This is a genomic window from Streptomyces sp. NA02950, assembly GCF_013364155.1.
Lineage (GTDB): Bacteria > Actinomycetota > Actinomycetes > Streptomycetales > Streptomycetaceae > Streptomyces.
The window spans coordinates 9276033-9391375 of record NZ_CP054916.1 but is presented as its reverse complement, the minus strand read 5'-3'; the positions used below and the strand labels follow the sequence as shown (position 1 = coordinate 9391375).

Genomic DNA, 115343 nt, shown 5'->3' with positions numbered 1-115343 from the left:
CGCGAACACGTACACCTCGGACTCCACCACTGCCATGCCTCCGTAGCTCCGGTCCACGTCCTCCGGTCACACCTCGCGAACGGCCAGGCTCCCCTGGCCCGTCAACGTGGCCAGATCGATTGACGCGGTGCAGGTGACCGGGACGAAGTCCAGCTCCAGAGCTCCGCTGAGGCGGATCTCCCCCGTTCCCGCGGTGAAGTCCGCGCCGGACAGCGCGCAATCCTCGGGCACCAGCTCCACCCCCAGTTCGGTACCGCCCTCGGTGTCGGTGAACCGGAGGAAGACGAACCCGCGCTCGACGGCCTCGCCGAGCGCGGCCGCCGTGCGGTCCGGGCGCAGCGACGCCTCGATCGGGTGCTGCCCGGTGGAGAGCCGGTCCACCAGGGTCGGAATGCCCGCGTACGGGTCGTCGGCGACCTCCTCGGCGAGCCCGTCCGGGTGCTCGGCCATGAACTGCCGCAGGCTCAGCGGTCGCATGTCGGTCCACACCTCGTCGATGTGGGCGAGACACTCGTCGCGGCTGCCGGTCCTGCCCGCCACAGTCCAGCCGTCGGGCAGGTCCTGGTCGGTGGGCCAGATCGAGTACTGCTCTTCTGCGTTGATGACGACGTGGTAGGTGCGGTCGTCGGTGACGTCGTCCACGGGTTGGGTCACGGAACAGCTCCTGCTCAGTTTGTGGGACGGGTGTTCGAGCTCGTCAGGGGCAAGGGGGTGGCCGGGGCAAGGGGGTGGAGGCGCGTGCTGGGTCACCGGTTCGCCCCGTCCCGCACCGCGTCCCAGGAGAGCGGGCCGCCCATGCCGACCGCCACCTGGCGCTCGCCCGTGTAGGGCTCCCGGCCGTGCGCGGCCAACAGGTTGTCCACCACCAGGACGTCGCCCCGCTCCCACGGCACCGCGACCCGCTCGGCGGCGTAGGCCGACCGCAGGTGGTCCAGTTCCTCGGCGGGGATCGGTGAGCCGTCCCCGTAGCAGGTCGTCGCGGGCAGGTCTGCCTCCGTCAGCTGACCACCGACCTGGGCGTTGACCTGCTCGGGCAGGCTGCTGGGGTGGAAGAAGACCGCGTGGTTGAACCACACCCTCTGACCGGTGCCCGGGTGCACGGCGAGCGCGGGCCGGACCTGCCTGGTGCGCAGCCGGTCGCGCCCGGTCCATTCGACGTCGACATCCTGCTCGCGGCAGTACGTCTCAACGTGGGCGCGCTGCTGGGTCTGGAATGCCTCCCGCCACGACATGCCCAGCCCGGTGCCGTAGTTGCGCACGTAGCGCACACCGTGTTCGGCGAACCCGGCCACCACCTCCGGCCTGATCCGGCTGAGCACCCGGCGGGTGTCCGCGAGGAACGTCGCACCACCCGCCCCCGGTGGCTGCAGGCAGCAGAACACCAGCCGCCGGGGGAACTCCCGCTGGTAGGAGTTCTCGCAGTGCAGCACGATGGTCTGGTCAGCAGGGTGGTCGGTGGCGGTGTAGATCCGGTTGCCCAGCTCGGTTCGCGGGGAGGACCGTTCGAGGTAGGGGCTCGGTGGCCCGACGAATGCCTGGAGCACCGCGGCGAAGCCGCGCAGGTCGACGCCGAAACCCCGGAACAGCACAGCGCCGTGCACGTCGAGCCAGGACCGCACGGTGTCGGCCGCCTCCGTTGCCCAACGGGCGAGGTCGAGCCCGGGCTCGGTGGCGACCGCGCGCAACGGGAGCGTGGCACCGTCCGGCGGCCCGATCGGTCGGACCCAGCTGCCGGTGTCCGCCGATACCCGCCGCCGCTGCCCGGGCTGGGGTCCGCTGCGCGCTGTCACTGTTGCGCCCCGGAGGCCGGGCCCAGCCGGTCACTGAGGTCAGGGATCCGCCGGGTTCCGTTCCGGTCCGTCTGCTGCTTCGGCATCCCACCGAGCAAGGCGTGCGCGAACCTGTCGTTGGGGTGCAGCCGCAGCGGTCCGGTCAGCTCGGCGGGGTCCAGCGTGCCCACCGGGCAGAGCCCGAGGCCGGCCTCCGCCGCGACGGACATCAGCAGCTGGGTCATCGCCCCGGCCTCGAACACCGAGAAGTCCCACGCCAGCTCGCCGTAGAGCGGGGTGATCGCGTCCATCCGGCTGATCAGGTAGATCGCGAACGCCGACTCCTCCAGCACGGCGCGGTTGATGTCGGCGTGGGCGCCGGCCGGGATTCCGCTGCCGGGAGTGACCGGCACCAGTTCCGCGCGGTCGGGATGCACGTAGTAGATGCCCGCGTCGAGGTCCCGCACCCGGCCCGGTGCTACGTCCAGATAGGCGCCCAGGGGGTAGGCCCCGCCCGCGGACGGGTACCAGTACTTGGTCTCGCCGCCCAGGTCGGTCGTCCGCAGTGCGCCGAGCAGCGCCGCGAGGTCGGCGAAAGCGACTGGCGCGGAAGAGAAGTGCCGTTCGCTGTGGCGCGTGCGCATCCTGGAGTCGGCATTCCCCCCGAGGCTGATGCCGGCCGCCCTGTACTCGTGCCGCACCCCTGTGTGCTTGTCCTTGAAGACCTGGCGTTCCACCAACCCGACCAGCAGATCCCCGGCTGCGGCCGAAGAACGCGTGGGCGCCTGCCCCGGCTGCCCGGGATCGGTGCTCCTGGCGAGGTGCGGGCCGATCAGCACCGCGATCGAGGGGAACCTCAGCAGGTCTTCCACCGCCACCTCGATGCCGAGCTCGTCCTCGGCCAGCGTGGCCAGCCGCACCAGCTCGACCGATGTGGCGCCGAGGTCGAGGAGGTTCATGTCCGGCTCGATGTCGCTGACCCCCAGCACGCGACAGGCGATCGCGGTGGCCGCGGCGAGCAGTTCCGCGTCAGTGCCCGTCGCGGGGGTGGTTTCCGCCGCCTCAGGCGCCGGCGCGGCCCGGCTGTGCACCGCGGCCAGTGCGCGTCGGTCCACGCATCCGTCGGGGGTGAGGGGGAAGCGGTCCATGACGTCGATCCGGCCGGGCAACAGGTACGGCGAGACCTTGCGGCGCAGCTGGCCGAGCAACTCGGCCTCGGTGGTGCTCGCTCCGGGTCGGAGTCGGACGAAGCCGAGCGACTCGGTGCCCTCGCCCACGGTGACCACCGCGGCCGAGAGAGCCTCCGGCAAGGCGGCCAGGGCCACCTCGGTGTCGTGCACGTGCAACCGCCGGCCGTGCACGAGCAGCTGCGCTGACGCGTCCCCGACGACCTCCACGACACCGTCCGGGAGCACCCGGCCGTACTGGGCGGTGCGGAGCAGCCGTTCGCCGGTCTCGGGATGGATCACCTCGGAGTCGTCCCGGCCGTCGAGGGGTTCGGCCACCAGCCCGCCGTAGTGGACTTGCCCGGTCACCCAGGCCGGGCAGACGCCCCCGTTCTCGGCCAGCACGTGGAGGCGCTGGTTGCGCATCGGCCGGCCGATCGGCACCGTCGGTGTCTCCGGCGGCTCACCGGTGAGTTCGTGGCAGGTGACCCATGGGCCGTGCGGTTCGGCGGCGGACAGGTTCACGACGGTGATCTCCGGGTCCGCCACGCCGCGCAGCCGCCGGACGAGGGCCGTCGGAAGCCGTTCGCCGCTGAGCAGAACGAGCCGCAGCTGTTCCGGCGCCCCCTCGCCCCGACGTTCGAGCTCGGTGACCAGCAGGTCCAGGACGGTCGGTGTGGAGTGCCACACGGTGACCCGCTGCCGCGTCACCAGGTTCGGCCAGGCAGTGGGATCCCGCAGGTCGATGTCCTCACCGAAGACCAGCGTGGCGCCGGTCAGCAGGCCGAGCGCGGTCTCCTGGACGCCCCGCCCGGTGGTGACCGGGGTCAGCGCGGTCATCCGGTCGGTCGGGCCGATGCCGAACCGATCTGCCAGGTCGGCCGCCAGGTTGAGCAGATCCCGATGCCGCAGGACGGTGCCCGCCTCACCGACCACGCACGCGTCATCGCGGCCGTCGGTCTGGTGCGGCGGAGCGAACGGCGTCCGCGTCTCCGGCACGTCGTCGACCGCGAGCGCACCGAGCCGTTCCGGCCAGCGCAGCCGGTCGAGCAGCCGGGTCTGGGTGACGAGGACGGACACGTCCGCCCGTTCGGTCATCCGCCACCGGACCGCATGGCCTGCGGCGGGGTCGATCGGCAGCGCGAGCGCGCCGGCCCGCAGGATGCCCAGCAGGCCGACAACCTGGTCGATGCCCGGTTCCACGCACAGCGCGACCCGCTCCCCCACGGCCACCTGCCGGTCCAGCAGGGCAGCGGACAGGCGGTCGGCCGCCGTGAGCAGTTCCGATCGCGTCAGCTCGCGGGCCGGGCCCAGTGCGGCGGCGCCTGTGCCCTGACCGACCGCCAGAGCGGCCACCGCGTCCGCCACGGTCCCCGGCGGGATGTCGCCGGTCAGCTCGTTCATGCCGCGCAGCACGTCCCGCTGCTCGGCGGGGAGCAGCGAGAAGCCTTGTTCGGCCATGCTCATTCCGGGTCACCTCCAGCTCGCACGGCCGACTCGGCGAGGTCGTCGAGCACCGTGTTGAACGCGTTGAACATGCTTTCCACCAGGCCGGGCGGGAACGCGTCAATGACGAAGTCCCAGGTGCAGACCAACTTCCCGGCCTGCTCACCGACCTGGTGGTCGAGCAGCACCTGCGGGGTCTGGCTGACCGCGTACACCGTCCTGGCCCGCCAAGCGGGGGGGCTCGCGGCCGGGAGTGCGCCGTCGGACAGCAGAGTGCTGGTGAACACCACCGGCATGATCGCCTCTTCCCGCCAGGCGGGGTGGCGGCGCAGCATGCGGAGCACTTCGACCCCGGTAACCAGGCGGTGTTCCAGGTCCTGCCAGAGCCGTTCCTGCAACCGCTTCGCCCGCGCCGCGAACGTGGAGCCGCTCGCGCCGTCGACGGCGAGCAGCGTGGTGGTGGTGAAATCTCCGACCAGCGCGTCGACGTCGGGGTGCAGGGGCAGCCGGTTGAACGTGGTGACGTTCAGCGTGAACCGCGCGCTGTCGCTCCAGAAGGCGAGTACTTCGCTGAACGCGGCACAGAGCACCGCGGAAGGCGTCAGCCCCGTCGATGCGGCCCAGCCCCGCACCGCCCGCCACCGGTCCGGGGCGAGCTCGGTGTGCAGTCGGTGGAAACGTGGGGTGCCGAGATCTTCCGGCCGGCGCAGCAGCGGCAGGCCGGGGGCCGCGGGCAGCTCGGCCAGCCTGTCCCCCCAGTAGTCCCGCGCCTGGCGGTACCCGGCGCTCTCCTTCAACTCCGCCACCGCCACGACGTAGTCGCGGAAGGTGCAGCCGGGCTCGGGCAGCGCGATGGCGGGATCGTGGTACAGCGCCATCAACTCCCCGGTGAGGATCCGGGTGCTGTGAGCGTCGGCGATGAGCAGGTCGATGCTCAGGTGCAGTCGGGTGACGAGGTCGTCCAGGCGGTGCGCGCGCAGGTCGAACAGTGGCCACCGGCTCGCGTCCCGGACCTGGTGCGACATCTCCGAGCGCATCTCGGCAAGCCATTCCGCCGCGCTCTCCGGCGGCTGGGAGCTCAGGTCGGCGGTCTCGATCCGGTAGCCAGGGACGACGGGCAGCACCTGCTGGCTGCCGTCCCGTCGCACGACGGTTCGGAGTGCGTCGTGCCGGTCGACGAGCAGCCGCAAGGCCTGCTCCAGACGGCCGAGGTCCAGGTCCTCGACGTCCAGCTCCAGATAGCCGTGCGTAGCCACGCCGCCGAGCCCGAGACCGGTTCGGCGGCCCAACCAGTAGGCGTGCTGGATGTCGGTCAGGGGGAAGGGCTCGTACCGGTCTCCTGGACGCGGCACCAGCGCGGCCGGGGGGTCGGATCCGGGGTCCGAGTCCGTCTGTGCTCGGGTCACCGCCTCGGTCAGCGCGGCGAGCGTGGGATTGTCGAACAGCTGGGTCAGCTGGATGCGCACACCCAGGAACTCCTGGAGCTTCGTGATCAGCCGGATCGCCTCCAGAGAGGTGCCGCCGAGGGCGAAGAAGTCGTCCTCCGGCCGCACCGCCGGCACGGACAACAGCTCTGCCCAGATCGCACCGAGGCCCTCGCGCAACCGGGCGACGCGCGCGGAGTCGGCAGGCACTGCTGTCCGGGCGGGCCGGTTCCGGCGCGACGCCTGCTCCTGCAGGGCGGATCGGTCGACCTTCCCGTTGGTGGTCAAGGGGATCCGATCCAGTTCGCGGAACAGGGCAGGCACCATGTACCCCGGCAGGAGGTCCCCGAGCTGGGACCGCAGGGTGGCGGGTTCGGGAACCGTTCCCGGCTCCGGCACGAAGAAGGCGACGAGCCGCCGTTCCGCGCCGGGTGCGCCCACCGCGACAACGGCGGCAGCCTGCACGCCGGGGAGCCGCTGCACCGCCGCCTCGACCTCGCCCAGTTCGATGCGGTAGCCGCTGACTTTCACCTGGCCGTCCTCGCGGCCGAGGAACTCCAGGTTGCCGTCCGGCAGATGCCGGGCCAGATCGCCGGTCCGGTAGAGCCGCCTGCCGGTCTCGGGGTCGAGCGGGAACCGGAACGCGGTCTGATCCTGGTCGCGCCAGTATCCCAGGGCCACGCCGTGGCCGCCGAGGTAAAGCTCGCCGGCCACCCAGTCCGGGCGCGGCTGCAGGTGCTCGTCGAGCACGCGCGCGGACTGGCCGGGCATGGCGACGCCGTAGGGGATGCTGGGCCAGTCCCGTTCCACCACGCCGACCGGGTACCAGACCGACCAGATGGATCCCTCCGTCGCGCCGCCGAGGCTCAGCACCGTCGCGCTCTCGGCGAGCGCGCGGATCCTGTCGGGCAGGGCTATGGGGATCCAGTCACCGCTGAGCATCACCAGCCGGAGCGAGGCGAGGGCGTCCGGTGCCAGCGGCTCGACGTAGTCGGCGAGCACGCCCGCGAGCGCGGGCACCGAGTTCCAGACGGTGATCCGCTCCTGCCGGACCAGGTCGGCCCAGTGCGCCGGGTCGCGCCGCTTCCCGTGTTCCGGCAGCACCACCGTGCCCCCGACCGCCAGCGGTCCGAACAGGTCGTAGACGGCGAGGTCGAAGCTGAGCGAGGACACGGCCAGCACCCGGTCGTGCGGACCGATCCCGAACCGCTGGTTGACCGCGTCGATGGTGTTGGCCGCGCTGCGATGGTCGATCATGACGCCCTTGGGCGTTCCGGTGGAGCCGGAGGTGAACACGACGTAGGCCAGGTCGGTGGGATCGACGGGCACCGCCGGCGGTGCAGTGCCCGGATCGAGGTCCGCCGGGCTGTCCAGGTCCACCACGCGCACCCCCGCCGGTCGCGGCAGCTGCTCCGCCGGTTCGCCCCCGGTGAGCACGGTCCGCAGCTCGCCGCGTTCCATCAGGTGCCGCAGTCGCGACTGCGGCAGGTCGACGTCCAGCGGCAGGAACGCCATCCCGGCATCCAGCACACCGAGCGCGGCGACCACTTGCTGCCAGCCCTTGCGGACAGCGATCCCGACCAGGGTGTCCCGCGGGCCGCCCCCGCCGAGCAGCGTGTGCGCGACCTGGTGCGACCGCAGGGCCAGTTCGCGGTAGGTCATCCGAGTCCGACCGTCGATCACCGCCACCTGGTCCGGCTTCCGCTCGGCCATCGCAAACACGGCGTCGTGCAGGCAGCGGGCCCGAGCGGCCTCGGACTCGACGGTGACGGCCGCCCGCACGGCCGCCTGCGGCTCCGGGAGCGTGGTTCCCAGGGGGTTCGTCCACCCGGACTCGTCCACGACCAGCTCGCCGAGCAGCCGCTGATACGCCTCGAACATGCCGTCGACCACGCCGGGGCTGAACAGCTCGTCCACTGCGTCCCAGTTGAAGACCAGCGCCCCGTCCTGCTCGCTGACCTGGTGGTCCAGGTGCACCTGAGGTGTCTGGGTGACCCCGAAGCCGACCCGGCCGAAGGGGGAACTCGCGGCTTCGCCGCCGACCGCGTCGGCCACCGGCAGGTTCGAGGTGAACACCACCGGCGTCAGCAGGCGCGGGGGTAAGCCACGCAACCGGGTCCACTGCCGCATCACCTCGACCCCACTGGCCTGGGCGTGGTCCAAGTCCTCCCACAGCCGCTGCTGCAGCGCGCGGGCGTGGTCGGCGAAGGTCGTCCCGGTGGTCGTCCCGGCGCGGCGGTCGACCTCGAGCACGGACAGCGAGGTGAAGTCACCGACCAGGCTGCCGACGTCGGGGTGCAGCGGTTCGCGCTGGAACACCGTGAGCATCAGGCTGTAGTGCGCTTGCCTGCTCCACCGGGTCACGATCTCGACGAAGGCGTTCAGCAGGAGGGCGGACGCGGTCAGACCGTGTTCGGCGGCCATAGCTTTCAGCATCGACCAGTCGTCCGGTTCCAGCCGCCCGGAACGACGCACGAACCGAGGCCGGTCGATGTCCTCCGGCGTGGTTTCCATCGGCAGCTCCGGGCCGGCCGGCAGGTCCGCGAGCCGGTTCTGCCAGTACGCCTGGGCCTGCTCGTAGGACGGCTCCAGGCGGCGACGCTGTTCGGCCAGTACGTAGTCCCGGAAGGTGAGGTTCAGCGGCGGATACCCGTCGCCACGTCCCGTGTAGCGATCCGCGAGTTCGGTCATCACCAGGCCGAAGCTGTAGGCGTCGCAGATCAGGGCGTCGATGCTGACGTGCACCACCGCGTCCCGGTCGGACAGCTGGGAGACCCGAATGTCGAACAACGGCCACCGGTCCGCGGGCAGCACCTGGTGGGACAGCTCCTCGCGCCAGCGAAGCAGTCGCTCGTGCCGCTTGGAGCTGCTGTCCTGCCGCAGGTCCTGGTAGGCGACCCGGTATCGCGGCACCGACCCCAGCACTCGCTGCGTGCCGTCGTCGGACATCACGGCCCGCAGCATCGGGTGCCGTCCGACCACCTCGTTCAGCGCGTTCTCGAACCGCTCGACGTCGAGACCGGCCGCGCTCAGCTCCAGGTAGGCGTGGGTGGCGACCTTGCCGAGATCGAACTCGGCGTCGCGGCCGACCAGGTAGGCCCGCTGGATCTCGGTGAGTGGGAAGGGCGCGTGCAACGCCGCCGGATCGGGCACCACCTGCGCCGCCGAACCGGGCGCGGTGCGCGCCGCAGTCAAAGGCGCCGCGCCGCGCTCCAGACGTGCGGCCAGGGCGGCGGCCGTGGGAGCCGCGAGGAGGTCGCCCAGCCCGACCTCGACGCCCAGTCGCGCACGTAACACGGCAGCCACGTGGGCGGCGAGCAGCGAATGCCCGCCCAGCAGGAAGAAGTCGTCGGCGACGTCCGGTCGGGTGGCGACGGGTAGGACCTCCTCGAAGACGTCGAGCACGACGGCCTGCGTCGGTGTACCCACGCTTGCCGGGGCCGGCCTTCCCGGCACCCGGCCGGGACGGGGCAGGTGCAGGCGGTCAACTTTGCCGCTCGCGTTCAACGGCAGCTCGGGCAGCGGGACCGTCGCGGCCGGCACGGCGTACGCCGGAAGCCGCTGTCGCAGAAAGACGGTCAGGTCACCAGGCAGCTCGGTGCCGGTGCCGTCCGCCGGCACCACGTACGCGACGAGTGACCGGTCGCCGACCGCGTCCATCTGGGCGGTGACGGCGGCCTCCCGGACCCTGGGGTGCTGTCGCAGGGCACGCTCCACCTCACCGGGCTCGACCCGGTGCCCCCGGATCTGCACCTGGGCATCCAGCCGGCCGAGATGGTCCAGGGTGCCGTCCGCCCGGCGGCGGACCTCGTCGCCGGTGCGGAACCGGCGCCGGCCGCGCTCCCCGGGCGCCGGCAGGAAGCGGGCGGCGGTCTCCGCCGGGCGATGATGGTAGCCGAGGGCGAGACCGGCGCCCCCGATGTGCAGCTCGCCGACGCCCAGCACGGGAGCCGGCACACCCGACGGGGTCAGCACCTCGGTGCGCACCCCGTCGAGGGCGGTGCCGATCGGGACCGTGGTCCGGTTCGCACCGGCTACCACCTCGAACGCGGTCGCGTCGGCGGCCACCTCGGCGCTGCCGTAGAGATTGAGCAGCCGCCGCCCCGGCAGCCGCCGGTGGAACCGCTCGGCCAGTCCGGCACTGAGGGCTTCTCCGCTGCTGACCCAGGTGTGCAGGTGCGGTAGGTCATACTCCAGGTTCGGGCGGTCGTCGAGCAGGATGCGCAGCAACGACGGGACGGCCACCAGCCGGGTCACCCGCCCTGACGCGAGCACCTCGACCAGTCGGGCCGGGTCCGCGGTGTCCTGGGGGCCGACCACCACCAGAGGCACGCCGGACAACAGGGGGCCGAAGGTCTCCCACACCGCGTCGACGAAGCCGGGCGACGCCCGGGCCGCCCAGACCTCGGCGTCGCCGGCCGGGTAAGCGCGCTGCATCCACCGAACCCGGTTGATCACGCCGCGGTGCGTGCCGAGCACGCCTTTCGGCACGCCGGTCGACCCGGAGGTGTAGACCAGGTAGGCAACCGCGTCACGATGCACGGGCCGCCAGCGCCTGTGGGCGGGCCGTCCCGTGAGTTCCGCACCCAGCGCGTCCACCAGGATCTGTGGACCGTCCACGGCGGCACAGCGGTGTTCGAACTCGGTACTGGTGAGCACGCACATCGGTCGGGCGTCGCCGAGGATGCTGCTGATCCGCTCCGCGGGCTGGTCCGGGGCGACCGCCACGTAGGCGGCCCCGATCTTGAGCACCGCGAGCAGTGCGAGCACCGCGTGCGCCGAACGAGGCAGGCAGCAGGCCACGCGGTCACCCGGCACCACCCCGTGCGCGGCGAGCATATCCGCGAGCTGGTTCGCGCGCCGGTCCAGTGCGCGGTAGGTGACCGTGTGCAGGCCGTCGTACAACGCGATCGCATCCGGGGCCTGGTCCACCTGCTGTTCGAACAGGGTGGCAACACTCTCCGCCCCCAGGGACGCCGGCGCATGCCCGGTGCGCCCCTGCGGTTCGGCCAGCAGTTCGGCACCTGTCCGGCCCGCGTCCCGCACAGCGCCCGCGAGCACGGTACGCAGGTGTTCGGCGAGCTGCCCGATCGTAGGCTCGGCGAACAGGTCGACGTCGTACTGGCAGGAGATCCTGATCCCGGATGCCCCCTTGCTGACCTCCACCAACAGGTCGAACTGCGCGGCACCCAGCTCGATGTCGAGCTGCTCGGAGTCCAGCTCCGGCAGGTCGAGCGACGGCTGCGCCTGTTGGGCCACGCAGAGCACGCGGACCGGGCTCCCGCCCGCGCCGGTCTCGCGGTGCAGCTCCAGGAGCCGTTCGTAGGGCAGTTCCTGATGGGCCAGGCTGTTCCGCACGGCCTCGCGTACGCCCGCCCAGGTCTCCCGGAAGCTCTGGTCGTCCACGACCGTCAGACGCAGCAGCACGACATTGACGAAGTAGCCGATCAGGCGTTCGAACTCCGGCCGGGTGCGCCCCGACACCAGCGTCCCGACCGTGAGGTCGGTCTGCCCGGTCGTCGCGCGCAGCACCACCGCCAGCGCGGCGAGGACGAGCATGAACAGCGATCCGCCGCTCTCCCGGCACAGCTGCTCGAGGCCAGCGGCGAGGTCGGGTCCGAGCATCAGGCTGTGGTTGGCTCCTGCACCCCGCTCGGTGGCCGGCCGTGGGTAATCCAGCGGCAGCTCGGTGCGCGGCAGGTCGGCGAGCCGGTGCCGCCAGAAGGCGGTCAGCTCCAGCGACTCCGGGCCGTCGGTCCGACCCCGCTGCCAGGCGGCGAAGTCGCGGTAGCCGAAGTCGGGGGCGGGCAGTCGCACCGGCCGCCCGGCGACCAGGTCCCGATAGCTCTCCGACAGGTCCTGCGCCAGCACGCCGTTGGACCAGCCGTCGGTGATCACGTGGTGCATGACCAGGAGCACCACGTGGTCGGCGGGACCGAGCTGGAACACCACGGGCCGCAGCAGCGGGCCGTGCCGGAGGTCGAAAGGACGTCTCGTCTCGGCCGCCACGAGCCGTTCGAGGAGCTCGGGCTCCCCGGCCCGACCGAGGTCCACGATCCGGAAGGGCACCGCCACCCGCGCGGCGACCGAGCACGCCAGCGTGCCGTCGTCGGTGTGGATCAGGCTGGTGCGCAACGACTCCTGGCGGCATGCCACGGCATCGACCGCGGCGCGCAGCGCGACCAGGTTGAGCGGACCACGCAGCCGCACCGCGGTGGCGTAGTTGTACGCGGTCGGTGTCAGCTGGCTGAGCACCCACATCCGCTCCTGGCCGAATGACGGCCGCGCCGGGCTCACACCTGCGGCCGCGGGACCGGGCGAGCCGTTCGCGGCCAGTCCCGCGCGGAACGCCTCGTCGAACAGCGCTCGGCGATCTGGCGGCAGCGCGGCGATCCGCCGCTGCAACTCGGCTGCCTCGGCGTCCGAGTCGCCGGCAAGCACCTCTGCCCGGCCCGGCTCAGTCACGGCTGCCTCCCACGGTCTGTCCAGCGCCGGCGGTCATGCCGAACTCGGTGGTCAGCAGGCTGGTCCCCGCCACCAGATGCAGCAGGCGGTCGTTGCCCGCCTGTCGGTCGGCGGGCCGGTCGCGCATCTCTTCGAGCAACCTCCGCACCGCAATCGGGTCGTAGCAGGGGTTGTCGCGCATCGCCGAGTCGGAGGTGAGGTCGCGCAGGAGTTCGAGCAGTCCGCTGTCGGCGACCGCGGGCGGGGCGAAGAAGCCGCGTTTTCCACCTGAGTAGACCTCGTCGGACAGCTCTCCGCGTACGGCCTCGCGGAGCACGTGCTTGGCGCGGCCCCCAGGTGCGTACCAGGACAGGGCGGCGGTCCGGGCGGCGGCGAACAGGTGATGGTCGAGGAACGGCAGTCGCACCTCGACCGCGTGTGTGGCGTCGAGCCGCTCGGCCGCCAGGATGTAGTTGGCCAGCCAGCCCTTCGCGAACAGGTACGAGGACTGGTGCAGCGGCGACCGGCCGTCGAGCTGGGAGCGGGACTGGTCCAGGAGCGGAGCGCAGGCGTCCGTCTCGGCCAGCAGGTCGGCGAACTCGCGGCGGAGCAGGGCCCGGGACGGACCCACGACCGTCAGGTGCCGCTCGGTGAGCCAGTTCGGGAGGAATCCGAGACGGTCCAGGGTACTGCGCAGGTGCCGCGGTGCACCGAATTCGGACAGCTTGCGATAGCCCGCTCTGGCCCGGTTCAGGGCGGCCGGGTCCCGGCTGAGCGCGAGGTCCCGCTGGGACTGTGGGTATCCCGCGAACAGCTCGTCGCCCCCTTCGCCCGCCAAGGCGACCTTGAACCCGCCGGCGCGAATGGCGGCGCTGTGCAGGAACCTCGCCACCCCGTGCGAGTTCTCCTGCACCATCTCCCCCGCCCGCAGCGTGGCCGCCAGGTGCTCGGCGACATCCGCGGGCGCGACACCGACCCGGTGGTGGGGCAGACCGAGCCGGGCGGCGGTGCGCACCGCGACCGGGCTCTCGTCCAGGGCGACGTCCGGGAACTGGACGGTGAAACTGCTGACCGGGGCGTGCCGCGCAGCGAGCGCGGTCACCGCCGACGAGTCGACGCCCCCGCTGAGATGGCAGGCCAGGGGCACGTCGGCGACCGTGCGCAGCCGCACTGCTTCGTCCAGGGCCGAGCGCACGTCCGCCAGGTGCTCGTCGAGCGCGTCCGGCGCCCGATGCTCGGCCTCGGCCAGTTCCTCCGCGGTCGGGTAGTCCAGGTCCCAGTACCGGCGAACCGTGACGCCGCGCTCGCCTGCCACGAGGTAGCACCCTGGCGGCAGCTGGCGCACCCCGGCGAACAGCGTCCGGTCCGGTGGCAGCGCCAGCTGCAGGTGTGCGGCGTAGGCAGCCAGGTCCCACCTCGCCGGCACGCCGCAGGCCAGCAGCGCCTTGATCTCCGACGACAGGTACAGCCGGCCATCCCGTTCGGCGTAGTAGAGCGGCTTGATGCCGAACCGGTCCCGCGCGGCGAACACCTCGCCCCGGCGCTCGTCCCACAACGCGAAGGCGAATTCGCCGCGCAGCTCGCTCAACGCCTGGTGCCCGTCCCTGCGGTAGAGCCGCAGAGCGAGTTCACTGTCCCCGCCGGTGCGGCAGGCGTGCCCGGTGCGCGCCAGATCGTGGCGGATCCGCTGGTAGTCGTAGAACTCCCCGTTGACGACAACCGCGGTCTCGCCGAGTTCATCCCGGAGCGGTTGAGCGCTGCCGGCAGGGTCGACCACGGCGAGCCGGGTGTGCCCGAGTACTGCCCGGCCGGACGCAGCGGTCCAGATCCCGGTCCCGTCCGGACCCCTGGGCCGCAGGATCTCCACGGCCGCGGCCACGTCCGACGACGAGAACCCGCCGCCGAAGACAGCGATGATTCCGCACATGCCGGTCACCGCCTCGCCTGGACCGCGCGCTGCGGAACCGGTCGACCCGACGTGAGCTCCTCGGTGCGTGGCACCCGGAAGCCCAGCACGAAGTTCGGGCTGCCACCCCGGTTCCAGCGCTCCCGCTCCAGCCCGTCGTCGAAGGCCAGGCAACCGCCCTCCGGCCAGGAGCTGGTGCGATCGGCGACCCTGATACCGCTCTCCGCCGTGACCACGACGCCGAACTCGACCCTCAGGAAGGCGTTGCTCGGACCGCAGGTCGGCGCCGAGCGCGTCGCCGAGCGCAGGGACCACAGCTCGACCACCGCGCCGGGGAAGAGCAGGGCTTCGGGGATGTCGTCCAGGGCCGCCCTGGTGACGGGCAGTGCCGCCGCGGCGGCGGTCCACGTACCGTCGCTGTAGAGGGGCAGCGGCTCGGCTCCCCCGTCCTCCCGGTCCGGGCTCCGCGCCCCGAACTCCGCACGCAGCTCGGCCGCGATCGCATGGTGCCGGGCAGCCAGGTGGGCGGTGAACCACAGGTCCTGCGCGTCATGCTCCGTCACCACCGGCAGTTCCGGGTCGTACTCGACCGGGCGGTGCAGCGACGAGGCCCACAGGCCCTGACGTACCGCCAGGTCGGCGCACTGCGCCGCGGCCTCATGCTGTGCGACGGCATGCAGCTCGTCGATGAGTGCGCGGTAACGCTCACGGACCCGCTCGCTCAAGGCCTCGGTCAGCCCCACCCGGCGCCCGTTCGCCGGGCCGTCCTGATGTCCTCGCGCCACGCGGGCCGCGAGCTTGGCGGTCTCGGCGACCCGCTCGGCTTCGGTGCGCAGGAACAGCGCGTGGTCGGCGAAGGACTTGTTCCTGGTCATGCGGTGCCGCTGGTAGGTCTCGTCGAACGGGGCCTTGTAGTCCTGGTAGTGCCGGTGCTCGACGAACACCCCGGACACCGCGTACAGCCTGCCCAGCCGCTCCGCGAGGTCGAAGACCCACTGCTCGACCTCCCACTGCTGGAAGATCGTCGGCACGAAGTAGCCGAGGGTCTCGTACCAGGACCTGCTCACGATCGGGAAGTCCCGACCGCCGTCGGCGTACTGCGCGGCGTCGAAGTACAGGCAGAGCACGGCGTCCTCGTGCATCACGGTCAGCTCGGCCACCCGCCGGTCGAGGGCGACGTCCCAGCCGTGGTCCACGTAGAGCTGGTCGTCGTTGGCCATCAGCAGGAAATTGCCCTCGGCCTGCTCGGCGAGGTGATTCCACGCCGCGGCCACACCGATCGGCGGCCCGACATGCAGGGCGCACCGGGCCAGCCCGGCGAAGCGCAGCCGTGCATGGGCGAACAGCTCCCGGTACTCGGGCAGGGCCGGGTCGTCCTCGTCGACGTAAGCCAGCACCTCGATCCGGCCGGGTGCGGCAGCCGTCCGGTGCACGCTGCGCAGGAACTCGGCCAGGTTGGCCACGCGATTCCTGGTCGGGCACAGCAAGGACAGCGACTGCGTGCGGGATGGGACGGCCGCGGTGCGCCGGGCGAAGGTGAGCTTGGTCCACAGCCGCCGCGGTTCCAGCCGTAGTGCGTAGGCCAGCTCCTGTCGTACCCGGATGCTGCCGTTCAGCACGCTGAGGACCCGGCTGCGGCCTGCTCCGCTGTCGCGCAGCGCGGCAGTGACCACGTCCTGCAGCTTCGCGTCGCGGTAGCGCTGGGAGTGGCCGAGCAGCAACCTGCCCAGGTCGCGTGCGCCGGCGATCGCCTTGTTGTGCTCGGGGCTCACCGTGTGACCACCTCTCCGGAACGGTGCGCGGCAACCTGCTCCTCGATCCAGCGGTAGGTGCGGCGGAGCCCGTCGTCGAGTGAGGTGTCCGGCTGCCAACCGAGCAACCTGCGGCACAGTGCGTTGTCCGACACCCGGCCCAACGGCCCGACCGGCTTGTCCGGCAGGTAGCGCGTGGTGATCTCCTTTCCCGCGATGTGCGCGATCCTGGCGACCAGCTCACTGATGCTGACCCGCTCCTCGGACCCGATGTTCACCGGCTGGTCGACCGGCGACTCCGCCAGGCGGAGCAGGCCGGTGACACAGTCGTCGACGTAGCAGTAAGATCTGGTCTGGGTGCCGTCGCCCCATACCTCGATCTCGCCACGGTCCCCCGGCACTGCGGCGACCTTGCCGCAGAGCATCGACAGGGATTTGGCGCGCAGCCCGCTGTAGCTGCCCTGCGGCCCGTAGATCGCGTGCAGCCGGGCCACCTTGATGTCCATGTCGTATGTCTCGCGATAGGTCTCGCAGAGGATCTCGGTGGTGAGCTTCTCCCAGCCGTACTGCATGTCGGGCTCGGCGGGGAGCACCGGCGTCTCGCGCAGCGGAGCGCTGTCCGGCTCCCGCTGGAGGGAGCCGGGGTAGACGCAGGCCGACGAGGTGTAGACGACCGTGCGCACGCCCTCCTCGCGGCACGCGTCCATGGTGTTGACCGAGATCAGCAGGTTGTCGTGCAGGATCTCGGCCGGTGCGGCGTGCGTCCACCCGATCCCGCCCATGTTGGCCGCCAGGGCGAAGACGACGTCCGCCCCGGCAACCGCCTCGGCGCAGCGATCCCGCTCGCGGAGGTCGGCCACCAGGAACTGGTCGGCTTCGCTGCGCCCGTACTCGGGGTGGTGGATGTCCGTACCGCGCACCTGCGCGTGCGGGTACTGTGCCCGCACCGCCCGGACCAGGTGGCCTCCCACGAACCCGCCCGCACCAGTCACCACGACCAGCGTCATGCGCCGTCCCCCCTGTCTGTCGTCTCAGTTCGACCGGATGGCCCCATCGCCTGCCGCCGCGCGGCCACCAGCTGCTGGCCGGCCGCGTTCCGACGAGCCTGGAACGTCCGTTCTCGGTGCTGCCGGAGCCGTCCGGCCAGCAGGGTCCGCAGCTCGGACGGTGGCTGCTCGGGGTCGGCGATCAGCGCGCCGAGACATTCGGTGACTGCCTCGAGCAGGCCCGTCACCTCAGCGGCGTCGAGCCGAGCCGGGTCGTGCCGGGCCCGCAGCCGTAGCTCCGTCCCTGGCACCACTTCCAGCACCAGCGGGTAGCCCTCGTCGATGACGGTGCGCACATCCCCGATGGCCAGTGCGCCCCAGGTCTCCTCGGTCACCGTGGTGGGGAAGTTCTCGACCACCACGATCGTGTCGAACATGGTGTCGCGACGGTGCAGACCGACGGATCGGGTGATGTCGGCGAGCGGGACGTGCCCGTGCTCACGCATGCCGGCCAGGCGGTCCTGCAGCTCGCGCAGCCACGACAGGGCCGTCCCGCCTTCGGCACAGCGCATCCGGAGCGGCACGGTGTTGATGAGCAGACCGATCATCTCCGTCGATCCGGGGAGCGTCGGGGGACGACCGGACACCGTGGCCCCGAAGACGACGTCGTCGCGTCCGGACAACTCCGACAGCACCAACCCCCACGCCCCGTAGAGTGCGGTGCTCACGGTGAGACCGTTGCCGCGGCACAGTCCGTCCAGATCAGTGGTCCGCGCCGCGGGCACGGTCACCACGACCTCACCTCTGCGTGGCGCGATGACCTGGCCTCGCACGCACCCGGGCCGGGCGATCCTGGTCGGTCCCGGCAGCCCGATGAACTGTTGGTTCCAGAACGCGTCGGCGGCGGCGCGATCCTGCCCGTGCAGCCAGGTCAGGTAGTCGGGCATGCCGGGGCGCCGCGGCAGGTGGGGTTCGACGCCGGCGAGCAGTGCCTCGTAGGTCGCCAGGACGTCCGCGAGCACCAACTGCTGGGACCAGCCGTCCAGGACGAGGTGGTGGTGCGTCCACACACACCGGTACCGCGCGTCGGACTCGCGCACCAGGGTCAGCCGGAACAACGGAGCCCGGCCGAGGTCGAAGCCGCGTTCGCGGTCCCGGTCCAGGAGGTCCACCAGGGCCGCCTGCCGGTCCGGACCGTTGCGGTCCCTCCAGTCGAGGTGGTGGATGTCCGGCGTGGCTCCGTCGGTGACCACCTGGTGCGGCCGCGCACGGTCGGTCCAGTCGAACGACACCCTCAGCCCGGGCGTCGCGGCCGTCACGGCGATCCACGCCGCGCGGAACGCCTCCGGGTCCAGCTCCCCGGTCAGTGAGCAGCAGACCTGGACCACGTAGGCGCCCGGGCTGCTGCCACCGACCGAGTGGTAGAGCATCCCCTCCTGCATCGGGCTGAGCGAGTGGTCCGCGGGCCGGCGGTCGGCGGACTGGGGGTCGGCGACCACCGGCGACGGCGCGGTGCTGGGGCCGGCCCGCTCCGCGACGGCACGCACGGTGGCCAGGCCGAACAGGTCCTGGGCGGAGATCCGCAGCCCGGCCAGCTCCAGCTTCGCCACGATCACGATGGCGTGCACGGAGTCCCCGCCGAGGGCGAAGTAGTCGTCGTCGAGCCCGACCTCGTCGAGGTCGAGGACTTCCCGCCAGATCTCGGCGACGGTCTGCTCCGCGGCGGTGCGCGGCACCGGCGGGTCGGCGACGGTGGGACCGCCGGCCAGCCACAGGCCCAGCAGCTCCCGTTTGGTCTCGGACAATTGCGCGATGCGCGGGTCAGGCTCGGCCATGGCGACCTCCTGGCTCATCCGGCTGGTCCGCCTGCCTGCGTGCCATCCGAAGCAGCCGGGCCGCCTCCTCGTCGGTCAGCAGTTCGATCCGGTCCACCAGCCGGTCCCGGGGCTCCGGGCGCGCGACCAGTGCCGCGTGGTCGACCTTGCCGTTGCCGGTGAGCGGCAACGCGGCCAGCCGCCGGAGCTCGGCCGGGACCAGGCGGGCCGGCAGCCGTCGTCGGAGCCAGTCCTGCAGCTCCGAGTCCTCCGACGTACCGCACCAGTAGGCGACGAGCCGGGGCGTGCCGGCGGGGGTCTCCCCGAGCACGACCGCGGCGCCGGCCACGGCCGGGTGTGCGGTCAGCGCGTGCTCGATCTCGCCGAGGTCCACCCGGTAGCCGCGCAGTTTCACCTGCCGGTCGACGCGTCCGCGGAAGACGAGCTCGCCCCCCGGCAGCGGGCGAACCAGGTCACCGGTGCGATAGCGGCGGGCGCCCGGCCGGTCCGGGTCGGGCACGAACACCCCTGCGGTGACCGCCGGACGGCCGAGGTAGCCCCTGGTGACCCCGGGCCCGCCGACCGCGAGCTCGCCCGACAGGCCGACCGGCGCGTCCAGGACCGCCGCCGAACTGCCCGCGATCGGGCCGCCGATCGGCACCGGCCCCCCTCCCACGGCACCCACCTCGTGCACGCAGCAGCCCACGACGGTCTCGGTGGGGCCGTATTCGTTGAACAGCGCGGCATCCGGCACGACGGACCGCAACGCGGCCACCTGCTTGCCGTCCAACTGCTCACCCCCAGCCACCACGGTGAGCCCGCTGAGCGTGCGGCGTTGCGCGGCGAGCTGCGCCGCCACCGCGGACAGGTGCGACGGGGTGATCTTCACCAGCGTGTGGCGCCCGGTGGCCAGTGCCGTGCCCAGTCTCGTGACGTCCGCGCCGGCCAGCAGGTGCGCCGTGCCCCCGGCGGTCAGCGGCGCGAGCAGGCTCGTGACGGTGAGGTCGAAGGCCGGTGACGAGTGCACCGGCGCGTTCGTCCGCTCGGTGATGCCGTATGCGGGTACGCACCAGCGCAGGTAGTGGGCCAGACCCTGGTGGTGCACGCCGACCAGCTTCGGCCGCCCGGCGGAGCCCGACGTGGCCAGGACGCAGGCCAGGTGCGCGCCGCGCAGCCGCGGGCGCCGCAACCCGTTCCCGGACCTGGTGCCCATCCGCAGCACAGCTCCCGGGTCGACGCCCTCGGGCACCGGCACCCGCTGGGGCAGCACCAGCAGGGCCGCATCCGCTTCGGTGAGCAGGGCGGCAACCCGCTCCGGCGGGGTTTCCGGGTCGATCGGCAGATGAGCCGCACCCGCACGGAGCACCGCCAGCAGCGCCACGACGTAGTCCACGCTGCGCTCCGCCCATAGGCCGACCACGGCGTCCGGCCCGACGGGGAACGCCTGCAGCACCTCGGCGAACTGTGCCGACGCCGTCCACAGACCCCGGTAGCTGACGTGCTTCCCACCCTCCACCAACGCGGTCCGGTCCGCCCCACGGCGCACAGCGGCCTCGACCAGCTCGTGCACGGTGAGATCCGGGCCGATCTCCGGAGGGAGGTCCGGGGCGGGATCAGGAGCCGACGCGTGGTCGACAGGTGTGGTGGCTGCCTCTCCCCAGTCCGACGAGGCCTCGTGGGGGTGGCTCGCCGCGGCGCTGAGCGCGGTGGAGAACAGCCGGCCGATCTCCGCCACCTGCTCGGCCGGGACCTCGGCCGGGTCCGCTTCCAGCAGCAGTCGCAGGCTGCCGGACGCGGCGTCGACGTTGAAGTGCGCGGTCAACGGCACGTAGGTCTGGTCGGGGGCCTGCAGATCGGAGATCTCCAGGTCGTCCACCGCGGACACGTCACGGTAGAGGTGGAAGTGGGTGTAGACGAAGAGCGTGTCGAACAGCGACCCGGCGCCGAACTCGCGGTTCAGGGCGACCAGCGGATAGCGGCGGTGCGGCGACGTCCGGCGCTCGGCGGCGTACGCGGAGCGGGCCAGCTCTGCCCAGCTCGCGCCCGCGGACACCTGGACGCGCAACGGGAGGATGTTGTTGAACACGCCGACCACCCGGTCCCCGTCCGGGCGTTCCGGCCGGCCGTTGGTCTCCAAGCCGGTGATGGTGTCGGGTGCGCCGGTCAGCGCCCGCACCACGCGCAGGTGCACGCCGAGGAGGACGTGCTTGAGCCCCACGCCCAGCTCGGCGCCGAGCGCGTGGAGACCGTCCCGCACACCGTCGTCGACCTCCAGGACGGTGCGCTGCTGGAGGGTCGGCCGCGACGCCGCTGGCTCGGGTGACCGCCGCGGCAACGTGGACGGTTCGGCGTTGTGCAGCTCCGCTGCCCAGAACGCGTGGCACTCCGGTGAGCGCGTCGCCGCCCGCTCCAGAGCGACGAAGTCGGCATAACCGGTCTGCAGCGGAGCCGGCCGCCACGTCTCGCCGTGCACGGCTGCCCGGTATGCGTGCAACGCCTCGGTGAGCACCAGCGCGGTGCACCAGCCGTCGAGCGCGAAGCTGCTGACGGTGAGCCGGAAGCCGGAACCGAAGTCGTGCGCGGTGAACCGCGCGAGCGGGCCGTGGTCGAGGTCGAAGTGCCGCTTGCGCGCGGCTGCCATCCAAGCGGTGAACCGATCCTCGCGCGCCGGGTCGCCGCCCAGGTCCACCACCTCGAGCGGCAGCCGCGGCACGTCACCCCACACGAGCTGCACCGGCTCCGCGTGGCTGGTGAGGTCGAAGGAGGAACGCAAGTACGGGTGCCGGGCCAGTACGAGGCGAACGGCCCGCGCCAGCGCGGAGGGCACCAGCGCGGCAGCGACCGCGACGCTGGTCAGGTACACCTCGTACGCGGGGTCGTTCTCCCGGTGTGCCAGCAACGCCCGCTGCGCCATCGAGACCGGATACGCGTCGACCAACCCCTCCCGCCCCGTCGGCTGCGGGCGCAGGGTGGACGGGGCCAGGGCGAACGGGGCCAGGGCCTGCACCGCCGCCTCGGCGGTGTCGGGTCGGGTGTCGAGGTGCGCGGCCAGGGCAGCGATGGTCGGGTGGGCCATCAGCTCGGCCACCGTGAAGCCCGCCCCGGCCTCTCGCGCCGCCGCCGCGATCGAGATCGCGCTGATCGAGTCTCCGCCGAGGGTGAAGAAGTCGGTGTTCACGTCGATCCCGGAGTCGATCCCGGGCCCGGCAAGACCTGCGGACCACAGGTCGGCGAGCCTGCGCTCGGTCGGCGTCCGTGCCGGGCTCGTCCGCTGCTCCGGATCCGCCCCCGGGGCGGGCAGAGCGCAGTCGTCCAGCTTGCCGCTGCGGGTGACCGGCAGGGCCTCGACCGGCACGATCCGGGCAGGCACCACCCGGGTGGGCACCAGACGCCGCAGCCGCTCGCGCAGCTCGGCCGGCGCAGGCGCGTCCGGTCCGCAGACGTAGCCGATCAGCCTGCCGTCACGCACCACCGCCGCCGCGTCGGTCACTCCCGGCTGGGCGCGCAGCACCTCGGCCACCTCGCCGAGCTCGACCCGCTGCCCGCCGAGCTTCACCTGGTGGTCGGTGCGGCCGAGGAAGAGCAGCGCACCGTCCGTCCGGTGCCGGGCCTGATCGCCGGTGCGGTAGACGCGGCTGCCCGTGCCACCGGGATCCGGCAGGAACGCCGCTGCCGTCTTCGCCGGGTCCGCGACGTAGCAGGTGGCGAGACCCGCACCACCGAGGAACAACTCCCCCGCGATCGGCCTCGACACGGGGCGGAGCCGGCTGTCGAGCACCTGGGCCGACATGTTGCTGATCGGCAGCCCGATCGGCACCGGTCCGTCCTCGGACGGCGCGCAACGCCAAGCGGTGACGTCGATGGAAGCCTCGGTGGGACCGTAGAGGTTGTGCAGTTCGGCGCCGGAAGTCCCGGCACCGAAGAGCTCGAAAAACCGCGCCCTCGTGGTGGCGGGCAGCGCTTCACCGCTGCACAGCACCCGGCGCAGTGGGGAGGCCCCCAACCCGGACGCGGTGGGTGCGGAGCCCGCGCTCGCGATCTCGGCCAGGAACGGCGAGAGCATGCTCGGCACGAAGTGGATGGTACTGATCGCGGCGCGGGTGATGACCTCCGCGATTCCGCGCGGGTCGCGGTGCACATCGGGCGGCGCGAGCACCAGGGTCCCCCCGGCGATGAGCGGCCAGCACAGCTCCCACCACGAGACGTCGAAGCCGACCGGGGTCTTGTGCAACACGTGCTCGCCGGGCGCGAGTCGGTAGTGTTCCTGCATCCAGCACAGTCGGTTGACGATGCCGCGGTGCGGCACCAGCACACCTTTCGGGGCACCGGTGGACCCGGACGTGTACAGCAGGTATGCGGGCTGTTCCGGGTGAACCCACGCCGAGTACCGGTCGCCCGATCGCCGGGCCGACACCGTGGTGTCCAGGCATTGAACAGGCAGCGCGGCGGCATCGCCCGGCACGTCGTCCCCGGTGAGCAGGAACCGGGCCCTGCTGTCCGCGAGCATCGTGGCGTGGTGTCGTGCCGGGTCGTCCGGGTCGAGCGGTAGCACGGCGCATCCGGCGTGCAGCACCGCGAGGTAGGCGATCGGCAACGCGGTCCCACGCCGGTGCAACACCGCCACCGGCTCACCCGGCGCCGCGCCGAGGTCGCGCAGCTGCGCCGCGACCCTGGTCGCGGCCCGGTACAGCGCGGCGTGGCTCAGCGTGCCGTCCGCCGCGAGCACGGCGGTCACGTCGGGGTGGGTGCGTACGGCCGCCGCCATCAGGCGGTGCAGACCGCCGACGTCCGGCCGGTCCTGCGAGCGCCCGGCCTCGGGAACCGTGCCTGCGTCCCGCAACGGGATCGCGTCCACCGGGTGTGCCGGCGTCGTCACCACCGCGCGCAGCAGCTCGGTGAAGTGCCCGGACATCCGAGCCACCGTGGCCCGGTCGAACAGACTGGTGCGGTACTCCCAGCACCCGGTCAGCTCCTCACCCAGCTGCGCCATGCTCAGGCTCAGGTCGAGCTGCGACCAGCGACGGGGAACGCCGAGCGGCGCGGCGGTCGCCGCACCGAACCCGACCCGACCCGCGGAACCCTGTGCCAGCGCGAACGTCCCGTCCTGCCGCTCGCCGTACTCCTGTTGCAGCACGAACTGGCTCTGCACCAGGGTGGCGCGGCCGACATCCCGTTCCGGCGCAAGCTCGGTGACCAGGCGCCGGAACGGGTACCGACCGTGGTCGACGGCCTCGCGCAGCAGTATCCCCGTGTCGGCGAGCACGGCGTCGAAGGAGGCCTCCCGCGGGCACCGGGAGCGGAGCGGGACCGCCCGGACGAAGTAGCCGACGGCATCGGCCAGGTCGGCGGAGTCCCGCCCGGCCAGCAGCGTGCCCAGCACCAGGTCGGTCTGGCCGGTGTAGCGGTGCAGCAGCGCCCGGTAGGCGGCGAGCAGGACGGTGAACAGCGTGCAGGACCGTTGCCGGGCAAACGCCCGGAGCTCACGCACCAGCTCGGCGGGCAGCCGGAACTCCTCGGTCGCGCCGTGGAAGTCGCGGTGCTGGGGCCGGGGGCGGTCGGTGGGGAGTTCGAGGCCTGATGGCGCGTCCGCCAGCGTCCGGTGCCAGAAATCCCGGTCCTGGCCGCAGGACGGGGACCGCTGGTAGCTCTTCGCGGCGGCCAGCGCGATGGCGTGCGGGTTCCGGCCGCTGACCGGTTCCGGCGGGAGGTCGGTGGTGCGCGCTTCGTACGAGGCTCGCAGGTCGTCGAGCACCACCAGGAACGACCACAGGTCCATCACGAGGTGGTGCGCGACCAGCACGAGCACGTGGGTGCGTTCGTCCCGGCGCACCAGCGTCGCCGCGAACGGCGGCGCCGCGGCCAGGTCGAACGGCCGCTCGACGAGTCCGAGCAGGCGAGCGGCCAGCTCGTCGTCCGTGTCCGCCGTCGCGTCGACCACCCGCAGGCCCGGTCCGGTCCGGTTCACCCGGCACCACGGGCGGCCCTGCTCCGTAGGGAAGTTGGTCCGCAGCGCCGGGTGCCGCGCGACGAGCGCGTCCAGCGCCCGGTGCAGGACCGCGATGTCGAGTGGCCCGTCGATCCGGAGCACCCGGGAGAGGTTGTAGGCCGCGCCACCAGGATCGAGCTCGCGCTCGAACCACAGGGCTTCCTGCCCTTCGGTGAGCGGGAGCCGACCATGTTCCGGCGAGGCCTCGTGGCGCTCGTCGACGACGGCCCCGGTGTTCCCGGTGTTCTCACTGCTTTCGGCAAGGATCCGCGCGGCGATGTCGTCCGGGCTCGCCTGGCCGGTCAGAGGGGTGGCACCGAGGTCCACCCCGTAGCGCCGCTGCACCAGGTGCCGCAGCTCGGTTGCGCTCAACGAGTCGAGCCCGAGCCGCACCAGGGGTTCGTCCGGACGCGGCAGCTCTGCGGTGGCCCCGGCCAGAGCCGCGGCCGTCCGTCCGATCGCGGCCGCCAGCGCCGCCGCGCGCGCCACGGGCTCGACGGCCGCGATGTCCCCTCGGTCGGGTAGCTCCGGCACGGCGGATCGGCTGGTGCTGACCACACGGAGTACCGGGAGTTCACCGTTCAGGTACAGCTGGCGGCAGCGTTGCCGGCGCACCTTCCCGCTCGTCGTCTTCGGGATGCCGCCGCCCGCCACGAACACGATGTGCCGGGTCTCGACGCCGTGTCGGTCCGCGATCGCCTGTCGCATCCGCGCGGCGATCGCGCCGAAGTCGGGGCCGACATCGGACCCGTCCTTCGGCGCGGCGAGCTCGTAGCACAGCACCACACTCTCGACGCTGTCGATGTCCACCGAGATGGCTGCCCCGCAGGAGGGTCGCAGCGCCGGTTCCGCGCGTTCCGCGGTGTGCTCCAGGTCCTGCGGGAGGTGGTTCTCACCGCGGATGACGATGACGTCCTTGCGTCGACCGGTGATGTAGAGCCTGCCGTCGAGGAGTACGCCGAGATCACCGCTCCGCAGACAGGGCTCGCCGGGTGTGTCCGCGAGGTGTGCGCCGAAGGTCGTCGCGGTCTCCCCCGGCCGGTTCCAGTACCCGGCCGCGACGCCTGGGCCCCGCAGCCAGATCTCACCGGTTCGGCCGTCGGGAACCGTCGTGCTGGTCGACGGGTCGACGACCAGCACTTCGGTCCCGGAAACCGGGTACCCGCAGCTGACCAGCGTGCTGCCCGGCTCATCCGCGGCGACAGGTGTCAGGGACCCGAGACGGAGTGCGGCCGGGTCGGCGCGCACGGCGGTCGGTTGTTCGGCTACCGGCGTCGACGTCACGATCAAGGTGGCCTCGGCCAGGCCGTAGCAGGGGAAGTGGGCGCTCGTGGCGAATCCCGCCGAGCGGAAGCCCGCGGCGAAGCGCCGGAGTGTCTCGTACCGGACCGGTTCCGCGCCGTTGTAGGCCACAGCCCAGCCGGACAGGTCCAGCTCGCCACGGTCCCGCTCGCCGACCCGCGCCAGACACAGCTCGTAGGCGAAGTTGGGACCGCCGCTGACGCGCGCGCGGTAGCGTTCGACGGCCCGCAACCAGGCGAGCGGGGAGCGGAGGAACGCCTCCGGCGGCATCAGCACCGACCGTGAGCCCAGGTACAGCGGCTGGAGCACGTTCGCGATCAGCCCCATGTCGTGGAACAGGGGCAGCCAGCCGACGAAGGTGGCGTCCCGGTCGTTGCCGCAGGCGATACGGATGGCGTGCTCGTTGGCCATGATGTTGGCGTGGGTGACCAGGACTCCACTCGGTGACCGGGTGGAGCCCGAGGTGTACTGGAGGAAGGCGACCGCGTCCGGCGCGGCACCGGGATCCGTCCACGTCTCGGCCGCGCTGTCCGGCACGGCCCGGACGTCGAGCCGGGACAGCCCGGCCAACGGCTCGGCGCTGTTGACCGGGTCGCACAGCGCCAGCGCGGGCGTGGCGTCCGTGCGGATGGCGGCGAGCCGTTCCGCGCCCGCCCGGCCCCGTCCCGAGTCGCAGGGCACCGCGACGGCGCCCGCGTACAGGCAGCCGAGGAAGGACTCGACGTACTCGATGCTCGACGGGTAGGCGATCAGCACGCGTTCGCCGCGGCACCCCCGGGCGGCCAGCTCCGCGGCGATCGCCCTGGCCCGTCGGTCGATGGTGCCGAAGTCGTGGCTCGCCGACTCGGTCACGCCGTCGGCGAGGAAGAGGTAGGCGGGGCGGGCGGGGGTGGCATCGGCGTGCCGCCGGGCGATGTCGACGATGGTGTCGTGCCGGTGGTCGGCGTGGCCGCTCGGACGGCCCGCCCCGATCTGCGTGCTCATCCGGACTCCTCCCCCGGGACGGTCGCGTTCTCGGCCAACTCGAGCGCCTCCCGGACCAGGTCGCGGTGGCGCACGGCGCGGAGCCGCTCCACGGTCACGGCGAGCGCCGCGAGGTCCGGCGCCTGGTAGACGGTCCGCACGGACAGGTCGATGCCGAACACCGTGACCAGCCGGAAGTGGAACCGGGTCACCAGCAACGAGTCGCCGCCGAGGTCGAAGAAGTTGTCGTGTGCGCCGATGGCGGTGGCGCTGGGCCAGCCGAGCACCTCGGCGACCAGGTCGGCGACGGTCCGCTCGGTCGGCGACTCGACCGGCCGGCCATGTGGTCGGTCCGGCGGCGGAACCGGCAAGGCCCGCTCGTCGAGCTTCCCGTTCCTGGTCAGCGGAAGCCGCTCCACCACGAGCGTCCGGGCGGGGACCAGGTGACGTGGCAGCATGGCGGACAAGAACGCCCGCACCGCCGCGGTGGACAGATCCGTCGCGGCGGCCTCGGGTTCGGCCACCAGGTAGGCGACCAACTGCAGCCGATCGCCGGTGCCCTGCGGCACCACCAGGCAGTCCAGCACCCCGGGGTGGGTCAGAACGGCGGCTTCGACCTCGCCGGGCTCCACGCGGTAACCGCGCAGGGAGAGCTGCTCGTCGCCACGGCCCAGGTAGTCCAGGTCGCCGGGCAGCACCCTTGCGAGGTCCCCGGAGTGGTACCTGCGGGCGCTCGGGTGCTGGGGTGCGGGCCGGTACCGGTCGGCGGTCAGCCCCGGGCGGCCGAGGTAGCCCCGTGTCAGGCCTGCCCCGCTCACCGCGATCTCGCCCTGTCCTCCGGCGAGCTGCGGGTTCCCGTCCTTGTCCAGCACGTCGACCCGCTGGCCGGGGACCGCCTGGCCCAGTGGGCTCGCGACGGGGCCGTCCACGTCAGCCGGGCGCAGGTGGCGGGCGGTGACGTGCACCGTGGTCTCGGTGATGCCGAACATGTTCACCAGCGCCGGCGTGCGCACGCCGCACCGGTCGAACCATGGTGCGAGCTTCGCGACCTCGCAGGACTCTCCGCCGAGAACAATCGCCGCCAGCGGTGTCCGGACCAGCCGGGACCGAAGCGCGGTGGGCAGTAGGGCGCGGAAGGCGCTCGGTGTCTGGCTCAGCACGCTGACCTGCTCGGTCGACACGGTCTGCCACAGCTCGTCCGGAGCGCGGACCACCCCCGGCGGCACGATCACCAGCCGTGCGCCGCTGGTCAGCGCGCCCCAGATCTCCCAGGCGGAGAAGTCGAAGGCCGGGGAGTGGAGCATGGCCCAGGTGTGTTGTCCCCCGCCGAGCTCCGGCAACGCGGCTCGGCACCCGGACAGGACCGACACGATATTGCGGTGGCTGACCAGCACGCCTTTGGGGCCTCCGGTCGACCCCGACGTGAACACCACGTAGGCCAGGTTGTCCGGGTGCACCTGCTGCCGGGCAGAACGGGCCGCCCCACGGTGTCCCAGCGGGTCGTGTCCCAGCGGGTCGAGGAACACGACCTCGGTGCGGAGTTCCGGGCTGTGGAGCACTGTCCGCTCGGTCACCACCAGCGAGAGGCCGGCCTCGGTGGCGAGCTCGGCCCGCCGCCGTGGCGGGTCGGCCGGGTCCATCGGCACGTACGCCGCGCCGGCCTTGAGGATCGCCAGCATCCCCACGACCAGGTCGATCGACGGTGCGACGCACAACCCCACCAGCGATTCCCGGCCGACGCCCCGGCCGACCAGAACCGCCGCCAGCCGGTCCGCGCGGGTGTCGAGCTGTCGGTAGCTGATCTGGGCACGATCATCGCTGATCGCCACCGCGTCCGGACGCTCGGCTGCGATCCGCTCGAACTCGAGGTGCAGACAGCCGGTTCCGACCGCAACCGCGGCGGGGGCGTCGGACAGGGCGGCAGGGGTCCACCGGTTCCACGACAACGGCAGGTCCGGTGCAGTGCCCGCCGCCTCCAGCGCGGCCACCGTCCTGGCCAGGACCTGCGCGGCGGTTGCGGGATGGACCCTGCCCTGCTCGAACTCCAGCTCCAGCTCCAGGTCGCCGTCGCCCGGCGACACCGTCAGGGTGAGCGGAAACTTCGCCGTGACCGGCGGAGAAGGCAGCACGGCCGCGGTCAGCCCCGGCAGCGCGATGCGGGACGCGGGGGTGTTCTGGTAGGCGACGGCGGCCTGCACGAGGGGGGTGTCGGCGAGCGAGCGGTCCGGACGCAGTGCGTCGACGATCCGCTCGAACGGGACCTCCTGGTCCTCCAGCCCCTGCCGGACGACCGCGGCTACCCGGTCCAGCAGGCCGGCGAAGCCGGAGGCACCGGACAGGTTGACGCGCAGCGGCAGCAGGTTGACGAAACAACCGGCCAGGTGGTCCAGCTCACGCCTGGTGCGCCCCGCGACCGGAGCGCCGACCACCAGCTCGCGCTGCCCGGACAGGCTGCCCAGCGCCAGCGCGAACGCGGTGAGCAGGACCGGGAACAGTGTCGTCCGCCGACGGGTGGCGAGCGCCCGGAGCTGTTCGGTCAGCGCTGCATCGACCCGGGCCGGCGCCGAGGCGGCAGGCCGACCCGATTCCGTGCCGGGCGCGCGGCCGAGCAGGTCCAGCCGGGCGGGTGCGCCGTCGAGCGCGGTGGTCCACCGGGCGAGCCGCGCACCGAAGTCGGGCGCCCTGGCCCGCTGCCGCTGCCAGGCGGCGTAGTCGCCGTACTGGACCGGGAGCGGGGCCAGGTCCGCGCGGGTCCCGGCGGCGTGCGCGCGGTACAGCTCGACGAGGTCGGACAGCAGCACCCCCAAGGACCACCCGTCAGTGGCGATGTGGTGCCGCACCAGGACCAGGTCGTGGTCCTCGGGACCGCGCCGGACCAGCACCGCCCTGATCACCGGCCCCGTCTCGAGGTCGAACGGGCGAGCGGTCAGCGCTGCCGCGATCCGACGACTCGCTGCCGTCGCCTCGGGGACGGGCCGGCCCGAGAGATCCACCAGCGGCAGCTCAGGCGCTGCGGCCGGGCACACCTCGGCGGTCGGCGCACCGTCCACAACGGGGTACTGGGTGCGCAGGACAGCGTGCCTGCGCACCAGTTGGCGCAACGCCGTGCGCAGGGCGGGAACTATGAGGACGCCGCTCAACCGCAGGTGCAGCGGGGAGTGGTAAGCGCTGGAGCCGGGATGGAGGCGGTGCATCAGCCACAGCCGCTCCTGACCGAAGGACAGCGGCGGTGTGCCGTCGAACACCGGGATGGCCTCTGCGGCGCGCAGCTCTCGCAGGATCTCGGACTTGTGCGCCACGATCTCCGCGCGCAGTTCGGCGGTGAGCACGGTGCGGGGCGCGGTGCACCGGAGATCGTCGCCGTCAGCCGTCACGGTGATGCCCCGACGGCGCAGGCCCGCCAGGAACTCCACGGTGCTCGCAGATGTGTTCACAGGAGCACCTCCTCCTCGTCCCCTCGTTCCTCGCCTCCGCGTCCGCTCGCGCCGTGCTCGATCGCCGCGGCCTGACCCGAGATCGTTGGCGCGTCGAACAGCTGGGCCATCGACAGCTCGACCCCGTACCGCTCCCGGACGGCCGACAGCAGCCGGAGCGCGACCAGCGAGTCGCCGCCGAGCTCGAAGAAGTCGTCGTCCGCGCCGATCGGGTCGTCGCCGAGCAGCGCCGCCCAGCAGGCGGCCACACCCCGTTCGACCGGCGTGCCGGGCTCCCGGTACACGGTGGACAGCGCGGTCCTGTCCCGCCGCGAACGGGCGATCCGCAGTCCTGCGACCGCAGCGCGGTGATCGTCGGTGCTGAACGCCTCGTGCCGGGCCAGCAGCGCCCCGAGATCCAGGGTGCAGACCAGCACCCGGGGCGACCGGTTGCCCGCGAGGATCCGGGCGAACAGCTCGGTCCCCTCGGACCGGCTGATCGCACCGAGGAGGTCGGCGCCGGGCGCTACGTGCTCGGGCGCGGCGGCCACGTCGTACCGCTGGACCAGCTTCTCCTGGACCGTGGCCCACATCCCAGCCTCGTCGGTCCAGTCGGTCCAGCCGATCGACACGGTCTGGCCGGGCCGCCGGGCCGCGCGGTGAGCGGCGAACGCGTCCAGGAAGTCGTTGCCGGCGACGTAGCCCACCTCGCCGAACTTCAGCTTGTGCAGGACGCTGCCGATAGACGAGCACAGCACGAAGAAGTCCAGCCGTCGGTCGCCAAGGATCGTGTCCAGCACGACCGGGCCGAGCACCTTCGACGCCATCGCCTCGTCGGTGGCGTGGCGGTCCCTCCGCTGGATGAGGCCCGCGGTGTCCGGAGCACCCGCGGCGTGCACCACCCCGGTGATCGGGCCGAACCTGCTCTCCGTCTCGGCGACCACCTCCCGCATCCGGGCCTCGTCGGCCACGTCGGCTCGCCGGAGCAACAGTTCGGCGCCGTTCGCGGTGAGCGCGGCCAGCCGTTCGGCCAGCCGCTCGGTGTCCCCGCCCGCCGGGTGCGCCGCCCGGTCCTCGGGTTCAGGGAACGGTGTGCGCCGGGTCAGTACCAGCGCACGCGCGGTGGGGGCGAGGTATTCGGCGACGCTCAGCCCGATGCCACCGAGCCCGCCGCAGATCAGGTAGACGCCACCGGGTTCCGGTGTGCGTGCGGGACCGAACGGCAGCGGGTGGTAGTCGCGCTCGAACCGCTGCCGTCCCCGGTAGGCGACCTCGGTGGGCGACGCGGGGTCCAGCAGTTCGGCCACGACCCGGTCCGCCAGGCCGGCGTCCGCGGCATCGACGTCGATCGCCGTGGCGGACACGCGGGGCAGTTCTCTGGGGATCACCTTGACCGCGGAGGCCACCGTCGCGTGTTCCGGGTGCGCCAGGTCGCCCAGCACGGCTTGCGCTCCCCTGGTGACCGACACCAGGCGCACCGGCTGAGTGCCCGTTTCGGCGCCGATGGCCTGGGCCAGGTGCAGCAGGCTGTGCAGCCCGGTGAGCTGGCCCTCTTTGACCGTCCCCAGGTCGAGGGGGCGGTCCACGCCTGCGGCTTCGTACGGCCACAGATGCACGATCAGCTGCGGTGCCCGGTCCTGCGCGGCCAGATCGGCGAGCAGTTCACGGTACCGCCGTTGATCGGTGCTCCAGGCCGGGTCCGCCCGGGCGAACACCGCGCGGACGCCCAGCGTGTCCAGCCGCGAAGCCACCTCCTGGCCGAGCGGTCCGTCCGACAGCAGCAGGCAGGTCGTACCGTCCCGACGGCGTGCGGCGGGGGCAGGTGCGGCGTGCCGCCAGCCGGGCAGGTGGGTCCAGTCGCCGGGGTCTTCGCGGCGCACCGGCTGCTGCCCGGCGCCGACGGTGTTGACGACGGGGGCCACAGCAGGGGCGGTAGCCAGAATGAGGGCGGCGTCGGGCCGCCCGGTGGCCGCGGTGCGCACCGTGGTGTCGGTGAAGCCCTGGCTCGCGAATGCCTCTCGCCAGCCGTCGACGTCCAGCAGCGGGCCGTGGTCGCTGGACCGGTCGGCATGGATCCACCACCCGGTCGTCAGCCCCCAGATCATCGGCAGCCAGCGGTCGTGCCGCACCGTCTCGATCAGGCCGAGCACTCCGCCCGGCGCCAGCAGAGACCTGAGGTTGCGCAGGCTGCGAGCCACGTCGGGGGTGGCGTGGACGACGTCGAGTCCGCACACCAGGTCGTACCCGGCGGAGTACCCCTGCGCGGCCGGGTCCCGGTCAATGTCGAGCACCCCGGTGGTCAGCGGCACACCGCGAGAGGCGGCCCCGTCTGCCAGCAGGTCCACGACCAACGGGGCGAGGTCGGTGGCGTGGTACTGCACGCGCTGCGGACCGAGACGCGTCGCCAGTTGCTGGGTGAGCGTGCCTTCGCCCGCACCGACCTCCAGCACCCGCAGCGGCCTGCCCACTTCGGCGGCGAGCCGTTCGAGCACGTCGCCGAGCATCCGGCCCAGCGCACCGGTCGACCGGTACTCGACGGTCCGCTCCCCCAGCTCGCGGCGCAGCAGGGCCCCGTCCGCACCGGGGTGGAGCACCCCGACGGCCGCGCGGGGATCCCGCAGCGCCTCCGGGTACGCCGCGGCGCAGTGCACCAACAGGTCGGCGAGGCCCTCGAACCCGGGATGACGATCGACCAGCCGGGCGTGCAGACGATCGGAATCGTGCGTGTCGGCGAGCGGGCGGAAGGTGAGCGTGTCGCCCTCCCGGTCCACCACCCCGTCCTCGCTCAGCACGGCGACCAAGAAGTCGCCGAATCGGGAGAGCTCCGGCGCCAGCCCGAGCGCGGCGCGCAGCTCGGCCACCTGGAGCCGCTCGCCCGCACGAGCGGCGATGCCCACCGCCCGCAGGTAGTCCAGCAGCAGCGCCCGGCACAGCGCCTCCAGGTCCGAGCGCAGCCCAGGGTGGTCGTCGATGTCGTCGGGCACGGGACCTGCCACCGCAGGCTCCGGCAGCAGTGCGGCCAGCCGTCCCGGCGCGGTCTCGCCAGGGGCCTCGATCCAGTAGCGCTCGTGCTGGAAGGGATATCCCGGCACGTGCGTGCGGAGCGGACGCTGCGGACGGTGGAACTCGGTCCAGTCCACCGGACAACCACGAGCCCACACGGCCCCCACCGCCCGCACCATGTGCTCGGTCTCCTGCTCGGGACGCGGGTTCTGCTCGGCGGGAGGCAGACAGCTACCGGTGAACACAGTGGGCGGACCGAGTCTGCGCGCGGCCAGTCTGCCCAGCCCGGTTCCCGGACCGAGTTCGACGAGTGCGGCGGGCGCCACCTCGGCGAGCCGCTGCACCGCGGCGTCGAAGAGCACCGGACGGCGCATCTGGGCGAGCCAGTACTCGGGACCGGCCACATCGGCCGGATCGGCCCAGTCGCCGGTGACGGTGGACAGGAACGGCAGGTGCGGGGCGTGGAACTCCGCCTCGGACAGCGCGGGCCGGAACAGATCCAGGACCTGGCCGATCACATCGGAGTGGCCGGCTTGCCGCATCGCCAGCATCGTGGTCCGCAGTCCGTCGGCGGTCAGCCGGGCGGCAAGCGCCTCCACCGCGTGGACGGTGCCGGAGACCACGCATCGGTCGGGGGCGTTGATCGCGGCCAGCGCAAGGCCGTCGTCGAGGACCGGCCGCAGCTCGTCGGCGCCGAGCGGTACGGCCAGCATCCGGCCCTCCGGGAGCGCGGACTGCACCTCGGAGCGAGCTACGACCAGGCGGAGCGCGGTGGGTAGTGAGAACACCCCGGCCACGGCGGCGGCGACGTACTCGCCGACGCTGTGCCCGACCATGCCGACCGGCTCGACGCCCCACTCGATCAGCGTCTGAGCCAGCGAGTAGCTCACCGAAAACCCGGCGATCTGGTCCGCGGGCGTCCCGCTCGAAACGTCGAGCAGCGCGCGCAGATCCACCGCGTGCTCGGCCAGCAGCCGCGCGCACTCGTCGAGGTGACGTCGGAACGCCGGTTCGCCGGCGGACAGCCCGGCGGCCATGCCCGGGTAGCCGTTGCCCTGCCCGGAGAACAGGAACGCGGCTCGTGCGTCGCCGATGACCGGCGTCGGTACTACCGGTGTGCGCAGTGCCGATGCGGCGGCCGCGCCGGAGGCGGCCACCACGACGCGTCGATGACGGTGTGCCCGCCTGCCCGCGAGGGTCGCGGAGACGTCGGCGAGGTCGAGACCGGGCTCGTGCAGCAACCACTCGGCCAGCTCGGTCCCCGCCTGGTCAAGTGCCGCCGCCGACCGGGCCGACAGCAGCAGCGGTTGGACCGGGCGCCGTTCGCTGTCCACGGCTTGTGCGGCAGGCGGCTGTTCGAGCACCACGTGTGCGTTCGTGCCGCCGATGCCGAACGAGCTCACCCCGGCGCGCCGGGGTGAGCTCCCCACCGGCCACGGGGCCGTTGCCGCGCTGACGTAGAACGGGGACCTCGCGAAGTCGATGGCGGGATTGGGTTCCTCGTAGTGCAGGGTGGCCGGGAGCACGCCGTCGCGCACCGCTCCGATGGCTTTGATCAGGCCGGCGACGCCCGCCGCCGCGTCGAGGTGCCCGACGTTGGTTTTCACCGAGCCGAGCGCGCAGAAGCCGGTGCGGTCCGTGGTGGCGCGGAACGCGGCGGTCAACGCCTCCACCTCGATCGGGTCCCCGATCGCTGTGCCCGTGCCGTGGGCCTCGACGTACCCGACACTCTCGGCCGAGATCCCGGCGGCGGCGTGGGCCTCGACGATCGCGTCGCGCTGTCCGCGCACGCCCGGCGCGGTGTAGCCCGCCTTGTGCCCGCCGTCGTTGTTCACCGCGGACCCGAGCAGCACCGCGTGCACCCGGTCACCGTCCCGCTGCGCGTCCGCCAGTCGCTTGAGCAGGACCAGACCGACGCCGCTGGCGCCGACCGTGCCCGAGGACGACCGGTCGAACGCCGCGCACCGACCGTCCGCCGAGTAGTAGCTGCCCTCGGCGTGTATGTACCCCTGGGCCTGCGGCACCTGGAGGGAGACCCCGCCCGCCGCCGCCATGTCGCACTCGAAGGACTGCAGGCTGCGCGCGGCCAGGTGCACGGCGACCAGGGAGGAGGAGCACGCCGAACCGACGGAGACGCTGGGGCCGGTCAGGCCCAGCTTGTAGGAGATCGTGGTGGCCGCGAAGTCCTTGTCGTTGTGGATGAGCAGCGGGAACCCTCCGAGATCCCGTAACAGGCCGTCGTTCGGCAGCAGGTTGCGCACCAGGTACGAGCTGAGCGCACTGGAGACGAACACTCCGACCGGGTCGTCCAGTGTTGCCGGGTCGTACCCCGCGGTGTCGAACAGGGTCCACGCCGCCTCGAGGCACATTCGGTGCTGGGGGTCCATCACCTCGGCCTCCTTCGGCGAGTAGCCGAAGAACTCCGCGTCGAACCCGGCGATGTCCCCGAGCACCCCCTCCGCGCCGACGAAGCGCGGGCGGGGCTCCGCCGCAGGGTCGGGGAACCGGGCGATGCTCTCGATCCCCGAGCTGACGTTGGCCCAGAACTGCTCGACGGTGTCCGCGCCGGGGAACCGGCCGCTCATCGAAATCACGGCGACCGGCTCCGGCGCCGCGGAATCTAGGGGTGAACTGGTCATGTCTGGCGCTCCCGTCCGAGTCCTGCCATGTACCTGCGGCGTCTGCCCCGGGCCAACGCCGGGTCGACCGCGGGCGGCCGGCACCCGCTGTCGACCGAGCGGATGAGGTGATCGACGTGGTCGGCGAGGCTGGCTATGTCGGGGAACTGGAACAGGTCGACCAACCGAAGTCCGGCGTGGACGGAGCCGACCAGCGCATGGTGCAGTCGCAGTAGGCCGAGGGAGTTCCCACCGAGGTCGAAGAACCCGTCGTGGACACCGATCCGCTCGACGCCGAGCACCCGCTGCCACTCCTGTGCGATGGCCCGCTCCAGCGCGTTCCCGGGAGCGCCCCCGCGGCGGCGTTCCTGGACCGCGGTGGCGGCGCGGCCGGCGAGTACGGCCCGGTCGACCTTGCCGTTGTCGTTGTGCGGCAGATCGGCCAGGACGACCAGCGCCGAGGGGATCATCACCGGCGGCAGCGCCGAGCGCAGCGCCGCCAGCACGTCGTCCGGGGACAACCGCTCTCCCGGCGTCGCGCTGGCGAACGCCACCAGCCGCCGGTTCGCGGGTTCCTCGCCATCCGGCAGGACGACCACGTCGCGGATCGGCGCCACCGTGCGGAGCACCTGTTCGATCTCGCCGAGCTCGATGCGCACCCCGCGCAGCTTGATCTGCGCGTCGCGGCGGCCGACGAAGACCAGTTGGCCGTCGGCGCGCTGCCGCACGAGGTCACCGGTGCGGTAGACACGGGTGCCCGGGTCGCCGAACGGGTCGGGGACGAACGCCTCGGCCGTTTTGGCGGGGAGGCCGCAGTAGCCGCGGGCGAGTGCGGGCCCGCCGATGAGCAGTTCCCCATTGACCAGGTCGGGAACCGGTTGGCCATGGTCATCCGCCACCCACGCGCGCACCGTGCCGATCGAGGTGCCGATGGTCGGCGGAGCACTGCCCGCGTCGACCACTCCCGCTGTCGCGTACGTGGTCGCTTCGGAAGGACCGTAGAGGTTGCGTACCACGGTGTGCATCGGGCGCCGCTGGAGCCGGTCGGCCAGCTCCCGCGGCAGCGGCTCGCCGGCCAGGTTCACCGCGTCGACCGCTCCGGGCACCCCGTCGACATCGAGCAGGGCCGCCACCGCCGAGGGCACGGAGTTCAGCAGGGTCGCTCCCGTGGCCGCAGGTGTCTCGGGGATGTGGAGCGCGTCCTCGGCCAGCACGACGGTCCCGCCGTGGGCCAGCGGCGCGAACAGCTCGAAGAAGGCGAGGTCGAAGCCGACAGAGGTGGTGGCGAGGACGCTGCGCAGCCCTTCCGCGCCGAACTCGGTCCCGGCCCAGCGCAGGAAGGCCGCAGCGCTGCGGTGCTCGATCGCGACACCTTTCGGCCGTCCGGTGGACCCCGAGGTGTACAGCACGTACGCCAGCGCCCGCGGCGGGACCGTCACCCGCGGCGCCGGGCCGGGCCGGGACACCGGGACCACGGGCGGCAGGAGCACTCCCTCGGCCCCGCGCCGGTCCAGCAGCTCCTCGTCACCGATGAGCAGCCGGGAGCCGGTTTCGGCGAGCATCAGCCGGACCCGCTGCGCGGGCTGCTCCACGCCGACCGGCAGGAACGCCGCACCCGCTTTCAGCACGCCGAGCAGGGCAGCGAGGATCGCCGGTGTCCTGGGGAGCCAGACACCGACCACCTCGTCCGGGCCGCAGCCCCGAGCGCGCAGGTCCGCGGCGATGCCGTCCGACCAGGCGTCCAGCTGCCGGTAGCTCACCTGGCATCGGCCGTGCACCACTGCCACCACGTCGGGGTGCTTGGCGGCTCTCGCCGCCACGAGACTGTGGACCAACTCGCCCGCACCGGGGTCGATCGCCGCGGGAGCGCGCAGGGCCCTCAGCTGCTGCGGAGTGGTCAACACCAGCCGGTGCACGGACCGCTCCGGATCGGCCAGCGCGGCGCTGAGCAGCGCCCGGAACTGGCGGCACCGACTGGCGAGTTCCGGTTCCGAACAGCACGCGCCGTCCGCCTCGAAAATCAAATCAATCCCCTCCGCGGTGTCCGCCGCGGTGACGGTCAGGTCGTACTTCGCCGCTGCGGCAGGCACGTCTACCAGCCGTGCCGCGACCTCCGGCAGGGACGGCGGCTCCGGAGGCTGCTGGTAGGCGAACAGCACCTGGAACAGCGGGGTGGTGTCGAGGTCTCGGTGTACGCCCAGCTCGTCGACGATCCGCTCGAACGCCACCCACCGGTGATCCAGCGCGTCGAGCACCGTGTTCCTGGCGCGGCGAAGGACGTCGTGGAAATCCGGTTCGCCGTGCAGCCGCAGGCGCAGGGGCAGCATGTTGATGAGCAGGCCGACCGCTCCCCGCGACAGCTCGCCCTCTCGCAAGGCAACCGGAGAACCCAGGACGACGTCCCGCTGTCCGCTGTAGCGGCCGACCCAACAGCCGAGCGCAGCCAGCAGCGCCATGAACCTGGTGCTGCCCGTGCGCCTACACAGCCGGTTCAACGCACCGATCTCCGCCCGTCCCAGCCGCTCGACGTGCCGGACCGGCCGGGTATGCCCGGCCGAGGTCCCGCCGAAGGGCGTGCTGCGTGGCGGCGCCCCGGCGAGCTCGGCCCGCCAGAACGCCACGGAACCGCTGTCCTGCTCCACCAGTTCCTGCTGCTGGGCGACGACTTGCCCATAGTCGGCCCCCGGCGCGGGCTGGGCGGCCGGCGTGCCGGTGACAGCGGCCTGGCACAGGGCTTGGAGCTCGTCGCGCACCACCTGGGCCGAACCTCCGTCGAACACCAGGTGATGCACCGAGAGCACGAGCAGGTGCCGGTGCGGCGCAAGCCGCAGGAGCAGCCAGGCCACGGGTGGACCTGCGGCCAGCGCGAAAGGGCGGGCCCCGATCTCCGTGAGCAGCCTGCGCACCTCCCGCTCGCCCCCGGCAGCGGCAACGTCGACCAGCCGCAGGCAAGGGGCGGCCGACGCCACCCGTTGGCTGGGGCCCTCGCCGTCATCGGCGAAGACCGCGCGCAGCATCTCGTGCCTGCGGCCGATCCGGCCGACCGCGTAGCGCAGCGCGAGCGGGTTGAGCGGTCCCACCAGCTCGATGGCGGTGCAGATCGTGTACGCCGGATTGCCCGGCGCCAGCTGCTGGAGGAACCACAACCGCTGCTGGGCTGTCGTGAGCGGTACTGGCGGCTCAAGGCTGGTCGCCGTTGCCGGGCTCATCCGCGGCTACTTCCAGCGGCTGCTGTGGGATACCGGGCGCCGTCCACCTCGAGCGCGAACTCGGCGATGGTCGGCGCGTCGAGCAGCTTGCGCACCGACAACGAGGTCCCGAACAGCTTGTTGGTCGCCGCGATCACCTGCATCGCACGCAGCGACTCGCCGCCGACGTCGAAGAAGTGGTGGTGCACCCCGACCCGGTCGAGCTTGAGCACCGTGGACCAGATGTCGGTCAGCAGTTGTTCGGTCTCCGTCCTCGGCGAAGTGAGCGGCAGCTCGGTCGCCGGTTCCGGCTCGGGCAGCAGGGCACGGTCGACCTTCCCCGTGCTGGTCAGCGGGACGGTGTCGAGGACCACGCAGGCGCTGGGCACCATGTACCGCGGCAGCCGGTCCCGCACGTACTGCTGTAGCTCCGCCTGCTCGGGCCGCTCGTCCGCGTCCGGCAGCACATAGGCCACGAGCTGTTTCTCGCCGTCCCCACCGCGGGCGACCACGATCGACCGTTGCAGCGCCGGGTGGGTGTCCAGGACGGCTTCGACCTCCGCCGGTTCCACCCGGAAACCGCGGATCTTGACCTGGTGGTCGATCCGGCCGAGGAACTCGAGGTCGCCGGTGGGCAGGAAGCGGCCGACGTCGCCGGTCGCGTACCGCCGGGCACCGGGTACCCGGCTGTGCGGATCCGGTTGGAACACCACCGCCGTGTCGGCCGGGCGGCCCAGGTAGCCGCGGGCCACAGTGGCCCCACCGATGTGCAGCTCGCCCGACACCGCCACCGGCGTCGGCCGACCGTGCTGGTCCAGCACCCGGACCTGGGTGTTCGCCACTGGGCGCCCGATCGGCAGATGCGGCTCCCCGGCGTCGGGCGTGCCGGTCCACACCGTGCTCCACACCGTTGCCTCGGTGGGGCCGTACTCGTTGGACAGCAGACAGCCCGCCGCCTTCTCCTGGCACTCCCGGTGCAGGGCGGCCGGTGCCGCCTCCCCCGCGGTGATCACCCGGGCCAGCGATCCGAGCTCCCCCGGCGCGGCCTGATCCAGCAGCGGGCCGAGCAGGGACGGGATTCCGAGGGTGTGAGTAGGCCGCGACCGGGCGATCGCACCGACCGTGCTCACCGGGTCGAGCTGGGTGCCCTCCGCCGGCAGGACCAGGGTCCCCCCGGTGGTCAACGTCCAGAAAATCCCGGCGACGGAACTGTCGAAAGCGAACGAAGACAGCAGCAGGAAGCGTTCGGGCGGCTCAGGATAGGCCACGCTCCTGGCCTGGATCGAGGCCAGCACGTTGCGGTGCTCGACCACGACGCCCTTCGGCTCGCCGGTCGAGCCCGACGTGTAGATAACGTAGGCCGCGTCGGCGGCGCAGACACCCGCGTCCGGGAGGCGCTTCGCTTCTGCTCCGGTGGGGTTGCGATCCGGCGTGAACAGATCGATCCCCGCCGGTACCCGGGAATCGAGGCGCCGCTCGGCGAGCACCACCGCGGCCCCGCTGCTCGCCAGGAGCGCCGCGGTACGCTCGTCCGGCTGGGTCGGGTCGAGCGGCAAATAAGCGGCACCGGCCTTGAGCACCCCCAGCAGGAAGGCGATCTGTTCGGGTGAGCGTTCGGCGAAGACTCCGACCACGTGATTGCGGCCCACTCCCCGCCGGCGCAGCCCGTGCGCGATGCGGTCGGCCCACCGATCGAGCGCCCTATAGCTGACCGTCGCGCCGTCCGCCTCCACCGCGATCCGGTCCGGCGTCACCATGGCCTGTACGGCCACCGCCTCGTGCACACACCGTTCCGGCAGCGGGGTGACCTCGCCGCGGACGAACCCGTCGAGCAGCTCGCGGTCCCGGTTGGGCAACTGGTCGAGAGCGTCGAAGCGGGCGGTGGGGTCGGCCGCGATCGCTTCCATCACCAGCACATAGCAGTCCCGGATGCTCTCCATCACCTCGGCGGAGAACTGCAGGCTGTCGTACTCGATCCGCACCTCCAGCTCGCCCGTCTCCCGGTGCAGTCGGAAGATCCCACAGAACGGGAAGGTCGACTCGCCGTAGAGTTCGTTCTCCACGTGCGCGACCCCGCGCTCGGTCCACCGGTCCAGCACCCCGAACACGTGGTAGTTGGTGAAGAAGAACAGCGACTCGGCCAGTGGTTCGTTGCCCTGGTGCCGCTTCAACTCGGCCATGGGCAGCCGCCGGTAGGGCATCGACACCTGCTCGGACCGCAGCGTGTCCTCGATCAACTTCCGCCAGCTGCCGCCCGCCATCCGGACCCGCAGCGCCAGGCTGTTGACGAACAGCCCGATCGCGGTACTACCGTCGACCGCTTCGGGCCTGCCGTTGGTCACCGTGTACGTCAGCGTGTCGATGTTGCCGCCGTAGGCCGACATCACCGCGAGGTGCGCCGCCAGCAGGACACTCTTCAGCGGCACCGCGAGGCCGGTGGCCACCCGCTTGAGGCCGTCGGAGAGTTCGCACCCGACCGGCACCACGATCCGGACGATCTCGCGTTCGCCCTTGTCGGCTGTCGGCCCGCTCCCGACCCTGGGCAGCCGCATGAGCGTCGCGTCGGCCAGGTAGTCGTTCCAGAAGTCGTAGTTCTCCCTCTTGTCCAACGCCTCCAGCTCGAGAGCGACGGCGTCGCGCATCCCGGACGTCGGCGGCTTGATCGCGATGGGCTCGTCGTAGACGAGCGAGAAGTAGTGGCTGAACAGCTCGGTGATCATCAACGCCTCACTCCAGCCGTCGACGATCTCGTGGTGGAACCCGTAGGTGAACTGGAAGTCGCCGTCGCCGCGCAGGTGCACCATGAACCGGATCAGCGGATAGTCGTGCAGCTCGAAGCCGCGTAACCGCTCCCGGTCGACCCACGCGGTGACCCGGTCCTCCTGCGCCGGTTCCGGCATGCCGCACAGGTCCTCGAAGTACAGCGGGGTCTGGAAGTCGCTGTGCACCAGCTGCAGGGGCCGGGAGTAGGTGGTCATGTCGAATGAGGTGCGCAGCATCGGGTGGCGTTCGACCAGCTGACGCACCACGGTGCGCATCACGTCCAGGTCGAACGGCGCGCGCAGACGGACCGAGGCGATGGCGTGGTACACGGCGGACTTCGCGGCGAAGTCCCGGTGGAAGATCATCCCTTCCTGCAACAGGCTGAGCGGGAAGGCATCCGCGACCTCGGCGGGCAGTCGCTCCCGGTCCTCCTCGGAGATGAGCACGAACGGCGCGGTGACCGGTGGGCCGGCATCCGGCTGTTTGAGATCCAGCGCGGCGGCGCAGTCGGCGATGACCGGGTTCTCGTGCAAGGTGGCGACCGTGACGTCCAGGCCGCTGGCCTGCGCCCGGCTGGAAACCATCACGCTGCGGATGGAGTCACCGCCGAGCAGGAAGTAGTTGTCGGCCGCCCCGACCCGGTCCACGCCGAGCACGGTGGCCACCGCTCCGGCCAGGATCTCTTCGGTCTCCGTCTGAGGGGCCACGTACTCGGCTGCCTGCCTGCTCCCCTTCGCAGGCTTGGGCAGCGCGGCCCGGTCGAGCTTGCCGTTGGCCGTCACGGGCAGCGCGTCGAGGAGCACGACCGCCGCCGGGACCATCGGCTCGGGCAACCGGTCGCGGCAGTGCCGGACCAGCGCGGCCGAGGACAGCACGGGGTCCCCGTCCATGCCGCCCTTCTGCTTGCCGGGCACCACGTAGCCCACCAGCTGCAACTCGCCCACGAGCGGGGACGACCCGCCGGGGTCCTCGTCCCGGCGGGCGACGACCACCGCCTGACCGACTCCCGGGTAAGCGCGGAGAACCTCCTCGATCTCCTTCGGCTCCACGCGCACGCCGCGGACCTTGACCTGCTCATCGAACCGGCCGAGGTACTCCAGGGCCCCGTCCGCACGGCGGCGACCCACGTCGCCGGTCTGGTAGAGCCGCGAGCCCGGTGTGCCGAAACGGTCCGGCACAAACCGCTGCTCGGTAAGTTCCGGCTGCCCGAGGTAGCCGTCGGCCACCCCGGCACCGCCGAGGAAGATCTCGCCGACCGCCCCGTCCGGCACCAGGTGCTTCCGCGGGTCCAACAGGTACACCCGCGTGTTGGCTATCGGTGTGCCGACAGGCACCGTGCCGTGCCGCGGCGCTGCCACGTCCGCCCAGTGGGCGATGCTGCCCACCACGGTTTCAGTGGGCCCGTACTCGTTGACCACTGTCGATCCCGCGTCGAGGAACGGAGCAGCGCTCTGCGCGCGCAGAGCCTCCCCTCCCACTACGACGGTGCGCACGCTGTCGGTGATCTCCTCCGCGGTGACCAGCTGGCCGACGATGTCCAGATGCGTCGGCGTCAGCTTGACCATGCTGAGGTCGCGACGTGTGCGCAGCATTCCCGCCAGCCCGGTGACCCCCGCGCTCTCCGGCAGCAGGACGACCGACTGCCCGACGATCAGAGGGCCGAGCAGACCGGTCAGCGTCAGGTCGAAGCTGATCGAGGTGTGCACCAGCACGCCGTTGCCCTGGTCGAGCCGGTAGGCGGTGGCGGCCCAGGAGAGGTAGTTCGCCAGGCCCCGGTGCGGTACGACCACGCCATTGGGCCGGCCGGTGGTGCCCGAGGTGTACAGCACGTACGCGGTGTCGTCGCCGGTCACAGCAATCCCGGGCGGAGCGGTCGGCTGCCCGGCGAGTTCGGCCGGGTTCCCATCCAGCGCGAGCGCGGGGACGTCTTGCCGGTCGAGGCCGTCGAGCACCGGACCGGTTGCCAGCACCGCCTTCGGCGCTGTCTGTTCGATCGCCAGTGTGAGCCTGGCCGGCGGGTAGCCGACGTCGACCGGGACGAACGCGGCCCCGGACTTGAGGACACCGAGCAGGGCCACGAGCAGTTCCGGCGACCGCCCGAGTGACACGACCACCCTGTCGCCACGCCCGACCCCGCGCTGCCGCAGGCAGTGGGCGAGTTGGTTGGCCCTGACATCGAGCTCGATGTAGGTGAGCTCCGCTCTGTCGAACTCGACGGCGACCCGGTCGGGGTGTAGCTCAGCCTGGTGTGCGATGAGTTCGTGTACGGCCTGGTCCGGCACCTCGGCCTCCGGACCTGCCGCCGCGCCGAGCACGGCCTCCCGTTGCTCCGACGACAGCAGTTCGAACGCGCCGATCGACGTCGTGCCGTCCACCAGGGCCGTGTTGAGCACCGTCACGAACGCATCGGCCACCGCCAACGCCGTGGCCTGGTCGACCAGAGCGGCGTCGTACCGCACGGTGATCTCGAGCGCTTCGTCCGAGCGCACACAGGTGAGCGACAATGCGCCCGAGTCAGCCTGTTCCAGTCCGGTGACGGTCCACCGCGGACCGGACTCGTACACCGGCGCGCCGAGGGCGTGGAAGCTGAACCGTGGCAGCACCTGTCCGGCTGCGTTGTCCGCCACCAGTTCCGGGTCCAAGTAGTCGACGCGCTGCTCGGCCCAGCGGAACCACTCGGCCGTGTCCCGAGCGACCGTCGTAAACGTTTGTGACGCCGTGAGTTCGCCGCGCAGCGGCACGTCACGTTCGAAGGCGCCGACCGCGCGCTCGAGCCAGGGGAAGCCACGGCCCGGCCGCGTCATCAGGACCAGGCCGTCGTGTTCCCCGCTCACACGCCACACCGCGGTCCGGAACGCGGCGGCCAGCACGGCCTCGGCGTCGATCTCGTGCTCGGCGGCGAATTCATCGAGGGCATGGACGCAGGGCACGGGAGCCAGCCGGAACGACCGGTGCGCAACCGTGTCCTCACCGGTGGTGGTCCGCGGCAGCGCACCGTCGCCGTCCAGGAGGTCGGCCCAGGCTGCGCGATCGGCGACACCCTCGGGCGCGGTGAGCAGTTCGTTGTGCCAGGAGGAGAAGTCCGCGTACTGGAGGACGTCCCCGGAATGCTTCTCGTCCCTCCGGTAGGCCGCGACGAGGTCCGCCGCGACCAGCTGCAGCGAACCGAGATCGGCGTTCAGAGGGTGGGCGGTCAGCAGGAGCACCGCCTGGTGGACGCCGGTCCCGGCCAGTACCGCGCGAAAGCCTTCGCCGGGCCCGCTGTCGACCGACCGCCGCTCCGCCGCGGCCAGTTCGATCAGTTCCCGGCTGGGCTCTCCGCTCGTCGGCGCACGCAGCTCGACGGCACGCAGCTCGACGACCGAGGGATCGCTGATGACCTGTGCGGGCGCTCGCCTACCCGCGTGGGAGACGAAGCTGGTGCGCAATGATTCGTGTGTGCCCACCACCATGCCCAGTGCGGCGTCCATCCGACCGCGCTCCAGCTCGCCGTCCAGCCGCACACACACTTGTACGGCGTTGACGGCATTACCGGTGGCGCACTGCGACCACAGCGCGCGCTGCCGGGGCGAAACGGCGAACCCGGGACTTTCCTGCTCCATCACCAGCAACCTCCGCTAGAGCGTGTATGGCAGGACGGTTCAGCCCCGCCGGACGCTCCTCAGTTCGACGCAGCGTGCAAACGTGTGGGATACCAGTCGTCGTCCATGAAAATGGCTCACAATATGCTTCCGCATTACACCCAGCAGTCGACGACTGCGCACAGGTTCCTAGAGATTCCGGCGGACTCCAGCAGGCGTGACCTAGACACTGATGACCGTATCACCGACACCGACTCCGCAAAAGGAAATCTCAACCATCACGGAGAACAATATGATTCATAATCAAGAGGTATACGTCAGAAGGTCGGGGCCGCCCAGCAACCCGCCCGGTGCGCAGCGTGGGGCGCGGGGAAGACGTAACTGCGGACGCTGTGGTGGAGGGTAAACGAAAGTATGGTTTGCGCCACGAATTCGTAGGCATCGCGCGCGACGCTGGTGCAGGGTAAGCCGGACCGGTCGAATAGTCATTGGGCGCTTCCACCAGGCCAGTGGATGCGCCGATCCGGTCAGGACTGGTCCGTATTCCTCTGTGAGCGGCAGCGCCCAGGCCGGCATCGGTGTAACCTCGGCTCACCGGGTCTGCCGAGAGGAATCCACGGACGCGCCGCCCTTTTCGGTGACGACCGGGCCTATTGATACGGGCAATTTGTTAGTCGATGTGTCTTCCGGGGCTAATCCGAGCGCAGGCGGTTACGTATGGGATACGAGTGCCATGCAGACGGGTCTCCGATGACGGGCGGCGAGCGGCTCTGCTCGAGGACGCCTCGGCTGGTCATGCGCGGTCCCGTGGAGGTCGTGATCCCGTACGTCGTGACGATTGGGTGCACGGAAGCGGGCAAGGGCGCCGCGGTCCTGCGGACGATGTGCACCAGCAGCGCAAGGTTCGTCGGCTTCGGCGACTCCGACCTGTCCCCGCCGGTGTCCGGTGCGCACGCCACGCAATGCGGCTTCATGTTCTTCAACCGCCGCGTGGTCGCTGGCGCGTTGGCCCGCTGCCAGACCGTGGGGTTCGCTGTCGAGTCCGGTCGCGGATGAGCGCCTTGACCCAGCGGGCCCTGCCACAGCTGGCGGGTATGCGCATCCTTGTCCTGAACTGGCGCGATGTGCGCCATCCGGAGTCCGGCGGCGCAGAAAACTACCTCCACGAGACAACCCGACGGTTCGTCGCTGCCGGCGCGCACGTCACGCTCCTCACCGCGCGGCCACCCGGGCAGCCGGCACGGGAACAGATCGACGGCGTCGACGTCCACCGCGCCGGCGGCACGCTCACGGTTTACTTGTGCGCAGCCTGGCGGATGCTGCGCACCGGGCACCGCTACGACGTCGTCGTCGACTGCCAGAACGGCATCCCCTTCTTCGCGCCCCTGTTCCTCCAGGCTTCGGTCGTGCAGGTGGTCCACCACGTGCACCAGGACCAATTCGCCACGCGGTTTCCGCCCGTCGTCGCCGCCGTGGGACGACGAGTTGAGGCCGACTGCGCACGGTGGGTCTACCGCGGCAGTCGCAGCGTCGCGGTGTCCGCCTCCACGAGGCAGGAGATGCGCATGCGGCTGCGAGTCGACGGAGTGATCGACATCGTGCCCAACGGCGGCGTACCGCTCCTGCAGACGAACCGCACACGGGCCGAGGTGCCCACCGTCGTGCTCGTCTCGCGACTCGTGCCGCACAAGCGCGTCGACGTGCTGCTGCACGCCGTCGCCCGGGTTCGCGCCGCACTGCCGCAGCTGCGTGTCGAGATTGTCGGTGGCGGCCCCGAGCTGAGCGCGCTGCGGGAGCTGTCCGTGCGACTGGACCTCACCGGCGTCGTCACCCTGCACGGCCGGGTGCCCGACAACATCCGCGACGCATTGCTGGGCCGCGCCTGGGTCACCACCAGCACGTCCGACGGCGAGGGCTGGGGTTGCTCGGTGCTGGAGGCCGCTGCGGCCGGTGTGCCGTGCGTGGCGCTGGATGTGCCGGGCATCCGCGACGCCGTGCTCGATGGCCGCACCGGTCGGTTGGTCGCCGAGCCGGGCCCGGCGGCCTTCGCGGCGGCGCTGGTCGCCGCGCTGACGAAACTGGCCGACCCGGATCGGGCTGCCGCCGTGGCGCAGGAGTGCCAGCGCTGGGCACGCCGCTTCACGTGGGACCGGTCGGCTGAGCTGCTGGCTGCGTCCGTGCTGGCGGCCCGGTGCGATTCGTCCCGGGAGCGTCGCACGGCGCGGTCGGACATGACCACTCTGGCCTGGTTCACCCACGACGACCCACCGGCCGTACTCGCACGGCTGCGCCTGACTGACGAGGTGGCCGTCGTCGGCACCCGGATGGCGGTGATCTTGCGGGGCTGCGACGACCTCGCCGCGCTGGCGCTGCTGGAGGAGCTCGGCGCGTTCGCGGTGCAGGTACGCACGGCGGGGCGGCACGAAGTGCTCGCCGGTCCGGACATCGCGGCGAGGCCGGCGCCGGACACCAAGACCTCCGTTCCCGGGGCGTGCGTTTGACTTCCTCCCCCGCCTAAAGGCGGGGGATCCCAGCGGTCGCCCGCTGGGGTTCCTGCTTCACCGACGACCGCCCCGTCCGGGAGGACTCCCGTTGAGGTCTTACACCGTCTCCACCGGCAGACGCCGCCAGCCCGGCGGCCAGGATGTTGCGTGCCGCGTTCACGTCACGGTCATGCACGGTGCCGCAGTCGCAGGTCCACTCACGGACGTTCAGCGGCAGCTTCCCGCGGACCGTGCCGCAGGCCCCGCACAGCTTCGAGCTGGGGAACCAACGGTCGATCACCACGAGTTCGCGCCCGTACCAGGCGCACTTGTACTCCAGCATGGAGCGCAGTTCCGTCCAGGCCGCGTCGGAGATGGCGCGCGCGAGCTTGCCGTTCTTCAGCAGGTTGCGGACGGTGAGGTCCTCGATCACGACCGTTTGGTTCTCACGGACGAGCCGAGTGGTGAGTTGGTGCAGGAAGTCCCGGCGGCGGTCGGCGATCCGAGCATGGACCCTGGCGGCCTTCCGGCGGGCCTTCTCCCGGTTGTTCGAGCCCTTGGCCTTGCGGGACAGCTCCCGCTGAGCCTTGGCGAGCCGGGTCCGGTCGCGGCGCTCGTGCCCGGGGTTGGTGATCTTCTCCCCGGTGGACAGGGTCACCAGCGACGTGATCCCGGCGTCGATACCGACCGCCGCGTCCGTGGCCGGGGCGGGGGCGATGGTGTCCTCGCACAGCAGGGACACGAACCAGCGCCCCGCCGCGTCCCGGGAGACGGTCACCGTGGTCGGCTCCGCCCCCTCCGGGAGCGGGCGCGACCAGCGAATATCCAGTGGAGCGGTCATCTTCGCCAACGTCAGGCGCCCCTCACGCCAGGTGAAGGCGGAGCGGGTGTACTCCGCGCTCGCGCGAGACTTCTTCCGGCTCTTGTACCGGGGATACTCGGCCCGCTTGGCGAAGAAGTTCCCGAACGCCGCCTGAAGGTGGCGCAACGCCTGCTGGAGCGGAACGGAGGACACCTCGGCAAGGAAGGCGAGTTCCTGGGTCTTCTTCCACTTGGTCAGCGCGGCGGAGGACTGGACGTAGGAGACGCGGCGCTGCTCGCCGTACCAGGCGCGGGTGCGCTCCTCCAGCGCCCGGTTGTAGACGAGACGGACGCAGCCGAACGTACGCGACAGCTCCGCCGCCTGCTCGTCCGTGGGATAGAAGCGATACTTGAACGCCCGCTTCACCTGCTGCGTCATGCCTCACATTCTATCAATTCCTGTGTGAGTACAGGGCGTCGACCACTGGCGGGCACACGCCGAATCGCCCTGACGGCGATTCACCTCTCCCTGCCCTGCTCCGCAGGAGGCCGTTTCCTCCCCAGCCTGAACGCCGGGGTATCCACGGAGGAATCCCGATGAACGCGCCGGCCGGCCGGGTCCGTCGCAGCGCGTTCCCGGACCCAGCCAGTCGGCACCTGACCTATCCGCCGATCACTCGCGCGGCGCTCTCCGGCGATATCCCCCGGTCAACGACGAGATGACGTCGTATCAGGTCTTCGGCATCCGCGCTCTGCACACCAAGGTATTCGAGATCCGCGAGCAGGCCAGCCAACATCATCGAGTAGGTGTGCGGTAGCCGGTCGACCAATCGCGAAAGGAGCATGTACTCGGCGGCGGCGTACATGGCGCGAAGATCAACTCCGTGAAAGTGCCGCTGGTAGTAGCTCACACCGCCGACGTGCACCACCTCATCGGTCATGTCCTGCTGCCACGGTCGGTCGGCGCCCTCTTCGACCTGCAGCGACGCCTCCGTCCGATGTGCGAGCGGGCGTACGGCATGCGTCCGGTAGCCGGCCGCCGCGGCGTCGACCTGATAGGCCACGAGGGTGTCGAAAAACGGACCGTCACCAGGAGGCAGCGGTCGGCCGCGTTCGTCCGCGGGCAGCACACGAAGCAACCGGCTCTGCTGCGGGCCGGTGAGGATGCGGCAGTTCGTCCGAGGGTGGAGGAACACGTTCATACCGCGGTAGTCGTAGTTCGCCGGGCTGATCGGCTGCTGTGCGCGGCGCATCGCCCGGATCACCCCGACGTCGAGGAAAGCGAAGTGCGTGCAGGCGATCGGCACTGAGAGCGCCGCCTCGTAGGTCCAGACACCATTGACGGCCACCCCGTCGTCGAGTCGGCTGATGTCCGCGAACAACTGCGGCTCCAGGACGAAACAGTCGATGTCGATCCAGCCGAAGTTGTGTTCGTTGACCTCGAACAAAAACTCCCACATGGTGTTGTCGTCGATACCGAGCCGGACGACATGCAACGGGCGATCGACGTTCCGCCGAAGCCATGTCTCGTCTTCCTCCGGCAGGTCCGAGCCGAGCAGGACCAGGTTCACGTCGGTCGGCACGTGCCTGATCGCACTTACCACCCAATGCAGGAGCCCGCCGGTGAAGAACATGTAGAAGACATCGCGTTGGTCGGCCAGTCCGCGGTAGAACTGGGCGAACTCGTTCAGATGCGGTCGTTCCTCGCGAGCCTGGCGAGCGTCTCGCAGGGCGACCCGGGCTCTGGCCGGAAGGGCCCGCCGAGCGAGCTGCTGCAAGGAATGCCCCAACCCGGTTTCCGACTCGCAGAACGCCAGCACGTTGCCCCACGGGTCGCGAGCCTCCACCGTCCGCGCCGAGACGGCGGATATACCCGTGCCGAACTGGATGGTCGCCCCCCTGCGGCGCAGGTCGGCCATGATCTGGTCGATCCGCGCGACGAAGAAGACTGCGTCCCAGCCACCCTGATGAACCCGATGATCCGATTCCTGCAGCAACAGCCCCGCCCCGGCCCGGCGGACCACCGCCACCGGGTGCGGGTCCGTCAGCAGCTGCACGTTCTCAAAGCCGAGGACGGTGCGGTAGTGCTCGACGGCGGCGGCCAGGTTCGGAACGCGCAGACACGGCATGCTGTCGGTACCAAGGAGAGCCCGTCCGATGTTCATGACGCCACCGCCCGGACCTCGTAAATGATCTGTTGCACCGTGGCGTCGTCCAATGCCTGATGCAGCGGCAGGAGGAGAGTTGTCGCAGCCGCCCTGGCCGCTCCCGCAGGCGAGTGATGTGGGCCGTAGGCGCTGACCCGGTGAAGGGGGAAGTACCGGAAAGTGGTGTAGATGCCGCGCTGCCGAAGGTGCCGGGCGAGTTCGTTGCGGCGCCGAGGCTCCAACTGGACCCAGAACAGATACTCGGACGACAGGTGCCCTTCCGGCAGCTCCGGAGGCAAGCGGAGCATGCCGAGGTCGGCGAGGCCTAGCCGGTAGGCGGCTGCGATCGCCCTGCGCCGTCGGACGAAGGTCGGTAACCGACGCAGCTGCACTGATCCGATGGCCGACGCCAGATCGTTCGTCACAGATCTGCGGGAGAACGACGACACCTCGAACTCCCACCATCGATCGGCGACGCCGGCCGACGCCGCAGCCAACCCGCTGGATTGGAGAAGGCCGAGGTTGGCCATCGTCGCAGCGCGCGCCGCCAGATCGGGGTCACGGGCGTAGAGCATGCCACCGTCGCCGGTAACGAGGATCTTCATCGCGTCGAAGCTCCACACCCCGATATCACCGAAGGTACCGCAGGCGACGCCGTCGACGGACGATGCCACCGCACACGCCGCGTCCTCGACGAGCGGTATCCCGCGCTCCCGACACCATATGGCGATATCGCCGATCCATCCCGGCCTGCCGCCGTAGTGCAACACGACGACAGCCCTTGTCCGGTCGGTCAAGGCTTCGGCCACGTGCTCCGGGCGAGGATTGAGCGTCCGCTCGTCGACATCACAGAACACAAGGTCCGCACCACGGCTCGCCACAGCGTTCGCCGCGCCCACAAAGCTCACGGACGGCATCACCACCTCATCGCCGGGATTGATGTCCAACAGCTCCATGGCCATGAAGAGGCCCTCTGTGCAGGAGTTAACAGCGGTGACGTGTTGCCTGCCGACCCCGATGTGAGAGGCGAACTCAACCTCGAAGGCAGAGGTTCGACGGCCACGGCCCAGCCAGCCGCTCTCGAACACCTCGCGAACAGCCGCTAACTCCTCCTCGCCGAGGCTCGGCTGGAAGACATTAATCATGACGTCGCTTTCCGTGTCGGGAGGAATCGGAATAAACACCGGCCGGCCGTCAGCCGTTCGAAGGCATAGACCTTTGAGGAAACCTGCGCGTCATTATCGGGCCGGGCGAAGAAGGGCCGCGACGGAGGCAGTTCGCACAAGGATTCAACCGGGATGCCGACGGGCGACCCCGAACTTCTCATGATGTGTGAAATTACCTCACAGTCCAGGCGAACACCAGGGTGGCGAACTTCACGGCGCCCCCGTCCGCCGAAGCTGACACTCCCCATCTTTGTGGTCGTTTTAAGCCACAGCCAGCTGTGCGGAGCAGCGCTTCACATGAAACCTGTCTAGCATCAGTTGACCGCAGGCAGCAAGGACTCGATCAGCGACCGCTGCTCGTACTGACGCCCGGCGGGTACCTCTGTTTACGTCGTGTTCACCCGTCACCGACAACGACGGGACCGCCGCTGTCGCGTGGCCCGCCAGTCCTTCTCAAACACGTCCTGAGGGCGTACCGTCGCACGGGCGACAACCGGGCTCCTTGGTGCGAGCACTTGCAACTCGATGTGATGGGTCGAGCCGAGCGCAGGCGGTGACGTATCGTATGGGACGCGGGTCCATGCAGGCGGGGTCTCGGGTGGCGGGCGTGCGGCGGTTCGAGTCCAGAATTCCTCGGTCGGCGATGCGCGGCCCGGTTGAGGTCGAGGTGGTGATCCCAGCGTTCAACGAGTCTGTACGGCTGCCTGACACGCTCGATCGCATGGTCGGATTCCTCGACACCCGCCCGTGGTCCGCGCGGATCGTGGTGGTCGACAACGGCAGCTACGACGACACGTCGGCAGTGGCGGGTTCCGTGCGTGGCCGCACCGAGGTCGTGACGATCGGCTGCGCACAAGCCGGCAAGGGTGCCTCCGTACTGCGCGGGATGCGCACCAGCAGCGCGCGCTACGTCGGCTTCACCGATGCCGACCTCTCGACGCCGGTAGCCACCTTGATCGAGGTGTTGGCCGAGCTCCACCACGGTGCCGCGGCGGCGATCGCGTCACGGCACGCCCCCGGCGGCGCTTTCGCCACGCCCCGATCGCTGGTGCGTCGGGTTGGAAGCCAGGTGTTCCGCACCGTCGCGCGGCCGCTTGTGCCCGGCGTCCACGACACCCAGTGCGGCTTCAAGTTCTTCGACCGTCGTGCGATCACCGCGGCGCTGGCCCGCTGCAGAAACGCCGGGTTCGCGTTCGACGTGGAGTTGCTGCAGCACATCCACGCCGACGGGCTGCGGATCGCTGAGGTTCCTGTGACCTGGCGGGACGCGCCCGGCTCGACCTTGCGCCCGGTGCGCGACGGGATTGCCGCCGTCGCCGCGGTCTGTCGCATGCACGGCACGTCGCGCTCTGACCCCACGACCAGAACCCGCTGTTGATCTGCCAGGGCTGCAGGCTATGAACATTCGTGTCGTCGGTGCTGTCACGATCATGCTGTGCTGCCGCGAGTTCTTGCTGTTGCCACGTCGACCGTGACGCCGCGCGGCGGCCATCAGCTCGCGCACATTATTCATGCTGCCGGTCAGGTGCGTTCTATGCATCGGGCGCCGACTCGTGTATAGAGGCACAACGCGTGCACATGATGCGCGTCCGGGAAGGCGGAGTTAATGCTTTACGTAACAACGTCCCTTGACAACCGGGCCGTGATCTTGCAGCCTAAGCGGGAGAATAGGGCTATCCCTGGTGGTGTGGGTTCCGCAGGCCGTCCGCTGGCAATGGAACCGTCCGTGAGCACCAACTCGGCGGAGGTAATATCTGTGTGTTCCTCCAGCAGGACCCGACGATCATGTTGATGGTTCAGTTACCGCGTCGGGCACCATATTCTTTGCAAGCCTTTGCTATCGTCGTTGCGTTGCTGATGCCGGCGGTTTTTTCAGCTAGGGTGGGTGGCGAAATCATACCCCCCGCTTACCAGCAGTCTGCGGTCGCCGGGCCCGGCTACCGTGCCGAAATTCGACGGACAAACTACGGGATTCCGCACATCCTGGCGGCAAATCTCGGGAGCGCAGCGTTCGGGCAGGGCTGGGCCTACGCCGAGGATCGGCTCTGTGATCTCGCGGACCAGGTGGTCAAGGTGCGGGGTGAGCGCTCGCGGTGGCTCGGTGCCGGCCCCGGGGACCAGAACTTAGCATCTGACGTCGGCTACCGGGCACTGGGTTTGGTGGACAAGGCCAGGCAGGCGTTGCCTAGGATCTCTCCCGATGCGCGATCGATGATTGAGGGTTATGCCGCTGGATACAACCAATACCTGGCCGCGGTCGGGCCGGGCGGTGTCCGTGGTTGGTGTGCGGGTCAGCCTTGGATCGGACGCATTTCAGCGGTCGATCTTCTGGCCTACCAACAGGACATCGCCATGGTGTCGAGTGGGCGGGTCGCGCTCCCGGCAATCGCCGTCGCACGGCCGCCGAGCGATCAGGCGGTGTCGGCACCGCATGTTCCAGCGGCCGCGGTGGCCGACGCGGTCCGACCTTTGTTGACCAGTAAGAGGAACACCGCGGCGCTGGGCAGCAACGGTTGGGCCATCGGTGGTCAACGCTCCGACTCCGGCCGGGGAGAGCTGCTGGCTAATCCACATTTCCCGTGGGAGGGGGAACTCCAGTTGTGGGAGAGCCAACTCACGGTCCCCGGCGTGCTCGACGTCTACGGCGCGGGGGTGGGCGGCCTGCCCGGGGTGCAGATCGGTTTCAACGAACGAGTGGCGTGGACCCACACGGTTGCTCCGGGGGCCAGGTACACGTTCGACAAGCTCCAGTTGGTGCCGGGACAACCGACAAGCTTCCGCCACGGCGACCGCATCCTGCACATGCAGGCAAAGGTGGTGACCGTGCCGGTCAAGAAGGCTGACGGCCGGCTGAAGATGGTGAGCAGGACGCTGTGGTCCGGCGAGCACGGACCGATCGTCAATCTGTCATCGATTGATCCAAGCTATGGCTGGACCAGCACCAGCGCAATCGAGTTCCGCGACGCCAATGCGGGGAATACTCGGCTGGTCGACTTCTGGCTGGCCATGGCCAGGTCCGGCAGCGTCGCCGAGGTCGCCGCGCAGAATGCCAAGTTCGGCACGCCGTGGCTGAACACGGTGGCGGCGGACAGTTCCGGGGCGTCCTGGTTCGACGATGCCGCGAGCACCCCCGACCTTACCCCCAAGGCGACTCAAGCATGGCTTGCAAGCCCGATCGGGCTCCTGGACGGAAGCGATCCGGAACAGGAATGGCGGGAAGAACCGGGAGCCCCTGCGGCGGGGCTGCTGCCGCCCTCGCGGTGGCCACAACTCACCCGCCGGGACTACGTCTTCAATGCCAACAACTCCCCGTGGATAGTGAATCCGCAGAGTCCGATCGAGGGATTTCCAGCGCAGTTGGGGGAAGAACGGGCGGCGTTGCCAGCACGGGCCAGGCTCAATGCCATGCTGCTCGCAGATCCCGGGCCGGCCCACCGGTTCACCCTCGATGAGCTGGTGTCCGCGGTCCTGTCCAACGAGACCCTGAGCTCACGGTCGTTGCTGGGCCCGGTGCGCCAACTGTGCGACGTGTACGCCGGATCCACCGAAGCCGGCTGGCGCGATGTGAGCAAGGCATGCGCGGTGCTGGACGGCTGGGACGGACGCTTCCAGGTGCACAGCCGGGGCGCGGTGCTGTGGCGCGAGATGCTGTCGAAGGTGCTGGCCGCGCACCCCGACGCCCTGGATACCGTAGGTCCGTTGTTCTCATCCGCGTTCGACCAGCGCGATCCGGTGCACACTCCCGGCTCTCCGCGTCCCGATCCGGCCGTGCTGGGACCAGCACTGGAAAGGGCCCAGCAGACGCTGGAAGCGGCAGGATTCCCGCTGGACGTCCCGCTCGGCGCGGTGCAGCACAGCACCAAGGGCGGGCATGAGCTGCCCGCGCCAGGTGCGCCTGACGTGCTCGGGGCCATGAACGTCATCGAGTACACGTCGACTCCCGGGACAACGCTGGAGCCAGTTGTGCCCGGAGGCGACACATTGACCAAGGACGGGTATCAGGTGAACACCGGTACGAGCATGCTGCTTGCCGTTCGGTTCACCGGAAAAGGGCCACAGGCGAAGGGTCTGCTCACCTTTTCCGAGTCAATTGATCCGGCGTCGCCACATTTTGCCGACCAGCAGGCGCTGTTTGCGCAAGGAAAAGTCCGAGACTGTCTGTACACTCAGGCGGAAATTCGAGCCGACCCGCACCTGCGGACCACTGTTGTCCGTGGATCCTAGATCGTTTGACATCTGTTCGACATATCGCCGAGTGGCCGTGAGGAAGTGCTCAGGTGCTCCCCGGAGTTCGAGTCCCTGCTGGGGTGGTCGGTCCGTGAGGTGATCGAAGGCGCTGCCGGGGCGATGGACCTTCGGCGCATCGACGTGATGCAGCCTGCCTACGCAGTCGTCTGCTGGCTCAGCGGATGGCGGGCCGGGGCGTGCTCTCCTCGGTCGCGCTGCCCGTGGACCAGCGGTGCCGGCGAGCACCCTTGGTTCCTCGGCCTGGTGTCGGCGTCGGCGCTGGTCTCACCGTCGCCGATGCGGTCCTGCTGCCCCGCGAAGGGGACTGATGCATCATCAGAGAGACTGTGCGACGTCGCTCAGCGCGTCGCGGAGCCAGATGTGTTCCGGGTCGGCGGCGTGTCTGTGGTGCCAGTACATGGTTTCACACAAGGAAATTTCGCTCTCGAGAGGGATTGCGCGTAAGCCGATTTCCCGTCCGAACAGCTCATAAAGTCGTGATTGGACGAGCGCTATCATCGGTGTGCCCGCGACCAGGTACATCCGCTCACTGAAGCTTCCTGCGGTTACGGCCAGAGCAGGGTCTATTTCGATGCCCGGCATTTTCACGCCTCGCAGGGAATTGACTTGGAGCAGCTCGGTGATGTAATTGAATGCGATGCTCTCGCCGAGAGTTGCGTTGTCTGCGTCCGCGACCGCCACGAACCTGTCGGTGAACAGGTGGCGGCTGTGGTAATTCAGCTTACCTTGCGGCAACATCGATCTCGGTGCTATGAGGAGATCGCATTCGTCACCTTCTAGTGGCGAAAGCGTGTCGTCGCTGAGTGGGACGATCTTCAGCGACACGTTCGGATTAGAGTTCCAGAGCGATTGCAGGAGTGGCTTGATGAGGACGATCGAGACATAGTCACTGGTCACGATGGTGAACGTGCGGCTGACCAGGCGGGACTTCAACGTGCTGCGGCTGCCCAATACCGAACGCATAGAGTCAACGGCACGGTCGACCGGCTCCACCAGTGCGGCGCCGAACGGCGTCAGCTGCATGCTGCGTCCGTTCCGCGTCAGCAATGGATCGCCGAAGTGGCGTCGCAGCTTGGCCAAAGACCCGCTCATGGCCGGCTGGGTGACCCCGGTCCGCTCCGCTGCGCGCGTGACGTTCGCCTCGGCGAGGAGGGCCTGCAACGGAATGAGTAAGTTGAAGTCGATCTTGAGCAACGGATCGTGGGCGACGCTTGTCGCTTCTGGCGAGCGGGTGATGTCAGGGCCACGGGTGTTGGCGGGATCATATGACATTTTCTTGACCAGTTCCTGCTCTTCCTGCCACGCTGTTTAGTTCAGATGCTGCATTCATGGTCTTGCCTTACCGGATCTGCCAGGGGTACCAAACCTGAAGGTAGCGGGTTCTCGGTTCGGGTGCGGGGCCTGCGTGTGTCCAGGTTTCGGTAGCATTCGATTCACGTCGGAACACCCTTTGTCAGAATCATCAGTTCTCGGCGTATCTCAGCGGGTCAGGCAGCTACGGTGCTGCGAGCCTGCACGTCCTGAACAGCAACCTGGTCGGGTCGATCTGCGTTGTACGAGCGGCACTTCTCCACCTTGCGCGCTCAGGGAGGTGGCAGGCGGAGATCCCGGTATCGGACAACATCTCCTGAACCCGGTCCGTCAGGCGGATCAACCGGTCGTGGTTCCGGCCATCCGCCACGTCCGGTCGATGTCCAGTTCGGCGATCGGCAGGAGCGCACCCGCCACGCGGGCAGAACCATCGCCGGCTGTAGGCACGACAGCCATGAAAGCCCAGATGGGCGTCCTCTGCCCCCGAAGCGTACGCCCACCGTGCGGTGTTCCGGGCCCACGACACTCCTCATCGGTGGCGTCGGCGTGTGCCGCCCACACCGGCACCGCGGATGCGCCTTCGCGAGCAGGCCTTCAATCGTTTCCGGCGCAAGACGAACCGACTTCATCAGCCAGACCTTTCGCCAGGCACTTGTCCAGGCCACGGAGCTGCCGCGGCCGGCTTCCCGATCAGCTGGACCTCGACCTCGGAGCGACATCCGATCTCTGTATGGAGCGATCGATACGGATCAACTTACACATGTTTCTGACCCGAAGGTGTGCCCGAAAGTCGGTAACGAGGAGGGTGCGTGGCCGGATAGGGCCGTTTGTCGCGGGCTTCCGAGCGGGCTTGTCGGAGCGGGGCCATTCGATCCTGGCGGTTGGCAACGCTGTCGGTGGCGGCCATCAGCATGTCCGCCTCCAGGAGCCTCGCGCTCGCGGCCCCGGCCGCGGTACCGGCAATGGCGGAGCGGTGCCGAGCGAGGAGCGTGACGGCGCGGTCCACCTCGCCCGTACGCGCCAGTCCACCGACGAGCGCGCTGAGGGAGGCGAACCGCAGACCCGGGCGGGAGACGCGATCCAGGACCGCCGTCAGATGCCGGATACCGGCCGCCGTGTCCACCCTGCTTTCGGCGATGCCCAGTTCCGCCACCAGGTCCGGGTCACAGGCGTCCGCCGCGCCGTCCGGCACGCACCGACGCAGCAGTTCCACCGCACGTGCCACCGCGCCGTCGAGCATCGCCCTGCTCGGCGCCTCCAGCAGTACGGCCCGTGCCCACGGCTGATCCGCCGTCACCCGGGACCGCAGCAGATGCTCGGCGATGTCCGAGGCGGGGTGCCCCACCGTCGTGCAGCAACCGGGCCGCCCGGCCGTGCGGCGCGGCACGTCGCTCGGCCGGCGTGTCGGCCAGGACCGCGTTCCGTACGGCGGGATGCGTAAGGACCAGCCGTCCGTACGGGAGGACGCGTGTGCCAGTCCGAGGGAGTCCAGGGCGGACAGGACACGGGCAAAAGTGGTGGCGTCGGCCCTGGTTAGCTGGGCGCAGGTCTCGAGGTCCGCCGCGTCGCCGAGTACCGCGACGGCCTGGGCGGCCCGCACGGTCGGCGGTGGCTGACGGTGCAGCAGCCGTACGACGCACGCGCGGAAGGCGGGTAGGTCATGATCGCCCGCAGCGCGGTGACCAGAAGGGGGCTTCCGCCGGTGGCCGCCAGGCAGTCCGCCTGGAACCGCGCCTCGGCGTCGGCGCCGGTAAGCCGCCGGGCTACTCGGCCGATGCCCAAGGAGGTGATCGGCCGTGGCCGCACGACGCCGCACAGCGGCTGGGTCATCGCCGCCTCGTCCAGCGGGGTCCACGCGTTGCCCTCGCGCCGGCCCAGCGCCAGCAGGACCGGCAGCTCGGTCAGCCTGCGCGCGGTGTACGCGAGGCAACGCAGCGACACCGGGTCGGCCTCGTGGGCGTCGTCGATCGCGATCAGGAGCGGGCCTCGCGCCGCGGTGGTGCGCACAGCCTCGTGCCATCCGGTCAGGGCTCCGTGGGGGGCCCCGGCCGGGTCGCGGGAGGCCTTCGCCGGGCGTCGGCTGCCGCGGCGGCGTGGCCGGGTCCGGGAGTGTGTCGGCGGCCATGGCCCCCAAAGGGCCCTCACGGTGCCCAGCGGCAGGGTGCGCCGGTCCGGGGCGGCCTGCGTGTGCAGAACCCGCAGCCCGAGCCAGCGCGCGTCCGCGGTGAGGGCGTGGAGCAACGCCGTCCTGCCGATGCCGTCCGGCCCCCGTACGACGACAAGGCCGGGATGGCTCGCCGCGGTCCGCCTGGCGAGGTCGCCGAGCACGGCGAGTTCGCGCTCCCGCTCCACCCATCGCGCGGGCTGTTCGCCGTCCCGCGTCCCGTACGCGCTGTGCCCGACCGGGGCGACGATCACTGCGGCGTCCCTCTCCCTCTCCCCCTCGGCCGCGACGATCATGCCCCTTCTGCCACTGAGGGATTTCCCAGAACGTGGCGTTTTCCCCTCTCGTTCGCCACGCCCGGCAGTCGCGTGAAGAGTTGAAGGCCACCTGGCCTCACGAAGGTCCGCTCTCACGAGGGAGGCGGCAGCGCGCCGACTCCGGAAGCGCGTTCGCCGTGGCCAGGCGGGAGATACCGGAGACGACGGCAGCCGAACCGGCCTCGAGGACGCCGTCCTTGGTGACGTCGGCGGAACTGCTGACGGAGGCCGTCCGCGTACTGGAGAAGGGCGCCAACGGTCACGATCCGCGCCGGGCGCTGTACGCACTGGGGCCCCCTCCGGAAACGGGCCGGATACGGGCAACGAACACCCTCAAACGGGCACGCGATACAGGAGTCGAAAACTCGGCATTGCCGGGTGCCGCGGACCGGCGCAGGCCGTGCCCCGGAAATTCGGTCAGCAGGCGGGCACCTCAGAGGAGTCAAACGGTCAGGTAGTCAGCACGTGTGCACTACACACTGGTTGGGAAATGCCGGGGGTGCAGCGGCTGCAGTTCTTCCTGTCCGAGTCGCCCTGGTAGGTCGAGCAGGTCAACGGCGGAGGTCGTCACCCTGGGCCTGCGCGGCTTCCTCCTGGATGTCCAGTGCCTGGAGGAGAGGCTGGCACAACCGAACCCTGGAACCACAATATTTCGGGGCGTGCAAAGGATTGCTTGACCGGCCAAGAGAAAATTCTTATCGTCAACTGGCATACGAGCGTAGAAAGACGGTGCGCCGTGGCAACCACTCGTCCAGCAGGCATCGCAGGCGATCGAAATCGGACAACCCTTCCTCCTGCCTCTCACGGTCTCGCAGAGATGCGCGTCCTCGCCGTGGAAGCGGGGTTCTCCCACCGACTCGGCCTCCTCCGGCGAGTTGACAGCCGTCACAGCGCAGGACAGAGGTTGATGGCTGGTCGACATCGTTGTCCAGGTGCGCCCGGACAACGAGGCCACCACGGACCGGGCCGACGGGACCCGGCTGTCTCACAGAACCTGCTAACGGGGAAAGATCGACGCACTCGTCCTTTGCCGGTGACCGCGGCGTGTGCTACCGGAGTTCATCAAGCCATTCTGAGGACCGGGATGACATTCTCGGTGACTCTCCTGGTTCAGGGGCGCACCTCACCACCGCGCTCCCGGCGAAACGGAGAAAGAATTTGGCATGCCCCATCGCCTCGATCGCTTGCCGATCAGGCGCGCCAGCCACGTGACGTGCCGTTGGTTTGGCTGAAACCGCGCCACGCCAAATCCCCGCGACGCTCCCACTCATGTCCGCCATCGAGGCGTCCGACGTCAGGCGGCAACGCATCCTTGTATCCCGAGACGGCCCTTACCCATGCTTGTCCTCACCCACAAAGGTAGGTGCTATGTCCGCTCCCCCGACGGCTAGCTGCGACATGTGCGGTCGGCCGGTGCGTCCGCACGGGCAGTCAAGTACCTCGCCGCCGCGGGCCCGCTACTGCTCCAACGCCTGTCGGCAACGCTCCTACCGCATGCGGCAGAAGTCCGGCGGCATGGACACCGCGCTGGTCGAGACACCGCTGACACAGATGAGCAGCTTCATCGGACGCACGGACGAACTCATCGACCTGGCCCGTATATTACGCGAGTCGCGGCTGCTGACGCTGACCGGCCCAGCGGGCGTCGGCAAGACGCGGCTGGCCCTGGAACTGGCCGGTCAGGAGGCCCGCGGCCGACGCCACGAGGTGGCGGTGGTGAAGCTGGGTCAACTCACCGAACCGGAGGAGATACAGCAGCGCATCCTCACCACGGTCGACGCGATGCCCGACAGCGCGGATGGAGCGGAGAAGGACCGGCTACTCCTCCTCGACGACTGCGAACACGTCCTCGACACTTGCGGCACACTGCTGACCGATCTGCTGCCGCGCCACCCCCGACTGCGGATCCTGGTCACAAGCCGCGAACCCCTGCGGCTCCCAGGCGAATCGGTCTTCCCGGTGATCGAACTGGCGCTGCCGGACCTGGACTCCGGCACCGTGCTCGCCGCCTGCCTCCGCTCCGACGCGGTCACCCTGTTCATGGACCGGGCTCGCGCCGTCGCCCCCGACTTCCATCTCACCGAGGCCAACGCGGCGGACGTGGGCGAGATCTGTGTACGGCTGGACGGGGTGCCGCTGCCCATCGAGATGGCGGCCCGGCTGATGCGCGTGTTCCCGCCTGACGAGGTCCGGGACCGGATGGACGACAGGCTCGCGCTGCTGAGGAACGGATGGCGGCTCGCCGACGGCCGGCACCGGAGCCTGCGCGCCTCCCTGGAATGGGGCTACGACCTGCTGAGCGCGGCGGAACGCGCGTTGCTGCGCCGGCTGTCGGTGCTCCCGGGCGGTTTCGGGCCGGATGCGGCCGCCGCGCTCGCGGCAGACATCCCCGAGGTGGTGTCGGCGATGCCCGAGATCCTCATCGGTCTGGAGGCGAAATCCGTCATCACACCAGTCCCCGGCGCAGACGGTCCGGCCCGCTTCCGGCTCCTGGAGTCCATGCGACACTTCGGGCACGAGATGTTAGTCGCCCAGGGCGAGGACACAACGGCATACGAGCGGCTGACCGCCTGGCTGACCACGGCGTCCCTGCCACTGCGCGAGGAGGCCGTCGCACCGGCCGGGACACTCTGTATGCTGGAAAAGGAACACGCCAACCTCACACACGCCCTGCGCAGACTCGGCTCGGGTGACGACGAGCGCCAATTGCTGCTGGCCGTGGCGCTGGCAGCGGTGGAGGTCGCCGACGGGCGGCACACCGGTGCCTCAGAACACGTGGCGCACGCCCTGGACCGCACCGCGCCGACCTCCGTCTACCGTGGCGTCGCCCTGGAGGCGGCGGCCGCGCTGGCGCGCCGGGACGGCGAAGACGCGGCCGCGGCCCGACGGGCCGACGAGGCGGTGGCGCTGGAGCGCGAACGCGGCGGAGGCACGGCCCGGCTGGGCCGCCTGCTCCTGCTGCGCGGCACGATCCGGCAGATGGCGGACGAGCGGGAGGCGTCCCGAGCCGACCTGGCGGGGGCCCTGAACATCGGCCTACGGCTGGGCCACAACATGCTGACCGCGCTCTGTCTGAGCGAAATCGCCCGGCAGCAGATGGAGAATGGCGAACTCGGCAGCGCTGAGCAGACGATCCGCCGTATCCTGCCCGTGCTGCGCCGCCACGCGGCACCCTTCCGACTGCGCTCGGTGCTGGTCACGGCCGGTGCCCTGGCTCTGGAGAAGGACGACCTGACATTGGCGGAGGCACACTTCACCGAGGTGCTTTGTGTACGCCCGGCCCATCGGAGCGACACTGCCGCGGCGATCGAGGGGCTGGCTCTGGTCGCCACCCGGGCCCGCCTATTCGACCGGGGGCTGCGGCTGCTGGGCGCGGCGGAGCGAATCCGCGACAACGCCGGGCGAGGCACCGAGTGGTGGCGTCGGCGCGTGCACGAGGCGCGGGAGACCGCGCTCCGGGCCATGCCGCCCGCCCGCGCCGAAGCCTGGCTCCATTCGGGCCATGGTCTGCCGGAACATCAGGCGATCTCGCTCGCGCTCGGCGACGACGGGCCCGGAACACACCACAAGCGCTCCGCCCACCCGTTGAGCAGACGGGAACGGGACGTGGCCGAGCTGGTCGTGGAAGGGCTCACCAACCGTCAGATCGCGGCGCGGATGCATGTGTCGGTACGGACCGTCGAAACCCATATCCGGCACATCCGCACCACCCTGGGGTTACGGTCCCGGGCGCACATCGCGGCGTGGGTGGCGCGGCGGCAGCCGATGCCCCTGGCCCGCCTCACCACCCCACCCGCGAAGCAGCTGCCTCAGGTACGCAGCGTGGTCCACGGTGCCCGCGTGGTGGGGGGCCCAACCCCCGCCAGCTCAACGACACCTGATGCCGGGGCCAACGCCAGGGCCGGGCCGCCCTTACCCGGCCATGGTCTCCACCGGCAGCAGCGCCACCACGGCCGCCGACGCCGGCTCCAGTGATCTCGGTGCGGACGGTCCCTCGGGGGTACGCAGACGCCGCAGTTCCCGGTCTCCGGCGCGAGGTGGGCGGCGGTCGGTGCGATGCTCGGGCTCGGCATCCTCAGCAGCACCCTGGGAGAGCTCCTCCTTGCCGATGGTGAGCGCCTCCTCACCCAGCCAGAAGATGAGGCCAGCTTTCCGACCTGGCTGGTTCTGGGCACGCTGGGGAGCCTCGTCATCACCGCTGCCGCATTCGCCGTGGCACACACCATCGACCGCCGACGATCCAGGACCAAGATCGAGACTCGGTTGACTTCCGAGGGTGGGAAGGGGAAAGGCCATGGGTGACCAATCGGCTCGTCCTGACGGCTACGTTCCAAGCCGGTGGTCACGTTCAGCTGCGCTGGGGTCTCCGCTTGGGAATTTTCTGCTGGCCAGCATCGGCGGCCGGGACCAGGCGGGTGAGTTCGGCGAGCAGCGCGGCGTGGGCGGGCAGCGGGGGCGCCAGAAGGTCGGCGGCGGCCTCTCGGACGGTCGATGCTGCGGTCGCCGAACTCCGCGTGGAGGCTTCCGTCCGTCAGGAGTTGTCCCCTGACCGACCACGGGTTTCGTTCGCGGTGTCCTCGACGGGAGGGGCTTGGCCTTGTGACGTCCTGGCTTTCCGATGCAGGTGACGAGGGCTGCGGTGATGGCGGCGCCGGGGAAGGCGTAGCGGCGTTCGGCCATGGCATCGGGCGGAGCTTGCAAAGCTGAACTCGGTCTCCCCGCGGGCCTGAGTCCCATGGATAACGACGAGTGTCAGGTCGTCCCCGTTGCGCTCGGTGCCTTCGTCCACGCTGTTCAGGCGTGCGAGCGGGTCGGTCCACCCCATGACCGCCTTGACCAGCAGTTCGTACGGCTTGCGGTCCAGCGGAAGCTCCGCAGTGATCCGGCCATCGCGATCGTAGACAACGTGGCGGTTGCTCATGACGCCGCCGAGGGGACCGTCGGCCTGTCCACCGTGGACAACGCGTCGTGCAGGTCGCGGGCATCGACGGCGACCGGCACCTGGCCCAGGGACGGCTGGCCGTCCTGGTCGGTCCACACGGCTGCGGTGTTGTGCTTCGGCGGGCTCAGCCACGCCGCAGCGAGCGAGCCGTCGCCGCCCGGCGTGGGCACGAGGAGCCAGGAGCCGAGCGAGAGAACCCGTACCCCCTGGACGTCGGCCCACAGTGGCGCTGACCCGTCCTCCACCAGCACGATCAGCTCCTGGCGCATGTGGTCGGCAAGGACCGAAAGCCCGTCCTCGACCGGTAGGTCCAGGCCGTCGAGAGCGGCCAGGCCACGCTGCAGGGGGCTGATTACGACCGCGTCCCGGCCGCCGCCGCAGGCGACCAGCCGGGTCGCACCGCTGCCGGCGTTTTGCAAGCGGCCGAACGTCTGGGCATCGGGAGCGTGCAGAGCGCCCCACGTGGAGGTGACGGAGTTCGATGACTTGGCCATAAGCGGACCGTAAATGCGGTAGACCCAATACAGACCACACGATGTGTGTGGGTTGTCGTCTCCGCTTCGGAGCACCCCATGGACTCCATCCAGTTCGGGCGCCGGGTGAACTACTGGCGCACCCGCCGGCGCATCTCGCGCGCCGACTTCGCCGCTTTGATGGGGAAGAGCCTGCGCTGGGTTGAGGAGCTGGAAGGCGGGCGCCGCCAAGCCGACCCGAACTGGTCCGTGATGGTGTTGGCCGCCCGGCACCTGGGCATCACAGTCGACCGGCTCATGTCCGAGGTAATCGACACCGAGTGCGCCGGGGAGAGCGACATCGAGGCCGTACGCCGTGTGCTGCAGCGCCACGACGTCATCACCGGTTCGTTCGACCGCTCCTCCACCGAACCGCATCCGGTGCAGGCCCTGCGCCGGTCCCTGGCGTACGCGCGCACCGGATTCCAGGCCGGCCACTTCGCCCAGCTGGGCAGCGAGCTTCCCAAGCTCCTGGTCGACGCGGCGCGGGCCGCGCACCACCACCGTGGTGACGACCGGCTCGGTGCGTACGAGGTCCTGTCCTTATGCCTGGAGCTGACCGAGGCCGCAGCCATCAAGTGGGGTGACAGCCAGCTGGCGGTAGTTGCCGGGCACCGCGCGGTCACCGCGGCCGAACAGTCGGAAAACCCGGTCACCATGGCGTCCGCCGCGAGACACCTGGGCGACGCGATGACCAATCACGGCGAGGCGGCAGCCGCTGCGACCGTCGTTCTCGCCGCCGCCCGGCGCCTCGAGGAGGACCTGTTGCACTGCGGTCCGGACGGGTACAGCGTGCTGGGGATGCTGTACTTGAAGGCCGCGATGGCCGCCGCCGCAGCAGCCGAGGCCGACGACCGCGCTCCGGCCCGGTTCGCCCGCCGAGTGCCGGACTACCTCGACGAGGCTGACGAGCACGCCGCGCGGCTCGGCGGCGACGAGAACCGGCTGTGGACCAGCTTCGGCCCGACGAACGTCTCGTTGTACCGCGTTGCCTCGCACGTCTACCTCTCGGAAGGAGCGGACGCCGTGGCGGTCGCGGCGGGCATCCCCGCCGACGCCTTCAACGAACTGCCCCGGGAACGCCGGGCGCACCTGCTGACCGACCGCGCTATCGGTGAAAAGCAGGCCGGGTTGCGGGAGAAGGCTGTGGACACGCTCTTGGAAGCGGACGAGCTGGCCCCTGAGGAGGTGCGCTGCCGGCCACGCACCCGGTGGCTCGTGGAGGACCTGCGCGTCCTGGGCGTGCGCAGTGCCGAGGGCCGCTTGCGCATGCTGGCTGATCGCTGTGGACTGCCCCGGTGACCAAGACCCTGTATCTGATCGCCTGTGCTGCTCCTCCTGCCCGGCGCCTCCACATCCCCATCCGTGCCGCCCAGGCGACCGGTTGGGACGTGTGCGCGATCCTGACGCCGTCCGCCTACCGGTGGGCGAGCGAGGACGCCGAGGGCGAGATCGAGGCCCTGCAGAAACTGACTGGGCACCCCGTCCGCTGGCAATACAAGCTCCCTTCGCAGGACGACGTGCTGCCGCCCCCGGACGCGCTCCTCGTCGCCCCGCTGACCAGCAACACGCTTGCGAAGTGGGCAACTGCCGTGAGCGACACGTTGGCCCTCGGCCTCATCACCGAGGGCATCGGCCTCGGCTTGCCGATCGTCGCCTTGCCTCACTTCAACGACGCGCAAGCCGCGCACCCGGCCGTCGCCAGGCACGTCCAGGTCCTGCGCGATGCGGGCGTGACCGTGCTGCTCGGCGAGGGAGGATTCGTGCCGCACAAGCCGCGCCACGGCGACCTCGACGCCTACCCGTGGCAGGCCGCCATCGACGCCCTGCCCGCCTGATCCGTGCCCGGCGCTCGCCGACTGGCTCGAGGAGTACCGCGCCACGACCAACGTCAGCTGAGGAGGAAGGACGTGCTTGTGCACGGTGGGCAGCTTGTGCGGCACCATGCCTTGACCAGCGGAAAAGCCAGTAACGCTAAACTGGTGATCTTGGGCGCCCAGCGCTCCCAGCAGTCATCGGCGCACGCGACATCAGGGCGCGCCGCTGCCTCGGATGGTCCCGACGACGTCAAGCGCGTGGCGGGCGGAAGGTCCGGAGATGATCCCGACGACAAGCACAACACTGCCGCCGATGACGGGTCCCTCAATAGACGACGGGAGGTTGAGCAGGGTGATACCGACGGTTGCGGCAGTGCCCAACACCACAGCGGCAATCCAGCGCAACAGGCCACGGTCCCGTTCTAGGTTGATGTCCTTGATGACCTCAGCGTCGAGGAGCTCACCGATCCGGCCGTGTGCGTAGCGTTCGGCTATGCCTACCAGTAGTTCAGCGAGCTCGCGTAGTCCTTCTTCGGGGGCGATATCCAGGCGCCGTTCGGTCATCCGCAGCACCGCGACAACCTGCCGTTCATGGGCCTTCAAAGCCTGGCGGCGATTGGATCCCCTCACCGTGCCCCGAGCGCGGTGGGAGCGCTCAACACCACGTGAGACTTCCTCCAGCCGCTTGGACACCAGCCGCAACTGCCTCGCGGAGCGCTCCCCGCCCGCACGGCGCGCGGCGGCGCAGGCCGAGATCGCGGCGGCTATCTGCACGACCAGGGTGTAGCGCAGCCCCAACCGGATAGTGCGCCACCCCACCAGGCTCCACAGCACAAGGACGCCGAAGCACAGTCCCATCACCGCCAGGCCCCCCACGAAAACAATGAGGTGGTTAGGCTCATTGGGCGTTCCCTGGGGGTCCTCCTCCGCCACCGCGACACTTAAGGCGCCCATGAGGAGGAACATGAAGATGCTTGTCCGGACCGCAAACACCGCAGCCCGCCGAATCCTGCGGAGCTCACGGCGTCGGCGGAGCGCCACACGCAGACGCCCAGAGAGCGTGCGCGAAACCCGCAGAGAAGTGAGGTCTAACGGCAGCTGCTCAACCACTCTGTCCTGACGGCTCACAAGTGGCAGCTCTCCACCCATGACCCAGCCGAAGAATCTATAAACTAACGCCTCCACGTCCCTCATCATGGGATCGGTAGTCTTCCCCCCCACAATGGGCAGACCCCGAGCGGTCCACTCTTTCTATCGTGCGGCTGCGGAGTCGCGGACGAGCCCCGTGGTGCATACGGAGTGATCGGCTACTCGTGTACTGGGGGGGTGCGTGGGGCAGGTTCCTCTTATGCGACCTCCCCAGCGCAGAGTTTCCCGACGTGCTAAAGGTGTGCCGACCGGCTGGTCCGCATGTGATGACACCTCTGAGCGGACGGAGCGGCTGGAGGAGGAAAACGCGCAGCTCAGGTATGCGATCAAGAGCCGCCCGGTGATCGATTTGGCCCGAGGGGCGCTGATGGCCGGCTTCGGCTGCACTGCCAGGGAGGCGTGGGAGATCCTGGTGGAGGTGTCCCAGAACAGCAACGTCAAGCTGCGGGCGGTGGCCGAGCAGGTGATGGCGGCGGTGAGCGGGCAAGAGTCGCTGCCGCCCGCTCTGGAGAGCCATCTGCAGACGGCCGTGAGGAGACGGCGGCTGTCGGGTGAGCATGAGCCCGGGGCCGACGGGTAGGGCGCGGTCAAGGGAAGGGCCCTGACGCCTGGGGAGGTCGATCGGCTCTTCCCTCGTTATGTTTTCTGCGGCCCTGCAACGGGGCCGCTGGCCTCCGGGCCCGGCATGACTGTGTCCCCCTGTCGAACGCATGACCTGGGGGGTGGTGTCACCGGGTTCGGGGGTGTTCGTCGGAGCCGCTGATCAGAGGTCCGGCCACCGCCTGGGCCGGCGCAATGCCGGGCGGTTCGCGGGCGGGAGGTCTGCATAACGTGGATGCGCGAGCACGACACCCGAGCCGAGGCCGGCACCGTCAACACCCTCGAAAGGGCACGATGTTCGAGATCGAAGACGTGGGCGTGTTCCTCGGCCTGGACGTCGGCAAGAGCGCCCACCACGGCCACGGACTGACCCCGGCCGGGAAGAAGGTCTTCGACAAACCGCTGCCCAACAGCGAGCCGAAGCTGCGGGCCGTCTACGACAAGCTGGCCGCGAAGTTCGGCACCGTCCTGGTGATCGTGGACCAGCCCGCCTCGATCGGCGCCCTCCCGCTGACCGTCGCCCGTGACGCCGGCTGCCGCGTCGCCTACCTGCCCGGCCTGACCATGCGACGGATCGCCGACCTCTACCCCGGCGAGGCGAGGCCAACTACTTCAAGCACGCGGTCTGCAAAGCCACCTTGAGTTCCCTGGCCAGCTTCACGTGGCACCGGCTGATCAGCTGGTGGATGGCTGCACCGCTGGAAGTGGAAGGACGTCCGCCGACGCCTCACCGACCACAACGGGCGGTGGCAAAGGCGCACGGCAGACGAGATCGAACTGTTCGACCTCCAGGCGGTGACGGTCACCCGCTACCGCTATAGAGGCAACAGGATCCCCAACCCCTGGACCCGTCTCAACCACGCCTGAACGGCAGAGTCCGTGGACAGCCCGGTACTCGGAGACGGGTACGCCGGGTTCGGCGAGCGGCACGGAGAAACGGAGCGGTGGCAACACCGGCACCGCGCTCAGTGCCGACTCAACAGGCACCCCCCGCTCCGTTCGAGTTGACGGCGGCCCGTACCGCACCGGAAATCACGGCACGGGCCGCCGCGCGGCTCAGTCGATGTGGAACGGCTGGCCGTAGACCTTCCAGTCCAGTGGCGGGTCCGGGTTCAGGTTGCCCTGCTCAAGAAAGACGAGCACACCCTCAGCCGGGGAACTCACCATGGTTCCGTTGGCCGAAGCCTGGGATTCTGGGGCGGCTGGGTGGTCTGCGGCCGGGCGGCAGGCGTACGCGAAGGAACGGATTCGGCTCGTCGGGCATCCTTGGGGAGTGCGCCGCGAGACGGCGAGGGGAGCTGTGGTGGACGAACACCCGCGGGGTTCGAGTGAGATGGAGACAACCGGGATGTCTCCGCAGCTGCGGCTGGACGTACTGCTGGACGACCTGCAGCAGCAGGTGGCGCAGGTGCGGGCGGCTCGGGACCGGGTTCACACGCTGCTCGACGCAGTGCTGGCCGTCGGTTCCGACCTCGACCTCGATGTGGTGCTGCACCGCATCGTGGAGGCGGCGGTCACCGTGGTCGACGCCCAGTACGGGGCGCTCGGCGTCCTCGGCGAGGAAGACACGATCAAGCAGTTCGTCACCGTTGGCATGGATGAGGAGGCCATCGCCCGGATAGGGCCCTATCCGCGCGGCGAGGGCATCCTCGGGCTGCTCATCCGGCACCCGGAGCCGCTGCGCCTGGCGAACCTGGCCGAGCATCAGGCGTCGGCCGGCTTCCCGGACGGGCATCCGCCGATGACCAGCTTCCTCGGCGCTCCCGTCCGGGTGCGCGATCAGATCTTCGGCAATCTGTACCTGACGAACAAGCAGAGCGGGACGGAGTTCGACACGGACGACGAGGCGGTGCTGCGCACCCTCGCCGCGGCGGCCGGCGTGGCGATCGACAACGCCCGGCTCTACGACGACGCCCACCGCCGTCAGCGGTGGCTGGCGGCCAGCAACGAACTGACCCGCAGCCTGCTGTCCGGCGCGGAGCCCGCCGCGGTGCTGGACTCCTTCACCGCCACCGTGCGCGAGATGGCCGGCGCGGACCTGGTCACCCTGGCCGTGCCGGTCGGCGACAAGGGCGAGCTCGTCGTCGAGGCCGCCTCAGGAGCGCAGGCCGAAGAGGTCCGTGGGCTGCTGCTGCCCGCCACGGCACTGGCTGCCAAAGTCCATACGTCCGGCGAGACGATCATCAGCGAGGCCCTGAGCGCCGACCCGCGCGCCGAGGGCGGCAGTGCCTCGGTCGTGGAGCTCGGGCCGGCCTTCTTCGCCCCCCTTGGCATCCGCGAGCACGTCCGCGGAGTTCTCCAGGTCGCGAACGTACCCGGCGGCACCCTCTTCACCGACGCCGTCATCGACATGGTCACCGGATTCGGCAACCAGGCCGCGCTGGCCCTGGACGTGGCCGAGCACCGGCGGGACTCCGAGCGCATGGTCGTCCTCAACGACCGCGACAGGATTGCCCGGGACCTGCACGACCTGGTCATCCAGCGGCTGTTCGCCGGCGCGCTGACCCTCCAGTCCACGCTGGGCCGGGTCTCCGACCAGCCGCAGGTGAGCGAACGGATCCAGCGGGTCGTGGACGACCTGGACGACACCATCAAGATCATCCGCTCCACCGTCTACGCCCTTCGCGAGCACGATCACTCCCGTCGCGGCAGCGGGCTGCGCGCCCAGCTGGTGACGGCCGCTGAACGGGCCACCGCATCACTCGGCTGCACCCCCGCGCTGCGCATGACCGGGCTGCTGGACACGGCTATCTCCGCGAAACAGGCCGAGCAGTTGCTGGCCGTGCTCGGCGAGGCGCTGTCCAACGCCGCCCGGCACGCGCACGCCACCACCGTCGACGTCACCGTCGAGGCCACCGACGCCTCCCTGAAGCTGTGCGTGGCCGACAACGGCCGCGGAATCGACCCGGCGATCTCCCGACGCAGCGGTTTGGCCAACCTGCGCAAGCGTGCGGAGGAGTTGGGCGGCAGCTTCGGCATCTCCGCCAACCAGCCGAGCGGCACCGTCGTCGAGTGGGTCGTTCCGCTCTCCTCAACGGGCTGACGCTTCCCTCCTGTCGAGGGCTTCGTCCAGCGTCTCGTGGACAGGGAACACCGCAACCAGGTGGTCGGTGTGCAGGATGCGCAGGGTCAAAGGGTGTGTGCGCACGAGCACCGATGTCCGACACAGCACATGATCGATTCAACGGAGGGCAGGCAGCGGCTTCGGCGGCCGCGGTCGCCGGGCCTTCCACCTGCTCGTCGGTGAGGAGCACACCGGGTACCCCATCACGGATGCGATCCTCCGCCTGCCGCAGGGCGCGGCGCGCCAGATGCCGCTGCGCGGCGTTGGCGGGCTCGTACGACCGCTGCCTTCATGGTCTCTTCTCTCCTCTGGAGGGTGCGTCAGTCGTGGGCGACGACGGCGACGGGGGCGGTGGAGTGGTGCAGGACGGCGTGGGTGACGGTGCCGATGTGGGCACCCAGGGCGGAGCGGCGGACGCGGCGGCCGACGACGACCAGGGAGGCCTCGCGGGAGGCGTCGATCAGGAGGAGCGAGGGGCTGCCGTAGTCCGACTGCTGGACGACCTCGACGTCTGGGTACTTCCGCCGCCAGGGGCGCAGCACCTCGCTCAGGACTACGGCGTCGCTCTTCGCCATCTCCCGCCCGACCGCGGGCTCCAGAGCCATGCCATAGGCGTAGGAGGGCGGCGGGTTCCAGGCGTGCACGACCCGCAGCGGCACCGAGCGGCGCGCAGCGGCCTCGAAGGCGAACCCGACCAGCGTCTCGTTGGGGCTGACGATGTCGAGCCCGAGGACGACGGGACGGAACGCCGTGGCCGCTGAGGGGATGCCTGCCGGGTCCATCTCGTGCTCGTCCACGGCCTGCTCGCCGGCGCGGACCAGGACGACGGGCCGCTCGGTGTGCGCCACGACCGCGAGACCGACCGAGCCGACCAGGAAGCCGCCGATCCCGCCCAGACCGCGGGAGCCGAGGACCAGCATTTCGGCGTCCTTGGCCGCGTTGACCAGGGCTTCGGCGGGCCGTCCGGTGAGCTGCTCGGTGGTCACCTCAGCGCCGGGGTGGCGCAGCCGCAGGCCCTCTGCGGACTCGCGGGGGACCCTGTCGGTCCAGTGCTGGTGCGTCTCGGCACCAAGGAGCGGGGCCTGGGCCATGGGCTCCGGGACCGGCTCCCAGACCTGGACGAGCTTCACCGGCAGTCCGCGCAGCGTCGCCTCGCGGGCCGCCCATTCCGCGGCGGCGCGGCTTTCCGGCGAGCCGTCGAGACCCACGGTGATGGTGCGGGGCATGTTCTCCACCTCCTGAACCGGGACCCCGAGGGGACCCGGTTCCAGTGTCGTTTTCAGGGGTTCTTCAGTGCAGGGGCCGCTGGTCCTTCAGTGGGGGCGATGGGCCCCGCGCACGGGTCGGCGGGACCGGCCCGGGGGCGGGGTCCGACCCGCCACGTGCGGGTCAGTGCAGCCAGTTGTGGTCGCGGACGATCGGCAGCCGCGCCCACGGCCGGCCCAGCCCCCAGGTGGCGCCCGTGCCCGCTGCCGCCACGGCGATCAGCGCGCCAGCGTAGATGACGTGGTAGTCGGTGAACGGGTTTGTCGACATGCTCGGCGCACCGTCCGACAGGTGCTTGGCCGGCGGCCACTCGGCCATCCATATCAGCGCCATCATCGCCGTGCCCGCCACCGCGGCCGGCCACATGGCCACACCGGCCATGACGGCCAGTCCGATGCCGAGCAGGCCCAGCATGAACAGCCAGTCCGCCCACGTGTCGCCGGCCCAGGAGTGGAACGTCGACTCCATCGGCCCGGCGGCGACGGAACCGAGGAAGCCCCTCGTCGGTGACCCGCCGTCGATCCAGCCCTTGCCGGACCCGGTCGCGTAACCCAGGCCGAAGGTCTTGTCCAGGAACGCCCACAGGAAGACGAATCCGGTCAGGACGCGCAGGGAAGCGAGGGAGTAAGCCTGCGCGGGGTGGGTGCCGAGACGTGCCGACACCGCGGACTCGGAGCCGGAGCCGGTCCGGTGCCGACCGAAGGCGGCCGACAGATAGGATCTGGGGCTCCGGTGAGGGTGCTCGTGCACGGCCATGATGGTGATCCCTTCGCGGATGTATGAATCGTCGTCTCCATGACGTGTCTCACTCTCGTCCGGTGCCTGACGTCGCGCCGGATGCCGAAGGTCCCCAGCAGTTGGGCTGAACGTCCCCGCATCTGAGGTCCGTTGGGCTGGAGGTGGCGAACCGGACAGGGTGGAAGACCGGCCGAGGGTGGTGTTGCTCGCGCGGCCATGGATGCTGGGCCCGGGCGGAGAGGGGGCGGCGGATGGCTCAGGGTGCGGGCAGACGGTTTTCGTCGTGGCGCCGGCTGGTACCCGGTCTCGACGCCCTGCTCGGTTACCGGTGCTCGTGGCTGAGGGGCGACCTGCTGGCCGGCGTGACGGTTGCGGCGTACCTCGTGCCGCAGGTGATGGCGTACGCGGGCGTGGCCGGGCTGTCACCAGTCGCCGGGCTGTGGGCGATCCTGCCCGCCCTCGCCCTGTACGCGCTGTTCGGGTCCTCCCGGCTCTTGTCGGTGGGGCCCGAGTCGACGACCGCTCTGCTGACGGCCACCGTGGTGGGCCCGCTCGCCGACGGGGACGCGGGGCGCTACGCGTCGCTGGCCGCGGCCCTCGCGGTTACGGTCGGCCTGCTGTGCCTGGTCGCGCGGGCGGTGCGACTGGGCTTCCTTGCGGACCTGCTCTCCCGCCCTGTTCTGGTCGGCTATCTGGCGGGGGTGGGCCTGATCATGATGGTGGACCAACTGCCCCGGCTCACCGGAGTGCGGACAACGGAGTCGGAGTTCTTCCCCCAACTGTGGTCCTATGTCCGTCATCCCACGGCCGTCGATGCGGCCACGGTCGTCTTCTCCGCCGTCGCGCTGGTGTTCCTGTTAACGGTGAAGCGGTACCTGCAGGCGCTACCGGGACCACTGCTCGCGGTGATCATCGGCACGGCAGCCGTCACCGCCTTCGACCTCGACCACCGGCACGGCATCACAGTGATCGGTGAGGTGCCCTCGGGGCTGCCATCGCTCGCCCTGCCCGACCTGGGCGAGCTGCCACACCTCGTACTGCCCGCACTGGGCGTCCTGATTGTCGCTTACACCGACTTCATCCTGACCGCCCGCGCCTTCACCGGCCGCACCGAGGACGAGCCCGGGCTCGACGCCAACCAGGAGTTCCTGGCGCTGGGCGCGGCCAACCTCAGCGCCGGCGCCGTGCATGGCTTCCCGGTCAGCAGCAGCGCCAGCCGCACCGCGCTGGCCACCTCGACGGGCGCCCGCAGCCAGGGCCACTCGCTGGTGGCCGCAACTGCGGTCCTCGCCGTCCTGCTGTTCCTGAGCCCCTTGCTGAGCCGGACGCCTACGGCGGTGCTGGGTGCGCTCGTCGTCTTCGCGGCCATCCGCATGATCGACCTGGCCGGGTTCCGCCGCCTGGCCTCCTTCCGCCGCCGCGAACTCCTGCTCGCCGTCGGCTGCCTGGCCGGCGTGCTCGCTCTGGACATCCTGTACGGGGTGATCGTGGCGGTCGGCCTGTCGGTGGCCGAACTGCTCACGCGGGTGGCTCGACCGCACGACGCGGTCGAGGGGCTGGTGCCCGGGTTGGCGGGCATGCACGACATCGACGACTACCCGAAGGCACGCACGATCCCGGGCCTGCTGGTCTACCGCTACGACTCTCCCCTGTTCTTCGCCAACGCGGAGAACTTCCGGCACCGGGCCCTGGCCGCTGTCGACGAACAGACCGTGCCCGTCCGTTGGTTCGTTTTGAACGCCGAGGCGAACGTCGAGGTCGACATCACGGCCCTCGACGCGGTTGACGAGTTGCGCCGCGAACTCGGCCACCGCGGCATTGTGTTCGCCCTCGCCCGGGTCAAGCAGGACCTCCTGGACGACCTGAAGGCGTACGGCCTGGCGGACTCCGTGGGCACGAACCTCGTCTTCCCCACGCTGCCCACCGCGGTGGCCGCCTACCGCGAGTGGTGTGAGGAGCGGTAGGGACCGCTCCCCAAGGCACGGCACGGAACCGGGCGGTTCCGCTGTCATCCGCCCGTGAGGCCCGGCCGGATGAGTGTGCCCGACCTGCCGTGGACGATCTCGTAGGCCGCGTCCAGGGCGCCGATCGCGGCCAGACCGCCGGTGTGCTCGACGAACCGGGCAGCTGCCTCGGCCTTGGGGCCCATCGAGCCGGCCGGAAAATCTCCGTGCCGCAGGTCCCGGGGGGTGGCGTCGAGCAGCGGGTGCTGGTCGGGGGTGCCGTAGCCCTCGTAGACGTAGGGGACGTCGGTGAGGATGAGCAGGAAGTCGGCCTTGAGGTCCTCGGCGAGCAGGGCCGCGGTGAGGTCCTTGTCGATGACGGCCTCCACGCCGGTCAGTGCGCCGGTATCGCGGTCGGCGGTGACGGGGATCCCGCCCCCGCCTGCGCAGATCACCAGAATTCCGCTGTTCAGCAGTTCGTGGATGGTGTCGGTCTCCAGCATGCGTTCGGGTGCGGGCGAGGCGACGACGCGCCGCCAGCCGGTGGTGTCCCGGGCGATGCGCCAGCCCCGCTTGCGCGCCAGTGCCTCGGCCACCGGCGCGGAGTACACCTGGCCGACGAACTTCGTGGGCCGTTCGAAGGCCGGATCGTCGGCCCGCACGAGGGTGTGCGTGACGAGGGCGGCGATCCGGTGCCCGGGCAGAGCAGCGCGCAGGGCACGGGTGAGCAGGGAGCCGATCATGCCCTCGGTCTGGGCACCGAGCAGGTCCAGCGGGTAGGGGGTGCTCAGGGCGGGGTCGGCCTCGCTCTCCATGGCGAGCAGGCCGATCTGCGGGCCGTTGCCGTGGGTGATGACCAGCTCGTGCTCGTGGGCGAGGTCGGCCAGGACGGTGGCGACCCGGTCGACGTTGGCCTGCTGGACGGCGGCGTCGGGGCGTTCGCCGCGGTGCAGCAGGGCGTTGCCGCCAAGAGCGACGACGATACGCATGGCTCAGCCCTCCAAGGTGGCGACGAGCACGGCCTTGATGGTGTGCAGCCGGTTCTCCGCCTGGTCGAACACGATCGAGGCGGGCGAGGAGAAGACCTCGTCCGTGACCTCGAGGCCCTTCAGGCCGTGGGCCTCGAACAGCTCCTGGCCGAGCCGGGTGCGATGGTCGTGGAGGGACGGGAGGCAGTGCATGAACTTCACGTCCGGGTTGCCGGTGAGGGCGAGGGTCTTGTCGTTGACCTGGTACGGGAGCAGCAGCTCGATCCGTTCCCGCCAGGTGCCGGCGGGCTCCCCCATGGAGACCCAGACATCCGTGTGCAGGAAGTCGGCGCCACGCACGGCGGTCTCGACGTCATCGGTGAGGGTGATGCGCGCCCCGCTCCGGTCGGCCATGTCATGGCATGCGGCGACCAGCGCGGAGTCCGGCCACAGCGTCCGGGGCGCGGCGATGCGCGCGTCCATGCCGAGCAGGGCACCCATCGACAGCAGGGAGTTGCCCATGTTGTTACGTGCGTCGCCCAGGTAGCAGTAGCTGACGTCCGTGAGCGGCTTGGCGCTGTACTCTCGCATCGTGAGCATGTCGCACAGGCTCTGGGTGGGGTGGGCGGTGTCGGTGAGGCCGTTGTAGACGGGCACGCCGGCGTGGGCGGCGAGTTCGGTGACGATCGACTGGACGGACCCCCGGTACTCGATGGCGTCGAACATGCGGCCGAGGACACGGGCGGTGTCGGCTGCCGACTCCTTGTGGCCGAGGTGGGTGTCGCCGGGACCCAGGTAGGTGGTGCGTGCGCCTTGATCGGCGGCAGCCGCCTCGAAAGCGCAGCGGGTGCGGGTGGAGGTCTTTTCGAAGATCAGGGCGATGTGCTTACCGGTCAGCTGTGGCTGTTCGGTGCCGGCACGCCTGGCCCCCTTGAGGCCGTGAGCGAGGTCGAGAAGGTGATGGATCTCGGCGGCGGTGAAGTCGGGTTCGCTCAGGTAGGAGCGGCCTCGCAGGTCGATGGTCATGGCGTTGTCCTCGTGGGCTCAGGCGACCGGGTCGCGTTCGATGGGGCAGCTCATGCAGCGGGGGCCGCCGCGGCCGCGGCCGAGTTCGGCGCCGGCGATGGTGACGATCTCGATGCCCTGCTTGCGCAGGTAGGTGTTGGTGGTGACGTTGCGCTCGTAGCCGACGACCACGCCGGGTGCGACGGCGAGGAAGTTGCTGCCGTCGTCCCACTGCTCGCGCTCGGCGTTGCGGATGTCCTGCGGTGCGGACAGCATCCGGACCTTGTCCAGGTCGAGGGCTTCGGCGAGGGCGGTCGCGAGATCGGAGTTCGCGGTGACGTCGAACCCCGTCTCGCGGCTGTTGTCGGGCCGCAGCGTCCACGAGCGCAAGGAGTCGGCGAGGCCCGGGTAGATGACGAACACATCGTGGTCGACCATGGTCAGCACCGTGTCCAGGTGCATGTACGCACGGGCTGCCGGCAGTTGGACGGCGATCAGCTTGCTCGCCGTGCCGGCCGTGAAGAGCCGGGCGGCCAGGTTCTCCACGGCCTGGGCGGTGGTGCGCTCGCCCATGCCGACCATGACGGCGCCGTTGCCGAGGACGTGGACGTCCCCGCCCTCAAGAGTGCCGATGGGTCCGTCGAGCAGGGGGGCGGGCACGATACCGGCGAACATCGGATGGAACCGGTAGACGGCCTGCGCGTGCAGACTCTCGCGCCGCCGGGCGAGCTTGGCCATCGGATTGACCGAGACCTGGTCGTACATCCAGCAGGAGTTGTCGCGCGGGAAGAGGTGGTTGGGCAACGGGGCCAGAGCGAAGTCGTCGGCGCTGAGCGCGTTCCACACCAGGCTGTGCTGGGTGGCGAGCGGCAGGTCGCTCTTGAGGAGGCCACCGATCAGATGGCCGGCGAGCGTCTCCCCTTCCAGCTCGCCGCACAGCTCGCGCACCGGGTCGATGAGGGCGGGGCCCACGGTGCCGGGAGTGACGACCCGGTCCAGCAGCCAGTCACGCGCCTCCGGGGCATCCAGAGTCTGCGCCAGCAGGTCGGCGAAGTAGTGGACGCGGGCGCCGTGGTCACGCAGGACCTGGGCGAAGGCGTCGTGCTCCTCGCGGGCTCGTTTCGCCCACAGGATGTCGTCGAAGAGCAGGGCCTCGACGTTGTGCGGGGTGAGTCGGGAGAGTTCGAGGCCGGGGCGGTGCAGGATCACCTGGCGCAGGGGGCCGACCTCGGAGTCGACGTGGAAGGTGTTCATCACGGAGGTTCCTCTTGTGCTCGGGGCGGTCAGTCGTGGTGGCGGAGGCCGTTCCGCTTTCGGGGTCCGCCGACGTGGCTCGTACGGAGACCCGGGGAGAGCCGCTGGGTCGGCACCGGCGTTTGGGGTGCCCGCTCCCGCTGGGCCGGGACCACCGCGGTCCTCGGTGCTGCCGTCTCGCCGTAGACGCCCTGACCCCGCTTCAGCCAGATGTAGACGGGGACGCCGAGCAGCAGGACGAACAGGCCGTAGTAGACGGTCTGGTAGCCGCTTCCCTGCATCGACCAGTACGAGAAGGCGAGGGCGAGCCCGGCGACGGTGACGTCGCGGGCGAGTCCGCGGGGGCTGAGGCTCTCCCGGCCGCGCACCAGCAGCCAGTACAGCTGTGCGGCGGCGGAGAAGATGTACGGGATGACGGCGGTGAGCACACTCAGCAGGACGATCTTGGTGAAGACGTCGTCGAAGCGCGTGTAGCTGAACAGGGTGATCAGCGAGGCCAGCACGGTGGAGGCGACGATGCCGAAGACCGGCACGCCGCTCTCACCGCGCAACCGGGCGAAGGCGCGCGGGAAGAGGCCGTCACGGGCGGCCGCGTACGGCATCTCCGCGCACAGCATGGTCCATCCGTTGAGGGCGCCGATACCGGAGATGATCGCGGCGATGGCGACGATGTCGCCGGCCCAGGTGCCGCCGAAGATGCTGTTCGCCGCGTCGGTGAACGGCGCGGTCGAGCCGCCCAGCTTGCCGTGGGATACGGTGCCGAAGACGGCGAGGGTGCCCAGGACGTAGATGACGGCGCACATGAGCGTGCCGAAGACGGTGGCGCGGGGGACGTCGCGCTCCGGCTCGCGGACCCGGCCGGCGACGACGGAGGCCGCTTCCAGACCCAGGTAGCTGAACAGTGCGATGGCGCCCGCCGCCGAGATCGCGCCCAACGCCGACTGGCCGCTGGCGTTGAACGGGCCGAAGTTGTGGGCGTCGATGAACAGCAGGCCGACGGTGGCCATGAAGATCAGCGGGATGAACTTCAGGACGGTCGTGATCACCTGGAACGCGCCCACGTTGCGGACGCCGGTGAGATTGATCACGGCGGGGATCCAGAGCCCCACCAGTGCGAGAAGAGCCGAAATCCATGTCTGGTGCCCGGTGTTGACGAACACCTCGACATAGCCGACCCAGGCGACGACGATGGCCGCGTTGCCGGCCCATGCCGTGATCCAGTACGACCAGGCGTTGAGGAACCCGGCGAACTCCCCGAAGGCCTCGCGGGCATAGACGTATGGGCCGCCACCGGCCGGAACACGCTTCGACAGCGCGCCGAAGGTCAGCGCCAGCGCGAGCGCGCCGAGGGTGACGATGACGAACGCGACGAGGGAGATCGGTCCGTACGGGGCGAGGGCGGAGGGCAGCGCGAAGACTCCCGTGCCGATGATGCTGCCGATCACGAGCGCGGAGGCGGCGGGAAGGCCGAGCGCCGTCGTGGACGCTGTCCCCTTTCCGCCTCCTGTGGTTCTGGGCATGGCTGAGGCTCCTAACCGACCGGTGTGGGTGACTCGATCCACGACCGATCCTTCTCCCCCTCAGCCGCGCACGGTCAGCGGCCACACGGCCCGGGCGCGACCCCGATGGTCCCAACTGCCGCGGGCCTGAACAGCCCCACTCGTCGGCCCGGGCGGCGGCCGTCTTCGCCGCGATCCGCCCGGGGGGCCGGGTAACCCTGCTCCGGACCTGATGGCCCCTCGCCCGGCCCGAGTCGGCGCCCCACGCTGGAGGTACCAGTTCGTAACGCCCCGACCGGGAGGCCGGCCATGAACACCCCGAGCATGCTGCGCGCGCTGCCCACCCAATACCGGCAGCGGCTCATGCGTCTCGGCCGGGAGGTGTCCTTCCCGCAGGGGACGCGCATCGTCGAAGAAGGTGCGCACGCGGACCGCTTCTGGATCATCCGCACCGGCTCCATCGATCTCGACGCACATGTACCCGGTCGGCGTCGCGCCATCGTCGAGACCCTCGGCCACCACGAACTCCTCGGACGGTCCCGGCTGTTCGCGCCGCATGTGTGGCCTTTTGGCGGCGCCACAGCGGCGACCCCGGCACGGGCCTACGAGTTCGACGCCACGGCCGTCCGCTCGAGGACCTCATGACCTGCCCTGCCGTCACCGTCCACGCGAACGCGACACTCGCTCAGGCCGCACGGACCACGGCCCACGCCAAGGTCGAGCGCCTGCCCGTCGTCGACGACGTGGGCATGCTGCAAGGCATCGTCAGCCGCGCGGACCTGCTCAAGGTGTTCCTGCGGGATGATGAGGAGATCGCCGAGGAGGTTCGGCGGGAGGTCGTGGCCTGTCTCTTCCGTGCGCCGGTGACAGCTGCGCGGGTGGACGTGCGGAACGGCGTCGTGAAACTCATTGGTCACGCCCGGGACGCATCCCTGGTCCCGGTGGCCGCCCACCTGATCCGGGCCGTCGAGGGCGTGGTCGACGCGGAGTTCGAGCTGACGCGCTCGCAGAGCCCTGCGGAGTCGACCGCCGCTTCCACGAACGGCGGCGAAAACCTGGATCCAGCCTGACCGGTAACTCCTTGCAGAACAGCGGGATCCTCTCCCGGGCCGTACCAACCCTCCGCAATGGGCGCCCCACCAGGTCAGTGTGGTGCCGCCGCCCGCTGGGCTGGTCTAGGCCCACGACAGGAAACCCGTACGAGATCAGGCCCACTGGCCAGGAAGGGAGTGGTGCGTGGGGGGAAGAAGCGACAAGCCGGGAGCTCAGCACGGTGCCCGGCGATTCCTTCTCGTCCGCGCGGGTCCTGGGGTGTCAGTGCCCTTCCTGTCGCTGCCGGCCCTGAACTTGCGTGGCGATCACCGCGGCCTGGATACGGCGCTCGACGCCGAGTTTGGCCAGCAGACGGGAGATGTGGTTCTTCACCGTCTTCTCTGCCAGGTACAGCCGCTGGCCGATTTGGCGGTTGGTCAGCCCCTCACCGATCAGAGCCAGGATCTCCCGCTCCCGCTCGGTCAAGCCCTCCAGTCCATCGGGCTGCTCCTCCTGCTGGCCGCCGCGCAACCGCGCCATCAGCTTGGTGGTGGCACTGGCATCAAGCAGGGACTGCCCGCCGGCCACGGTGCGAACAGCGGACACCAGGTCCGAGCCCTGGATCTGCTTCAGGACGTAGCCGGACGCGCCCGCCATGATCGAGTCCAGCAGGGCCTCCTCGTCATCGAAGGAGGTCAGCATCAGGCAGGCCAACTCGGGCATGCGTGAGCGCAGTTCCCGGCACACCATCACGCCGTCACCGTCGGGGAGACGGACGTCGAGAACCGCCACCTGGGGGCGCAGTGCGGGAACCCGCGCCAGGGCCTGCTCCACCGTGCCGGCCTCGCCGATCACCTCGATGTCCGGCTCGTCGTTCAGCAGGTCGCCCACTCCGCGCCGTACCACCTCATGATCGTCCAGCAGAAAGACCCGGATCGGGCTGCCGGCGCCGGGCTGCTCGCTGTCCGCCATCCCACTGCTCCCTGGTTCCGCGTTCCGTACCGATGTCCACTCGTGGGCGGAATCGGCCCTCCCTACCGGGATACTCTCCCGTATCCGGGCCGATGGGCCAGGGCCCGTCGGCCCCGTTGTCCACCATAGTGCCCCGCGGCCACGAGATACCGCTGCCGGCAGGGACCGAAACGAGCCGTCGGCCTCCTCAGCAGTCAGGTGTCCCGGCCCTGACACTCCGGGAGACCGCATGGGGCGCGCCACTGCCCGACCCGAATCACGCCACCCCACAGGGGTGAAGGTCCAATGGCCCCGATGCTGGGGCCCGGCAGCCCTGGGCCAGGACCGATGCACGCAGAAGTCTGGAGCCGCTGCAACACGATCAGAAGGAGTGGAGCACATGACTGCCAAGGACACCGGCGCCCACGTCACCAGCACCGCCGCCGTAGAGATGCGCGTGGAAGGCGATGTGGACGAGGAAGCCGTCGCATACCTCCGGGAGAAGGTCGACGCGGTCCTCGGCCGATCCGGGGTTCCAGCCGTGAGCGGTGCAGTGAGGGTCGCCAGGGCGGTGGCACACCACGCCGAGCGGCCCTGATCCGCCGGGGCCGAATTGGTCGTGGGGAACGCCCTCGTGGTCGTGCATGCCCAGGAGGCCACGGCACACGAGCTGGCGGACCGGCTGCGCAGTCGGATGAACCGTGCCCTCCACCGCAAGAAGGAGGCCCGCAGGTCGGCCACTCCCCCTCCGTGGCGCGGTGGCCGTGCCGACAGCCGCCGGGGTAGAGCCTTCACGATCGCCCGGCTGCGAGGCGGTCACGCTCCCCCGCGTACGTGTGGCTCCTGCACCTTGGCGAGGGAACTGCCCGGCCAGGCCGCCCGGCCGGGCCGGACCAGTGCCGGTCGGGCCCCGGAAGGGACCATCGGCACCTGGGAGTCGGGATCAGGCAGGACGAGAGTGAAGGCCGGAGCGGCAGCGATCCCCCGCGGTGCCACTCCCGCCCGCACACCGTCGGCCACCGCCGACGGCTCTTGTCAACGGAGGCACTCCACAATGATCCGTCATGAGGCCGGAACCCAGGCAGCAGCAGCTGCCGACGCGCCGTCCGAGATCGCCATCTCCGTGGACCGGCTCGTCACCGACGGGCTGAAGGCGCTCGCCGACTACGACGCCCTTACCCAGGAACAGGTCGACCACATCGTCAAGAAGGCCTCGGTCGCCGCCCTGGACCAGCACACCGCGCTGGCCCGCCTCGCCGTGGAGGAGACCGGACGCGGGGTCTTCGAGGACAAGGCGGCCAAGAACATGTTCGCGTGCGAGCACATCACGCACAGCATGGGCCCGATGAAGACCGTCGGCGTCATCGCGCGCGACGACGTCGAGGACATGATCGAGGTGGCCGAGCCGGTCGGCGTGGTCTGCGCGATCACACCGGTCACCAACCCGACCTCCACCACCGTCTTCAAGGCCCTGATGGCGCTGAAGACGCGCAACCCGATCGTGTTCGCCTTCCACCCCTCGGCCCAGCGGTGCAGCACGGAGGCGGCCCGTATCGTACGGGACGCGGCCGTCGCCGCCGGCGCGCCGGAGCACTGCGTTCAGTGGATCGAGACCCCCTCGGTGGAGGCGACCGGCATCCTGATGCGCCACCCCGGCGTCTCGCTGATCCTCGCCACCGGCGGCAACGCCATGGTCAGGGCCGCCTACTCGGCGGGCAAGCCCGCCCTGGGGGTCGGTGCGGGAAACGTCCCCGCGTATGTGCACAGGAGCGCGAAACTGCGCCGGGCCGTCAATGACCTGGTGCTGTCCAAGTCCTTCGACAACGGCATGATCTGCGCCTCCGAACAGGCCGTCATCCTGGACGACGAGATCTACGACGCGGCACTGGCCGAGTTCCGCACTCTGCACGCTCACGTGGCGACCTCGGAGGAGAAGGCGAAGCTGGAAACCTTCCTGTTCCCGACCGGCCCGGCCAATGCGGGCTGCGAGCCCAAGGTCAACGCCACGGCCGTCGGCCGGAGCCCGGCATGGATCGCCGGAGAGGCGGGCTTCACCGTCCCGGATGGCACCTCACTGATCCTGGTCGAGGTCGAACGGGTGGGCCCGGACGAACCGCTGACCCGCGAGAAGCTCTGCCCGGTGCTCGCCGTGCTGCGCGCCGGTTCCGAGCAGCAGGGCTTCGACCTCGCCTCCGACATGGTCGCCTTCCACGGCCAGGGCCACACCGCGGTCATCCACACCGAGGACCCGGCGCTCGCGGAGACGTACGGCCGGCGTATGAAGACCGTACGGATCATCGTCAACACCCCGTCCTCGCAAGGCGCCATCGGCGGCATCTACAACAGCCTGCTGCCGTCGCTCACCCTGGGCTGCGGCTCCTGGGGGCACACCTCGGTGTCCAACAACGTCTCCGCCGCCCAACTGCTGAACGTCAAGCGGGTCAGCGCTCGCCGCAACAACCTGCAGTGGTTCAAGGTCCCGCCCAAGATCTACTTCGAGCCGCAGTCCCTGCGCTACCTGTCCTCCATGCCGGACGTCCACCGCGTCACGGTCGTCACCGACGCCACCATGACCCGCCTGGGCTTCGTCGACCGCGTCAGCCGAGTCCTGCGGCGGCGCCACGAGCCGGTCAGCCTACAGATCATCGACAACGTCGAGCCAGAGCCGAGCATCGACTCCGTCCAACGCGGCGCCCAGCTCATGCGGGACTTCCGCCCGGACACCATCATCGCGCTCGGCGGTGGCTCACCCATGGACGCGGCGAAGGTGATGTGGCTGCTGTACGAGCATCCGGACATCGACTTCGCCGACATGCGGCAGAAGTTCTCCGACATCCGCAAGCGCGCCTTCCGCTTCCCTGTCCTCGGCGCCCGGGCCCGCCTGGTGTGCGTGCCCACCACGTCCGGCACCGGCGCGGAGGTCACCCCCTTCGCGGTGATCTCCGACCCGGCCGCCGGCAAGAAGTACCCGCTCGCCGACTACGCGCTGACCCCGAGCCTGGCCATCGTCGACCCGCTGCTCACCACGGACCTGCCCCCGGCCCTGGCCGCCGACAGCGGTTTCGACGCCCTCACCCACGCCATAGAGGCGTACGTGTCCGTCTACGCCAACGACTTCACCGACGGCCTGGCCCTGCACGCGATCCGCCTGATCTTCGACAACATCGAGGCGGCGGTGAACGACCGCAGGAGCCGTCCCGACGCTCGGGAGAAGATGCACAACGCCGGCACGATCGCCGGCATGGCCTTCGGCAACGCCTTCCTCGGCATCGTCCACGCCATGTCGCACACCCTGGGCGCCACCTTCCACATCGCCCACGGCCGCACCAACGCCGTCCTGCTGCCGCACGTGATCCGTTACAATGGGACGGTTCCGGCGAAGCTCACGGGCTGGCCCAAGTACGAGAACTACCGCGCTCCCGAACGCTTCCAGGACATCGCCCGCACCCTCGGCCTGCCCGCCTCCACCATGGAGAAGGGCGTGGAGTCGCTGGCCCGCGTGGTGGAGCGGCTGCGCGACGCCGTGGGCATCGAGCCGTCGTTCCAGGCCCTCGGCATCGATGAGCGCCCGTTCCTGGCCGCTCTGCCGCAACAGGCCCTGAACGCCTACGAGGACCAGTGCGCGCCGGCGAACCCGCGCATGCCGATGCTCGACGACATGCAGGAGATCATGCACACCGCCTACTACTGGGGTGCGCGGAGCCGACCGGACGCGGACGAGAGCCGAACGGCCCTGGCGTGAGGAGCTTCGGTGCCGTTCCAATGACCTGACCAGCCTGTCCGTGGCTCCCACCCGTGCCGCCACGGACAGGCATCCGTCCCACGTTGTGAAGGGACGACGAACACGCGGTACCGGCGCGCCGGCCGCGACCATAGCGACAGGCCGTGCAGCAGCCTCGCCGCCCCGGTCGAAGACACGCAGCAGTGAGCCACGAGACCGTACGGAAGATCCCATGACCATCGACACCGCTCATCCCCTCCCTGCCGGGCCGCGCCGGAGCATCGAACTGGACAGGGACGGAGCCCTGCGGCTGCTGGGCAGCGTGTCCTTCGGCAGGATCGTCTTCACCCGCCACGCGCTGCCGACCGTCCGCCCGGTCAACCACGTCCTGGACGACGGCGACATCGTCATCCGCACCCACGAGGGCGCGGCCCTGACCGCGCACGCCGGGCAGGCCGACGGCCAGGGCGTCGTGGTGGCGTACGAGGCCGACGCCATCGACCCCGGCACACACCTCGGCTGGAGCGTCGTGGTCACCGGCTACGCCCGCCTGGTGACCGACCCGGAGGAACTGGCCCGCTACCGGACACTGCTCATTCCCTGGACGCCCCGGACCGTGGACCACGCGGTGCGCATCCGCCCGGAACTGACAACCGGCGTCCGACTCACCGCCGACGACGGGCCCGACGAGGGCAGCTCGCGGCTCCGGCCGTGAACGACGCGCAGCCTCGCGGCACGCTGCGCGGCTTCAGCGAACGCGAATTCGATCACGGTGTCGTTCGGAGCCGCGGAGTCGAGGCCCAGGACGACGTCGCGGAACGGTGTGGTCCCGGACCCGAAGGCGCCAGGCTGGTATTCGTCCTCGGGGCGCAGGCCGCCCCGCACGAAGACGACAGGCCGTCGGCTGCCGGCCACGACCGCCCGGGCGACGGAACCGGGCATGAATCCGGCAAGACCGCCCGGGCTGCGAGAGTCCGGTACCAACAGGTCGGCTTCCCCAGCCGCGCCGAGCAGGGCGGGCACGGGTTCTTCGGGAACACGGTCGGTGGTGATCCGTAGGCCCGGGTGACGCCGCGCGATCGTCGTTTCGGCCTCGCGAAGCATGTGGTCCACCCTGCTGCTGTGCGCGTACGGGCTCGGGGACGGCTGGGACATTCCGCCCGCGTACGTGTACGGCTACTGCCCAAGAGCGTGGACCAGGCGCGGCGCGTCGCGGAGCAGGGCTTCCCTGGCCGCCCAGTCGGTGACGCTCAGGCTCTCCGGGGATCCGTCCAGGCCTGCGGTGATGGTGCGGGGCATCTCGACCTCCTCAAAGTCACGAATTCAGTGCCGTGAGCGGGTACTTGGGGCAGGAGAGGCTACAGGTCCCTGTGCGGAGGCCGGGTGGCCCACGCGCGGGTGAACGTTCGACACCGACCGGCCGGCTCACAACGCCCGCAACCCGTGCTCCCGGAACTGCTCGCGCACCCGTTCCGTCAGCTCCGGATCGGGCACGGGCGTGTCGCGCAGCGGGAAGTCGATGCCGAGGGCGTCGTACTTGCGGGCGCCGAGTTTGTGGAACGGCAGGACGTCCACCCGGTCGACGTTGCTCAGCCCGGCCAGGAAGGCGCCGAGGCCGTCCACGGCGGACGGGTCGTCGGTCCAGCCGGGAACGAGGACGTAACGGATGTACACGGGGACACCCAGCCGATCCAGGCGGGTGGCGAAGCTGAGCGTGGGAGCGAGACGGCCACCGGTGAGCTTGCGGTAGCTGGTGGCGTCGAACGACTTGATGTCCAGCAGCACTAGGTCGGTGTCGGCGAGTAGTTCGTCGGAGGCACGCGCGCCCAGGAAGCCGGACGTGTCCAACGCCGTGTGCAGTCCGCCCTCCTTGCAGCGGTGCAGGAGGGAGCCGGTGAACGCCGGCTGGAGCAGCGGCTCCCCACCCGTGATGGTCACCCCTCCCCCGGCCATGGACAGGAAGCCCCGGTACTTCTCGGTCTCCTCCATGACCTCGTCGACCGAGGTTTCCCGGCCGTCGCGCATGTGCCAGGTGTCCGGGTTGGCGCAGTACAGGCAACGCAGCGGGCAGCCGCTGACGAACAGGACGAACCGGGTCCCCGGACCGTCCACGCCGGTGGACAGGTCCCAGGAGTGCACCCGGCCCGTAAGTCGTCCCGGCACCAGGGCCGCCTGCCGTGCCGCTGAGGTCGGTGCGGTGTTCACAGCGACCCATGGAAGGTGCGGCTGATCACGTCGAGCTGCTGCTCGCGTGTGAGCCGGACGAAGTTGACCGCGTACCCGGAGACGCGGATCGTCAACTCCGGGTACTTCTCCGGGTGTTCCATGGCGTCTTCGAGCGTCGCACGGTTCAGCACGTTGACGTTCATGTGGAAACCGCCGAAGGTCATGTAACCGTCGAGGACGCCGGTCAGGTTGCCGGCGCGTTCCGTGGGATTGTGGCCGAGCCCCTCGGGCGTGATCGTCGTGGTCAGGGAGATTCCGTCGCGGGCCTCCTCGTACGGCAGCTTCGCCACCGACAGGGCCGAGGCGACGACACCGTGTCGGTCCCGGCCGTTCATCGGGTTGGCGCCGGGTGCGAAGGGCTGTCCGGCGCGCCGCCCGTCGGGGGTGTTGCCGGTGTGCTTGCCGTAGACCACGTTCGAGGTGATCGTCAGCACCGACTGGGTGTGCTCGGCCTCCCGGTAGGTGGGGTGCTCGCGCACCTTGGCCATGAAGGATTCCACCAGGTCGACCGCGAGGCCGTCGGCGCGGTCATCGTTGTTTCCGTACGCCGGGTATTCGCCCTCGGCCTTGTAGTCCACGGCGAGCCCGGTATCGTCCCGGACAATCTTCACCCGGGCGTACTTGACGGCCGACAGGCTGTCGACGGCCACGGAGAGCCCGGCGATGCCGCAGGCCATGTAGCGGTGGACGGGATGGTTGTGCAGGGCCATCTCGATGCGCTCGTAGGCGTACTTGTCGTGCATGTAGTGGATGATGTTGAGCGTGTTGACGTACGTCTTCGCCAGCCAGCCCAGCATCCGGTCGTACGCCGCTGACAACTCCTCGTAGTCCAGGTACTCCCCCGTCAGGGCGGGCACCTCGGGTGCGACCTGCTCGCCGGTCATCTCGTCCCGGCCACCGTTGATCGCGTACAGCAGCGCCTTGGCGAGGTTGACGCGGGCGCCGAAGAACTGCATCTGCCTGCCCACCGCCATCGCCGACACGCAGCAGGCGATCGCGGTGTCATCGCCGGTGCGCGGGCGCATCAGGTCGTCGGACTCGTACTGGATGGAGCTGGTGTCGATGGAGACCTGGGCGCAGAACCGTTTGAAACCCTCCGGCAGCCGTGGCGACCACAGCACCGTGAGGTTCGGCTCCGGGGCCGGCCCGAGGTTGTACAGGGTCTGCAGGAAGCGGAAGGAGGTGGGGGTGACGAGTGTGCGGCCGTCGGCGCCGATGCCGCCGATGGACTCCGTCACCCAGGTCGGGTCGCCGGAGAACAGTTGGTCGTACTCGGGTGTGCGCAGGAAGCGGACGATCCGCAGCTTGATCACGAAGTCGTCGATCAGTTCCTGGGCCCGGGCCTCGTCGATACGCCCCTCGTCGAGGTCGCGCTGAACGTAGACGTCCAGGAAGGTCGAGGTACGGCCGAGCGACATCGCGGCGCCGTTCTGCTCCTTCACCGCGGCCAGGAAGCCGAGGTAGAGCCACTGCACGGCCTCATGGGCGGTGGACGCCGACCGGGTGACGTCACAGCCATAGGAGCCGGCCATCCGCGCCAGCTCGCGCAGCGCGCGGGTCTGTTCGGCCAGTTCCTCGCGGTCACGGATGACGTGCGGGGCGGAGGGCTGCGCGTCCAGGAGGGCGCGCTCGGCGCGCTTGGCCTCGATCAGATGGTCGGTTCCGTACAGCGCGACGCGCCGGTAGTCACCGATGATCCGGCCCCGGCTGTAGGCGTCCGGCAGCCCGGTGATGATGCCCGCCTTGCGTGCGGCCCGCATCTCAGGGGTGTACGCGTCGAAAACGCCGTCGTTGTGGGTCTTGCGGTAGGTGCCGAAGACCTTGGTCACGAAGTGGTCGGGCTCGTAGCCGTACGCCTTCAGGCCGTTCTCGACCATGCGGAGGCCGCCGTTCGGCATGATCGCGCGCTTCAGCGGGGCGTCGGTTTGCAGCCCGACGATCAGCTCACGCTCTCGGTCGATGTAGCCGGGGGCGTGCGAGGTGATCGTCGACGGGGTGGCGGTGTCCACATCGATGATGCCCTTGCGTCGCTCCTCGGGGAACAGGGCGCTGACCTTGTGCCAGACTGCGAGCGTGCGCTCGGTCGGCCCGGTCAGGAACTCCGGGCCGCCTTCGTACGGCGTGTAGTTGGCCTGGATGAAGTCGCGTACGTCGATCCGGTCGCGCCAGCGCCGGCCTGCGAAACCACGCCAGGCATCGGCGGGAGCGTCCACGTCGGGATGGGTTGCCACGGTCATCACTGCCTCCGCATCATGCGCGACACCGCCCCCGGACGGTTCCGTGGGCCGACTCCGCTGACGATGCTCCTCGCGTGCCCCGGCCCGGGGCAGGGTCCTGCGGGAACCCCTCGCCACGCCGTCCGGCCCCCGCCATTGGGCCGTTCGGACCAGGGCGCGAGCAGGTGATGCGCAGCGGTCAGGCGGAGAGGTCCAGGCCGTACATGGTCCGCCCCCCGACGAGTTCACGCCCGGTGACCAGTTCTGGCTCGATGCGGACGAAGACCTCCTCGGGCAACGGAGCCCAGGAGCGCGGGCCGATCCGCTCCAGGCGCGCCGCCTCAGCCGGATCCGTCACGATCTCGGCCCGGTCCGTGACGACGACGCTCCAGCCGGAGTGCGTGTCCGCGTCGACTGCGTCCGCCTCGAAGTCGACGACCGCGCCGTCGACCGCGCGGGCCAGCTCGGAGCCCGCAGAGGTGCGCAGCAGCACCGCTCCATCGTTGTCCAGACCGAAGTTGACCGGCACGACCGCGGGCAGTGCCTGGCGCGTGTGGACGATCCGGCCGATGGGCGCCGTCGCCAGCAGGCGCAGGCACTCGTGACAACCAAGTTCGCGCATACCATCGTTCGGGTACATGAGTCAGCCCGTCTTTCACCCGGTCGGGGAATCACACTCCATGCTGAGCCCGTCGGCGGCCGCGGGTGAGGGCCACGGGTCCCGCCCCGGGCGGAGAGCGGCCCGAGGAATCGTTGCGGCGAAGCGGGGCCGAACGGCCCTTCCGGCGCGCCCATCGGCCCGGGTTTCCTCTGGCCATGGTCAAAACGCTCATCACGTCCGCACCCCGCCGCACCGACCGTGCCGTCGGCAGGACGACCGTCGTGGAGCTGCGCGGTGAGATCGACATCCTCACGGCACCGCCCCTTGAGGCACGCCTGGACGAGTTGACGGCCGCCGTCCTCTCCGACCTCGTGGTGGACCTTCGCGCCGTGTCCTTCATCGACTGCACCGGGCTGCGGGTGTTGTGCCGGGCACGGAACAGGCTCATGGAACGGCACGGTCGGCTGCGCCTCGTCACTGACAGCAGCCAATTCCTTCGAATTCTGAGCGGTGCGGGACTGGATGGCGTGTTCGAGATCTGTGAGCGCCTGCCCGAAGCCGTGTCCGCTGTGCCCGCCGGGGCCTTCACCGCCGCAGCGGGCTGACAAGGCCGCAGGCGCGACCCGCATGGGGTGGAGGGCCGGCCGCCAAGCCTTCGGGTGGCCGTGGCTCCAGGCCCATGGCTACCCCGAAGGCTTGGTCGTCGAGCGTCACCACACCGGATCCGGCGTATGTCGCGCAGTGGCCGGGGCCCTGCGGGCCGTACCCGAGGCGAATCAGCATCTGCACATGCCCGGTGAGATGCGGCACGGGCTCACGTCGCGGCGCCGGTCGGGCCACTCCCTCGGCTGGCGCAGCAGGGAGGCTCACAGGCCGTGCGCCGTGGCCACCAACAGAAGGTGCTCCAACGCCTGTCCGGCGCGCAGCCTGTCGCTGGGCCGGTCGTGCTCGGTGGTCAGCGGGGCCAACACGGGATAGGAGTCGAAAGGCTGGGCGGGGAGCCACTGGGAGTGCCGTTGTGCGGTGAAGTCTCGCATCGGCAGTTTCTCGTGTGCGTCCTGCGGCACAGCGCCGCTTGCGGTATGCCGATGTCGCTGAAGTCGTCCGGGCCCGGGTGCACCCATCGGCGGCTCTCCACTACCCGGTCGGGTCGGCTCGGTTGGGGTACGCGGCTTCCATGGTCCCGATCGGCCCTCCACTTCCGCCTGATCGGCCCATGCCACGGCAAGGCTGTGGCTGTCATCTTCGGGTGTGTGACGACGAGGAGGTGCGGAGAGATGCACGAGGGCAAGCCCGCCAACGGGAAGCGCAGGCGAACGAGGGTGCCGCTGTGGCGATGGCGGAACAACCCGATCCGGCGACGTGACGACATCCTCGAGGCATGGCTCCTGCTGGCCGTATGGGGGCTCATCGCGGTGGGTGGCACGGCGGCCGGTGTGGTGACGGCCCACGCCGCCGACCGGGTCTTCGCCCAGCAGCGGGCCGACCGGACCCCCGTCCGCGCCGTTCTGCTCGATGACGTCCCGCGTCCCGCGATGTCGGGGCTGGACAGAGACCTTTCCTCGGCAAGGGTCCGCTGGACTAACTCCGACGGCTCCACGCGCAACGGCATGACGGTGGTGGCAACCGGGAAAGAGGCCGGCTCCACGGTCAGAATCTGGATCGACGCCCAGGGGAAGCTGAGTACACAGCCGCCGACGCCCGCCAAGGCGGCCGCCGAGGCGGGACTCCTTGGTGCCTCCGCCGCCCTCGCCCTGAGCGGCTTGGTGATCGGGATCGGGAGCGCTGGGCGGTGGTGGCTCGACCGTCGGCGCATCCACCAGTGGGACACGGAGTGGACCGTGGTCGGGCCCCAATGGAGCCACAAGACCACTTGACCCTCAGAGTCCATGCGCGAGCGACCTCGGTGACCGTGTGTGGTTGCCGGGGGCGTCAGCGTCTGTACTGACGTGCAACATGAAGCGGGCCCGCCAAGTGGTGGGTCCGCCCTCGAGTGTCAGTGGCGGGTCTCCCACCACAGGACGAGCAGGGTCACTGCGCCACTGCCGACCTTGTATGCCGCGCCCCGTAGGAACTCCCCCGGGACACTCCGTCCTTGCTGGCCAGCCCATTTCCGCAGGTGATCCGTTTTCTCCGTGCGCGACCTGTTCTGACGGGTCAGGTGCCTCCACCAGCGGCTCGGGTTACTCTCCTCCATACGGCGTTCCCTTCGTCTGCAGGCGTGCCTGGAACACCGCGCGGGCAGCCCTCCCAACATCGTGGCCTGGGACACCAGTTGGGGACGCAAGGGCTCCTTCTGCGCGTTCGGGGAGCGTACTGCGGGTGGCATGCTGCTTGTCCAGCACGATGCCGTTGGTGGAGCCGAGATCCTGGATCGCGAAGGGGGACACTGACGAAACTCCGGCTCGGTGCCAGCGAGCTCGCCGCGAGGCGGCGCAGCTCGACAGCGTGAACCGCCGCGTGCGGCGGGAAATGATCCGACAGCGTGGATACGATCAGCATGCAAGGATGCATCGTCCTGGTCACCGAGTTCCGTCGGTGCCCCGAAGGGAGTTCCGGTCCGGATCTCACGGTGTCGGTCCCTGATGAGCCGGCAGATCAACTGTCTCCCGTTCTCCGCGGGGCCCAGCCGGTCGGCGACCGTCTGTGGTTACCGGGGGCGTATCGGCTCCAGGTTCCTCCGGCCTCGGGGGCGACGCGAGCCGGGTCGTGGTGACGTGGTGGTAGCCGATAGGTCCCCGTGGAGGCAAGATCGGCCGCCAGCGGGTTTCGTGCTGACCGAAGGCTGAGGGAGACCACCGAAGAGAACCGCTTGCGCTCGCCGGTGGACTCGTCGACGCGGCGGTCATTGACCCGCGGGGCCTCGCCTCGACCGGGCCGGCGGCCGTGGTCACCTCTCACGCCCGGCGACAGCCGTCGCGAACCACCGAACGGCGGCCGGTCCGGTCGCGCTGATCGGCCAACTCGGCCATATGGGCGTTGCCTTCTGCCTCCAGAGCGGCGGCCAGCGTTCGCCTCGCACCCCGGAACAGCTCCGCGAGGCCGCCCCGCCGGCCTTGGCGCACGCTTGCAGAACCGTTTGACGTCCGGCCGCACACCGTGCGTCCGTGCCGGTGCGGTCAGTGCACCTGCCCGTCCGGGCCGGTGCGGCTGAGCACGGAACGGAGCCCGTCCACGAGTTCGTCCGCGTCCTCGCGGGTGAAGACCAGCGGCGGATTGATCAGGAGTGCGTACGGGGTGGTGCGCAGCAGGATCCCGGCCTGCTCCTGCAACGCGTCCGCCAGCGCGACGGTGCCGCCCGTCAGCAGTCGCCGGCTCTGCTGGTCGGTCACCAGCTCCACGGCCAGCATCAGGCCGAGCTGCCGGACCTCCCCGACGACCGGCAGCCCGGCCAGCTCCGCCAGCCGCGACCCCAGGTAGTCGCCGATCGCGGTGGCGTTGGCCACCAGCCCCTCGCGATCGATGATGTCGAGATTGGCCAGCGCCACAGCACAGGCCGTCGGATGCCCGGTGTAGGTGTAGCCGATGGGAAAGCCGTGGTCGCCGGTCACCTCGGCCGCGACCTCCTCAGTCGTGAGGACGGCGCCGTGCGGCACGTAACCGGAGGTGATGCCCTTGGCGGTGACCATGATGTCGGGAACCACGCCGAAGTGCTCCGCGGCGAACCAGTGCCCGGTGCGCCCGTAGGCCGTGATCACCTCGTCGGAGATCAGCAGGACGCCGTAGGAGCGCAGCAGGTCGGCTACCCGCGGCCAGTAGTCGGCGGGCGGAACGACCGCGCCGGCAACAGCCATGGCCGGTTCGCCGATCATCGCGGCGATCCGCTCCGGTCCGATCCGTTCGATGGTCTCGCGCAGTTCGGCCAGACAGAAGTCGGTCACGTCGGCGCCGGCGAACAGCTCCCGGCGGTACGGGTGCGGTGGGGTCAGGAAGTGGACGTCCGGCAGCGAGGGCCCGAACCCCTCGTGGTAGACCGGGAATCCGGAGACTCCGCCGCTGCCGTAGCCGATGCCGTGGTAAGCCGTCTGACGGGAGAGGATCCAGGTCCGCTGCGGCTCGCCGCGCCGGTGGTGGTAGAGACGGGCCATCCGCAGCGCGATCTCGTTGCCCTCGGCGCCGCCACTGGTGAAGTACACCCGGCACAGCGGCTCCGGGCTCAGTCGGACCAGCCGGGCGGCCAGCTCCACCGCGCGGTCGTTACTGACGGTGCCCCAGGTGTGGAAGTAGCCGAGACGGGTCATCTGCTCCGCTGCTGCCTGCGCGAGCTCCTGGCGCCCGTGGCCCACTTGGATCACGCTCAGCGCCGCTGACGCGTCCAGGTACTCCCGACCGCGGGCGTCCCGGACCCGGCTGCCGGAACCGGAAACCAGCACGGTCCGGTCCGTGCGGTGCGCGGCCAGCGTGGGATGGATGAGCGTGGCACGGTCCGCGGCGGCGAGCTCGGTGCCGGGCGCACCCGGCGGGGTGGAGGGTGCTGAGGTCAAGGCGGGCTCCTTAGGAACGGTGATGGTGCGTTCCGAGGATCTCTGCGAAGGCTTGTTGCCCGCTGGATGTTCCGCTGCACCCGGGCCGACTCCGGCCCGGCAGGTACCGGTTGGACGGGGCCGCCCGACAGACGCCCCATCAAATGGATGTCAAGAGTGCGGTGAGACGGTCGAGACGCCTTCGGCGCACAGTTACGCGTCGGCGCTGCGAACCGAAAGGACTTCCCAATCGTGATGTCAAGCCGCCACTGTGACGGGAGGTGAACCTTGGTAGCACTGTCCGTCACGGATCATCGCCCACAGGACATTGAGCCGGCGCCGGGCAAGGGCGAGCAGGGCCTGCTTGTGTCCCTTGCCCTCGCTCCGCTTGCGCTGGTAGCACGCCTCGGAGTCGGGGCATGCAGTGATGCTGATCAACGCCGAAAGGTACATGCTCCGCAGCAGTCCTCGGTGGTATCGCTTGGGTCTGCGCAGGTTGCCGCTGACGCGGCCGGAGTCGCGGGGTCTGTGGGCCAGGCCGGCGAAGCCGGCCAGGCGGTCGGCGCTTCCGAAGGCGTCCACGTCGCCGCCGGTCGCGGCAAGGAACCCAGCGCCGAGCCTGGGGCCCATGCCGGGCAGACTGCGGATCATCTCGGCGTGCGGATGCTCGTGAAACATGGCCTCTATCGTGGCGTCGAGTTCAGCGATCTCCTCATCGAGGGCCATCACCCCCTTCGCGAGGCGAGCCACCATGGCGGCGGCCGGCTTCTCGCCAGGAAGCGCGGTGTGCTGGGCCTGGACGGCCTCCACTGCCCGCTTCGAGAGCGCGGCGGCGCCGCGGACCTTGCGGTTCTTCAACCAGGTCTCGATCCGCTTCACGCCTGCGCGTCGGATCGCGGCCGGGATCTGGTAGCCGGTCAGCAGCATCACCGGACCCTTGTTGACCAGATCCAGCGACCGCTCCAACGCGGAGAAGACCCCCAGCAGCTGAGCACGCAGACGGTTGATCTGACGGTGCGGTCGAAGGCCACGTCCGGGCGCCGGGGGCGCAGGTCGACGGCGATCTCATCGCCGCGACGCAGCAGGCCGATATCACGTCGGATGCGGGCCAGCCGTTCACCGTCCGCCTTGATCACCACGCAGTGGTGGCGTTCCTTGCCGATGTCAACTCCGGCCCAGATCTCGAAAGGCAGGACCACAGTGAAGTCCATCCTCTTCTATCTGCCCACGGTCGGCAGCCATGCCCAGATCCTGCGCGGCATGTCGGGCGTCAACCCGCAGAACTACCAGAACATGCTCCGGCAGCTCACCCGTCAGGCGCAGGCGGCCGACGAACTAGGCTACTGGGGTCTGTCCTTCACCGAGCACCACTTCCACGTCGAGGGCTTCGAGGTCTCCAACAATCCGATCATGCTGGGTCTGTATCTGGCCATGCAGACCCAGCACATCCGAGTCGGTCAGATGGCCAACGTCCTGCCCTTCCACAATCCGCTGCGGCTCGCCGAGGACCTGGCGATGCTCGACCACATGACCCGCGGCCGCGCCTTCGTCGGCATCGCGCGGGGTTTCCAGAAGCGCTGGGCCGAGGTCATGGGCCAGACGTACGGCGTGGGCGGCACGCTCTCCGACGCCGGTGAGAACGACCGACGCAATCGCGCGCTCTTCGAGGAGCACTGGGAGATCGTCAAGAAGGCGTGGACGACCGAGACCTTCTCGCACTCCGGCGCCCGGTGGACGATCCCGGTGAAGGACCTGGAGTTCCCCTATGAGGCGGTGCGCCGGTACGGCCGCGGGCTGGACGACAACGGCACGGTCCAGGAGGTGGGCATCGCCCCCAAGCCGTACCAGCGGCCGCACCCTCCGGTGTTTCAGCCGTTCAGCTTCAGCGAGGACACCTTCCGGTTTTGTGCCCGGGAGGGCGTGGTGCCGATCGTGATGAACACCGACGACCGAGTCGTCCGCCGCCTGATGGACCTCTACCAGGAGGAGGCCGAGGCGGCCGGGCACGGCACGCTGCGGCGCGGCGAGCGGGTGGGTGTGATGAAGGATGTCTTGGTGTCCCGGGACGCCGATGAGGCCCACCACTGGGCGGCCCGCGGCGGCGGTTTCATCTTCGAGAACTGGTTCGGCCCCATGGGCTTCACCGAGGCGCTGCGGAACGTCGGGGAATCCGGGCCGATCGGTTCGGACTACGGGACGCTGGTCGACCGGGGCCTGGAGTGGGTCGGCACCCCGGACGACATCAACCGCAAGATCGAGAAGCTGGTGGAGCAGCACGACCCGGAGTACCTGCTGCAGTGCCAGTACTCCGGGCTGATCCCGCACGACGTGCAGATGCGCAGCCTGGAGCTGTGGTCCACCGAGATCGCCCCCAACTGGCTCTGAGGGAAGCTCGGTTCATCCGCTCACGGAGGCATGTGTACGGAGCCGGTACCGAGGGGCCGCTGGTACGAGGACGGGCGGCTCCTCCACGGCAGCCGGCCACACCGGACAGCCACACCATCAAGGAGGGCCGCGGTGGACCACCGCGTTTTCGACCTCGACGCGCTGCCGCTGCTCAGCGGCGAGCTCCTCACCGACGCCAGGATCGGCTACGCCGTGCACGGGACGCTGGACGCGGACGGCGCCAACGCCGTGCTGTGCCCGTCGTTCTTCGGCGGTGACCACACCGGCTACGACTGGCTGATCGGCAAGGGCCGACCGCTGGACACCAGCCGGTACTGCGTCATCACCGTGGGGCTGTTCGGCAACGGGGTCTCCAGCTCGCCCAGCAACCATCCTTCGGGGGCGGACTTCCCGCTGATCACCCCGCAGGACAACGTCGCCGCGCAGCACCGGCTGCTGACCGAGCAGTTGGGCGTCCGGGAGCTGGCCCTGGTCACCGGCTGGTCGATGGGCGCAGCACACACCTACCAGTGGGCGGTGTCCCACCCGCGGATAGTCCGCCGGATCGCGCCGATCTGCGGCTCCCCGGTGACCAGCGAGCACAACCAGGTCTTCCTGGCCGGTCTGGCCGCCGCGCTGGCCTCCGACGGCGGCGCGGAGCGGGGACGACGGGCCGCCGGGCGGGTCTTCGCCGGATGGGGGGCCTCGCACCCCTTCTGGGCCCAACGGGCGTACCAGGAGCTGGGGTTCGCCACCAGGGAGGAGTACCTCACCAACTTCTGGGAGGAGTTCTTCGTGGCCGGCCCGGCCACCGCGGACCTGCTGGCCATGGTGCGCACCTGGGAGAGCGCCGATGTGGGCGCGACCCCCGGGTTCGGCGGCAGCGCGGACGCCGCACTGGCCTCGGTCACGGCCGAGGCGGTGCTGCTGCCCGGCGCCTTGGACCAGTGCTTCGCCGTCGCGGACGAGGAGCGGGTCGCGGGTGTGCTCCCCCGCGCTGCGCTGAAGGTGGTCCCGGGCGTGTGGGGGCACCTCGCGGGAGCCGGCGCGGACGCCGCCGACCGGGAGTTCGTCGGTGGCGAACTGCGTCGGCTCCTGGCCCGCTGGCCTGCGACGGTGCGGGCCGATCAGGTCGAGTAGTCCGCGTTGAGCCGCACGTAGCCCTCGGTCAGGTCGCAGCCGTACACGGTGAACGCACCGTCCGCGATGCCGAGGTCGATGCCGATGACCACCTCGCTGCCGGCCAGTTCGGTGGCGACGGCGGCCCGCACCCCCTCCTCGCTCCGCGCACCCTGCCGGGCAGGTGGGTAGACGGCTACCTCGCCGAAGCGGATGACCACCTTCTCCTGCTCGATGTCGGTGTCGCCGGAGCACTTGCCGATCGCCATGGCGACCCGGCCCCAGTTGGGGTCGCCGCCGTGCACCGCGGTCTTCACCAGCGGGGAGTTGACTACGGCCTTGCCGACCCGTTTGGCCTGCGCGTCGTCCCGCGCCCCGTGGACCCGGACCTCGATCAGCTTGCCCGCGCCCTCGCCGTCCCGGGCGATGCCCTTCACCAGCGTCAGCGCCACCTCGTACAGGGCCTCCTCGAAGGCAACCGGGTCCACCTCGCCCGCCAGGCCGTTGGCGAACAGCGCCGCGCTGTCGCTGGTGGACGTGTCGGTGTCGATGCTGACGGCGTTGAACGTACGGTCCATCACCCGGCGGAATACGCGGTCCTGTTCCGCCGGGTCCAGCCGGGCGTCGGTAGCGAAGAAGGTGAGCAGCGTGGCCATGTCGGGCTCCATCATCCCGACCCCCTTGGCGATCCCGACCAAGGTGGCGTTGCCGATCCGCCGGAAAGCATGCTTGGGCCGGGTGTCAGTGGTCATGATGGCCCGGGCTGCCCGGTCGAAACCACCCTCGGGAAACGGTACGGCCAGCGTCTTCAGGTGGTCGCGGAGGGCCGGCATCGGGTACTGGTGGCCGATGACGCCGGTGGAGGCGATCAGCAGCTCCTCGTCCGATAGCCCGGACGCCCGGGCCACCAAGGCGCGCACCTCGCGGGCGTTGCGCTCGCCCTCGGCACCGGTGGCGACGTTGGCGTTGCGGGCGAGCACCACCACACCTCGGGCACGGTGGTCGGCGGCGGCGGCACGGCTGAGCCGCACGCTGGGCCCCGCGAAACGGGAGCGGGTGAAGACCGCGCTCACCGTGGCCGGTGCGGTGGAGAGCAGGACGGTGAAGTCGTCCCGTCCGTCGTCCCGGAGGCCCACCGGCGCGGTGTGCACCGAGAACCCCCGCGGTTCGTAGGTTTCGCTGTCCGTCATGCCTGTTCGTCTCCTGGGTGGCGAGGGTGCGGCGAAGCGCCGTTCCATTGATCCATACCATGCTCGTGCACTCCGGCGCCGGCGTTGCGCAACGGAGCCTCGCGGCGGGGGATTTCCAGTCCTTCGCGCGCGGGTCCGGCGCGTTGCTGCGGGTCAGCCGCGCGGGGTGAAGGCCACCACGTCGCCCGCGCGCTCCCCTCCGGAGAGCTGCCCGTTGCGGTCGGTGCGGATGTAGACGCGGTGCAGCCATCGGTCCCGGCCGTCCCAGCGGGGGGTGAACGGGGTGCGGGCGTGCGTGGTGCGGAAGTTGTCGACGATCAGCACGTCACCGGGCGTCAGGTACACCGCCTCGGTGACCTCGTCGAGCGCCTTCGACAGCATGGCGACCGCCGCCACGTCCTTGGGGTCGCAGGGGCTGAGCAGCTCGCGGTCGTACCCGAGGTACGGATCCTTGGGGTCTCCGTACAGCGGCTTGACTTGGGCGATAGCCCCCGGGTCCGCTACGCCTCCGCGGAAGGCCACGTCCACGCAACACGGCATCTTCCGTTCGTGGAGTCGCTCGCGTACCTCGGTGGAGAGCAGCGGCAGGGCCTTGCGGACCGAGGCGACCAGGGTGGCTGCCTTGTTCTCGTGATCAGCCCGGGAACAGGCCAGCATCACGTAGTTGGGCTGGCGAAGGTGGTAGGCCATCTCCGTGTGGAACTCCAGCAGCGTCTCCGAGGTCTCGGAGGACAGGTGGTGGGCGTTCGGGGAGGGGTACACGTCGTGGTAGACGGTGGCCGAGCGCAGCTCCTGGTAGCCGGTGTGCAGGCCCAGGCGGCGGCCGACTATGCCGAGCATGGCCTCCATGGTCAGCAGAGGACGGTCCACGGGAGCCGGGGTGCTGGTCGGCGTGGGCGGCAGGGCCGAGTCGTCCTCCACCGGGAGACCGCGCAGCAGCAGGTAGCCGTCCCGGCAGCCCTCGGCGTTGAAGGTGTCCACTGCGGTTGCCAGGGCGTCGGGGAGCGCGGCGGCCGCGTTCTGCGCGGAGTCCAGGAAGGCGTACAGGTCCGCGCGGGGGGGCTGCGGCAGCCGCGCGGTGAGTGCGCGCAGCTCACCGGCGCGTGCGGTGCAGTCCACAACTGTCACGGTATCTTCCTTTCCTAGGTGTGCTCTTGGTTGTGGGCGCGGGCGTACTGGTAAAGGAGTTCCGCGCCGATCTCGGTGGCCAGGACCGAGGTGATGCCGCCGTGGTCGTAGAGCGGCGACACTTCCATGACGTCGAATCCGACCGGCTGGAGGTCCCCGACGCCGCGCAGCAGGGCCAGGACCTCCCGGGAGGCGGGGCCGCCGGGGGCCGGGGTCCCGGTGCCGGGGGCAAAGGCCGGGTCCACGACGTCGATGTCCACCGACACGTAAAGCGGGGTGTCGCCGACGATGTCCCGGACCAGTCGGGTGGTGGCGTCTTTGCCGAGGTCGGCGAAGTCGTCGGCGGTGATGATGCGCACGCCATGCCCGCGGGCGTAGTCGAGCGCATCGGGCTCCGGGTTATGCCCCCGGATGCCGATCTGCACCATCCGCTGCGGATCGATCAGCTTCTCCTCGATGGCGTGACGGAAAGGCGTGCCATGGTGGTATTCACCGCCGTAGAAGGCGGGGTTGGTGTCACTGTGCGCATCGAGATGGAGTACGGCCAGACGCCCGTGCTTCGCGGAGACGGCTCGCAACGCGGCGAGGGTCAGCGAGTGGTCGCCACCGAGCATAAGGAACGCCGCGTTGTCGACCAGCAGTTCGCCCAGCCGTCGCTGAGCGGTGTCCATCGCGATGTGCATGTTGAACGGGGTCAGGTCGATGTCGCCGGCGTCGACGCAGCTGATCAGGGCGAAGGTGCCCGGTCCGCGGTCGATGCCCACGCCGTGGATCAGCCCGGACTCGTTGCGGATGGCGCGGGGTCCGAAGCGCGCCCCCGGCCGGTAGCTGGTGCCGCCGTCGTACGGGGCGCCGATGACCACGACGTCCCGCCCGCGCGGGGCGGGATCGTGCGGCAGCCGCATGAAGGTGGGGATCTGCGCGTAGCGGGGGGAGACGGTGATGTCGATACGTTCCACGCCCTGGTTGCTCCTCGTGTGTCCGCTGAGTGACGGGTCCGTCACGGGATGGGCTGTGCATGGCGCTCCAACCGGTCGACGACCAGCTGCACCGCATCATCGGTGGCCACTTCGTCGGGGTGCCGCCCGGCCACCACCACCTGGTCGAACAACTCCTGGACGACCAGGCGCTTGGCGTGGTGCACCCGCCCGTCGGGGACCCCGGCGTCGGTGAGCAGCCGGCTGAACGACGAGGTGGTGCCGGAGCCCTCGTGCACCCCGAGCTTGGGGCGGAGCACGGTCTCCTGCGGCAGCACATCGCCCATGGCGGCCCGCAGCACCCACTTGTCCTGCCCGTAGCGGTGCTTCATCCCTGCCTCCAGGGAGACCAGCAGGTCCAGCACATCGCGGTCCCAGTAAGGGTGGGTGGACCAGTGGCCGCCAATGCCGGAGAGCACCGGAGACATCTCGTTGAGGCCGTCGAAGGTCTCCATGTCGTGGGCGAGGGCGGTGTCCAGGGCGGGCAGCCGGTCCTCGCGGTGCATACCGCCCAGGGGGATGTCGGCGCCGTAGCCGGTGAGGATGCGCCGCCCAGTGCCGTCCAGGCGCAGGTACAGGGCCGTCAGCGGGAGCAGGTACTCGATGATGTCGGGGTCCAGGGACTCCGCCGCCCAGACCGTGTGCGGGAGGCGGCGCAGCAGGTCGGCGGTGGGGATGATGAGTTCCCGGTGCGTGGTGCCGAGGTGTTCGGTGACGATCCGCGCCTGGGAGAACTCATCGGCGTCGTCCGTGCCCATCGAGATGGTGTCGATCGGGCCGGCCGCCCGGTCCGCCAGCGCCGCGACGCTGGCGGAGTCGATGCCGCCGGAGAGCACCACCAGAGGTGCCTCTGGGCCCAGACGCACCCGCACCGCATGCTCCAGGGCCCGGCGGACGGCCGCCACCGCCTCGTCCTCCGCCGTGATCCGGCGGGAGTGCGGCGGCGCCCAGGTCCGGTGGGCGGTGCACGTTCCCGTGCCGAGTACTACTTCCAGCACCGTTCCGGCCGGAACCTGGTGGACCCCGGGAAGCCGGCGGATCGGTCGGGCGGCAGGCAGCGGCAGCCCCATGGGGGCGGTGCGCAGGGCCTTGGCCTCGGTGGCGGCCAGCACCCGGCCCAGCGCGGCCGTCAGGTACAGCGGCACCGAGCCCACGTGGTCGGTGGCGAGTACGATCCGCCCCTCGCCGTGCACCAGCGCTGCGAAGCGCCCGTTGAGCAGCCGGAACGCGTGCAGGTCATAGGTGTCGAAGAGCGCGAGGACGAGCTGGGCGTCACCGGCGGGGTCGGTGCCGCGCGGCAGCAGCGACCGCAGTTCGGCCTGGTTGTAAAGCTCTCCGGCGAACACCACCGCTGCCCCCGGTCCGCATGCCCGGGCGGCTTCCGGCGCCCCGGCATGCAGCAACCTGGTGTGCAGCGTGTGGCCGTGCCGTTCCTCGCGTTCCTCGGTGCGGGAGCCGAGCGAAGCGAAGGCCGGCTGCGGGACCTGGCCACCGTCCTGCTGGACTGCGGCCAGGAAGCCGGTGGCGGAAGGCAGCGTCCGGGCCATGTCAGATGCTCAGGGCCGCGAAGCCGCCGGCCTGGAAGTCGTAGTTCACCGGGACCTCGATGAGGAACGGTCGCCCGAGACCGGCACCCTTGCGCAGCGCGGCGAGCAGTTCTTGGCGGGTGGCCGCCCGCACCGCCTCCACCCCGTTGGCTCGGGCGAGGTCGGTGAAGTCGACGCCGGTGAACTTCACCGCCAGGTCATGGGAGCGGTGGTGGCCGATGTTCTGGTACAGCTCGATCAGCCCGTTGGTGTCGTTGTTGACCACCACCGTAACGATGGGCAGGTTGAGCCGGGCGATGGTCTCCAGGTCCGAGCTGTTCGAGTGGAAGCCGCCGTCGCCTGCGATGAGGAAGGTGGGCTGCCCGGGGCGGGCCAGCTGGGCGCCCATCGCGGCGGGGATGCCGTAGCCGAAGCTGGAGCAGCCGGCCGAGGTGAGGAAGCCGAACGGCTGGTCGGCGTGGGCGAAGAGCACCCCGTAGTGCCGGAAGAAGCCGATGTCGGAGACGATGGTGCCCTCGCCCGGCTCGGCGGTCTCGGTCATCACCGTGTTCATGCAGTCGATCACCTGGTGGACCCGCATCCCGTCGGTGTAGCGCTCGGAGTCGGAAAGGAACTCGACGATCCGCTTGCGCAGCGGTGCGATGTCGTGCGGGGTCTTCGGCACCACCTCGGCCGTGTGGGCGTCCAGGTGCTCCACAAAGGCGAGCACGTCGGTGACCACGTCCACGTCGGGCCGGTAGACCCGCGGAATGGGGTTGACCGTCGGCGAGACCCGGACGGCCTGCTTCGCACCGCCGCGCTGCCACATCGACGGTCGCAGATCCTCGGCATAGTCGTAGCCGAGGGTGAGAATCAGGTCCGCGGGGCCGAAGAGGGTCTCCAGCGCGGGGAAGGAGAGGATGCCGTCCATGTAGCCGGTGACCGCACCGTAGTTGAGCCGGTGGCCGGCCGGCAGCACCCCCTTGGCGATATAGGTGGTGATCACCGGGATGTTCAGGCGCTCGGCCAGCGCGCGGATGGCCGGTACCGCACCGGACCGGATGGCCGCGGCGCCGACCACCAGCACCGGGTGCTCGGCCGCCGCGAGCAGATCGGCGGACTGCTGCGCCGCGGTCTGCCAGCCGTCCTGGACCGCGCCGACCGGCTTTCTGGGGGCGCGCACGGTCGGGCGGTCCTGGGTGGTGTCGATCTCTCCGACGAGCAGATCGACCGGGAGCGAGAGGAAGCTGGGGCCGACCGGCTCGGTCGTTGCGGCCGCGACCGCGGAGTCCACGAGGTCGGTGATGTCGTCGGGGCGCTGCAACTCCGCCGCGTACTTGGTCATCGGACGCATCACGGCGACCGAGTCCAGGCACTGGTGGGTGTCGTTGGGGAAGATGTCGTACGACTCGGACTGGGCGGCGAGCGCGATGACCGGCGAGCGGTCCAGGATCGAGGTGGCGACACCGGTGGACAGGTTCGTCATGCCGGGGCCCAGCGTGGCCCAGCACGCCTGCGGCCGGCCGCTGATCCTGGCCAGCACGTCGGCGACGACCCCGGCGGTGAACTCGTGGCGGGTCAGCACGAAGTCGATCCCCTCCACCTCGTCGAAGAGGATGGACGCGGCCTCCCGGCCGACCACCCCGAACACGGTCTGCACCCCGTGGTCCCGCAGCCGCCGAAGCAGGGCGTGCGCGGTCGTCGGGTGGTTGCCGGGGGTGGCGGACACACGTGACATGGCGTCTCCTCATGCGTACGGATAGGGGGCCGTATCGGCTCGGGGCGGATGTGCCGCCACGGGCCGGCGCCCGACGGAACGGGCCGGTAAAGGCGCCGTGCTCACTGTGCGGACAGGGGCTTGCACGGTTGTGGACGTTTCCCTTGCGGGAATCCGCCGCGGCCGGCTCCGGCGCCGCCGCGGCACGCCGGCGCTTCATCAAACGCTTGAAAAGGGACGGCATTGTGGCCACGGGGTGCCGGCGGCTACCGTGCTGCCGCCGGATTCCGCAGCCCTTTCCGCCCTTTCGACGCGGCCGTTTCTGCGGTCGGCCCTTCCTTTCCCCTTGCCCCAGCGGCATCTGCAGTGGAGGTTCCGCCATGCCCGCGTCCATGCGTCCCCCGGTCCGCGCACTGCGCGATCTGCACGTCAGTGCCCAAGGGCTGGGCTGCCTGCCGACCACGGACTTCTACGGCCGTGCGGAGCCGGACCGGTCGCTCGCCACGATCCGCGCCGCACTGGACGCCGGGGTCACCTTGCTGGACACCGCCGATGTCCAGGGCCTGGGCGCGGGCGAGAAACTGCTCGGCCAGGCCGTAGCGGGACGCCGCGACGAGGTCGTGATCGCCACCAAGTTCGGCATGGTGCGCTCCGCCGACGGCGGGTTCCAGGGGCTGTGCGGCAAGCCGTCCTATGTGCGCGGGGCCTGTGAACGCTCACTGCTCCGCCTTGGCGTGGACCACATCGACCTGTACTACCAACACTGGATCGACCCGGCGGTCCCGGTGGAGGAGACTGCGGGCGCGGTGGCGGAGCTGGTGCGCGAGGGCAAGGTCCGGTACTTCGGGCTGTCCGAGCCCTCCGCGGGCACGCTGCGCCGGGCTGACGCGGTGCACCCGGTCACCGCGGTGCAGAGCGAGTGGAGCCTGTGGTCGCGGGACATCGAGGCCGAGGTGGCGCCTGCCAGCCGCGCGCTGGGCATCGGCATCGTGGCGTACGCCCCGCTGGGCCGCGGCTTCCTGACCGGAGGCATCCACACCATCGACGACCTGGCTGCCGAGGACTTCCGCCGCAGTCAGCCGAGGTTCAGCGCCGTCGGCCTGGCACACAATCAGTCGCTGCTGGACCGGCTGCGCCCGGTCGCCGACGGCCTCGGCCTGACGCTGGCCCAGCTCGCCCTGGCTTGGCTCCACCACCGCGGCCCGGACGTCGTCCCCATCCCGGGCACCAGCGACCCGGGCCACCTGACCGAGAACCTTGCCGCGGCCTCGGTGCAGCTGGACCAGGCCGCCCGGGCGGCGGTGGCGGAGGCGATCGCCGTCCCGGTCCACGGGGAGCGTTATGCGCCCGCGATGCTCGCCATGACCGGCAACTGACTGCTTGCAAGGCCGGGCCGCAGCGGGACGTCAAGCCCGCGGCAAGACCGCCCTGCGACGGTGGAGCATGTCCGCCGGGCGGCCGCAACGACGACGCCGTCCCGTGAGTGCGGCGCCCCCTCCCGCAGATTCCCGGCACATCCGGAGGTCGTTCATGCCCATGGCACCCGCTGTCATGACGGACGAGCAGCGCAAGGCCGTCATCACCGCATATCTCAAGGCTTTCGACAACGGTGGGATCGGCAGGCATGGGAGTTCCGTGCTCGACTTCTTCGCCGAGGACGCCGACTTCTTCTTCCCGAAATGGGGACTGGCCCACGGCACGTCCGAGATCGCCCGGATGTTCAGCGGTCTCGGGAGCACAGTCACATCGGTCACGCACCACTTCTGGTCCTTCAACTGGATCACCACCGGGACCGATCTGCTCGCCGTCGAGGGAACCACGCACGGCGAGCACCGCGACGGTCCCTGGCGGGTGGGTGTGCCCGAGTGGGGCGCCGGGCGCTGGTGCGGCGTCTTCGAGGTACGGGACTTCCTCATCCAGCGGGCGTTCATCTACCTGGACCCCGACTACGCGGGCAAGGACGTTGCCCGCTACCCGTGGTTGTGACGCGCTCCCCGGTTCCCCTCCGTTTTCCCCAGCCAAGGAGCACTGATGAACGTGCCGACCGCCTCGCAGCGCAGGCCCAGCCTCAACCTCTTCCGGTTGAGAACCGACTCTCGCCACGGACCTCGCCACCGACGCGGTCAACCACTATCCGTACTCGGAGACGCCGGTGGCGGTCTACGGCGACGTCACGTGGCTCAAGGACGTCTACGGCCACTGCGTGGACCTCATCAAGGAGTTCTACGGGGCCCGGCACGCCTTCGTGCGGTTCCTGTCCGGGCTGCACTCCATGCACACCGTGCTCACTGCGGCGGGCCCACCCGGCGGCCGGGTGATGGTGCCAGCCCCCGCCGACGGCGGCCACTACGCTGCCGTCACCACCTGCCAGGGCTTCGGCTACAGGTGGACTTCCGCCCCTTCCACTCGGCAACGCTTGGAGATCCGGCGTACGGCACTCGCGGCGCGGATCGCGGAGCACTCGGTCGACGTGGTTTACCTGGACGCCTCCACGGCGCTGCGCTTCCCCGACTCCCGGGCGCTACGGGCCGCCGTGCCCGACGCGCTCATCTGTCTGGACGCCTCGCACCTGCTCGGTCTGCTGTCCGCAAGCCCCGCAGCCCCCAGACCCTGGTCCTCGACGGCGTCTCCGACAGTACGCATAAGACGCTGCCCGGCACGCAGAACGGACTCCTGGTCACCAAGAGGAATTCCCGCGCGGAGAAGATGGCGGCACGGATTCCCTTCCCGGCGTCGAGCTCCCACTCCGCGACGGTCGGCAGCCTGGCGATCACGCTGGAGGAGTTGCTGCCGCACCAGGTTGATTACGCGCACCAGGTCATCGCCACGCCCGCCGCCTGGCCGGCGAACCGGCCGGGCGCGGTTTCGACGTGGCCGGGCCTGCAGCCTCGGCACCCAGGGACTGACCAGCTGGGCATGAAGGAGAACGACATGGCGCAGGTGGCCGAGTTGCTGGCCCGACCACTGCGGCGCGACGCGGCTCCGGCAAGGTCGCCACGGACGTCGCCGAGCTGGTCCGGGCCTTCCTCGGGCGTGGCTTACGCCGAGCAGCCCGCCCGTTGGCCGTCGGCTCAGCGGGTCGGGAAGGTGCCGCGGCCAAGTCCTACGGCACCTCTCCTTACCGGAGCAAAGGAGACCGTATGTCCCGTTCCGTGCAGGGCAGTTCCGTGCAGTGCGGCCAGGAGTCCGTGGCTGCCGGGCGGTTGCGCTGGGTGGCCGGCCATTACCCCACCGGGGTGGTCCTCGTCACCGGGCCGCGTCCGGCACCGGAGCAGCCCCCACCCGCGATGGTGGTGGGCACCTTCACCTCGGTGTCGCTGCACCCTGCGCTGGTGGGCTTCCTTCCCTCGCAGTCCTCGACCACCTGGCCGCGAATCCGGGCGGCCGGCCGTTTCTGCGTCAATGTGCTGGGAGCGGACCAGGAGCAGGTCTGCCGCAGCTTCGCCACCATAGATCCCCACCGCTGGGAGGTGCCCCATCAGGAGACCGCCACTGGCTCCCCCGTCCTGCTCGACGCGCTCGTCTGGTTCGACTGCGAAGTGGCGGGCGAGGTGGCGGCGGGCGACCACTGGTTCGTCACCGGCGCGGTCCACGACCTCGGGGTCCAGCGGCCCGGTCCACCCCTGGTGTTTCTGCGCGGTGACTACGGGCACTTCGCTGAGGGGAGCGACGCTGCCCGGTCCGGACAACCCGCCCGGCCGGTCTGACCTCTGCCGCCGGTCCAGTGGTTTGCCGATGCACACCTTGCTTCCACCAGCGGTCCGCGGGCCTGCCGGACAGCGGAGCGGCATCGGCCTGCCCGTTGGGCTGGTCGGCCGGCTTGCGCTCGGACCGGGGTCATGCTCCGCGACGCCGGACGGCGCCGCTCCACCCCGCGCGGCGGGCAGCCCCGCAAGCATGGCGGTGTCCTCACCTTCGCCAAGCCTGAAACGGGGCATACGCCCGACGCCGCCACTACCTGCGACACCATCCGCTACGGCTGGGCCGACGTCCTCGCCCGGGACCGGATGCACCCCCGCCTGCAGGCCCGCGGCCCCTGGCTCCCGCGCCACCGGCACCTCGTCGGCGGCCCACTTCACTTGAAGCGGCGGGGGCTGGAAACGGAGCAGAAGCCACCGCGCCCGTCCCCGACCCTACTCATACCTATCAAACGACGTTCGTGATCGACTTGGTGCGCTGCCGTGCTGCCGGTGTCGGACTCACCGAGCAGTCGGGCGAACGGCCACTGGGGAAGGAAACAGAAGTATTCGTCCCGCTCCTCGATTTCCTCAGCGGCGGAGGTGATCGTACGCCGTGCCTCGTCGTGGGCACCCATACGGTGCAGAGCGTCGGCGAGCAACCCGAGGTGAAGGGTGCGGCGCAGCAGGGTCCGGTGCCGGGCCGAGTCGTGCAGCGCCTTCCGCATCCGGGCCAGCCCCCTCTCGTGCATCCCCTGATGCACCTCGGCCCACCCGAGCGGGACGGCGAGCATGCGGTGCCAGAAAGGGAGCCGGCAGCGGACGGCGAGGTCCCGGCCCGCCCTGCCTGCCAGCCAGGCACGCTGTACGTCGTCCTCGGTGATGGCGATGAGGGCATCCACATACCGGGCGAAAGCCCGGTCCCAGGGCCGGATATAGCGGTCGGACCGGGTGAGGTGAAGGAGTTGCGACCGGTAGCGCTGGGTCTGGATCTCATCGCCGCGGAGACAGTGGCTGAGCGCCAGGTAGGCCCGGTAGTCAATGCGCTGGTCCCTCAGCAGCGCGCTCAGCCGCGTTGGCGCGCAGGACGCGTCCAAGAGGGAGTCGATGATTTCGACACCCTGTGTCAGCGCGCCGAGCGCCTCGTCCGGACGGCCGCTCACATACAGGGTGACCCCCTCCACGTAACAGGCCGCCGATCGGGCCGCCCGGCCGCCGCCGTGGTCGGCCAACTCGTAGAGCAGGACGGCGATTTCCGCTGCCTGCGAGTACTGACCCGCAGTGATCGCGCTCATCGCCTGGATGTGCAGCAGTCCGGTGGGCTGTGTGCGATCAAAGGTGCGCTCCAGCTGTTGAGCGTGCCAGAGGATCTTCTCGACCCGGTCCGAGCCGTAGCCCTCGATCAGGGCATGCAGCCGTATCATCCGCTTGCGCAGCTGCAGTTTCAGGGCAGAGGTCTGCTGGTCCCCGGGCAGCGCCGCAACGACCGACGCCGCGCCTTCCAGCCAGTGCAGTGCGGCCGCATGGGCGAAGCGGGCCTGCTCCCGGTCGGCCAGAGTCAGTAAAGGACGCACGCCCATGCGGGCACCCAGGAGCCGGGCGGCTGCCAGGCAGTGGCGGCGGATCTCAGCGGCATCGTCACCCGGCTGGAACCGCAGGGCCAGGGTGGTGGCAACGTGCTGGTGCCACCGGGCGAGGGTGACCGGCTGCGTATCGTCGAGCAGGAAGTCACGCGTCAGCCCATGCACGAAGGAGAGCCGGCCGTCGGCGGTCCGGTCGTGGCGCAGCAGGCCGGTCTGTACCGCGTCGTCGATCAGTGTGTGCGGCAGTTCAAGAGTGGACAGGAGGTCCGCGAGCAGGGGACGGTGCACGCTCATGCCTATCACGGCGCAGAGGGTGAGCACGTCGAGCGTGCCCGGGGAGCATTCGCTCAGTCGCCCATGCAGCATCTCGCGTAGTTCGAGGGGGACAGATGACCTCTGCAGCCGCTTTCCGGTTGTCTGCGCGGAGACCATGCTGAGAAGGAGGAATGGGTTGCCGCCGGAGGCGCGCTGGAGCCGCAGGGCTTCGTTGGGCGAGGGCGCCGCTCCCGAGGCCGAGGCGATCAACTCGTGACTCTCTTCTTCGGCGAGCCCCTCCAGTCGGAGGAGGCTGCTACTGCTTTCCTGAAGGATACGGCCCACGGCGCGTCGTACCGCTGGGTTCTTCGCCAGTTCGTGGTCGCGCAGGGTGGCCAATATCATGACCCGGGCACGGATGATCTGCTTGACCAGCAGTTGGAGCACTTCCAGTGCGGGCACGGGGGCGAGATGTAGGTCCTCTAGCAGAAGCACTGCCGGTGTCCGCTCCGCGGCGGAGAGCACGGCCTGGACGATCCGCATCTGGTGGGTGAGGTGCTGCTCGGGCAGCCAGTCCTCATGGGCGACGAGGTCCGCGGCGACAGCCATGCTCGCGTCGCTCGCCACCTCCAGCTGTCTCACGACGTGGTCCCAGGTCCAGTAGCCCGGAGCCGACAGGGCCCCGATGCACTGTGAGCGCACCGTCCGGAACCCGCTGGCGGCAAGACAACGCTCCGAGTGCTGCAACAGCCGCGTCTTTCCGATTCCCTGCTCGCCGCAGACCAGCAGTAGATGGCCACGACCGCTTCGGGCGCCCGCCAACAGTCTCTCCAGCCGCTGCATCTCCGCTTGACGGCCGATGAGCCGGTCACCCGGCTGTGGGGACACGGACGGCGCCGGTTTCTTCGATTCCGGCGGCGCAGGTACCGGGGCGGATCCCGGCGCGGGCGCGGTCCGGCCTGCCGACTCCGAGACCGGTGATGCCTCTAGTTCCTGACGCAAAATCTTCCCGTGCAGAGCTTGCAATTCCCGGCTGAGATCGGCCCCCAGGTCCTCCGCCACTGCATTGCGCATCCGTTCATACGTCAAGAGAGCGTCCGCCGACTGACCGGAGTGGTACTGAGCCACCATCAACTGGCCACCCAACCGCTCCAATCCGGGGTTGCGGCAAAGCTCCTCGCCGAGCCGGAGAGTCACTTCCCCATAGGCGTGCAGTTCGAGACACGCCTGGGCCCACACTTCCAGTACCCGTAATCGGAGATGTTCCAGGCGGTCCGCTTCCGCCACCGCGAAGTCATAACCGTACAACTCGCCCATGGGAGTGCCCTTCCACAGCTCCAGCGCGGACCAAGCTGTCGAGCGAGCGACTTCGAGATCTCCGGACTTAAGCAATTCCCGGCAGTCCCTGGCCTTGGCCTCGAAGACCGCGGCGTCGACCAGCTGCGCATCGGCTTCGAGCAGATATCCCTGGAGATGGTGGACGAGTCGGATGGAGCGATCATGCTCGTGGAGCAGCTTCCTCAGCCGGGAAACGTAAGCCTGCAGCGTCCCCGTGACCTTGCTCGGTGGGTTGGATCCCCAGATCGCGTTGATGATCACGGGCAGAGATACCACGCTGCCCACGTGGATTAACAGCAGGGCGAGCAGAGCGCGCTGCCTCGGCGCACCGAGGTCCACCTTCGTTACATCGGAACTCACACTCAAGGGGCCAAGGATTTCGAATCGAAGCCCAGGGGAACGTACATCATCTTTCATCGCGTATCCCAACTGGAGATTGTATGAAGATCGGTAGATACAGAGGCTGCTGTCGGAAAACCCTCAGTGATTTCCGAGACCGGGACTCCGAGCAGGAGCAAGAGGAGAATGCGCCAAGAGGTGTAACCCACTTGCTCCCGATCACCACATCCGTGGCGCAGGGCGAGGATCTCGGCCTTGTGCGCGGCAGAGGAGCCTCCCAAGCAGTGTCAGCCAGCCCGGCAGTCGCCAGAAGATTAGGGAATCGCACGACGGAGGCATGGCGGACGAGAGGGGATCCGGATGCCCCGGCGGTCCGCCTCGCACGCTGCGGCCTACCGAAGTGCCGCCGGACAGCGCTCCGGTCGGCAACCTCTCTCGGTTTCGGGGTTTGAGGTTGGCTGCCATCCGGGCCGGTCTCCCCCGCCGTGGCCTGGAGCGTGGCCCCGGTCGACGGTCATCGGCCCTTGCAGGGAGAGGCCAGACTCGCAGGACGAGCTCGAGCAGCAGGTCGAGGTAGGTGCTGAGGTCGAACGGCTCTGGATCGGTGTCGATCCACCGCAGCACCGCGGAGAAGGATCTGGTCAGCGATCTTGTCGGGGTGACTTCTGGTCACGCATTTCGAGGTGAACTGGCGACGGGAGACACAGACCTCCGTACGTGATACGAGCGAGCCCACAGTGGCTTCGTCCGTCGCCGGTCAATTGGTGTGGCGGTTCCCGGCCGCCTCTCGACACTCCATGATGAAAGACACCGGACGACGCAGGTGAGACGGAGGTGATGGCCAGCCCCGCTGCTGCGGCCAGTTGGTCGTACTCCGTCAGACAACCTTCCTAGCCGCCGAAGAGCATGAGTTCGGCGCCCGTCGGAAGGGGATCGAAGAAGCTGCCGCCGACCACGGAGATCCGGTTCGCCGCGCTGGTGGCCGAAAGTTCACCGAACGCGCCGACCGCCGTCTCGGGCAGTTCCAGCAAGGTGCCCCGCAGGAAAGGAGCGCTGTCCAGGAGTGCGGCCAACAGGGTGCCACATCCGCCGCCCAGGTCCATCACATGCCGTACCCCGCTCCAGTCGTAGCCATCGGTGAAGGAGGGGGCCAGCAGCGTCGTCTTGCGGCTCATCCACTCCTGGAAGGACTCCGACAGCCCGGGCTCCGCGGCAAAGTCCTCCCACAGCGGGAGCCCGAAAAGGTGCTCGTAGACAGGCTTTCCCGTGCGCATCGAGTGGATGACGCCCCGCGAGAGCTCGTCGATACGCGCCTGAGCTCTGCCGGGGTCCAGGGACGAGACCAGGCCCGAGCATGGTCTTCCCGTAGCGCACCGGAGAGTGCGGTGCCGCGGAACCTGCCGTCGGCCGCCTCGGTGAGGATCCCGTGCCTGGCCAGCAACGGCAGCAGACGGTGAAGCGCATCCGGTTCGGTCCCCGTGCGGTCCGCCGCGTCCGCCGCGGACAGCGACCGGTCCGCCAGCAGGTCCGGCAGTCGCGGCGTCACCGCGGCCCGGATCGCCCAGGGAGTGACTGTGTCGGTCTTGGCGAGAAGACGCGAGACCAAGGTCTCGGGCCTCATTTCGGCGAACTCCACAGTCGTTCCGTACGGTCCGACTGCGCGGAACCTTCTTGAGGCGATCAGAGGGAGGGGCAGAAGACGAACACCGGCCGCCGCCTCACCGTACACCTCCCATACCTCGGAAACCCACAGCGTCAGGACCGGCACACCCGCAGAGGCGGTGTCCGCTCGCTCCGAGGCGCACTGGGCGGGGAGCGGAACGGTCAGCCAAGCGTCCGGTGACGAGGCACGAACCGTTCCTTCCTCAGGGCGGAAGACCACCTCGTCCGGCAGATGCCGCTCCCAGAACAACGACACTTCCCGAGTGTCGCCTGCCCGGGCCTCAGCCGTCTCGGAGTCCACAGTCGATTCGCTCGGGAGA

The 115343-nt window shown here is 70.2% G+C and carries 65 protein-coding genes and 6 pseudogenes (1 of these 71 only partly in view); 26 read left to right on the top strand and 45 right to left on the bottom strand.

What is annotated here, in order from left to right; translation table 11 throughout:
• From HUT19_RS40225 to HUT19_RS40160, 14 genes and pseudogenes are all read right to left on the bottom strand, one after another.
• Positions 1 to 36, bottom strand: partial view of a glycosyltransferase family 9 protein gene (locus HUT19_RS40225; RefSeq protein WP_176186149.1) — the beginning only. It extends 1110 nt beyond the left edge of the window; 36 of the gene's 1146 nt are visible here — the first part of the coding sequence; the start codon lies at positions 34 to 36; its stop codon lies beyond the left edge, outside the window.
• Positions 37 to 441: 405 nt separating this feature from the next.
• A pseudogene (locus HUT19_RS43785) lies at positions 442 to 642 on the bottom strand (MbtH family protein); the annotation flags it as partial.
• 104 nt (positions 643 to 746) lie between these two features.
• On the bottom strand, positions 747 to 1790 hold the full coding sequence (locus HUT19_RS40215) for a TauD/TfdA family dioxygenase (RefSeq protein ID WP_176186145.1): 1044 nt from the start codon (positions 1788 to 1790) through the stop codon (positions 747 to 749).
• Entirely contained in the window at positions 1787 to 4402 is a 2616-nt protein-coding gene (locus HUT19_RS40210) for an AMP-binding protein (protein ID WP_176186143.1), read from the bottom strand. Before HUT19_RS40210 ends, HUT19_RS40215 begins: the two co-directional genes overlap by 4 nt.
• Positions 4399 to 12270: an amino acid adenylation domain-containing protein gene (locus HUT19_RS40205; RefSeq protein ID WP_176186141.1), complete on the bottom strand. Its 7872-nt coding sequence runs from the start codon at positions 12268 to 12270 to the stop codon at positions 4399 to 4401. Before HUT19_RS40205 ends, HUT19_RS40210 begins: the two co-directional genes overlap by 4 nt.
• A complete protein-coding gene (gene asnB / locus HUT19_RS40200; RefSeq protein ID WP_176186139.1) occupies positions 12263 to 14176 on the bottom strand; it encodes an asparagine synthase (glutamine-hydrolyzing) in 1914 nt (637 codons plus the stop codon). Before asnB ends, HUT19_RS40205 begins: the two co-directional genes overlap by 8 nt.
• Before the next feature lie 5 nt (positions 14177 to 14181).
• Complete coding sequence (locus tag HUT19_RS40195) at positions 14182 to 15927, bottom strand: aspartyl/asparaginyl beta-hydroxylase domain-containing protein (RefSeq protein WP_176186137.1); 1746 nt, start codon at positions 15925 to 15927, stop codon at positions 14182 to 14184.
• Entirely contained in the window at positions 15924 to 16913 is a 990-nt protein-coding gene (locus tag HUT19_RS40190; protein WP_176186135.1) for an NAD-dependent epimerase/dehydratase family protein, read from the bottom strand. The genes HUT19_RS40195 and HUT19_RS40190 overlap by 4 nt, the downstream gene beginning before the upstream one ends.
• A complete protein-coding gene (locus tag HUT19_RS40185) occupies positions 16910 to 18727 on the bottom strand; it encodes a condensation domain-containing protein (RefSeq protein ID WP_176186133.1) in 1818 nt (605 codons plus the stop codon). Before HUT19_RS40185 ends, HUT19_RS40190 begins: the two co-directional genes overlap by 4 nt.
• Entirely contained in the window at positions 18714 to 26978 is an 8265-nt protein-coding gene (locus HUT19_RS40180; protein ID WP_176186131.1) for a non-ribosomal peptide synthetase, read from the bottom strand. The genes HUT19_RS40185 and HUT19_RS40180 overlap by 14 nt, the downstream gene beginning before the upstream one ends.
• The gene (locus tag HUT19_RS40175) at positions 26975 to 30391 is read right to left on the bottom strand and encodes a non-ribosomal peptide synthetase (RefSeq protein ID WP_176186129.1); all 3417 of its coding nucleotides are present in this window, start codon (positions 30389 to 30391) and stop codon (positions 26975 to 26977) included. Before HUT19_RS40175 ends, HUT19_RS40180 begins: the two co-directional genes overlap by 4 nt.
• On the bottom strand, positions 30388 to 36012 hold the full coding sequence (locus HUT19_RS40170; RefSeq protein ID WP_176186127.1) for a type I polyketide synthase: 5625 nt from the start codon (positions 36010 to 36012) through the stop codon (positions 30388 to 30390). Before HUT19_RS40170 ends, HUT19_RS40175 begins: the two co-directional genes overlap by 4 nt.
• A complete protein-coding gene (locus HUT19_RS40165) occupies positions 36009 to 39200 on the bottom strand; it encodes a non-ribosomal peptide synthetase (RefSeq protein ID WP_176186125.1) in 3192 nt (1063 codons plus the stop codon). Before HUT19_RS40165 ends, HUT19_RS40170 begins: the two co-directional genes overlap by 4 nt.
• Positions 39197 to 45544 carry a non-ribosomal peptide synthetase gene (locus HUT19_RS40160; protein WP_217712342.1) on the bottom strand — a complete coding sequence of 2116 codons (6348 nt, stop codon included), beginning with the start codon at positions 45542 to 45544 and terminating at the stop codon, positions 39197 to 39199. The genes HUT19_RS40165 and HUT19_RS40160 overlap by 4 nt, the downstream gene beginning before the upstream one ends.
• A 786-nt stretch (positions 45545 to 46330) precedes the next feature.
• On the opposite strand from HUT19_RS40160, the gene HUT19_RS40155 reads away from it, so the two are divergent.
• Positions 46331 to 46579, top strand: a complete 249-nt coding sequence (locus tag HUT19_RS40155; protein WP_176186121.1) for a hypothetical protein — start codon at positions 46331 to 46333, stop codon at positions 46577 to 46579.
• A 5-nt stretch (positions 46580 to 46584) separates the two neighbouring features.
• Positions 46585 to 48024, top strand: a complete 1440-nt coding sequence (locus HUT19_RS40150) for a glycosyltransferase family 4 protein (RefSeq protein ID WP_217712341.1) — start codon at positions 46585 to 46587, stop codon at positions 48022 to 48024.
• A gap of 13 nt (positions 48025 to 48037) precedes the next feature.
• On the opposite strand, the gene HUT19_RS40145 is transcribed toward HUT19_RS40150, so the two are convergent.
• The 3 genes from HUT19_RS40145 to HUT19_RS40135 all read right to left on the bottom strand — a co-directional run bounded on the left by HUT19_RS40145 (position 48038) and on the right by HUT19_RS40135 (position 52099).
• Positions 48038 to 49246 carry an RNA-guided endonuclease TnpB family protein gene (locus HUT19_RS40145; RefSeq protein WP_176186117.1) on the bottom strand — a complete coding sequence of 403 codons (1209 nt, stop codon included), beginning with the start codon at positions 49244 to 49246 and terminating at the stop codon, positions 48038 to 48040.
• A gap of 223 nt (positions 49247 to 49469) precedes the next feature.
• Positions 49470 to 50972 (bottom strand): VOC family protein, encoded by a 1503-nt coding sequence (locus tag HUT19_RS40140; RefSeq protein WP_176186115.1) that lies wholly within the window; start codon positions 50970 to 50972, stop codon positions 49470 to 49472.
• Entirely contained in the window at positions 50969 to 52099 is a 1131-nt protein-coding gene (locus HUT19_RS40135) for a DegT/DnrJ/EryC1/StrS family aminotransferase (RefSeq protein ID WP_176186113.1), read from the bottom strand. The genes HUT19_RS40140 and HUT19_RS40135 overlap by 4 nt, the downstream gene beginning before the upstream one ends.
• 628 nt (positions 52100 to 52727) lie before the next feature.
• Between HUT19_RS40135 and HUT19_RS40130 the strand changes: the two genes are divergently transcribed.
• Positions 52728 to 53498 carry a glycosyltransferase gene (locus HUT19_RS40130; RefSeq protein WP_217712340.1) on the top strand — a complete coding sequence of 257 codons (771 nt, stop codon included), beginning with the start codon at positions 52728 to 52730 and terminating at the stop codon, positions 53496 to 53498.
• A gap of 380 nt (positions 53499 to 53878) precedes the next feature.
• The gene (locus HUT19_RS40125) at positions 53879 to 56344 is read left to right on the top strand and encodes a penicillin acylase family protein (protein WP_217712339.1); all 2466 of its coding nucleotides are present in this window, start codon (positions 53879 to 53881) and stop codon (positions 56342 to 56344) included.
• 339 nt (positions 56345 to 56683) lie between these two features.
• Here HUT19_RS40125 and HUT19_RS40120 read toward each other — a convergent pair whose 3' ends face one another.
• From HUT19_RS40120 to HUT19_RS40110, 3 genes are all read right to left on the bottom strand, one after another.
• Complete coding sequence (locus HUT19_RS40120) at positions 56684 to 57640, bottom strand: LysR family transcriptional regulator (RefSeq protein WP_176186109.1); 957 nt, start codon at positions 57638 to 57640, stop codon at positions 56684 to 56686.
• 793 nt (positions 57641 to 58433) lie between these two features.
• Positions 58434 to 59279: a hypothetical protein gene (locus HUT19_RS40115; RefSeq protein ID WP_176186107.1), complete on the bottom strand. Its 846-nt coding sequence runs from the start codon at positions 59277 to 59279 to the stop codon at positions 58434 to 58436.
• Positions 59213 to 60139 carry an ATP-binding protein gene (locus HUT19_RS40110; RefSeq protein ID WP_176186105.1) on the bottom strand — a complete coding sequence of 309 codons (927 nt, stop codon included), beginning with the start codon at positions 60137 to 60139 and terminating at the stop codon, positions 59213 to 59215. The genes HUT19_RS40115 and HUT19_RS40110 overlap by 67 nt, the downstream gene beginning before the upstream one ends.
• Positions 60140 to 61654: 1515 nt before the next feature.
• Between HUT19_RS40110 and HUT19_RS40105 the strand changes: the two genes are divergently transcribed.
• From HUT19_RS40105 to HUT19_RS43780, 3 genes are all read left to right on the top strand, one after another.
• Entirely contained in the window at positions 61655 to 64135 is a 2481-nt protein-coding gene (locus HUT19_RS40105; protein ID WP_176186103.1) for a LuxR C-terminal-related transcriptional regulator, read from the top strand.
• An 81-nt stretch (positions 64136 to 64216) separates the two neighbouring features.
• Complete coding sequence (locus HUT19_RS40100; protein WP_176186101.1) at positions 64217 to 64462, top strand: hypothetical protein; 246 nt, start codon at positions 64217 to 64219, stop codon at positions 64460 to 64462.
• Complete coding sequence (locus HUT19_RS43780; RefSeq protein ID WP_254886078.1) at positions 64459 to 64788, top strand: hypothetical protein; 330 nt, start codon at positions 64459 to 64461, stop codon at positions 64786 to 64788. The genes HUT19_RS40100 and HUT19_RS43780 overlap by 4 nt, the downstream gene beginning before the upstream one ends.
• Here the strand turns inward: HUT19_RS43780 and HUT19_RS40095 are convergent.
• Both HUT19_RS40095 and HUT19_RS40090 read right to left on the bottom strand, forming a co-directional pair.
• On the bottom strand, positions 64692 to 65081 hold the full coding sequence (locus HUT19_RS40095; protein ID WP_176186099.1) for a hypothetical protein: 390 nt from the start codon (positions 65079 to 65081) through the stop codon (positions 64692 to 64694). The genes HUT19_RS43780 and HUT19_RS40095 overlap by 97 nt on opposite strands.
• Complete coding sequence (locus tag HUT19_RS40090; protein WP_176186097.1) at positions 65078 to 65596, bottom strand: hypothetical protein; 519 nt, start codon at positions 65594 to 65596, stop codon at positions 65078 to 65080. The genes HUT19_RS40095 and HUT19_RS40090 overlap by 4 nt, the downstream gene beginning before the upstream one ends.
• Before the next feature lie 78 nt (positions 65597 to 65674).
• Here HUT19_RS40090 and HUT19_RS40085 point away from each other — a divergent pair, with 78 nt between their 5' ends.
• Positions 65675 to 66916, top strand: coding sequence for a helix-turn-helix domain-containing protein (locus HUT19_RS40085; RefSeq protein WP_176186095.1), 1242 nt, complete (start codon positions 65675 to 65677; stop codon positions 66914 to 66916).
• Positions 66913 to 67452, top strand: a complete 540-nt coding sequence (locus HUT19_RS40080) for a flavoprotein (RefSeq protein WP_176186093.1) — start codon at positions 66913 to 66915, stop codon at positions 67450 to 67452. Before HUT19_RS40085 ends, HUT19_RS40080 begins: the two co-directional genes overlap by 4 nt.
• A gap of 192 nt (positions 67453 to 67644) precedes the next feature.
• Here HUT19_RS40080 and HUT19_RS40075 read toward each other — a convergent pair whose 3' ends face one another.
• A complete protein-coding gene (locus tag HUT19_RS40075; protein WP_254886077.1) occupies positions 67645 to 68397 on the bottom strand; it encodes a hypothetical protein in 753 nt (250 codons plus the stop codon).
• A 382-nt stretch (positions 68398 to 68779) separates the two neighbouring features.
• Here HUT19_RS40075 and HUT19_RS44110 point away from each other — a divergent pair, with 382 nt between their 5' ends.
• From HUT19_RS44110 to HUT19_RS40055, 4 genes and pseudogenes are all read left to right on the top strand, one after another.
• The gene (locus tag HUT19_RS44110; RefSeq protein ID WP_176186089.1) at positions 68780 to 69160 is read left to right on the top strand and encodes an ANTAR domain-containing protein; all 381 of its coding nucleotides are present in this window, start codon (positions 68780 to 68782) and stop codon (positions 69158 to 69160) included.
• A 314-nt stretch (positions 69161 to 69474) separates the two neighbouring features.
• Positions 69475 to 69783 (top strand): annotated as a pseudogene (locus HUT19_RS40065) (IS110 family transposase); the annotation flags it as partial.
• 35 nt (positions 69784 to 69818) lie between these two features.
• Positions 69819 to 70001: a hypothetical protein gene (locus HUT19_RS43770; RefSeq protein ID WP_254886075.1), complete on the top strand. Its 183-nt coding sequence runs from the start codon at positions 69819 to 69821 to the stop codon at positions 69999 to 70001.
• A gap of 527 nt (positions 70002 to 70528) precedes the next feature.
• Positions 70529 to 72223: a GAF domain-containing sensor histidine kinase gene (locus HUT19_RS40055; protein ID WP_254886074.1), complete on the top strand. Its 1695-nt coding sequence runs from the start codon at positions 70529 to 70531 to the stop codon at positions 72221 to 72223.
• Positions 72224 to 72564: 341 nt separating this feature from the next.
• Here HUT19_RS40055 and HUT19_RS40050 read toward each other — a convergent pair whose 3' ends face one another.
• Together HUT19_RS40050 and HUT19_RS40045 are read right to left on the bottom strand one after the other, a co-directional pair.
• Positions 72565 to 73470, bottom strand: coding sequence for a universal stress protein (locus HUT19_RS40050; protein WP_176186085.1), 906 nt, complete (start codon positions 73468 to 73470; stop codon positions 72565 to 72567).
• Between the two features lie 163 nt (positions 73471 to 73633).
• On the bottom strand, positions 73634 to 74266 hold the full coding sequence (locus tag HUT19_RS40045; RefSeq protein ID WP_176186083.1) for a hypothetical protein: 633 nt from the start codon (positions 74264 to 74266) through the stop codon (positions 73634 to 73636).
• 233 nt (positions 74267 to 74499) lie between these two features.
• On the opposite strand from HUT19_RS40045, the gene HUT19_RS40040 reads away from it, so the two are divergent.
• The gene (locus HUT19_RS40040) at positions 74500 to 76212 is read left to right on the top strand and encodes a SulP family inorganic anion transporter (RefSeq protein ID WP_176186081.1); all 1713 of its coding nucleotides are present in this window, start codon (positions 74500 to 74502) and stop codon (positions 76210 to 76212) included.
• Between the two features lie 44 nt (positions 76213 to 76256).
• On the opposite strand, the gene HUT19_RS40035 is transcribed toward HUT19_RS40040, so the two are convergent.
• From HUT19_RS40035 to HUT19_RS40020, 4 genes are read right to left on the bottom strand one after another with little or no spacing between them, the layout of a single operon-like run.
• Entirely contained in the window at positions 76257 to 77180 is a 924-nt protein-coding gene (locus HUT19_RS40035; RefSeq protein ID WP_176186078.1) for a carbamate kinase, read from the bottom strand.
• Positions 77181 to 77183: 3 nt separating this feature from the next.
• A complete protein-coding gene (gene argF, locus HUT19_RS40030) occupies positions 77184 to 78185 on the bottom strand; it encodes an ornithine carbamoyltransferase (RefSeq protein WP_176186076.1) in 1002 nt (333 codons plus the stop codon).
• A gap of 18 nt (positions 78186 to 78203) precedes the next feature.
• Positions 78204 to 79418: an arginine deiminase gene (locus HUT19_RS40025; RefSeq protein WP_176186073.1), complete on the bottom strand. Its 1215-nt coding sequence runs from the start codon at positions 79416 to 79418 to the stop codon at positions 78204 to 78206.
• Positions 79419 to 79447: 29 nt separating this feature from the next.
• Positions 79448 to 80938 carry an APC family permease gene (locus HUT19_RS40020; RefSeq protein ID WP_176186071.1) on the bottom strand — a complete coding sequence of 497 codons (1491 nt, stop codon included), beginning with the start codon at positions 80936 to 80938 and terminating at the stop codon, positions 79448 to 79450.
• Positions 80939 to 81226: 288 nt separating this feature from the next.
• Between HUT19_RS40020 and HUT19_RS40015 the strand changes: the two are divergent.
• Positions 81227 to 81550 (top strand): annotated as a pseudogene (locus HUT19_RS40015) (cyclic nucleotide-binding domain-containing protein); the annotation flags it as partial.
• 2 nt (positions 81551 to 81552) lie between these two features.
• Positions 81553 to 81987: pseudogene (locus tag HUT19_RS40010) on the top strand (CBS domain-containing protein); the annotation flags it as partial.
• A gap of 244 nt (positions 81988 to 82231) precedes the next feature.
• On the opposite strand, the gene HUT19_RS40005 reads toward HUT19_RS40010, so the two are convergent.
• Positions 82232 to 82921: a response regulator transcription factor gene (locus tag HUT19_RS40005; RefSeq protein ID WP_176186064.1), complete on the bottom strand. Its 690-nt coding sequence runs from the start codon at positions 82919 to 82921 to the stop codon at positions 82232 to 82234.
• Positions 82922 to 83300: 379 nt separating this feature from the next.
• Between HUT19_RS40005 and HUT19_RS44470 the strand changes: the two genes are divergently transcribed.
• The 3 genes from HUT19_RS44470 to HUT19_RS39990 all read left to right on the top strand — a co-directional run bounded on the left by HUT19_RS44470 (position 83301) and on the right by HUT19_RS39990 (position 87336).
• A complete protein-coding gene (locus tag HUT19_RS44470) occupies positions 83301 to 83498 on the top strand; it encodes a hypothetical protein (protein ID WP_368661732.1) in 198 nt (65 codons plus the stop codon).
• A gap of 456 nt (positions 83499 to 83954) precedes the next feature.
• Complete coding sequence (adhE, locus tag HUT19_RS39995) at positions 83955 to 86642, top strand: bifunctional acetaldehyde-CoA/alcohol dehydrogenase (RefSeq protein ID WP_176187901.1); 2688 nt, start codon at positions 83955 to 83957, stop codon at positions 86640 to 86642.
• A gap of 211 nt (positions 86643 to 86853) precedes the next feature.
• Positions 86854 to 87336, top strand: a complete 483-nt coding sequence (locus tag HUT19_RS39990; RefSeq protein ID WP_176186062.1) for a pyridoxamine 5'-phosphate oxidase family protein — start codon at positions 86854 to 86856, stop codon at positions 87334 to 87336.
• Between the two features lie 224 nt (positions 87337 to 87560).
• Here HUT19_RS39990 and HUT19_RS43760 read toward each other — a convergent pair.
• The 5 genes and pseudogenes from HUT19_RS43760 to HUT19_RS39970 form a co-directional block, all read right to left on the bottom strand.
• Positions 87561 to 87725: pseudogene (locus tag HUT19_RS43760) on the bottom strand (universal stress protein); the annotation flags it as partial.
• Between the two features lie 72 nt (positions 87726 to 87797).
• Positions 87798 to 87920 (bottom strand): universal stress protein, encoded by a 123-nt coding sequence (locus tag HUT19_RS42485; protein ID WP_217712404.1) that lies wholly within the window; start codon positions 87918 to 87920, stop codon positions 87798 to 87800.
• Between the two features lie 126 nt (positions 87921 to 88046).
• Positions 88047 to 88826: a pyruvate formate-lyase-activating protein gene (gene pflA, locus HUT19_RS39980; RefSeq protein WP_254886073.1), complete on the bottom strand. Its 780-nt coding sequence runs from the start codon at positions 88824 to 88826 to the stop codon at positions 88047 to 88049.
• Positions 88823 to 91084, bottom strand: a complete 2262-nt coding sequence (gene pflB / locus HUT19_RS39975) for a formate C-acetyltransferase (protein WP_176186059.1) — start codon at positions 91082 to 91084, stop codon at positions 88823 to 88825. Before pflB ends, pflA begins: the two co-directional genes overlap by 4 nt.
• 178 nt (positions 91085 to 91262) lie before the next feature.
• Complete coding sequence (locus HUT19_RS39970; protein ID WP_176186057.1) at positions 91263 to 91703, bottom strand: pyridoxamine 5'-phosphate oxidase family protein; 441 nt, start codon at positions 91701 to 91703, stop codon at positions 91263 to 91265.
• A 176-nt stretch (positions 91704 to 91879) separates the two neighbouring features.
• On the opposite strand from HUT19_RS39970, the gene HUT19_RS39965 reads away from it, so the two are divergent.
• Positions 91880 to 92269, top strand: coding sequence for an STAS domain-containing protein (locus HUT19_RS39965; protein ID WP_176186055.1), 390 nt, complete (start codon positions 91880 to 91882; stop codon positions 92267 to 92269).
• Between the two features lie 261 nt (positions 92270 to 92530).
• Here HUT19_RS39965 and HUT19_RS39960 read toward each other — a convergent pair whose 3' ends face one another.
• The gene (locus HUT19_RS39960) at positions 92531 to 92701 is read right to left on the bottom strand and encodes a hypothetical protein (protein WP_176186053.1); all 171 of its coding nucleotides are present in this window, start codon (positions 92699 to 92701) and stop codon (positions 92531 to 92533) included.
• 240 nt (positions 92702 to 92941) lie between these two features.
• On the opposite strand from HUT19_RS39960, the gene HUT19_RS39955 reads away from it, so the two are divergent.
• Positions 92942 to 93541 carry a hypothetical protein gene (locus HUT19_RS39955; RefSeq protein ID WP_176186050.1) on the top strand — a complete coding sequence of 200 codons (600 nt, stop codon included), beginning with the start codon at positions 92942 to 92944 and terminating at the stop codon, positions 93539 to 93541.
• Between the two features lie 1242 nt (positions 93542 to 94783).
• On the opposite strand, the gene HUT19_RS39950 is transcribed toward HUT19_RS39955, so the two are convergent.
• Positions 94784 to 96148 carry an aspartate aminotransferase family protein gene (locus HUT19_RS39950; RefSeq protein WP_176186048.1) on the bottom strand — a complete coding sequence of 455 codons (1365 nt, stop codon included), beginning with the start codon at positions 96146 to 96148 and terminating at the stop codon, positions 94784 to 94786.
• 237 nt (positions 96149 to 96385) lie between these two features.
• Positions 96386 to 97338, bottom strand: a pseudogene (locus HUT19_RS39945) (transposase).
• Between HUT19_RS39945 and HUT19_RS39940 the strand changes: the two are divergent.
• Together HUT19_RS39940 and HUT19_RS39935 are read left to right on the top strand one after the other, a co-directional pair.
• Complete coding sequence (locus HUT19_RS39940; RefSeq protein WP_176186046.1) at positions 97328 to 98512, top strand: LLM class flavin-dependent oxidoreductase; 1185 nt, start codon at positions 97328 to 97330, stop codon at positions 98510 to 98512. The pseudogene HUT19_RS39945 and the gene HUT19_RS39940 sit on opposite strands and share 11 nt — an antisense overlap.
• A gap of 132 nt (positions 98513 to 98644) precedes the next feature.
• Positions 98645 to 99652 carry an alpha/beta fold hydrolase gene (locus HUT19_RS39935; protein ID WP_176186044.1) on the top strand — a complete coding sequence of 336 codons (1008 nt, stop codon included), beginning with the start codon at positions 98645 to 98647 and terminating at the stop codon, positions 99650 to 99652.
• Here the strand turns inward: HUT19_RS39935 and argJ are convergent.
• The 5 genes from argJ to HUT19_RS39910 all read right to left on the bottom strand — a co-directional run bounded on the left by argJ (position 99640) and on the right by HUT19_RS39910 (position 106190).
• Positions 99640 to 100821: a bifunctional glutamate N-acetyltransferase/amino-acid acetyltransferase ArgJ gene (gene argJ / locus HUT19_RS39930; RefSeq protein WP_176186041.1), complete on the bottom strand. Its 1182-nt coding sequence runs from the start codon at positions 100819 to 100821 to the stop codon at positions 99640 to 99642. The genes HUT19_RS39935 and argJ overlap by 13 nt on opposite strands.
• A gap of 153 nt (positions 100822 to 100974) precedes the next feature.
• Positions 100975 to 101949 carry a clavaminate synthase Cs1 gene (gene cs1, locus HUT19_RS39925; protein WP_176186039.1) on the bottom strand — a complete coding sequence of 325 codons (975 nt, stop codon included), beginning with the start codon at positions 101947 to 101949 and terminating at the stop codon, positions 100975 to 100977.
• Between the two features lie 14 nt (positions 101950 to 101963).
• Positions 101964 to 102908 (bottom strand): agmatinase, encoded by a 945-nt coding sequence (gene speB / locus HUT19_RS39920; RefSeq protein WP_176186037.1) that lies wholly within the window; start codon positions 102906 to 102908, stop codon positions 101964 to 101966.
• Positions 102909 to 102949: 41 nt separating this feature from the next.
• Positions 102950 to 104473 carry an asparagine synthase-related protein gene (locus HUT19_RS39915; RefSeq protein ID WP_176186034.1) on the bottom strand — a complete coding sequence of 508 codons (1524 nt, stop codon included), beginning with the start codon at positions 104471 to 104473 and terminating at the stop codon, positions 102950 to 102952.
• A gap of 1 nt (position 104474) precedes the next feature.
• Entirely contained in the window at positions 104475 to 106190 is a 1716-nt protein-coding gene (locus HUT19_RS39910; protein WP_176186032.1) for a thiamine pyrophosphate-binding protein, read from the bottom strand.
• A gap of 359 nt (positions 106191 to 106549) precedes the next feature.
• Between HUT19_RS39910 and HUT19_RS39905 the strand changes: the two genes are divergently transcribed.
• From HUT19_RS39905 to HUT19_RS39895, 3 genes are all read left to right on the top strand, one after another.
• Entirely contained in the window at positions 106550 to 107545 is a 996-nt protein-coding gene (locus HUT19_RS39905) for an aldo/keto reductase (protein WP_176186029.1), read from the top strand.
• A 160-nt stretch (positions 107546 to 107705) separates the two neighbouring features.
• A complete protein-coding gene (locus HUT19_RS39900; protein ID WP_254886072.1) occupies positions 107706 to 108155 on the top strand; it encodes a nuclear transport factor 2 family protein in 450 nt (149 codons plus the stop codon).
• A 1154-nt stretch (positions 108156 to 109309) separates the two neighbouring features.
• The gene (locus HUT19_RS39895; protein WP_176186025.1) at positions 109310 to 109876 is read left to right on the top strand and encodes a flavin reductase family protein; all 567 of its coding nucleotides are present in this window, start codon (positions 109310 to 109312) and stop codon (positions 109874 to 109876) included.
• Positions 109877 to 110244: 368 nt separating this feature from the next.
• Here the strand turns inward: HUT19_RS39895 and HUT19_RS39890 are convergent, their stop codons facing one another.
• The gene (locus HUT19_RS39890) at positions 110245 to 113439 is read right to left on the bottom strand and encodes a BTAD domain-containing putative transcriptional regulator (RefSeq protein WP_176187897.1); all 3195 of its coding nucleotides are present in this window, start codon (positions 113437 to 113439) and stop codon (positions 110245 to 110247) included.
• Positions 113440 to 114251: 812 nt separating this feature from the next.
• Positions 114252 to 114635 (bottom strand): methyltransferase, encoded by a 384-nt coding sequence (locus tag HUT19_RS39885; RefSeq protein WP_176186023.1) that lies wholly within the window; start codon positions 114633 to 114635, stop codon positions 114252 to 114254.
• Between the last annotated feature and the right edge of the window lie 708 nt (positions 114636 to 115343).

Coding starts and splice junctions, on each gene's coding strand:
- HUT19_RS40210 (WP_176186143.1), bottom strand. CDS start 4,402: ATGAGCATGGCCGAACAAGGCTTCTCGCTGCTCCCCGCCGAGCAGCGG.
- asnB (WP_176186139.1), bottom strand. CDS start 14,176: ATGTGCGGAATCATCGCTGTCTTCGGCGGCGGGTTCTCGTCGTCGGAC.
- HUT19_RS40190 (WP_176186135.1), bottom strand. CDS start 16,913: ATGACGCTGGTCGTGGTGACTGGTGCGGGCGGGTTCGTGGGAGGCCAC.
- HUT19_RS40185 (WP_176186133.1), bottom strand. CDS start 18,727: ATGGCCGAGCCTGACCCGCGCATCGCGCAATTGTCCGAGACCAAACGG.
- HUT19_RS40180 (WP_176186131.1), bottom strand. CDS start 26,978: ATGAGCACGCAGATCGGGGCGGGCCGTCCGAGCGGCCACGCCGACCAC.
- HUT19_RS40170 (WP_176186127.1), bottom strand. CDS start 36,012: ATGACCAGTTCACCCCTAGATTCCGCGGCGCCGGAGCCGGTCGCCGTG.
- HUT19_RS40165 (WP_176186125.1), bottom strand. CDS start 39,200: ATGAGCCCGGCAACGGCGACCAGCCTTGAGCCGCCAGTACCGCTCACG.
- HUT19_RS40160 (WP_217712342.1), bottom strand. CDS start 45,544: ATGGAGCAGGAAAGTCCCGGGTTCGCCGTTTCGCCCCGGCAGCGCGCG.
- HUT19_RS40145 (WP_176186117.1), bottom strand. CDS start 49,246: ATGACGCAGCAGGTGAAGCGGGCGTTCAAGTATCGCTTCTATCCCACG.
- HUT19_RS40140 (WP_176186115.1), bottom strand. CDS start 50,972: ATGAACATCGGACGGGCTCTCCTTGGTACCGACAGCATGCCGTGTCTG.
- HUT19_RS40135 (WP_176186113.1), bottom strand. CDS start 52,099: ATGATTAATGTCTTCCAGCCGAGCCTCGGCGAGGAGGAGTTAGCGGCT.
- HUT19_RS40120 (WP_176186109.1), bottom strand. CDS start 57,640: ATGTCATATGATCCCGCCAACACCCGTGGCCCTGACATCACCCGCTCG.
- HUT19_RS40110 (WP_176186105.1), bottom strand. CDS start 60,139: ATGATCGTCGCGGCCGAGGGGGAGAGGGAGAGGGACGCCGCAGTGATC.
- HUT19_RS40105 (WP_176186103.1), top strand. CDS start 61,655: ATGCGGCAGAAGTCCGGCGGCATGGACACCGCGCTGGTCGAGACACCG.
- HUT19_RS40100 (WP_176186101.1), top strand. CDS start 64,217: ATGCTCGGGCTCGGCATCCTCAGCAGCACCCTGGGAGAGCTCCTCCTT.
- HUT19_RS40095 (WP_176186099.1), bottom strand. CDS start 65,081: ATGAGCAACCGCCACGTTGTCTACGATCGCGATGGCCGGATCACTGCG.
- HUT19_RS40090 (WP_176186097.1), bottom strand. CDS start 65,596: ATGGCCAAGTCATCGAACTCCGTCACCTCCACGTGGGGCGCTCTGCAC.
- HUT19_RS40085 (WP_176186095.1), top strand. CDS start 65,675: ATGGACTCCATCCAGTTCGGGCGCCGGGTGAACTACTGGCGCACCCGC.
- HUT19_RS40075 (WP_254886077.1), bottom strand. CDS start 68,397: ATGTTCCTCCTCATGGGCGCCTTAAGTGTCGCGGTGGCGGAGGAGGAC.
- HUT19_RS44110 (WP_176186089.1), top strand. CDS start 68,780: ATGCGACCTCCCCAGCGCAGAGTTTCCCGACGTGCTAAAGGTGTGCCG.
- HUT19_RS40055 (WP_254886074.1), top strand. CDS start 70,529: ATGTCTCCGCAGCTGCGGCTGGACGTACTGCTGGACGACCTGCAGCAG.
- HUT19_RS40050 (WP_176186085.1), bottom strand. CDS start 73,470: ATGCCCCGCACCATCACCGTGGGTCTCGACGGCTCGCCGGAAAGCCGC.
- HUT19_RS40045 (WP_176186083.1), bottom strand. CDS start 74,266: ATGGCCGTGCACGAGCACCCTCACCGGAGCCCCAGATCCTATCTGTCG.
- HUT19_RS40040 (WP_176186081.1), top strand. CDS start 74,500: ATGGCTCAGGGTGCGGGCAGACGGTTTTCGTCGTGGCGCCGGCTGGTA.
- HUT19_RS40035 (WP_176186078.1), bottom strand. CDS start 77,180: ATGCGTATCGTCGTCGCTCTTGGCGGCAACGCCCTGCTGCACCGCGGC.
- argF (WP_176186076.1), bottom strand. CDS start 78,185: ATGACCATCGACCTGCGAGGCCGCTCCTACCTGAGCGAACCCGACTTC.
- HUT19_RS40025 (WP_176186073.1), bottom strand. CDS start 79,418: ATGAACACCTTCCACGTCGACTCCGAGGTCGGCCCCCTGCGCCAGGTG.
- HUT19_RS40020 (WP_176186071.1), bottom strand. CDS start 80,938: ATGCCCAGAACCACAGGAGGCGGAAAGGGGACAGCGTCCACGACGGCG.
- HUT19_RS40005 (WP_176186064.1), bottom strand. CDS start 82,921: ATGGCGGACAGCGAGCAGCCCGGCGCCGGCAGCCCGATCCGGGTCTTT.
- HUT19_RS44470 (WP_368661732.1), top strand. CDS start 83,301: ATGACTGCCAAGGACACCGGCGCCCACGTCACCAGCACCGCCGCCGTA.
- adhE (WP_176187901.1), top strand. CDS start 83,955: ATGATCCGTCATGAGGCCGGAACCCAGGCAGCAGCAGCTGCCGACGCG.
- HUT19_RS39990 (WP_176186062.1), top strand. CDS start 86,854: ATGACCATCGACACCGCTCATCCCCTCCCTGCCGGGCCGCGCCGGAGC.
- HUT19_RS42485 (WP_217712404.1), bottom strand. CDS start 87,920: ATGCCCCGCACCATCACCGCAGGCCTGGACGGATCCCCGGAGAGCCTG.
- pflB (WP_176186059.1), bottom strand. CDS start 91,084: ATGACCGTGGCAACCCATCCCGACGTGGACGCTCCCGCCGATGCCTGG.
- HUT19_RS39970 (WP_176186057.1), bottom strand. CDS start 91,703: ATGTACCCGAACGATGGTATGCGCGAACTTGGTTGTCACGAGTGCCTG.
- HUT19_RS39965 (WP_176186055.1), top strand. CDS start 91,880: ATGGTCAAAACGCTCATCACGTCCGCACCCCGCCGCACCGACCGTGCC.
- HUT19_RS39960 (WP_176186053.1), bottom strand. CDS start 92,701: ATGCGAGACTTCACCGCACAACGGCACTCCCAGTGGCTCCCCGCCCAG.
- HUT19_RS39955 (WP_176186050.1), top strand. CDS start 92,942: ATGCACGAGGGCAAGCCCGCCAACGGGAAGCGCAGGCGAACGAGGGTG.
- argJ (WP_176186041.1), bottom strand. CDS start 100,821: ATGACGGACAGCGAAACCTACGAACCGCGGGGGTTCTCGGTGCACACC.
- HUT19_RS39915 (WP_176186034.1), bottom strand. CDS start 104,473: ATGGCCCGGACGCTGCCTTCCGCCACCGGCTTCCTGGCCGCAGTCCAG.
- HUT19_RS39910 (WP_176186032.1), bottom strand. CDS start 106,190: ATGTCACGTGTGTCCGCCACCCCCGGCAACCACCCGACGACCGCGCAC.
- HUT19_RS39905 (WP_176186029.1), top strand. CDS start 106,550: ATGCCCGCGTCCATGCGTCCCCCGGTCCGCGCACTGCGCGATCTGCAC.
- HUT19_RS39900 (WP_254886072.1), top strand. CDS start 107,706: ATGGCACCCGCTGTCATGACGGACGAGCAGCGCAAGGCCGTCATCACC.
- HUT19_RS39895 (WP_176186025.1), top strand. CDS start 109,310: ATGTCCCGTTCCGTGCAGGGCAGTTCCGTGCAGTGCGGCCAGGAGTCC.
- HUT19_RS39890 (WP_176187897.1), bottom strand. CDS start 113,439: ATGAAAGATGATGTACGTTCCCCTGGGCTTCGATTCGAAATCCTTGGC.
- HUT19_RS39885 (WP_176186023.1), bottom strand. CDS start 114,635: ATGCGCACGGGAAAGCCTGTCTACGAGCACCTTTTCGGGCTCCCGCTG.